The sequence below is a fragment of the Clostridioides sp. ZZV14-6154 genome (assembly GCF_020657785.1).
GTDB lineage: Bacteria > Bacillota > Clostridia > Peptostreptococcales > Peptostreptococcaceae > Clostridioides.
The window spans coordinates 1-115,343 of record NZ_JAGWCY010000003.1; the positions used below are offsets into that span (position 1 = coordinate 1).

Consider the following 115,343-nt stretch of genomic DNA (forward strand, 5'->3'; position numbering starts at 1 on the left):
GAGGGCTAACTTCGGAATTTAAGCCTTTGGAGAACTATACCAAATCGTAGTAGCTTAGGCAAGGCGAGGTTCAGTGAAGAAGGAAAAATCTCGATATGGATATATTTGACCATATTTTGAGTAGCAGAAATATTAATGAAGAAAATACTCTATAGTATTACAATACTATTTCAAATTGCTTTTCTAATAGGATGTAAGGTCTTTGAAAAATATGCAAATACAAGAATGGGAATGCACAGGTGGGTCACATACACTAACAGAAACTTTGAAAGAGATTATCCTATTGAATCACTTAAAATAGCTCTAATAGGTATTCTTATCGCTTTTACTATAATTGCAATTATATTGCTAATTCAAAACACCATTTTAAAAAAGAACTATAATTTATTTGGTAAATTAATGGGGCTTTTGACAATAATAATCAACACTCTTTTATTAAAGTTTATATTAACAAATACACAATATACTAATAGTTCCTACTTTTTTTTAATAATGATGCTTAGTATGGTATCTATTTTGCAAATCATCAAGTTGATTGTGTATACTAGAATGATTAAAAATTAGATATATCAAAGCTATATATATCTAAACTAGATATTAAAAGCTATATATTAGAAACTAGATATTAGAAACTGAATATTAAAAACTAGATATTAAAAAATTTATTTTATAAATATCTAACTCAATTCATAAAATAAAAGCTGGACTAATAATATAAAATCATTAGTCCAGCTTTTATTTTACGTACTTTTTTATGTTGACGTACTTTTATTAAAAACTAAATTTAATTTTTAAATGTAACCAAAATGCACTAATTAAATAATGGCCAGTTATTCAACAATATCACTACTTCTTAACTATAAGTAGTGCCAATGCATTTATAAAAAATAATACTGCTGTTATTTTTGTAACTCTAGCAAGAAATGCTTGTTTTCCTTTTGGTTTAAAGTAAGCTTGACTTCCTTCTCCACCAAACTCTGAAGGTAAAGCATTCTTAGAATCTTGAGGCATTATGCTAATTACTAGTAAAATCCCTAGTACTACTTGCACACCCATTAAAATGTTGCTCATTCTTGCCCCTCCTATCTTTTTATTACTTAAATTTCATTACTCTTTAGTGTATCACAATAATATAGTCATTTCAAGACTATTATGCTATAAATCACAAACAAAACTGGTATCAAACTGCTAGAAGATTTTACTGTATTTTTACATAGGAAAATTAATAAATTTTAGAAAGAAAAATATTTAAATCAAAATATATCTATAGTTTTGAATTATAGCAATTATTTCAAAGCTTTTATTTATTTTCTTCATAATAACTTAAATACAAAAAGGGATAAGTGCCTTGAAAAATCAATTAACACTCATCCCTTTTATTTCTTATAAGATAAACTTAAAATCTTTTATACTATCTTTTTAATCTTTAAAGACTATTTTTTTAAGTTATAGAAAGATTTTAATCCACAGTATCTAGCTTGTTCTCCAACCATTTCTTCTATTCTTAATAATTGGTTGTATTTAGCAACTCTATCAGTTCTTGATGGAGCACCAGTTTTTATTTGTCCAGCATTTACTGCAACAGCTAAATCTGCTATAGTAGAATCTTCAGTTTCTCCTGATCTATGAGATATAACAGCAGTGTATCCTGCTCTCTTAGCCATTTCTATTGCATCTAGAGTTTCAGTTATTGTACCTATTTGGTTAACTTTAACTAATATAGAGTTAGCTACTCCATTTTCAATTCCTTTTTCTAATCTTTCTGTATTAGTAACAAATAAGTCATCTCCAACTAATTGTAATTTGTTTCCTAATTTTTCAGTTAATAATTTCCATCCATCCCAATCTTCTTCATCTAAACCATCTTCTATAGTTATTATTGGGAAGTTGTTTGACCAGTCTTCATATAAAGCAACCATTTCAGCAGCAGTTAATTCTTTTCCTTCTCCAGCTAAAACGTATTTTTTAGTTTCTTTGTTGTACATTTCTGTAGCAGCAACGTCAAGTCCTAACATAACATCTTCACCTGGCTTATATCCAGCTTTTGTTATAGCTTCAACTATTAATTCTAAAGCTTCTCTGTTTGAACCTAAGTTTGGAGCGAATCCACCTTCGTCACCTACACCACAAGCTAATCCTTTTTCTCCTAAAACTTTCTTTAATGAATGGAATACTTCTGCTCCCATTCTTAAACCTTCTTTAAAGCAACAAGCTCCTACTGGTAATATCATGAACTCTTGAACATCAACGTTATTATCAGCATGTTCTCCACCATTTAATATGTTCATCATTGGAACAGGTAATTGCTTAGCATTTACTCCACCTAAGTATTGGAATAATGGTAAACCTATTTCATCAGCAGCTGCTCTAGCTACTGCCATTGAAACACCTAAGATAGCATTAGCTCCTAATTTACCTTTGTTTGGAGTTCCATCTAATTCTATCATCATTGCATCTATAGCTGGTTGGTCAAATGCATCCATTCCTTCGATTTCTGGTGCTATTATTTCATTTACGTTAGCAACAGCTGTTTCTACACCTTTTCCTAAGTATCTTCCTTTGTCTCCATCTCTTAATTCAACAGCTTCAAAAGCTCCTGTAGATGCACCTGATGGAACTATTGCTCTTCCCATTGCTCCATCTTCTAATACTACTTCAACTTCTACAGTTGGATTTCCTCTTGAGTCTAATACTTCTCTAGCATATACTAATTCAATAACTGACATTTGTATATCTCCCTTCGATTTTTCTATTAGTTAAATTTTCATTTACTGTAAACATCCGTCTACTAGTTTTAATCTACTTATTATATTATAGTACAGAAAGTTATTTTTGAAAATTAGATACAAATTTATTTGATGGGTAAATTTGTAAAAGTTTCTATTTTTATTTTATTTTTTATAATTTTTAACTTATCTGTTATTCAAAATCAATCTTCAATACATAAATATATAGATAGATTTAAAACATAAAACACAAAATGTACAACTAATGATTCTAATAATTTTTGATTTTATAATATATATTAATTATTATTTTTTACATCATTTTATTTAAACTTTATAAAATGCACTCAAACTAAAATACTTTTTAAGTTTATTTTATTGTAAGTTACTATCCTACTTACTTAAATTTAACTATTTTGAAATAAGTGAATGACCAGTCATTTCTTCTGGTTTTTCTAACTTCATCATATCTAAAACAGTTGGCGCTATATCAGATAATCTTCCTGCATCTAATAATTTTGCACCTTCAAATTCTTGTCCAACAACCACAAATGGCACTGGATTAATAGAGTGGGCTGTTACAGTCTTTCCTGTTTGTGGGTCTAACATGTATTCAGCATTTCCGTGGTCAGCAGTTATTATTGCACTTCCACCTAGCTCTATTATTTTATCTACTAATTTTCCTACACAAGTATCTACAGTCTCAACAGCCTTTATAGCTGCTTCAATACTTCCTGTATGTCCTACCATGTCAGGGTTTGCAAAGTTTAAAACTATAAAGTCAAACTTATCTTCTCCTAGTTTTTCTAAAGCTTTGTCTGTTAATTCATATGCAGACATCTCTGGTTGTAAGTCGTAAGTTGCAACTTTTGGAGAAGGTATTAATAATCTCTCTTCACCTTTGTTTGGCTCTTCTACTCCACCATTGAAGAAGAAAGTAACATGTGCATATTTTTCAGTTTCAGCAGCTCTTAATTGAGTTTTTCCATTCTTAGCTAAATACTCACCTAGAGTGTTAGTTAAAGATTGTGGACCAAATGCTATATGCACTTCTTTTATAGTTATATCGTACTCTGTTAAACATACAAAGAAGTTTTTAATTTCTTCTCTTTTAAATCCATCAAACTCTTCACTTACTAAAGCTCTTGTTATTTGTCTTGCTCTATCTGGTCTGAAATTGAAGAATATAATTGAATCATTTTCTTTTATACTTCCAACTGCTTTATCATCTTTAACAATAACTGTTGGCATTATAAATTCATCATTTTTTCCATTATCATAAGAGTTTTGAATAGCTTCTTCAATAGAAGTTGCTTTTTCACCAATACCTCTAACCATAGCATTGTATGCAAGTTGTACTCTTTCCCATCTCTTATCTCTATCCATTGCATAGTATCTACCAGAAACTGTAGCAAATTCTCCTACTCCAATTTCATTCATACTAGATTGTACTTCCTTAGCATATTCCAATGCACTTTGAGGGTCAGTATCTCTACCATCAGTAAATGCATGAACATACACTTTTTCTACACCTTTATCTTTTGCCATTTTGATTATGGCTTTAAGATGGTCTATATGTGAATGTACTCCACCATCAGACAAAAGACCCATTACATGAAGAGAATGTTCTTTTGCATTGTCCATAGCTTCACATAAAACTTCATTATTAAAAAAGTCACCATCTTTTATAGATTTTGTTATTCTAGTTAAATCTTGATATACAATTCTACCTGCACCTATATTAGTATGACCAACTTCTGAATTTCCCATTTGACCATCAGGTAGACCAACATCAAGACCACTAGCATTTATTAATGTATTTGGATATTTTTTCATTATTCTGTCTAAATTAGGAATTTTGGATTCAGCAATTGCATTTCCCTTAACTTCCTTATTATATCCAAACCCGTCCATAATAATTAAAGCAACTGGTTTTTTCATCATTTCACTCCTTAGAAATTAACAAGGTCTAAATAGTCATTAGCAGCTAAACTAGCTCCACCTACTAAAGCTCCATCTATATCACTTTGACCCATTATTTCAGCTACATTTGAAGGTTTAACACTTCCACCATATTGTATTCTAACTTCATTAGCTAATTCTCCATATAATCCTTTTATAACTTCTCTTATATAAGATATAACATCATTAGCATCTTCAGCAGTTGCAGTTTTACCAGTTCCAATAGCCCAGATTGGTTCATATGCAACAACTACTTTTGCTAAATCATCTTTAAGAACATTCTCTAAAGCTTTTTCAACTTGAACTTTACAAACATCTTTAGTTTTTCCAGCTTCTCTTTGTTCTAAAGTTTCACCAACACATAGTATTGGGTCTATTTCTACTTCTAAAGCTTTTAAAACTTTTTTGTTTACAGTTTCATCAGTTTCATTGAAGTATTGTCTTCTTTCTGAATGTCCTATTATAACATAGTCCATATCTATTTCTTTTAACATAAGAGGTGAAACTTCTCCTGTAAATGCTCCTTTTTCTTCAAAGTGCATATTTTGAGCACCTATCTTTATATTTGTACCCTTAGTAGCTTCTTTTAAATCCTTCAATAAAGTAAATGGTGCACATATAACAGCTTCTGCTTTATCAGCATTAACTTTCCCTTTAACTTCATTTACAAACTCTAAAGCTTCTTTTATTGTTTTATGCATTTTCCAGTTTCCTGCAATTATAGGTTTTCTCATTTTACAATCTCCTCTATATAGTAGTTTATTTATTATCTAATGCTGCAATACCTGGTAATTCTTTACCTTCTAAAAATTCTAGTGATGCTCCTCCACCTGTTGATACGTGAGTCATCTTATCACCAAACCCTAATTGATTAACTGCTGCTGCACTATCTCCACCACCAATTACAGTAGTTGCATCAGTTAATTCTGCCATAGCTTTAGCTACTGATAGTGTTCCATTTGCAAAGTTTTCAAATTCAAATACTCCCATTGGTCCGTTCCATACTACAGTTTTTGATTCTTTTATAGTTTTTACAAAGTTTGCTATAGTCTTAGGTCCCATATCTAGTCCCATATAATCTTCTTTTACATTAGCATCTTCTGTTACTATTGGAGTTGCATCTGGTGCAAAGTGGTCTGCCATAACAACATCTACTGGTAATAATAAATTAACGCCTTTTGCCTTAGCTTTTTCCATCATTTCTTTTGCATATTCTACTTTATCTATTTCAAGTAAAGATGTACCTACTTCATAACCTTGAGCTTTTAAGAATGTATAAGCCATTCCTCCACCTATTATTAGATTATCAACTTTTTCTAATAGTTCATTTATAACAGCTAATTTATCAGAAACTTTAGCTCCTCCAAGTATAGCTGTAAATGGTCTTACAGGATTTGCAACAGCTTCTCCTAAGAATTTTAATTCTTTTTGAATTAAGTATCCACAAACTCTCTCTTGTAAAAATTCTCCTGCTCCAACTGTTGAACAATGTGCTCTATGAGCAGTTCCAAATGCATCATTTACAAATATTTCAGCAAGTGAAGCTAATTCTTTAGAGTAGTTTTCTTCATTTTTAGTTTCTTCTTTTCTATATCTAGTATTTTCTAATAATACTAGATCTCCGTTTTCCATTTTTTCAGTAGCTTTTTTTGCATTTTCTCCTACAACATTATTATCTGCTGCAAATACAACTTCTTTACCTAACATTTCAGATAATCTCTTTGCAACTGGTGCTAAAGATAATTCTGGTTTAGCTTCTCCTTTTGGTTTTCCTAAATGAGAACATAATATAACTTTTGCTCCTTTAGAAATTAAATATTGAATTGTTGGTAAAGCTCCGTTTAATCTATTTTCATCAGTAATTACACCATCTTGTAATGGTACATTAAAGTCACATCTCACTAATACTTTTTTCCCGCACACATCAATATCTTCTATAGTTTTTTTGTTTAGCATTGACATAAATATCTCTCCTTTTAATAAAGTAATTTTTTATTGCCAAGTATAATATAGTACATACTTTTACCCTATTAAATATATCATATTATCATATTTTTATATATAGTATGTAACATTATTTAGGTGTATTTTATATATTTTTTCTTAAAAAAAGTCCAGAGTCCGTAGTGTTAAACTACAAACTCGGACTTTGTCAATCTACTTTTCTATTTTCTAAAAGCTGACTATTTTGCTAATTGTGCAAAGTATCCTAAAGTTCTTATTAATTGAGAAGTATAAGACATTTCATTGTCATACCAAGAAACAACTTTAACTAATTGTTTTCCATCTACTTCCATAACTTTTGTTTGAGTAGCGTCAAATAATGAACCGTAGCTTATTCCGATTATATCAGAAGATACTAACATTTCTTCAGTGTATCCGAAAGATTCGTTTGAAGCTTCTTTCATAGCTGCATTTATTTCTTCAACTGTAACATTTTTTCCTAATGTACAAACTAATTCAGTTATTGAACCAGTTACAACTGGTACTCTTTGTGCTGCTCCATCTAATTTTCCTTTTAATGCAGGTATTACTAGACCGATTGCTTTTGCAGCTCCTGTAGTGTTTGGAACTATGTTTCCAGCAGCAGCTCTAGCTCTTCTTAAATCACCTTTTGGATGAGGACCATCTAAAGTGTTTTGGTCATTAGTGTATGCATGTATAGTAGTCATTAATCCTTTTTCTATACCGTATTTATCATTTAATACTTTAGCCATTGGAGCTAAACAGTTAGTTGTACAAGAAGCTCCTGATATAACTGTTTCAGAACCATCTAATATGTCACTGTTTGTGTTGAATACTATTGTTTTTAAATCTCCAGTTGCTGGTGCAGATATAACAACTTTTTTAGCTCCTGCTTGTATATGAGCTTCTGCTTTATCTTTAGAAGTAAAGAATCCTGTACATTCTAATACTATATCTACTCCTAATTCAGCCCATGGTAGGTCAGCAGGATTTCTTTCTGCTGTTACTTTTATTTCTTTTCCGTTTACTATAAAAGCACCTTCTTTAACTTCTATTTCACCGTTAAATCTTCCTTGAGCTGTATCATATTTAAATAAATGAGCTAACATTTTAGCATCTGTTAAGTCGTTTATTGCAACAACTTCAAACTTATCTTGTTGCTCCATCATTTTTCTTAATGCTAATCTTCCTATTCTTCCAAATCCATTTATAGCTACTTTAACCATTTTCGCTACCTCCTATAAAGTAAATGTATGTTGTCTAGCTCTATGCTAGTTCTTGACTTTTATAATAATGACAATATCTTATAAGCACTTTCTTCATCTGTTACAAGAACCATGTTTTTATGCATATTTGATATGGCTAATAAGGCTTCTACCTTTTCTGTTCCTGCAAAGATTGCAATAGTTTCTTTTACTTCTTTAACTGTCTCTAAATCAATTCCAACAGTATTTAATTTGTAAACTATTTCTCCATCTTTGTTGAAATAATATCCAAATGCTTCTCCAACTGCATTTTTAGATAATATCTCGTTAACTTTATCTTCTGGAAGTTTTCTTCTCTTTGCCATGACATCTGCTCTACCTATGCTGAAAACTAAAATGTCTGTTCTTTTAATATACTCCAAAGTTGTCTTAATCTCTGGCACTTGGCTAAGAGTTTTCATTGCACTCTCGTCCAGCTCATCTGGTATATGTAAAAGTTTGCAATTAGAGTGTAATTTCTTACTTACTGAAGCAACTATACTATTAGACTGCATCTCTACATCAGTTCCCATGCTTCCTCTAGCTGGCACTATTGTAGAATTTGGATACCTTTTATCAGTTTTAATAACGTTTGAAAACTCCAACATAGTGCTTCCCCCTGTTATTGAAACGATATCTCCATCTTTTAAAATACTTAAGAAATGCTCACATCCATATCTAGTTACATCTTTTAGTAAGCTTCCATTTTCATCACAGCTTCCAGGAACTAGTATTACCTTTTTTATTCCAAGCTTTTCTCTGACCCTATCTTGTAACTTAGACAATCCCATGATGTCACTCATGATGTCTTTAAGTTTATCTAACAAATCAGAACCTTCTTTAGTGATAGTCATTCCAGATACAGCAACATCTATAAGTCCTTGTTCTTTTAAAAACTCTGTTTCTGACCTAATTATTCTTTCACTAATTTCTAATACATTTGATAAAGTTCTTCTACCTATTGGTTCACTTAAAGATATTTGTCTTAAAATAGAGTATCTTCTTTCCATAAGTTCAATTGCCTGTGGAATTAGTTTCTTTTGAATTTCTAATAAGTTCTTCATAACATACTCCTTATTGCTTTCCCTTAGGGACTTTTTTTGTCCCTAGTGTTTATTTCAGTCCCACAAGATAATTTTATTTTATAGGATTTGCGTATAGATTTCAATAGTTTTTCAAAAACTTTTTTATTTTTTTGTTTTATAGCAATTTCTCCACCATTTTCAAAGTACAGTATTTTTTCTTTTTTATATAATATTTTTTCCATATATTTTTATGGTTTTTATTCTAATATTTTGACTCAATCTTATATGTTCTACTCTGCTAGATTCTATATGTCTTTGTTTTTATACTTTATGTTTTTATTTTTATATTCTCAAAATTAACAATAACAGTTTATTTATCTCTGTATTTTTAACTCTAGTTATCGTTATAATTCCTGATTTTTTCCTAATATTTAATTTTCTTTCCAATACTTAAATTCATTTATATAATGCTCATTTGTCTTGTAATTGGCCTTTTCCCCTTATTTTACTAAAATTCTTTTCTCTTACTTGAAGACAAAATTCCTAATTCTTCACGATACTTGGCAACTGTTCTTCTTGCAACATTGATTCCTTTTTCTTTTAATAGCTTAGATATATGGTCATCACTTAAAGGTTTCTTTTTATTTTCGTCTTTTATTGTTTCCTTTATAATTTTTTTTATGCTTGTACTAGATGCCATTTCATGGTTTTCTGTTTCAATAGCACTACTGAAAAAGTATCTAAATTCATATACTCCAAAAGGTGTCAGCATATATTTCCCATTTACACCTCTACTTATAGTAGATTCATGAAAATCTAATTTTTCTGCTATGTCTTTCATTTTTAAAGGCTTTATATATTTTGTTCCTTTTCGCAAAAATTCATCTTGTGCTTTTACTATTTCTTCTGCAATTCTAAGTACTGTAGTCTTTCTACTTTCTATATTTTTCATAAGCCCTGTTGCTGAATTTAGTCTTTCTTTTATAAATTCTTTTGCACTTTCATCAGACTGTGAATTTTTTAGTATGTCTTTATAATAACTGTTTATTTTTATTTGATAGGAGTCTTTTTCATTTAAATATACAATAAATTCATCATCAATTTTTTCAACTGTTACATCTGGTTGGATATATACACTTTTTTCTACTGAACATGTTCTTCCTGGCTTAGGGTCTAATGTCTTAATTATATTTATTAGTTCAACGCATTTTTGTAGTGACATATTGTATTTTTTGCTTATCTCTTTATATTTATTATTTGCAATTAAATTTAAGTCTTTTGTAACGATTTCCTCTAAAATTTCATTATATATTCCTAAGCTTGCCATTTGAATCATCAGACATTCCGAAAGACTTCTTGCACCTACTCCACTAGGTTCCAATTGCTGAACACTAATTAAGCATTTTTCAAAAAATTCTTCATCTATCTTTAAAGTATCAACAATTACTTTTTCCTCAGTTCTCAAATATCCATCCTCATCTAAGCTATCAATTATATATTCACAGACTTCCATTTGTTTATCTGTTAGCTTATATAGGCTTATCTGAAACTTCAAATCCTCATATAAATTTGACGAATATTTAACTAAATTTTCTAGATTAACTTCATTGTCGGGATTATAACTTATTTCTGTTCTATCTAAACGTCTTGATTTTTCCATATCTTTTATATATTCTTCCCAATTTATCTCCCCACTTTTCTCAACTTCGACTAATGGGTTATTCTCTGCTTCCCTTTTAATCTCTTCTTCTAACTCTAACTTACTCATATTTAATATTGATAATGATTGCTTAAGTTGTGTAGTCATTATTAGCTTCTGAGACTGAGTTAACTCTAGACTATTATTAAAATTCATTTTGCTCACCTCTCAATTTTATTAAACTTATTTTATAAAAGAAAAACCCTCCTGTATATGTATATTCTATCATTTAAAATATACCTTATGCAAAAGGGTTTTTTTTATTTACAATTTAATTGATTTTTTTTATTTAATATTTATTTTTTTGTTATTTTTTTTTACTATATGGCGTATTTTGAAGTGGTAGTTCAGTTCTAAACTCTTTATCAAATACATAATAAGCATTTTGCACTGCTGGTGCAGTAGGAACTGTACAAATCTCTCCTACACCTTTTGCTCCATACGCCAATAAATCTTTGTTTTTTTCAACTATTACAGCTTGTATTTCTGGTATATCTGTAGATTTAAATAAACCTAATGTACCAAATTTAGCTGTAGGCACAGAGTTAACTACTGGGTAATCCTCTGTTAAGGCATATCCAAGACCCATAACAACTCCACCTTCTATTTGCCCTTCTAAACTGATTGGGTTTATAGCTCTTCCTACGTCATGTGCTGCTACTACTTTTTCTAATTTTCCATTTTCATCTAGCATTACAACTTGTGTTGCATATCCATAAGCTACATGGCTTACTGGATTTTCTTTATCAGAACCCATTTTGTCTGTAACACTTGCATATTCTCCGTAAAATTCTTCTCCCTCTAAATCAGACAATACTTTACCAGTTGCTAAAGCTTCTTTTAACTTAATTGATGCAACCTTAGTAGCTTCCCCTGTAAACACGGTCTGTCTTGAAGCTGTAGTATTACCAGAGTCTGGTGTCAAGTGAGTATCTGGAACTTCATGTACTATGTTTTCAGGTAGTAAATTAGCAGTTTCACAAACCACTTGAGTCATAACAGTACCAAGACCTTGACCTATACAAGAAGCACTTGTTCTTATATGGACTTTGCCATCTTTTATTACCAATCTACATCTTCCCACATCAGGTATACCTACCCCTACACCACTATTTTTCATTGCACAAGCTATACCTGCACGTGGGTGTTTTTCATACTCTTCTTTTACAGCTTCTAATGTTTCTGCCATTGCTGTTCCTTCATCTGCAAATTGACCATTTGGTAAAACTTGACCAGGTCTTATTGCATTTTTATATCTTATTTCCCAAGGTGATATTCCAGCCATTTCAGCAAGTAAATTTAGATTACATTCTGTAGCAAAACAACTTTGTGTAACTCCAAAACCTCTAAATGCTCCCCCAGGAGGATTATTAGTATATACTGCTGTTCCAGTTATATCAATATCCTGATAATTGTATGGTCCTGCTGCATGAGTACATAATCTTTGTAATACTGGCCCTCCAAGAGATGCATAAGCACCTGTATCAGATATTATAGTTGCTTTCATACCTGTTAGATATCCATTTTCATCACATGCTGTTGTAAATTCCATTTCTGTAGCGTGTCTTTTTGGATGAACAATAATACTTTCTTTTCTTGTAAGCTGTACTTTTACAAATCTCTTTGTGTGGTATGCAAGTAAGGCTGCATGGTGTTGAACACTCATATCTTCTTTTCCACCAAATCCGCCTCCTACCATCTTATTTATCACTCTTACTTTTTCATGTGGTAATCCTAACATATCTGCACATTCATGTTGAGTAGCAAATACTCCTTGGTCTGTTGAGTAAATTATTACTCCATCTTCTTCATAAGGACCTGCTACTGCACATTCAGGTTCTAAAAATGCATGTTCTGTTGCAGGTGTAGTGTATTTTTTAGTTACAACATATTTTGAATTCCTTATTTTTTCTTCAGCATTTCCTCTTACTAAGTGTTCCTTAACAAGTACATTACCTGTTTCATGTATCTTTGGAGCATCTTCTTTAAGAGCCTCTGCTGTAGTACTTAAAGGTGTCAATTCTTCATAATCTATCTTAACTAGTTTTTTCGCTTCTTCTAATGCTTCTCTAGTTTCTGCTGCTACTAAAACTATTCCATCTCCTAAATATCTAGTTATTTCACCTTCTGGGATTAATGTATCCCAATCTTTCTTTAAGTGACCTACTTTTATAGTTCCTGGAATATCTTTAGCTGTAAGAACTGTAACAACTCCTGGATAAGCTTTTGCTTCTTCTATATCTATCTTTTTAACTAACGCTCTTGGATATTTAGCTCTAACTGCTGAACCATAAATCATACCTTCTAATCTTATATCATCTACATATTCAGAGTATCCAAGTGTTTTACCTACTGCATCAACTCTGTGAAGACTTTCACCAACTAGACCTTTGCAGTTTACTTTTGGCACATCTATATCTTCTCTAAATATCTTTGCTGCCAAACTCACAGCTTTAATTATTTTTACATAACCTGTACATCTACATATATTACCTTTTAAAGCTTTTTTTATGTCATCTTCAGTAGGATTATTATTAACGTCTATAAGTGCTTTTGAACTAATTACCATACCTGGGATGCAAAATCCACATTGAACAGCTCCTTGGCTGGCAAAAGAATATGCAAAAACATCTCTTTCTCTTTCTGATAATCCTTCTATAGTTGTTATATTTTTTCCAGCTAATTTATCAGTTTTAAATACACATGCTTTGGTTGCTTTACCATCTATTATAACCATACAAGTTCCGCAAGCACCTTCTGAACAGCCATTTTTAACTGAAGTTATATTCATATCTTCTCTAAGGAAGTCTAAAAGTTTTTTACCTTCTTTTGCAACAACTTTCTCTCCGTTTAATATAAATTCTACCATTCTCTAGCCTCCTCTGTTAGACGCCTTTTTATATATCTCCCACTTGGAGTATTACAAATTAATTCTCCCTCTCTAACAACTTCTTTTCCTCTTAAATAAACATGTTCTATTTGACAATCTACTTCATAACCTTCATAAGGCGTATAATCTACATTTTGTAATTGTTTTTTTGCTTCTATTTTAGATTTTTTATTTGGATTTAAAACTAATATATCTGCATCACTACCTATTTCTATAGTGCCTTTTTCAGGATACATTCCAAACAATTTAGCGGCATTAGTTGATGTTACCTCTACCATCTTGTTGATAGATATTTTATTTTTACAGACTCCATATGTGTATAAAAGACTCATCCTATGTTCCACACCTGGAGAACCATTAGGAATTTTACTGAAATCGTTTATTCCAAGTTCCTTTTGCCCCTTATAATTAAAAGAACAGTGGTCTGTACCTATAGTATCTATTTGATTATTTAAAATAGCATTCCATAAAATTTCATTATTTTCTTTATCTCTTAAAGGTGGTGACATTACATATTTAGCACTTTCAAATCCATCTAAATCGTATAATTCATCACTTAATAGAAGGTATTGAGGACAAGTTTCAACTATCACATCTACTCCTCTTTGCTTAGCTTTTAGAACTTCTTCCAAAGATTCTTTACAACTTAGGTGAACAACATACACCTTAGAATTTGCAACTTCTGCTATCTTCATAAGTCTTGAAGTAGCTTCTGCTTCTAATATAGCTGGTCTAGTTAATTGATGATATTTTGGAGATAGGTTATTTTCTTCTTTTGCTTTATCCACAAGTTCACATATTATATCCCCATTTTCACAATGGAATCCAATAATTCCTCCTACTTCTTCTGCTTTTCTCAAAGCTTCAAAGATAACACCATCATCAACTTGAAGGCTTCCTTTATATGCCATATACAATTTAAATGAAGATACTCCTTCTTTCACCATATCTTCCATTTCATTACAAATTGAAGCATTCCAATCTGTTATAGCCATGTGAAAACCATAGTCTGAATAAGATTTATCTCTAGCTTTTTCATGCCATTCATCTAATCCTTCTTTTAAAGAACAACCTCTCGATTGTGTAGCAAAATCTAAGATAGTAGTAGTACCTCCAGCTATTGCAGCTTTTGTTCCTGTTTCAAAGTTATCTGCTGTCTTAGTAGTTCCTGTATCTAAGTCAAAGTGAGTGTGTGTATCTATACCTCCTGGTATAACATAAGAATCACTAACATCAACTATTTCATCATTTTCTTTTGATATATCAACACCTATATCAACTATTTTCTCATTTTCTATTCTTACATCTGCACAGTAAGTTTTTTCACTTGTTACTACTTTCCCACCTTTTAAAACAATTCCCATATAGACTCCACCTTACTTATAACGTATCAATTTATTTTATCTGAAGAAATTAACTTAAAGTAATTTGACTATTGCACTTATACACAGTAAATCTATATTTAGATTAAACCAATATCTAATTAAATTAATATTTAGTTAAACTAATGTTTAGTTAAATCAACGTAATAAAATTATTAACTTCATGTTGTATTATTAAAATATAATACTTGCTTATCTAATATATTTTATTATCCTGATATATCTATTACTCTAAGTTAATTACTAAAATTCTATATAATTATTATTCATTAACAGCTTCTACTTGATTGTAGCAAATGCTTAAAGCTCCTTTTGGACATCTAGTTACACATAATCCACAACCAAAGCACTTATCCACATCTATATTTAATTTATCTGTAACTTCTAGAGCTTCATATACACAGCTTGTTACACATTGTTTACATTTGATACACTTATTATCATCTACAACTGGAGCTACTGCATGAGTTCTAAATCCTCTAGCTGCCATTTTCTTATGAGTTAATCCTTTGATTTCATTAACATCAGCATATCCATTTTCATCTAAGAAATCATTTAATTCTTTAGCAATTTTTCCATATATAGAAGGCCCTTTAAGGATTGCTTCTGTACATACTTGAACAGCACTTGCTCCTGCCATCATCATTTCAGCTACATCTTTTCCACAAGTTATTCCACCAACACCTATAATTGGTATATTTACAACTTGAGAAGCTTCATATATACATCTTATTGCAAGTGGTCTTATTGGAGCTCCTGATAGCCATCCATATCCAGCTTTACTTCCCATTATAGGGTATCCTGTGTTTACATCTATTGCCATACATGGTCCAAATGAGTTTATCATTACAAGTCCGTCTGCTCCTGCTTCTTCAACAGCTTTTGCAATAGTTTGAATATCAGTATGAGGACTCATTTTCATAAATACTGGTACATCTAAAACAGCTTTTGCAGCTTTTAAAGCATTTACTATTGGAGCAACGTCTGTACCTACATAATGAGTAGATAATTCAACTGCATCTGCATAAGGTTTTACTAAAGGTGCAACCTCAGCTATTTGTTCTGCTGAATATCCCATACTTACTATTACTGGAAGACCTGCTGCTTTTACTTTTTTGTATTCTTCTTCTATCCATTGTTCTTTTGGAAGCTCTGACCATAATTCTGTGTTTAAGAAACCACTGTTAGTTTTTGCCATACATGGTCTTGGTACATCTGCTGGTAATACAGATATAGTTTTTGTACATATAGCTCCTGCTCCACCTTTTGCTGCCTCTTGACAGAGATCACCATCTTTTGCTCCAGGACCTGCCGCTGTCATAACTGGATTTAAGAATTCCATTCCATATAAATTAACTTTTAAATTAGCCATATTATTATCTCTCCCTTAATTAAATATATTTTTTTAATATTTAGCTTAGATACTCTTTTGTCTATGTTGCTTTTCGTTTATTTCATCTTATTTTGCTTCTTCAGTCTTAGGAGTTTTTTCCTTTTTTGAACCTAATTCATTGAAGAATATATTTAAAAGTACTGCTGATAAACTTCCTGTTGTTATTCCACTGTGAAATATCGTTTGCACCCAAGTTGGAAAATTATGATAGAAATCAGGATTTGTCAGTGGTATCATAGATAACCCAACACTAACTGCTACTATCACTCCATTTTTAGTTCCATCAAATTTTACTTTACTTAGAGTTTTTACTCCTCCAACCATTACCATTCCAAACATTGCAAATCCTACTCCTCCAAGAACAGGCTTAGGTATTGCTCCTATTATGGCTGCAAACTTTGGTAAGAAACCAAGCACTAGCAATATTACCCCTGCATAAACTGCAATAAATCTTGATTTTATACCTGTAAGCCCAACAATTCCTGTATTTTGACCAAATGGAGTTATTGGGAATGAATTAAATATCCCAGATAAAGCTGTAGATATTCCATCTCCAAATAGACCTCTTTTAATATTTTTACCAGTTACCTCTTTGTCTACCATTTCGTGAATAGCTATCATATTACCAACTGATTCTGTCATAAGTACTAACATAATTAAGCATAATGATAATATTGCAGATGGTTCAAATCTAGGCATTCCAAATTTTAAAGGCACATTTAGATTAAGCCATCCAACACCATTTACTGCACTAAAATCAGCCATTCCAACTGCCATAGAAAGTAATGTACCAAGCACTATACCTACCAATATCGCTGTACTATTCCAAATTCCTTTTAAGAATTTAAATGAAAGTAAAGTTATCGCCAATACTGCTAAAGCTAATGCTAATGAGTTTGGTTCAACCGCTTCCAATTTGTTGTCAGTTATCCACTTTATCCCAACTGGGAATAGTGAAATACCTATTACCATAACAACTGTTCCAGTAACTACACTAGGGAAAAATCTTATCAGTTTTTCAAATACTGGAGCAAGTAATATACAAAACAGTCCAGCTACTATTACAGAGCCAAATACTGTCTGTATTGCAACTTGAGAATCACTATATGATGAGGCTATTGCTGTCATACCTGCCACAGCGGCAAAACTAGTTCCTTCAATTACTGGTATTTTAGCGCCTACAATATTTCCTATACCAACACTTTGTATGAGTGTTCCTATACCTGCCATAAACAAGCAAGCATTTATTAAAAAAACAATACTAGCATGATCTAGTCGTGCAGCACTTCCTATCATCATAGGAACTGCTACCGCTCCTGCACACATTGCTAAAACGTGCTGTAGTGAAAATACCCAAGATTTGGATACAGGTAACCTTTCATCTACTGGAGCTATTTTAGGGCTTTCATTTTGAGACATGTTGGGTCTCCCTTCTATATTTAGTTTAATATTCTATTCCATATATTTTTTATCTATATACTTCATTTAAATTCTACTTTTGTCTAAATTCTATTCTTAACAGTTAAGTTCTTGTTTCTTACTTGTATGTTAATATCAATTATTTAGATTCTACTCCATAGGTTTTGACTTAGTTCTCTACTCTTAGCTAGAATACTTTCTTCATCAATGTTTACTAATTTTCTGTCTTTCATAAGTACTTTTCCATTTATAATAGTTGTGTCCACACTTCTTCCACTCATTCCAAATATGATGTGTCCCCCTATTGTGTTTTCTGTCAATGGAGTGTGTGGTATATAATCAACTACTATAACATCTGCATAAGCTCCTTTTTTAAGTATACCTAGGTCATTTTTATAATAAGCTTTTGCTATTTTTTTATTGTTATCAAATAACATTGTTTGTGATTCTCCAAATCCAACTCTTGGGTCACTCAAGTGGTGTTTATGAATTATATTAGCAACTTTTAACGATTCAAACATATCACTAGTGTATCCATCAGTTCCTAGACCTACTGTAACATCTCTTTTTAGTAATTCTATTGCAGGAGAACATCCAACTGCATTTCCCATATTAGATTCTGGATTATGAACTACAAATGTATTTGTTTTATTTAAAAGATTGATTTCATCTGTACTTATATATATACAATGAACTGCTATAGTCTTTTCTTTTAGCACACCAAAATCATTAAATCTTTCTAAAACTCTTTTTCCATATTTATCTACGTTATATTGTAAGTCTGCTAATCCTTCAGCAACATGTACATGATAACCTGTATCAAGACCAGCCATTTCTGAAGCACACTTATTTAATGTATCATCAGACAACGTAAATGCAGCATGAAGACCAAACATTCCCTTTATCATGTCTGTATCATCTTTTTGAGCATATTTTATGAAATTTACATTTTCATTGATGCCTTGTTGTATTGTATCTCCACCATCTCTATCAGATACCTCATAACAAAGGCATGTTCTTATCCCCAAATCTTTTGCAACATCTGATATTGTAAATAAACTACCTTCAATTGCATTTGGACTTGCATGATGGTCATAAACTGTTGTGACACCATTTTTTATACATTCTATATAAGTTGCATATGCACTGTATTTTGTATCTTCTAGTGTAAGTTGTTTATCAAGTCTCCACCATAAATTGTTTAATATTTCTAAAAAGTTTTCAGATGGTTTTCCTGGAACTGCCATACCTCTAGCAAATGAACTGTATATATGCATATGTGAATTTATTAGACCAGGCATGATTATCTTCTTGCCTGCATCTATAAATTCATGTACTGGATATTTCGCTTTCATTTCCTCAGTAGTACCTATATCTTCAATCAGATTGTCATTTATTACAACACATCCATCTTCCATATAGGGATTTAAAGAATCTTGGCTTATTAGCCTCCCATTCCCCACTAAAATCATAAATTTATTCCTCCTTAAAGCTAAGATTTAATTTTTAAGTACTTTTCCTGCTTTAATTTTATTGTATTTTCCTTCTTCAACAACACAATTTCCATTTATAATTACATAATCTATACCTGTAGGATATTGCATAGAATTGATAAAATCATCACATCCACTAACTGTATCCTTGTCAAATATAACTATGTCTGCAAAATATCCTTCTTTTAGTTCCCCTCTATCTTTTATACTAAAGCTTACTGCTGCTTTTTTAGTCATTTTGTAAACAGCTTCTTCAACTGTTAGTACATTTAATTCTCTAACATATCTTCCTAGTATTTTAGGGAAAGAACCATATGCTCTTGGATGTGGCTTACCTGCTAAAAGACCATCTGTACATACATTTTGTTCGTCTCTTTTCATAAAACCTATTATATGTTCTTCTAATCCATAGAAATCTACCATTCCAACTGCATTTTCTTCTTCTTTCAATAAATCAAACGTTGCATCTAATGGGTCTTTGCCTCTCATCTTTCCAATTTCTAGTAGGCTTTTACCAATTGTATCTTGATTTTTTTCTGTCTTTACACTTGTTACAAAGATTTGGTCTATTCCAGCAAATTCTATAAAGTTATCCCAACCTTCGATTCCATTTGCTATATCTTTTTTCATTTTTGCTCTTTCGTTTTCATCACTTAATCTTTCTATTAATTTATCAGTTCCTCCTGAATGTGCCCATGGAGGTAAAACTACTCCAAGCATTGTACTTCCAGCTGCATAAGGATATTGGTCAAATGATACTCTTATACCTTCTTTTTCTGCTTTTTCTAAAAGTTCTATAACTTGAGGTATATACTTCCAATTTGATTTACCACAAACCTTGAAGTGTGAGAAGTGAACTTTTACTCCTGATTGTTTTCCAATTTCTATAATTTCTTCCATTGATGTTAAAATCGTATCTGCTTCACTTCTTTGATGAACTACAAATACTCCATCGTATTTTGCTACTACTTTACACATCTCTATAATTTCTTCTGTCAATGAATACGCACAAGGTATATATATAAGTCCAGTTGACAATCCTATAGCTCCTGCCTTTAATTCTCTTTCTGTGATTTCACACATCTTTTGAATTTCCTCTTCAGTGGCAGGTCTATCTTCAAGTCCCATTGCTTCCATTCTTACGTTTCCATGAGGTACTAAATAAGTTTCATTTAATCCCACCCCATTTTCGTCCATCATTTTCAAATAATTTTCTGTTGTTTCATATTTCCAATCAATTTCATCACTTTCACCATCTAGGCCTGCTAAATTTTTTCTCCAAGAAGATATATGCTCTTGAGGTAGAGGGGCCATAGATATTCCATCTTGGCCCAACACTTCTGTTGTAATTCCCTGTCTAATCTTTACCTCATTATATGGATTAACTAAAATCACTAGGTCTGAATGGCTATGAGTATCTATGAAACCTGGACATATAACTCTACCTTTTGCATCTATAACTTTGTCAGCTTCTTCGTTTAAATCCTGTGATATTTTTAATATTTTTTCGTTTTCTATTAAAATATCCCCTTCATATGCTGGTGTTTTATTGCCATCTACTATAAGCCCATGTTTTATTAAAGTTCTCACAAAACCATCTCCTAATTATTTTTTATAAACTGATTTTAATATACCATAATATCCTTCTGCACCTTTGAATAATTGGTCTAATTCTATATGTTCATCTATTGTATGAGCAAGATTTTCTCTAGAAGGACCAAATCCTATAGTTCTTATTCCAGCCTCACCTGCATAATGGCTTCCATTTGTACAGAATGAGTATTGAGTTATTTCTGAATCTATTCCAGCTTCTTTTAATCCTTTGTATGCTGCTTGAACAAATTCATCATTTTCATCATATAACCAACCTGGGAAGAATCTTTCACTTTCTATAGTATTTCCTGTATAACAGTCAGCTTTTTCAGATGCATAAGAAACTTTTGCATTTAATTCTGAGTCTTCTTTCATCATTTCATCTAATAATGCTTGTATTGGAGCTAATACTCCTTCTTTTGTTTCTCCAACCAATAATCTTCTATCAAAAGTTGCTTTACAATAATCTGGCACTACTGATGCTCCTGGGTATGGAGAAGATTTTATATCTGTTAAAACTAGTATTCCATCACCTAACACTGGATGAGTTGGAGGTACTAATTGTTGTATTCTTTGAATTACATTAGCCATTTTATAAACTGCATTTACACCTTTTTCTGGATTAGCAGAGTGAGCTGGTTTACCAAAAGTTTCTACAACTATTTCTCCTCTACCTCTTTGACCAATCTTTAAGTTTAATTCTGAAGACTCTCCTATTACAACATAATCAGGTTTAACAGCTTTACTTATTTCTCTAGCTGAAACTCCTTCAAATATTTCTTCATGAACAACTCCTGCTACATATAGTTCACCTTCGAAGTCTTTATTAGTATCTTCTGCAAAGTATGAAACAGCCGCCATCATAGCACTTACTTGACCCTTCATATCAGAAGTTCCTCTACCGTATATTTTACCATCTACTATTCTTGCTTCAAAAGGAGGAACACTCCATTTACTTGCATCTGGAACTGGAACTGTATCTATATGACCATCAAATAATATTTTTTTACCTGGTTTATTTCCTTTTATACATCCTACTATATTTCCATATCTATCTCTTGACCAGCTGTCAAAACCTAATATAGCAAAATTTTCTTCAATTGCCTTTACTACATTTTCTTCTTGACCTGAATAACTAGCATTTCTTATTAAATCTTGGCAAACTTCAGTTAATTGTTTTTTTCTTATTTCATTTAACATTTTGATATTCCCCCATATAATTCTTAATTTTTATTTATTGGCATTTTGATTTTTCATTTATAATGTTTAACTTATTTGATTTGTTAGCACTTTACTTTTATTTATCTTGAACCCTCTATTTACTTTGGCATTCTCCATTCCAAACTATATCTTTATATTTGTCTGGGTCAGTATCTCCTTCTGTACTTATTAATAATACTTTAGAGTTTTCATCTAGTTTTAAAGCTTCTCTTAAATCTTTTAAATCTTCACTTTCAAGTATTGAAACTAATGCTCCAGTTGTAACTGCTCCAGATTCTCCAGAGATTACTTTTTCATCTCCTCTTAGAGGATTTCCTAAAACTCTCATACCTTTAGCAGAAACCCAGTCTGGTGCTGAAACAAATGCTGATGAATAATTTTTTAATACTTCAAATCCTATAGTATTTGGTTCTCCACAAGCAAGACCTGCCATTATAGTTGGCATATCTCCACCTACAAATCTTGGTTTTCCATCTCCTGCTTCTGCTGATTTATAGTAACAATCTGCCTCATCAGCTTCTACTACTACTGTTATTGGGCATTCATCATATATTGAAGCAACATATCCTTGAACTGCACCAGCAAGCGAACCAACTCCTGCTTGCACAAATACATGTGTTGGTCTATCTACTCCATATTCTTTTAATTGTTCTATAGCTTCTTTAGCCATAGTTCCATATCCTTGCATTATCCATGCTGGTATCTCTTCATATCCTTCCCATGCTGTATCTTGAACCATTACTCCATGGTCATCAGCTTCTGCATATTCATTAGCTAATCTTACAGCATCATCATAGTTTAAGTCTGTTATACTAGCATCTGCACCTTCTCCCTTGATTTTATTTAATCTAAATTCAGAAGAACCTTTTGGCATTAACACAACAGATTTTTGACCTAATTTATTAGCTGTCCAAGCAACTCCTCTACCATGATTTCCATCTGTAGCTGTAAAGAAAGTTATTTCTCCTAATTGGTCTTTTATTTCTTTTGAAATTAATTTTTCATATCCTAACTCTGATATATCTTTATTTAATCTTTGAGCTAAGTATCTACCCATAGAGTAAGAACCACCCAAAACTTTAAATGCATTTAATCCAAATCTGTAAGATTCATCTTTTACATATATTCCGCTAACCCCTAATAATTTTGCTAAGTTATCTAATTTAACTAAAGGAGTTTTTTCGTATTGTGGAAAACTCTCATGAAATGCTTTCGCTTTTGCAATTTCTTCATCCTTTAAAAATTCAATTCCTTTTTCTTTTTTCTCTGCTTTAGGTAAGTTATTTAATTTCCATTTTATTTCTCTCATTTATTTTATATTCCCCTTTCAAATTTTTCGATGTCATTATTAATTTTTTATCTTTGTGTCTTTATACAAAGCAATTACTGTGCCAATATTATTTATTCTAAAAACAATTTTTTTATGTTGGAATTACATACTTTTTTCAAATTTATTTAAATTCTGTAAAATCTGAGTGTGAAAAATAAGATTTATAAAAGAAAAAATTCTCATATTGGGAAATTTTTATCAATACGAGAATTATCATTTCGAGAAACCGTTTCTTTATTTTTATTTTCCTTCTATTATGCCTTTAATTTTCTATATGTCTATTATTTTGTCTTGTATATTACTATTTTTACCTTCTATATTTATATGGTTATAACCTTCTATATTTTATGTTTTTATTTTAGCTTTCTATTAGTACTGTTATTTTTATTGACCTACCAATCACATTACAATACATTTAAAACTATTTTCTATATCTAGTTTATTGTTGTTCCTCTTCTAGCTTTCTATATAATGTAGCTAAACCTATCCCTAAATCTTTTGCTATTTTCTTTTTTGTCTTTGTATCTCTTCCATATTTATTTAACAACTTATGTATGTAAGTTAACTCCAATTCTTTAATTGAAAGTATTTTTTCTTGGTTTTCTACTATTCCATCAACTATATCATCTTCAAACTTTATTACCTCATTATTACTCTTAAAACTATTTCCTTTAATATTATAATAGTTCAAAATATCTAATGGAAGCATATCTTTATAGATTATTCCATCTTCTCCAACTAAATTCATCATATATTCAACTGCGTTTTCTAATTCTCTTATATTTCCCGGCCAATTATAATTAATCAACATATTCATCACATTTTTTTCTATTTGATTCAATTTTATATCTAATTCTAAAGAATACTTGGAAACAAATTTCATCATTATAGCTTCAATATCATCTTTTCTTTCCCTAAGGGGTGGTAAATTTATAGGAATTACATTTAACCTATAGTACAAATCATCTCTAAACTTGCCTTCATTCACTAACTTAAGTAAATTTTTATTTGTTGCAGCAATTACTCTTATATCTAAATCTATAAGTTTATTTGAGCCAATCCTTGCAAATTTTCTTTCCTGCAAAACTCTAAGTAACTTCGCTTGTAAAGGCATAGATAAGTCCCCCATTTCATCAAGGAATATGACCCCTTCATTTGCAAGTTCAAACTTACCAACCTTACCTCCACTACTAGCTCCACTAAATGCACCTTTTATATAGCCAAATAACTCACTTTCAAGAAGGTTTTCTGGAATAGCAGCACAGTTTATAGCAATAAATGGCTTATTCCATCTACTTCCTTCAGCATGTATAGCTCTAGCAATTAACTCTTTACCTGTACCACTTTCACCAGTTATAAGAACTGTTGAATTTGACTTTGCTAATTTCTTAGTTCTCTCTTTAACTTTCACCATTGATTCTGAGTTACCAATTATAGACTCTATATCACTATTTCCCCATCCACTGTTGACTTTTCCATGTCCTTTATGGTTTATATATGTCTTATCAAATATGATTATCTTGTCATATTGATTTATATATGGATATACAGGAATTATTTTGGCATTTATATTATAAATTTTGTTATCAATATCAATTTCTAGTAATTCATGCCCATTTGAAGAAGATTCAACAGATATTATTTTTACTGTATTTTCTATTATATCTTTTCCAATATCTAATTTTTTCAAAGCAATATTGTTTATATAAGATATTTTGCTATTTATATCTAATATAATGACACCTTTTTCAACATTTTCTATTATTTCTATCATCATATTCATTTTTCTACTGCTACTTTTTGACACTTCATGTTCTTCTATCTTCATAGAAATTAAATCGCATATATGATTGACAAACTTCAAATAATTATCTATTTTTGCACTTATTTCTACTTTTTTAGTTTTATCTGTACTAATAGCACCAATTACTCCTATAGTACGATTATTATATTTTATTGGGACTGCTATTATTACTTTATTTAGGCATTTCATGTAATGGGAACATTCTATACAAAGCTGATTATCACATATATCTAATACGACTAATTCCTGACCTGTCTGTATAACTTTATCATAAAGAAAACCTTCAGTAACAACGCTTTCATTTATTTTTGATTTATACAGACCTGTGCCACTAATTCTTATTAATCTATCATCAACTATTTCAATATCTACATCTAGCACACTAGCTACTGTTTCAGTGTATTTTATCATTTCCTGTTGAAATTCCTTTAATTTACTTACCATAGTTTCCCCCATTAGAATTTAATTTACCAAATTATCAGTTTAACTATATTTTAACATATAGTTAATTTTTAAAATATATATAAAACATTACTTATTTATATATTTACATTGAAATACATAATAATAATTATAAAAAGATTGTTTTATATTAGGATTACTTTAATTATAATACACAAATAATAAAATACAAAAAAGCTTTCCTCCTATAACAAATATATTTTTGGCACAAAAATATATGTTATATAAGAAAAGCTCAATAGTTAAATATTTAGATAGATTTTTATATAGACTTTTTTAATATAAACTTTTTAATTGTAGACTTTTTTTATTAGTTTTTAATTTTTATTAGTTTTGTCATTGATTTTATTATAATACTGCCATTGCTTCAATTTCTAAAACTGCATCTTTTGGTAATTGAGCAACTTGTACACATGATCTTGCTGGTGGATTTTCTTTAAAATATGTAGCGTACACTTCGTTAATATCATTAAAATCCTTTAAATCTTTTACGAAAACTGTAGTTTTAAATACTTTATCCATAGTTGTACCAGCTTGTTCTAGTATTGCTTTTACATTGTCTAAAGAAGCTTTTGTTGCTTCTTTTGGGTCAGATACTAACTCACCTGTCTTCATGTCTATTGGAAGTTGACCTGATGTAGAAACTATATTTCCAACTTGTATCGCTTGAGAATATGGTCCAATTGCTCCTGGAGCTTTCTCTGTAGCTATTACTACTTTTGACATGATTTCACCTCCTATTATTAAGTTATATTTACAGGAAAATAAAATTTCCTAAACACCAATATTAATATGAACCTTTAGACAAGAAATCAAATCCAAAGTTTCAAATAATCAATACTCAGATTATTATATTTATTTGTGTTCATGTTAATATTTATTAAAGCAATTAGCATGCCAATTTCTTTTTATTCATAAAACTTTATGTAAGCACTTAAAACACCTAAATTGCAACCTTCCCATAAAAAATAATCAGAAATTCGTTTTTTTATAACATTAATTTTTTCTCATATCTAGAATTTTACCAACCTGAGAATTCTTGTTTTGAGAATTCGCAAATTTTATTTAAATAGTTCTAAAGTTTTAATTTATTAGGCTATCATGTATGAAAGAACTATGGTTGACAATCCTACTGCTACAAATAGCAACACTTTAATCCAGACCTTATTTACTTTTGTTATCATAGAACCTATTGAAAATATAATAGCCAAGTATAATAGTAACCAAAAAATTATCAATATTCCACTACTGCTGCTGAAAACTTACAAAACTATTTTTTAATGAGCCCATTTATCTTATAAGCTATACATTTATTTTATAAAATATAAGTAAAGTATAAAATTAATTCTTTCAGCAACTTTCTCCCTTCATATTTTTTAAATCTTTTATAGAATTGTATCATGTTTGAGTGAATTTTCATACTATTAAGTCTTTCCCTCTACAAAACACTACCTCTCATTTCATGCCTAATAATGTAAGATTACAGCTATTTTATTGATTTTGATAACTTGATTGACTATACTATTATTAGTTTTTATTTGTATAAAGCTACTATTTATATGCAAAATTTTTATTTATATAGGGGGTTTTTAATTATGAACAAAAGTCCATTAACAGCAGAAACAACAGAAGAAATGCTAAAAGTACTAAGTGGGAAAGATTATAGTATTGCTTATGATTTGCATGAACTTGGTCAATCACTAGATTGCAAGATTGAACCACGAACAGGAGCCCGTTCTTATCGTATACTATATTCAACTAAAAAACCAAAACGTAGTCTATTTACTATTGAATGTAATGAGAAAAAATGGAGAGTTAAAGCAAACCTTTATAATCTAGATACATATAGAGACACTGTAGAAGAATGCTCTAAAGTTATTAAAGATAGTATTACAAAAACTCGTACTTGTAAAAAATGTAATCCAAAGTGTATTGGTGGTTCTTCATTTGAATTAGATGGTAAATCCTATTTAACTTGTGTAGGAAGTGGACATTATTTTGCTAATATGGAAGAAATCGATTGGAAAAATCTAAAAAAGTTAATTATTAAAGAAAATGATATTATGAAAGAATCTATTTAATACGCTACTAACTACTAAAAGCAAAACAACTACTAAAACACATATAAATTTAGATATCAAATAAATGATAAAAATGTGCATAGATTTGTATGTATATCAAAAATCTGTGTATATTAAAAAACTGAGTATACCAAAAAGGCTGTAGATAAATTTACTTTTCTGTAAATCTAATTATAGCCTTTATGTATTGCTTTTACTATATAACCATTAAAGTTATTTTGTAATCTTAAATTCCCATCTCCATGTACTGTTTCTATTATATAATCACAATCATTTATGTTACATTTCAATATCGACTTTATCAGATAATAAGCTTTAAATACATAAACTTAAGGAGTTATCTGAAAATGACATAACTCTATCAGCAACATAAGAACATGTATTAAAATATATCTGTAGTAAAGATAACTATTCTATGACATTAGAAAACTATATTAAATATTCTGTTAATTCTGCAATAATATAAGACTAGTATTTTAAACTTCTTTATTAGTTTTTGTATTATTATATTCAGCTATATTTATAAAAAATGAACCCTGTTGTAAGGATTCATTTTTTTATATTATTTATTACTTATTTTTTTGAGTTTCAGGGGATTTTGGGGGTGCAGGGACTTCATAATAATATACAGTTTCTTTTCCAATAAGTTCAGAACCAAGTTTTACCCATTCTCCTCCATAGGTAGATTTTATCTGAGAAATATCTGAATCTAATGATGTAACAATAAGACCCTGTTGAGCTCTAAATATATTTTTTTTCTCATCGCCAGTGCCAGTGCCAGTTTTAAAACTCAATTTCCCATTATCTAACATTAACAAATTTCTATTTTTGTGATATCCCTTCAAGTTAATACCATTAACAATCTCTGGAACAGATGAGTCAATAAATATATAATCATTAAAGTTATTTTGTAACCTTAAATTTCCACCTCCGTGTACTGATTTTACTATATAATCATAAGCATCTATGCTACATTTCAGTGTAGAATTTGGTATTTGAAGAGTTTCAAATACATAAACTTTATGCTTATATTCTAATCCATCATCCCAATTATCTTTATTATCACTAAGCAAATTAACATGGCAATTCTTAAAATTCTCTCCATAGAATAATGAATATGCATCTTCTTTCCTATTTTCCATATTTGAATAAGTATCATAATCTGTATTATAATAATACTGACCACATCTTCTTATAATCCCAGATATAGAAGTATTAATCATTGTACCAAATGCAAAACCACAATGTCCACATTGATCAATAGTAATATTATTAATCTTATAACTACCGCCACCCTTACTTCTAAGGCCTACTTCTTGTATTTTCTCGATTTTAATATTATTCAGACTAGCTCCTACCTTAATTTCCATACCCTTTTGGCATTCATATATTCTACTGTTTGAAATAATTATGTCATTTCCTGTATCAATACCTAGCCCGCAAGAGGAAACTGTAATATCATTTACAATTGAATAGTAAGGAATTTGAATTCCTGTACCTGAGAAGCCAGTTATATAAAGATTTTCATAATGACCTAGGCCTGTAGTTTCAGCAGTACATATAATTGCTGATACCCCCTTCATTTCTTCATTATTCTCATTTCTCTTAATGAACATTTCATAATGATAATGTGGATTTCCTTTTGTTGGGGGTTCATCATGAACAATCATCTCACAGCTATCAGAATAAAAACTTATATTTTTAATACATTGTTTTCTTCCTGTCAATGTAATAATACTCATATTAGGAACTCCACGTGTTATAAATTCTGTAGCAGATGTTGATGAATCAGAATCTCCATGTAAGGTTATTTCTTTATCAATCGCAATACCAGTTTTAAATAGGTATTTACCTTTTGGGAAATACAAAATACAAAAATCTGTTTCACTAATAATTTTCTGTATAAAAGGTCCTACATCTTCTGTCCCATCATTTTTAATATCAGGCTCTCTTTCTAATACGTTAATCCATTTTTTATTCTTAATTTCTTCCATAATATTATCTATTCCTTTCTTAATTTACTCAATACCAAAAGGTTATGTGCTTTTGGTATTAAATGAATTTTTATAGTTACCAATTGTACTATATAAAATTTATTGAAACTAATAACTAGACCATTGGCAAAATACTTGCTTAAGTCTAATATATTTACTTACTTATCTATCACTTTATAATAGTGTATAGTTCTTCCAACTTCTACTTTTTGACTTATTTTCTCCAATTTTACTTTATATTGACCAGAAACTGTATTGATATTACTAGTTGATGTTGATATAATATCATTTACCTGTGGGCTATGCATCTTAATATTGCCATTTATATACATCTCATCATTTTTTATCTTTATTTTGTCATTATGACCTTTTTCAGATATACCAACTCCATTAATACTACTAAGTTCACCATCATAAAATATAACTATTTGTTCTTTATTATTGTATATTAGGTTTCCTTTTTCTGAATTAACAACCATATCAGTAGCATCTATATTGCATCTTAATAATACATTCTTGGCTTCAAAAGCTTCTATAAGATATATCTTATGTTCCCTAAATCTTAAATCCCCTTCCTTAAATTTATCTTTCCCTTTATCATCCCAATAGTCTCCATTGTCATTTGCGATTGTTATATTACTTGACTCTATTGAATTCCCATAAAATAAGGAATAAGCTTCCTTAACTCTCTCGTCTAACTTCAAATAGTCATCATAGTTAAAATTAAAATAAAATTGACCACATCTTGAGATATTTCCTGATACGTAGGTATTAGACATTGAGTCAAACTTGAATCCGCAATATCCACATTGGTCAATTGTAACATTTGTAACAAAGTTTAAGCCCTTACCAATATTGTCAATAGCAATCCTACCAACTTCTTCTACTCTCATACCATTAATAAAAGTTCCAGTAGAAATTTCCATTCCATAATCACATCCCCAAGTCTTTCCATTAGTAATTATTGAATCTTCTCCTGTACTAATACCACGATTACATGAAAAAACAGTAATATCGTTTACTGTAGAATTATTAGGCATCTTAAGTGCAATTTCACCGAAGCCACCAAAGTCTACATTTTCATAATGTCCAGGCCCTTCTGATACATTTTCACATACAATTGCTGATATACATTTCCCTTTGTGTTCACTTGTGAATATTATTTCATGATGAAATCCTGATTCACCATTTGCAGGAGGTTCCTCAGGTGTCTTCTTGCTATTGCAATTGTTTGATTGGAAAGAAATACTTTTAATACAATGCTTTACTCCCTTTATGGTTATCATTGTAAAACTTTCAATTGTACCATCTTCTACCTTTTTTTGATCGAATTTACCAGAAAATTGTGTTGTTCCTGAATAATAATCTGGACTATTTGGATTATTTGACCTAAAATATGTGTCTCCACATAGTGTTAATCGTTTGTTAATCTCTATACCACTTGTAAATAAGTACTTCCCTTTTGGAAAATATATAATAGAGTCTTCTGGTGCAGCATTTATAATTTCTTGCACCCTAGAACTTACATCTTCTGTTTCATCTCTACAAACTCCATAATCTAAAACATTAATCCAGCCACCTGTTTCTTTAATTATTATAGGTTCTCCCATAATTCGCTACCTCCTAAGTTTAAAACTAATCGTTTATTTTTTTATAATAGTACATAGGTTCTCCATTAAGTGTTTTTACACCAATTTGTTCCCATGTTCCACTATGCAATTTACTTATCTCTACTTCTGAATCTAATATTGAAGATATAACAGAATTCTTCTGTAGTTTAGGAACTACTAAATCTTTTCCACCATCATCTACATAAAGTGTATTGTCAATTATCTTAAGTAAATCACCTTGATTTACATCAGAAACTTGAACTCTGCCTACAGAACAAATCTCACCATCATAGAACTTATAAGTATTTCTACCATTTTCTAATAGTAAGTTACCTTTTGCACATTGTATAAAGCTATCAGCTTCAGCATCACATTCTAGAGTTACATTAGTTGTTTCATTCGCTTTGATTACATGTATCTTGCGCTCTAGACCATTTTCTAGAGTATCAACATTATTATTCATCAATACAATATTGCAGTTGTCTAAAGTGTCTCCATAAAGTATAGAATAAGCTCCTTCTTTTTTATCTGGAAGATTTTTATAAGTATCATAGTCAACGTTTTTATAATATTGGCTACAGTTAGTAAATCTTGCAGTTATCTGGCTATGAGACATTTTTTCAAACATAAACCCACAGTATCCACATTTATCAACTGCAAGATTAATCATAAGATTGAAACCAAGTCCTTTATTATTAATACCTACTTCTTGAATATCTTCTATTTTTACATTGTTTAAGCTGACACCAGTTGTAATTTCCATTCCATTTTTACATTTATGAATCTTACTACTAGAAAGCATAGATTTTTCTCCAAGTTTTATACCAAGACCACATGAGGTAACAGTAATATCATTACCAGTTGCATAAAGTGGAATTTCAATTCCTGTTCCCGAAAATCCAGAAATATATAGATGTTCAAAATGTGATAGACCTTGTACTCCTTCACCTTCTGTTATAGCAGATACATCTTTAGGTAATTCATTTTTTATTTCACGATTATCATAGTAAAAGTTAATATTTTTTATAGTTTGATTTGTCTCTGTCAATGTAACAATACTCATATTAGAAACGCCTCTAGTTATAAAATTTGTTGCTCCTATAAATGTTTTTTTATTGTCTTCACTTTCACTTAATTCTAGAACATCTCCTCCATAATAAGAATTTCCTTGAAGTGTTATTTGTTGGCTAATCTTAATACCTTTTTCAAATAAATAGTCACCGTTTGGAAAATATATAACAGAATCTTTTAGTGATTCATCAGAAACAATATCTTGTATCATATCACTTACATCAGATTTTCCAGTAATGTCTATTTTGCTATTTAGTTCCAGCACATTAACCCAGTCTGGAGTTTTAGTTTCAATTGCCATGATTAATTCCTCCTTTTAAAATTTAAATTATTTGTATATACAGGAAGAAGTGTATTTTTACTATAATCATAATAAATCTATATTTGTTTATGACATTTGAGATAATCTTTATCATTAGAATACTTTATTTTTTGCTAATTAATAGAGCTGTTCTTTTTAGTCTTATTACTACTAAAAAATTAATCTGTGAAATCATATAAAATATACTAAATAAATTCAATATTGTATGCCAAATAAGCTGATAGATTTTATCTTCTCATAGTCACACATTTCCTGTAACTCCTATACTAGCATTAAAATTCATCTTATCAGTAGTTGATTTGTTTATAAATTGTTTGTATTTTGTCCATATTTCATTTATATTTAGTTTATAAATCATTTATAATTTACTTATTTTATAAAATTATTAGTTAGTTTATTAAAAGTTAGTACTTCTATTTATGATATGATAATAAAATATGAGTACTGATGTTATGGATAGAAAATCTTTAGAAATATTATTAAAATTAGATAATAGTATTAAAATTAGCAACAGACTTGATATAATTGACAATAAGCTTGATGTGACTGATTACAGACTTGATACAACTCAAAATGATATTATATAAATTAACTTGGATGAAAAACTAATTTTCAAATCTAGCAATTATATACAACAAAAAACTGTAAGTAAATTTGTTTTACACAAATCTACTTACAGCCTCTAAATGGTAGAATACTTTTAGTCTACTATTTATTTTATCTAGATTGTTCTAGAGTCACTCAATCAATAAAATTTAGAGAATCTAACGCTCCTAAAAATACCTCTTACCTACACTGACTTACCCATTTCATATGCCTGTTTCATTGCCTCACTTCCCTTAATATCACCTACATGCCAAGCCCCTACACCATATACTATACCCTTTTCCTTAGCGCCGTTTAGACATGATGTGAATCCTCTGAATCCTTCTAATGTTCTTTCCATAGCTTGCTCACTATTGTCTGCTGCGGCAACAATGAAATAAAACTCTTTTCCAGAAATTTCAGTGTATCTCGAACAGGTTCTATCAATCATAGTTTTCATTTGTGCATTCATAGTATAAAAATAAACTGGAGTTGCCAAAACAATAACATCTGCTTTAATCATTTTTTCAAGAATTTCTTCCATGTCATCTTTTTGTGGGCAACTTCCACCTTTCTCATAACAGACTCCGCATCCTACACAATAATTAACTTCCTTATCTTTCAAAAATATTTTTTCTACTTGATTTTTAGATTCCAATGCCCCTTGCATAAATTGGTCACATAGTAAATCAGAATTCCCACCTTTTCTAGGGCTTGCAGACAGTACAAGTACACTTTTATTCATAAGACAATACCTCCGTTCTTTGACTCTCACTATTATTCTTTAATGTTTTTTCTTTTTCAATAACTTTATCTTCATATCCATCAATCTTACTATTTAATCGTTCTAAAGTTTTCTGCATATCTTCTATTCTTCTAGAAAGCTGATTTCGTTGTTCTATTAAAAGGTCTTTTCTCGCTTTTATAGTTTCATTCCCTTTTTGAAACATAGTTACATACTCAATCAATGTCTCAATGGAAAGCCCTGCACTTCTCATACATTTGATGAAATTAACCCACTCACAATCTTTTTCTGTAAAAGACCTAATTCCACTTTTGTTTCTACTTACAGGTGGTATTAAGCCAATTCGTTCATAATATCGTAAAGTATCTGCTGAAAGTTCGTATTTTTTACTCACTTCTGAAATTGTCACACAAATCCTCCTCCTTTCTTGATAGTGTATAATTTAAAATTCGATTAAACAGTTTGACTGACATTTCATCAATTTCAACTTTTCTATATATCATTAATTATTTTACTTATATTTCATTAACTTCAATTTTTCCGTATAACATTAATTATTTTATGGTAACAATTATTTTTCAAAAATTTCTGCTACATTCTTTAAAGAGTCTACAATTTTAATGTGTTGTGGACAATTTTTTTCACACTGTTTACATCCAATACAATCTGACGCTTTTCCATAAGTTTTAGTGTAGTTATTATAGTAAACCATTTGTGTTGAAAATCCAGTATTAAGAGCTTGCTTTTCTGCATTGTATAAAGCAAAATAGTTTGGAATAGCAATATTTTTTGGACATCCTTCTACACAATATTGGCAAGCAGTACATGGAACTGCAATTGCTTCATTTATAATTTCTACTGCTTCATCTATAACATCATATTCTTTCTGTACAAATGGTTCAAAATTTTGCATATATCCTGTGTTATCTAATAGTTGTTCCATATTTGACATTCCACTTAAAACCATCATGACATTATCTTTACTTGCTGCAAAACGAATTGCCCATGATGGCACTGACATATCTGGATTGTAATCATTAAATAATTTTTCGGCTCTTTCTGGTATTTTTGCTAGTGTACCACCTTTTACTGGTTCCATAACGATAACAGGTTTATTGTGTTTTGTTGCTACTTCATAACATTTTCTAGATTGTATGCTTTCATTATCCCAATCCAAATAGTTAATCTGTAACTGAACAAAATCTACTTCTGGATGTTCATTCAATACTTTGTCTAATAGTTCTGCACTATCATGAAAAGAAAAACCAATATTTTTTATTTTTCCTTCTTTTTTCTTTTCTTCAATAAACTTAAAGCTGTCAAATTTCTTGGCTACCTCATAATGTGATACACCTATATTATGTAAAAGATAATAATCAAAATAATCTACACCACATTTTTCTAACTGTTCATTAAAAATAGACTCCTGCTCTTCTTTTGCTTTCAAAGCCATTAGTGGCAGTTTTGTAGCTACAGTAAAACTTTCTCTTTTATGTCTCTTTACTAGAGATTCTCTAAGTGCTATTTCACTTTTACCCATATGGTATACATATGCTGTATCAAAATATGTAAATCCTCTCTCTAAAAAAGTATCAACCATCTTATTTAAGTAATCCATATCAATACTTGTAGCATCATTTTCATCTTTTACTGGTAAACGCATTAATCCAAATCCTAATTTTTTTTGTTCCATTGTCCTGCTTCCCCCTTTAAGTATTCTCTACTTTAACTTGTTCTTTTAAATACTTATAAACTTTCTATAATTATACTTTACTACTTAGAGTTAACTTCAAGTCAATAGTTTTTTTATTTTTTAATTAAATACTATGAAAATTTATCAAGAAATTTCACCTAAAGTAGAATATTCCCTAACAGATTTAGGAATAAGCTTTTTACCTGTTTTAGAACATATGAAACAATGGGCAAAACCTATTTATCAAATGATAAAAGTAATCGATTTACATATATTCAAGGTTAGAAACATTTTCCCAAGTATTTATGATACAATGTTAAATAAGAAAATAAAAACTTTATATTGAATAATCTTATCTGTTATTTTTAAAATGTTACATTTAATAGTAACTTGATTTTAAGATTATATTTTACTAGTTCATACTAAATAAGAAAATATAAGGATTGTGAGGTAAAAAATATGAATAAGAAAAACTTAGCTATATTAGTGGCAGGTATGATGTTTTTTTCTAGCTCTTCAGTAATATTTGCAAACAACTTAACAAAACAAGAAAGATTAATAGGTAAAACAAGATATGAAACGGCTGTAGAAGTGAGTAAAGTAGGGTGGGTTCAATCAAAAACAGCAATTATAGTCAATGGTAACTCTATTCAAAGCGCACTTTGTTCAAATCCTTTTGCTAAATTAAAAAATGCTCCTATACTTTTAGTAAATAATAATAGCATAGAAAGTTCAACTAAAACTGAACTTAAAAGACTTGGCGTAGATAATGTATATATAGTGGACAGTGGAAATAGTATATCCAATAAAGTAGAAAATGAAATAAAATCACTTAACATAAAAGTAAATAAAATAGTAGGAAATAATATCTATGAAATGTCTACAAATGTACTTAAAGAAATAGATAAGATAAAAAAAGTAGAAAATGTAGCAGTTGTAAATGGATTAAAGGGGTTATCTGATGCAGTTAGCATAGCTTCTCCATCAGCAATACATAATATGCCTATAATACTAGTATCTGAGGAAAACAGCAATAATAGCAGTATAAATTTCTTAAATAATAGGTCTATAAAAAAATCTTATATAGTTGGAGGAAATAAGATTTTATCAGACAATACAGTAAAAAAATATCCAAATAAAGAGAGAATCAGTGGTTCAGATAGAAACAATACTAATGCCAAAATTATTGAGCAATTTTATAAAAACAAAAGCATAAAAAATGTATTTGTTACTAAAGATGGTATGAACAAAGAAAATGCACTAGTAGACGCATTATCAATAGGAGTATTGGCAGCCAAAGAAAATTCTCCTGTAATAATATCTAATGGTACTCTTGCAAACAGCCAAAAAGATTTTATTAAAAATAAAGACATAAAAGAAGTAACACAAGTTGGCGGAGGTGATAACCAAAAAGCCTTTGAGGATATCTTAAAACTAAAAGATGTCGATATAAGAAATAAAACTAAAAAAATATCTTTAATTGAAGCTAAAGAAATATTAAAGCAAGCTGTTCCAGGAAGTAATGTTTTAGTTTGTTACTACGACCAAGATGATAACAAATACGACAGTAAGGTTATAAAGGATAATATTGTATATGAAGTAGAAATAGATGCATACTCTGGTAAAATAATAGAAATTGAAAAAGATGATGATATAAATAACGATAACTTAAATGTAAAAAATATATCTTTAGATAAAGCTAAATCTATAATCCTAGATGCTATTCCTAATGGTAATTTAATGTACTGTAAATATGATGCTGACGATAATGAATATGAGGCTAAAGTTGTAAAAGATAATAAAACATATGAAATAGAGATAAATGCATTTGATGGAAGAATTATAGATATTGATATGGATGACGATTCTGATGATAATGATTATGATGACTCTGATAATAATCAAAATAATAGTGATTCTAATGCTAATAACAATAAATCTATAATTAGCATTGAAAAAGCTAAGTCAATAATGCTAAATAAAGTACCTGGTGGTAAAATAGTAAAATTTGAATACGATGAAGATGATAAAGAATATGAAGGCGAAATAATAAAAGGAAGCAACGAATATGATATAACAATCAGTGCAATCACTGGAAAAATATTAGAATATGAAGTTGATACAATATAGTATATAGTTCTAATTATACAGTTTATAAAAAGTTTCTTATTTTATATTGCTGGAATTTAAATTTTATATTACTGGAATTTTAAAAATTCCAGTAATATTTTTTATTATCAATAACACTAAGAATCCTATTTAATATTAACAATTCTATTTAATACTAACAATCCTATTTTCTATACATATAACATATCTGAACATAAACTATATCTGAATTTTAGATTTTTTGTAATATCTATTCTAGTATATCTCTTCACCATTATAATCACTTTTCATTTAAATAAGTCTTGAATTCTTGACCAAACAAAGTCTCTGGTTTTATATCCACTAGCATAGGAGTATCCTTCCAGTTCTTAACTCTTGATTCTATAACTTTATAAAAATCTTCTAATCTATGACCTTCTTTTCTTCTTTCAGCTATAAGTTTGTTGGCTGTTTCTGAATCAAACCTAAAACTTTCCCCTGATTCTTTATTTAATTTTTTTATAATATTTTCATAAATACTTTCTATATAATAGTCATCCTCTTCCACATCAGTATTTTTCTTGGAATTCTTTTTTAATAACTCTTTTTTTAAATTTTTTTTTAATAATTCTTTTTTCTTTGTTACATCTTCTGTTTCATCTACAGTATGAAGTTCTGGGTCATAACCCCATGGTCTATACTCTTTATCCATATAACTGTACATATTGGTATCACTGACTTTATCTTTCTTATACTTATATTCATATTTTGATACCTTTTGGCTACTATTATTTGTTTCATTAATATTTTCCAAGATATCTTCAAAAAAACTTCTACGTTTCTTTATTACACCTGTATCACTACTTTCAGAACATATATAACTATATACAGAGCAACAATTTCCCTTCACTCCTCGACTTATTAGTCTCAATATTCCTAAATCTATAAACTCATTTACAAGCCTACTTATTGTAGATATTGATAAACCAAGGTCAGATGCCGCCTTTCTTACGGTCATCTGAAACTGTCCCCTTGGTAAAGTTCCCTTTAATCTTTGTATATTTTCTTTTCTCATTATATAGTGATTAAACCTTATTTTATTTACATCACTTCGCTCGTTAAAATATAATACTGCTGAATTTAATTGATAAAAACCATTGTTCATATTCTTATGCCCCCAATTCAAATAAATAGTTGTTTGTAAATATTTTTGTATTTCTTAATAATTTATTAGATGATTATATTTTATTAAAAATCATTCTTCTATATTTTTCATTTTAAAGTTTTAAAGGCATTATGTTAATAGATGAGATTTAACTTTTTTATTTAAACAATAAATTTAATAATTTTTTTAATATAAATATTTTCTTGGTTTATAAATATTTTCTTAAAATTGATATATAGTTCTCAGTATCAAAATTTACAGCCATACTAGATATTAAGTTTTTGTCCATGTTATAGTCTCTAACTTTATATAAATATATAACCAAATATACAATCGAAAAATATATCATTATGTTATACTAAGTGTTACAAAGTAAGATACTAATTCTCTTATAATATAAATTGTTATTATATATAAGAAAAATTCCTAATAAAAAATCTATTTAACATTTTGTTTACTTTAAATCTCACATACTCAACGCTTTATTTACTATAAATAAGGATATTTAAAATATATATTTTTGTAATAAGGAGGTATACTTATGACTGATTCCCAAAGTAAAAAAGAATACTTACGTAGTATTTGCAAAGTACAGGACTATATAGAAGAGCATTTGTATGATTCTCTTTCTCTTGAAGAGCTCTCTAATATAGCAGGTTTTTCAAAGTTTCATTTTCATAGGATTTTCAAAGCGATAGAAAAAGAAACATTATCACAGTATGTAAGTAGGTTAAAACTAGAAGGAGCCACGTCTTTTCTTATTCATCGTACTGACATGACAATTACTGATATTGCACATTATTTTGGTTTTACTGATTCCGCGGTTTTTTCACGAGCATTCAAAAATTACTATAAGATAAGCCCTATAAAATATAGAAATAATTATAGCAAGAATTGCAAAGAACCATATAAAATTTCTCAGTATAATAGATACATATCAAAACTTAAATCTAAAAATAATAGAGAGGTTAAAGGAGAAATTGAAATCTTAGAACTTGATAATGTAAATACAGCTTATATTAGATACACTGGGTCATATGGAAATTTAGCTAGTCATTTTCCAAAGATTGTAGAAAAACTCTTTGAATATGCAAATGAGCAGAATCTAGTTGAACTTGAAAAGACAAATATATTAGCTATTTATCATGATAATCCTCAATTTACACAAGAACATCATTTGAGGACTAGTATTTGTATGACAATTCCAAATAATATTGTTGTCAAAGAAAATAGCGACCTTGGTAATATGACAATACCTTCTGGTAAATATCTTGTGGGGCATTTTAGTATTTTTCAAAATGAATATAGTGATGCTTGGGATTTTATGTATAATGAATGGCTATCAAATGATGAGCATAAATTACGTAATTCTTTCCCTTTTGAAGTATACCTTAATGACCCAAATACTCACCCACAAAATAAACATATAGTTGATATATATTTACCTATAGAGCCTTTTTAATACTATGATTTCGCTTAACCTCTTCTTATATTAAGGATTAAAACATCCCAATTTTATAGTTTGATAAAATTAATAAAATGAGGTGAATTAATGAAAGAAATAAAAATTAAAGGAGCAAAAATTCATAACCTAAAAAATATAGATATCTCTATCCCCAAAAATAAGCTTGTAGTTGCAACAGGTGTCAGTGGTTCAGGTAAGTCCAGTCTTATGTTTGATATTGTATTTGAGGAAGGGCGTAAACAGTACTTACAGTCCTTAGGCATACTTTCAGGCATTGATAATGAGAATAAATTCGATAACATTCAAGGATTAGCTCCTACTATAGCTGTTAAACAAAATATCTTTCGTCAGAGTAATCCTCGTTCAACAGTAGGTACTAGAACCAATATTATTAGTATGCTTACACTATTATATGCAGGAGAAGGACAAGTACTATGTTCTGCGTGTAACACTCCTGTAGACAATAATCTTATTTGTAATAATTGTGGTAATAAAGAAGAACGATTAAGACCAAGTTATTTTTCATATACATCTTCAGATGGAATGTGTGTAAAGTGTTCTGGACGTGGAGCATACTTTGAAATTAATATTGAAAAACTTATCTTGGATAAGCACACTACCCTAAAAAAAGTTTTAGATAGAGCCCAAATTACACCAGGATATTTGAGAGTTCTATCTAAAAAGTTCAAAGATTATTTAGAGATACCATTCTTACAATTGCCTGAGGAAGTACAAAACGAGGTACTCTATGGCCATTATGAAAATGGAAAACGAAGTTCTTGTTTAGCAAAAGTACTTCATGGTCGTCACCAAAGAGGTGAAGACTTAAATGGTATTTATAGCATGACTACTTGTTCTGAGTGCAATGGTTTTAAAATTGGTGAAGAAGCACGCCAAGTTTTATTAAATGGAAAGCATATTGGCGAACTTGGAAAAATGAGCATTTTAGAAGTTCATGAATTCCTAAAATCCTTATTAAATCAAAACAAACTAACTACTCTAGGCAAAAAATTAATAAATGATATTTTGATTAAGACAAACAATCTAATAAAATCAAGACTAGGTCATCTGTCCTTGTACAGAGAGATGTCAACTTTAAGTGGTGGAGAAATACAAAGACTATTTTTAAATTCTCACCTTGATTCAGAGATGGATTCATTAATTTACGTACTTGACGAACCAACTGCGGGATTACATGAATCTGAAAAAATCGATATTCTAAAATCCATTAAAGATTTAAAAGATTTAGGTAACACTGTCATTGTAGTTGAACACGATAAAAATACAATTAATATGGCAGAACATATTATTGATATAGGGCCAAAAGCTGGTGTTGAAGGTGGACAGTTAATATATCAAGGCGATTTAGAAGGTCTGCTTAAATCAAATGAGTCAATTACTGGACAATATATATCAGGAAAATACTCCATGCCTACTAGAACAGCATCTAAAAATATTACGGATATTGAAAAAATGCCTTGTATAGTTGTTCAAAATGCAAGTACGAATAATCTTAAAAACGTTACTGCATCATTACCTTTAGGTGCTATGATTGGAATAGCTGGAAAATCTGGCAGTGGAAAAAGTTCCCTTATATCAGATACATTGCTACCTCTTCTTAGAAGTTACTTCAATAATCAACCAAATAATAATAAAGCGACTATTAAGGAAAATGAAGTAAGTGATGAGGATGATTATGCAATTGTAGAAACTATTGCAGATAAATTAAGTGGTACACAATATATCTCTGGATATTCAGAAATATCTCAAACTCCTATTGGTAGAAATATGAACTCAACACCTGCATCTTATATTGGTATATGGGATAAGATACGTGTTTTATTTGCAGGTCAACCAGAATCAATAAAACAAAATTTCACTGCTGGACATTTTTCATTCAATTCAAAGGGTGCTTGTTCTAAATGTAGTGGTAGCGGATATGAAAAAATCTGGTTGGGAAATAATTTAAGTATGGACAGTATATGTAATGAGTGTCATGGAAAAAGATTTAATGATGAATCCCTATCCATTAAATATAAGAATAAAAATATCTATGATGTCCTAAATATGAGTGTATCCGAAGCTGTTAGTTTTTTCGAAGATACTCCAAATATTGTTTCACACTTAAAAGTACTAGAACAAATCGGTATGGGTTATATAAAGCTAGGTCAACCTACCCCTACTTTAAGTGGTGGCGAATCTCAAAGAATCAAGCTTGCAAAAGAGATTGGCAAAAAGCGAAAAGGCAATATTCTCTATGTATTGGATGAACCCACTACTGGTTTAAGTTTATATGATACTGCTAAACTAATTCAATTGTTGGATGAACTAGTCGAAAATGGAAATTCTGTAATTGTTGTTGAACATGATATAGAAGTTCTAAATACTTGTGATTGGATTATTGAACTTGGTCCAGAAGGTGGAGACAAAGGCGGATATATCATTGCAGAGGGTTCTCCTCAACAACTAAAAGAAAACTCAAAGTCTATAACAGGGAGGTATTTATAATGGATAAAGACTACTGCTTAGATTTGAAATTTGAAAATATAGACCCTTTAAGTGTTGGAATGGATTCAAAAAAACTTTCACAACTTGAACCTTTAATAATCTCACAATATAGCAATATAAACGCAATAATCATAGCAAGAAGAGGAAATATCGTCTTTGAAAAATATTATAATGGTTATAATGCTGACGATACTTTTCATGTTGCATCTGTCACAAAAAGTATCATATCAGCCTTAATTGGTATCGCAATAGACAAGGGTTATATAAAGGATGTTGAGCAAAAAGTTGTTGATTTTTTCCCTGAATATAATTGTAGCCCTGCTGATATATACAAAAAAGCAGTAACTATATGCCATTTGCTTACAATGACTGCACCATACCCTTTTAAAAATACAACTGAGTCATTGGAGAGGCTTTCTAAGCAACGAGATTGGGTAAAATACACCCTAAATCAACTTGGTCAAAACAAAAATATTGGAACTTTCAAATATTCTTCAGCTGGAGTTCATCTACTTTCAGCTATTATTACAAATACCACAGGAAAGTGTGCTCGTGAATTTGCTAATGAACATCTATTCAAACCTATTGGTATGAGAGAAATACCAGATTATGATATAAAAGATTTTGGCTTTGAAGATTTGTTTGGAAAAAACCTTAAAGGTTGGGCAAAAGATAGACAAGGTAATACTACAGGTGGCTGGGGACTTACATTGAGTGCCAGAGATATGTTACGATTTGGTTCTCTGTATTTAAATGATGGTATTTGGAATAATAAACGTATTATATCTAAATCATGGATTGAAGAATCAACTAAAATGAATTCCAATGAGTATGGTTATCTATGGTGGCTATGTGAAGAAGATGGAGTTCTTTGGTACTCAGCAATGGGAGCTGGAGGAAATGCTATCTGTTGTATACCACATTATGACTTGGTGATAGCAATACCATCTAAGATAGTTTTTAAACCTCGTGATAGATGGCAGTTTATTAAAAAACATATACTTACTTCTATAATAGAATAGTTGTATATAGAATGATTATAACAACCCTCCACTATAACACCAGACTTTAGTTTAGTGATATTATTGTTGATGCTATATATACAAGAGGAGTTGAATATAAATGAATACCTACACGACATCAGAAATAGCAGATTTAATTGGTATACATCCTAATACAGTACGTTTATATGAAGAACTTGAACTAATACCTAAACCTAAACGTAATCCTAATGGCTACCGTATCTTTAACGATTTTCATATAGAGCAGTTTAAATTTGCTCGTACAGCCTTAAAAATTGAAGTTACACAAAGAGGATTGAGAAAAAATGCAGTTGAGATTGTCAGAACATCAGCAAATAAAGATTTTGACAAAGCTATTTGTCTTGTGAGTCATTACTTACAACAATTAGAAATAGAAAAATCAAATGCTGAAGAAGCAATCACTATTGTTACAGAGATTTTAAAAGGAAACACACATGAAACAGACAAGTTATTTTTAACTAGAAAAGAAACCGCAGAACACCTAAATGTCACAATAGACACTTTAAGAAATTGGGAAATGAACGGGTTGTTAAAAGTAAAAAGAAAACAAAATGGTTATCGTGTATATACTGATGAAGATATAAAACGACTTAAAATTATTAATTCATTACGTTGTGCAAGCTATTCTCTTTCAGCTATTTTAAGAATGTTAAATGCTTTGTCTTGTAATCCCAATGCTAATATTAAAACTGTTATTGACACTCCAAAAGATGACGATGAAATCATCTCAGTATGTGACAAATTGATAACCTCATTGAAAGAGGCAGAATATAACGCAAAAGCAATGAAATCTCATCTTCAAAGCATGAAAGAACAATTTTCTTAACCCTCCACTCTAACTCCATACTTTGATTTGTGTGTTATTCTTAAGAGCGAGAAAAATTAAACACACAAATCAAAGGAGGAATAGAATGGAAAACAAAAATACTCATTTTACATGGAAGAAAAAAATCATTACCTTTTTAGTGAGCCAATATATTTCCCTATTTGGTTCATCACTTGTACAGATGGCAATGATATGGTATATCACACTTCAAACATCATCAGGCCTATGGGTAACAATTTTAACCGTATGCTCCTTCATACCACAAATGCTAATATCTTTTTTTGCAGGAGTATGGGCAGATTACTACAATCGAAAAATACTCATCATTATATCTGATGCCATAATCGCTGCTTCTACACTGATACTACTTCTGCTTATGATGTCAGGAATTAAAGGAGAAAATGAATTAATCGCAATTGCAGTCGTATCCATTATTCGTTCTTTAGGAAGTGGTGTACAGACACCTGCTGTAAATGCAATGATTCCTCAACTTGTACCAGAAGAACACTTAATGCGTTTTAATGGTATAAATGGCAGTCTTCAATCTATAGTACAATTTATAGTTCCTGTTGTAGCTGCAGCGATTCTTGGTCTAGGCAATAAAATATCTCAGGTACTTTTAATTGATATCATTACTGCAATTATAGCTATTGTATTACTTTGCTTCATTAAAATCCCTAAACATAATATAGTAAAACAGACTGAAAAAGTATCATTTTTAACAGACATGATATCTGGAATAAAATACTCTTTTTCGGATAAATTTATTAGAAAAGTAGTTTTTACTTATGGAGCTTTCATTTTTCTTTGTGTACCATCAGGCTTTCTTATAGGATTATTGATTGAGCGTACATTTGGTAAAGGCTATGTTTATCTATCTATTATTGAAATGATTGGCTTTGCAGGTATGGTTTTAGGCGGATTAGTTATAGGAATATTTGGTGGCTTTAAAAATCGAAATAAGACATTTTTCTTGTCAATGTTATCTTACGCCATCTTTTCCATTATTTTGGGGTCTGTTACACAAGCTTGGCAATTTTTTATATTTATGTTTTTTACCAGTTTTTCAATTCCAATTATTCAAGCAACAGCTATGACCATGTTGCAAGAACATGTAGTACCAGAAATGCAAGGTCGTGTATTGGGCTTACCTACTATTATATATACTGGTCTTATACCTCTTGGGATGGTACTTTTTGGACCACTCGCTGATATATTATCTATTAACAGCTTGATTATTGTTTCAGGCGTAATAATTGCATTTTTTGCTTTATCTATTCCTTACTCAAGGCAATTTTATGCACAAGGTATCTTTAAATCAAAGGAAACTAAGTAATATACTATAGAAATTAAGTAATGCACTAGGAAAATTAAGTAATACACTAAATAATATCCTAGGATAATTTTAATTCTTCTATTTTGTTTTTTATACATAATACACTAAGATAGTTTTAATTAGCCTAGTTCAAATTTTATAATCTCCGTTTCATTTACATCAAAGATTAAATGAAACGGAGAAAAGTAATATGCCAATAAGTTTATTATTATTTTGATTCCTTTTTAGCATGACACTCAGCACATTCAGAGTCATGTAAAGAAATAATTCCACCACAATAAACACAAGTCCATTTTTTTAATTCTTCTTCCATAAAAGTACTTATTCCAGACTCTTTCGCTAAAAGACTATTTTTTATAAGGCTCTCTTCGTATCTTTTATTGTAGCTTTTTTCCAAGTTTTTGACCAATTTGCATGGAAATTTTTCACACTCAAAACAATATGTAATCTTTTCTATCTTTGCACACTCTTTTATCTTACACTTTCTGCAATGTTCTGGTTTCCCCAAATCACTTACATAACATCCCTGACAAGATTTCTTTGAATAACAATGTTTATAACAGACTTTACAATTCATACCACAAGGGGCAAGCATAATATTTTCAATCTTATTGGGCATTTTCATAATATATTATCCCTTTCTATAGTATTCTTAATTCTTGAACAACTCTAATTATTGGAATCATGAAGTTTTTGAACAGTATCATTATAAAAAATCATTTTAATAAGATATTTTCACTTATCATAAGTCTTTATAATCAAATTATCTATCCATCTTAATCATATAATAAACATATAATATAAGTATATCAAGCAATTAGATTTAATTATCTACTAAAAAATAGATTTCTTTTCTTATCTAAAGTCATATACAGCAAAAACCATACAATACAATGTCCCACTAAAACTACAACTTCTTTTATAACAGTAATATTTCCATCAATAATTTCCATAATTCCTTTAAATGTTGCTATCGATGGCATTATATAACATAAATTGCCTATTCCTCTAATATCAACGCCTAAAATGTATACCAGTAATGGAGTCCCTATAAATAAAATCATTATTAACTTAATATAAATAATCCCTACCATAAGACCTTCTGATAGTTTACCAATAAATAAACCTATTAGTGATGATATAAATGTCGAAAATATGATAAGTAACAACATCATTACCATATCTAACATTGAAATCCTTAGACATATAAATACAGTTACAATTGAAGATAGACACCCACATAGAAAACCTATAAATATTTTCTGAATAATATATTGACTCCTAGTTTGTGGTAAGATTTCATTGATAAATGAAATTCCATCTTCTTTTTCAGATATGATATTCATTGCATTAAAAGTACATCCCATAAACATAGCTGTAATTAGAATCATAGCAATAAAAATATTTTGAAATTCTTTTAACACATTATCTTTAGGTAGTATTGTAACCTCAATATTTTCTAAATTTCCCTTTAGTATAAAAATTTTAGGTAACATCTTTGCTACATTTTTTATAGCATTAATCTCATTTCCATAAAGTATAGTTTGAATCCCCTCACCATTACTAATAACCCCAATTGTATTTGTTTTAATGTTTTTAACTTCACTTATTAAATGATTCTTAGTTTTATATTGTTTCACTGACCCATATCTACTTAGCCATTGCTCTGTTTGTGTAGAAAGGTTGTTTTTTATTGTCCCAAATTGCAACTCTCCTATTGAGGATATATCAATAGTTCCAACAAGATTTATTAAAATAGCCATAACAATTGGTAAAAAGAAGGAAATTATGCACATTTTATCTTTTCTTATACTCTTCAACTGATATCGTAATCCCATCAACACTACCCCTCCCTAATCAATTCTTTATCAAAAACATATTTAACAAGTAAAAAAAGAACTATTATTGTCAGAAAGCATGCAATAAAATAACTAATTTCACTTGAGAAACTTATAAAAAAAGCATTTTTTAACTCATTATAAACATGATAAAAAGGGTGATATTTAATCCAACTTATTTCAAAAGATGTATTTGCAGATAAAAACACAGGTGTAGTTATAAACACTGCAACTAAAAGATATGCAAGAGAAAATTGTTTAAAATCCTTTAATAACATTGAACATCCAAATCCAACTAAAGACATAATTATGGATAAAATTCCAGTTTGAACTAGTACCTGAGGGAGTATTTTTATTCCTTCAAACAATCCAACATTAATTATTAACAAAAGCACTGTAAAACATAGGTCACATATCAGAAATATAGATACTTTTGATAATATAAAAAGACTTCTTTTTACAGGCAAAATACCTGTTATGCGCATTACACCCATTTGCTTTTCTTTAAATAGTAAAGAAGCAATACCTAAAAATCCAATTGCTACAATTTCAAAAAACAAAATCTCACAAGTCATTTCTTTTCGTAGTTTCATCTCAGATGTCTCTTTATCATCGATTTGAATTACTTCATCTTTTCCTGATGTTTTTACATCATTATCTTTTTCTGATAGTAACAAGGACAATGCATAATCAGCTCTATAATTATCAACTCTTTCAAGACTTTCATGCAAAATTACTTTTGCTCTATTCCCACTAGCATCAATCCCAACTGCATTTGTATCTTCAGATAGTTTTGATTTTAATTCATCAATAGAAGAAACAGGATGAATTAATGGAGATTCATACACACTTGTATTCTCTAGTTCGTACATATAAACACTATTGTGATAGGAATCTTCATCCATAAATTTTATATAGCCAAAATTAATATAGCATGAATAAAGTATAAGAGATGAAAATGCTAATATAAAGAATTTGCCATAAATAATCATCCATAAATCTTTTTTCATTAAAGTAAAAAATTTAGAATACATCAATATAACATCCTTCCTGTATATTTAATAAAAATTTCTTCTAAGGTAGGTTCTTTTGAATGCACACTCACTATTTCATCATACTCAAAAGTCATACCAGATTCCAATTCCTCTATATCTAAACTCTTAACCTCTCGTTTACCATGATGTATAAACTCAACTTCAACCTTATTATTACTGTTTTTCACCTTTAGATTTTTAGGGCTATCTATTGCTATGACTTTGCCATCTGCAATGAAAGCTACTCTATTACACATTAAATCAGCATCCAACATATTATGAGTAGTTAAAAATATAGTTGTTCCTTTTTTTCGTTCCTCTTCAATAATTTTACGGAACAATACAGCTCCAGATGGGTCAAGCCCACTAGTAGGCTCATCTAAAAACAACAGTTTTGGATTACTTATCAATGCCCTTGCCATGCTGATACGTTGTTTCATTCCTTTTGAATAAGATGATACAGGCTTGTTTATGAACTCTTTCTTAAACTCTAACAAATCTAAAATCTCACCTATATCTCTTCTCTGTCTCTTAGGATAAAAAGATGAAAAATATTCAAGGTTGTCAATTGCACTTAAATTTGTATATAAATATGGAAACTCAAATAGAACACCAATCTTTTGATATAAAGATTCTGTATATTCTTCAACTTCTTTGCCAAAAAGAGACACTTGACCGCCATACCCTTTTAAAACTCCATTTAAAATTTTTTGTGTTGTGGATTTTCCTGAACCATTAGGTCCAAGAAATCCAAATATCTCACCTTCTTTTACATCAAAATCAAGCCCATGTAATATCTGTTTATCTTTTCCATAAGAGAATGTCAGTTCTTTGACTTTTATCATATATCATAATCCTCCTTGTCCTTTTTTTCTTTTTGTCGCCTATCCCACCATTTTATAAATTTAACTTTAAATGGAATAGAAATTAAAACTATTAATACAATAATTAACCATGTATACCATTTCACAAATACCCCACCCTCCTGTTTTACTTAACCATTATCTTATTTATTTCTTTAGCTTATTTTATTGCCATCAAGTGAAATCAAAGTGTCTCTCTTGTGAAATTGAAGTGAAATAATAAAAAGTCCTGTTTTCACCAAGAAAACAGGACTTTTTATTAAATACTTTTTATTAAATACTTTTCATCAAAACTTTTTATTAATTTTTTTATTAGGTATTTTTATTTTTTATCTTTTATGATTTATAAGCTATTCTTCACTCATCATCAACTGGAATCATAAAATAAAACTCTACTCCTTTATCACGATTTTTAACTCCATATTTTAAACCCTGCATTGTAAGTATTTGTGAAACAATAGCAAGCCCTAGACCAGAACCACCTTTTCTTTGAGATTCAGTACTACGATAAAATTTAGACCAAATCTTTGGAATCTCATCTAAATCTATAGTCTTACCATCATTATAAATCTTAAAAACAAGTAAATCATTACAGCATATAACAGATAAGTCTAAATTGCCATTATATTTAACATGCTTTTTTGCATTGATAATTAAATTTTCTACTACTTGCTCCATTCTCATTTTATCTACAACAACAAAAACTTTATTTTCTGGCAAATCATAAGTAAAATAAAAATCAATATCTGGAACATCAATTAATAGACGCCCTGCTACAGTTTCAACAAATTCTATAAAATCAAAACGCTCTGGATTGAGTTTAGAGACTCCTGCTTCTAAAGCAGATAAATCCAATAAAGATACAATCATATTGTTCATTCTATCAGTTTCTTCTATAATGATGTTCATATAAAGCTTCTTCTTCTCTTCATCAACTTCATCCATAAGACCCTCTGTATAGGCACGAATAATACCAAGTGGTGTTTTCATTTCATGTGAAATTGTGTCCACTAATTCCTTTCTTTGCTCTAATAACATTCTTTCCTTATTTACATCTTTTTCAAGTTGGATATTTGCATCTTCCAGTTCTAACAAAGCCTGTTGTAAATTTGTAGACATTGTATTTAGACTCCTAGAAAGCTCTCCAAATTCATCATTCGTATTAACAGTACACGGATTAGAAAAATCTAGTTGTGACATACTCTTTGCAGATTTATTTATAGAAGTAATTGGCTCTGAAATAAACCTTCCCAATAAAAAATCAATACCTAAAATAAATATAATCATTACTATAAACCAAATCCAAAATCCAAACTTACTATTTATTGGAAATTCCTCAACAATAAGATAAAACAATATAATAGTTGCTCCTGCTAATTTAGAAAGAAAAAATACTTTCTTTCTCACTGAGTATAATCCAAAATTTGTCTTAAGCCAATTTGACATATTTACATTCTTTAATTTATTTATAAACTTTCTTAAATTATCCATTATTTAACCTCAAACTTATATCCTGAACGAATTAATGTAACTATATGATGACCTTCATTACCAAGTTTTTTACGCAGAGTTTTTATGTGTGTATCTACAGTTCGCGTATTTCCTTCAAAATCATATCCCCATATACAATTCAATAGTTTATCTCTAGAAAAAACTTGATTAGGATTTTCCACAAATAAACGTAATAATTCAAATTCCTTATATGTTAAATCAATAAGTTTATCTTCTACATATACTTGCCTTGACTTCAGTATAATAAATATCTTCCCTACACTTAATGAACTTTTTGGAATATCGACAGTATACCTACGAAGTAAGGCTGTCACCTTTGCTAATAGTACCTTTGGACTAAATGGCTTTGTTATATAATCATCAGCTCCATACTCATAGCCTTTTAATTTATCTTCTTCTTCACCTTTAGCTGTCAACATAATAATAGGTATATTAGTAATTTCACGTGAAACTCTACATACTGAGAATCCATCTAAATACGGCATCATAATATCTAATATCATTAAATCTATATCAGTATTCTTTAGTATTGTAAGTGCTTCTACTCCATCATCAGCAGTTATGCAAGTATACCCTCCTTTTTGCATATATTCTACAATAATATCTTGCATTCTTTTTTCATCTTCTACAACTAGTATTTTAGCCATTATTATTTTATCACCTCAGCTTTTTAACTTTATTTTAGTTTATATTAATTTATTTATTTTGTAACTGTTTTTTAGAAAATAACATGTTTATAAAAATAATCTACCAATTTATAAAAATAGCCTGCCAACTTTGCTTCATGTTGGCAGGCTAAAAATTTTAAAAATACTTATTATATTATTTTAATGCTAGTTTATTTTTTTGATTAAAATATATTCTAAAACAAATTTCTTCAATTAATGTATAAATTGCACTTGTTATAAAATATAGACCTAAGGCTACTGGAGTTCTAACAGTTAATATAAGACTCATTACAGTAGTCATTATAACCGTTTGTTTATTAAATGTTCTTTGAGAATTCACCTTAAAATATGGTATATAATTTATCAAATTTGGAGCTAGCATAGTTAATGTGTATATACAAGGTAGTATAAATAAATTATCAGCTGTATTTAAATTAGCAATCCAAGGAATTATAACTGTTGTAAATCCCTTTGGCATGTTTAAACATACATGATACAGTGCATATATTACTGGCATTTGTAGTAAAATCGTGGAACACCCAATCATACTCTTCATACTTTCTACAGAGTGTATCTGTAGTTGCTTTTCAAGTTCTTTAGCATTATCCTTATATTTTTCTTTTATATGTTCCATTTTTTCTGCCAATTCTTGTTGTTTTTTCATAGAAAATCTTTGTTTTAATGACAATGGCATTAGTACCAACTTTACTATTAAAGTTATAAGTACTATTGCAATCCCAAAATCTCCTGTAAAACTAAATAATATATTTAATACCTCTTGTAGTATATTTGAAATGAAATCCATTCTATTCTCTCCTTTTATTTTAAATTCTTGAACTGTAATAGAATCATTTCAAATTAAAATATACTATAATACCTCCAAATATCATATTTTTGAAAAACAATATAATGCTTAGGCAATCTTTTTTCAGAATATGTAAATCTATTTATAAATATATTTCTTATCAAAACATATTTAACTCTATGATATAAGAGGTCTTTACAAAAGTAAATTATGCATCCAAGGATAGATACTAATAATGTCATATAAACTAGTATATACAACAGATTATCCATATCCAATCTCATTACATCACCTCATCAGTATTTATATTTGTTTTTATGTCTATGTCTATGTTTATGTCTATGTCTATGTTTATGTTTATGTTTAGATAATTATAGTATATTAATCACTTAATGTAAATATACAAGTACTAATACCTTGATAAAACTATATTAAATTTTTAGTGTTATTTTTACCAGAATTCTTATGCTCTACTTCTAAAGACAATGACTTTTTTCTAAATTAATGATAAAATAATTAAAACAATTTTTCTATATGCAAATATGTTTTATGTAAACATAACGTAAATATATTTTATATAAACATATTTTATGTAAATATATGTTTAAAACTAATATAATCTTTAAAATAAAAAACCATACTTGAAAAAATTAACAAAACTAAATGGAGGTTACTACAATGATAAGCGATTCTATATCGAAAAGACGTAGCATTAGAAAATATAAAAATCAAAGTATTTCACATGAAACTATAGAGAAAATAATTGAAGCTGGAATAAATGCACCTTCATCTAAAAATAGACAACCATGGAAATTTATTGTTGTCACTGAAAAAGAAAAAGAATCTATGCTTAGAGCTATGAGCAAAGGTATTCAAAATGAAATTGATAACAATGGACTTCTTCCAGAAAGTCGCCAACATATTGCAGGAGCAAATTATACTGTTGAAATTATGAAACAAGCTCCCATAACAATTTTTATTTTAAACAAGTTAGGAAAGTCACCTTTAGAAAACTTATCTGCTGAAGAACGTTTTTATGAAATGGCAAATATACAATCAATTGGAGCTGCAATTCAAAATATGTCTCTTACAGCTGTAGAGTTAGGCCTAGGTAGTCTTTGGATTTGTGATGTGTACTTTGCATATCATGAATTATGTGAGTGGTTAGATACAAATAGTCAATTGGTTGCAGCAATATCCTTAGGTTATCCTGATGAACAACCATCAAAAAGACCTAGATTAAAATTAAATGATGTAACTGAATGGAGATAAATAACTATTTATAACCAAAATATGGTAAGTAAATTCAATAAAAACAATTTACTTACCATAAAAAATAATTTGCTTACTATACTACTAGAACTATTGAAGATTATCTTATACCTCTACAATCTCCTTATGATTACTCACCACTTTATTTTGCTTTATAGTCAATGCTTTCATTTCATGAACTGCAAAATATATACATACCATTGCAGCAGCGGCGTCAGCTATTGGCCCTGCATACATTACTCCATCAATACCCATAAACATAGGTAAAATCACTATTAATGGAATTAAAAACAGAATCTGACGAGTCAAAGAAGTAAAAAGTCCCAGTACTGATTTCCCAATTGATGTAAAGAAAGTTGATGATACTATTTGAACACCATTTATAAATGTTAATAACAAGAAAGTTCTAAAGTAATGTTCTGCAAATATAAAGTAAGTTTCGTTCCCATTACCAAATATAGATGTAATTTGTCGTGGAAATAATTGGAAACATAAGAATGCAATAACAGATATAACAGTTGCACTTCCTACTGCCATCTTATAAGCTTCTTTTACACGAGTATATTTTTCAGCCCCATAATTGTATCCTATGATTGGTTGCATTCCTTGTGATATACCAATAATTATAGATATAAAAATCATATTTACTTTAATAATGATACCAACACAAGCAAGTGGAATCTCACTTCCATAAACTGACATTGCTCCATAATATGCTAGTGTATTATTCATAACTATTTGTGTTACAGTCATTGCTAATTGGTTAAAACATGAACTTGAACCTAGTGCAAATATATGTTTATAAATCATACTCTCTAATTTAAAACTCTTCTTATGTAATTTAATATGTTGAAAATTCATTACATAATAAACACTAATTCCAAAAGATATAAGTTGCCCAATAACAGTAGCTAAAGCAGACCCAGCAATTCCCATATCAAGCACAAATATGAATAGTGGATTTAAAATGGTGTTGATAACTGCTCCTACCAACATACAAAACATAGAAGCTTTTGGTTTTCCATCAGCAAGTATCAACTTACTCATTCCAGTAGACATTATAAGAAATGGCAATCCAATTGATGTAATCTTTGTATATGTGTGTGCATAAGGTAATATTTCTGATGTGGAACCAAAGAATTTTAACAGTGGTGTTAAAAATATTGATACTATTATAAATAAACTTATTCCAAATATAGCCATCAAGCAAATAGAATTTCCTGCTGCTTTTGTAGCTTTTTCTGAATTTTTAGCTCCTAATTCTAATGAACACTTAGATGCTCCTCCAATACCTAACAATAAAGCAATTGCAGTACATATTGTTGTTAGTGGAAAGGTAACATTTGTAGCAGCATTACCTAATACCCCAACACCTTGCCCGATAAAGATTTGGTCAACAATGTTATATAAGGCACTTACTAACATCGCTATAATACTGGGTATTGCATACTTAGTCAATAATTTTGAAACTTTCTCATACTCCAATGGTTCTTTATATTTTTCTTCCATCTTCCTTCGCCTCCAATTTTGCTTCTTCATTCATATCAATGGCTATAAAAGCAGTCTTTTTTAACATTGACATGAACAACTCTTGCTCTTCTTTTTCAAATGAACTTAACAATTCTTCTACATACCCATTCGTTATTTTTATTATTTCATCGTAACATGCCAAAGATTTTTCTGTAGGATACAAATGCCACGTTCTTTTATCTTTAACACTTGGCTCTCTAGTGATAAATCCTTCTTTTTCTAGGTTTGCCAAAGCTCTTGTTATGTTACTAGGATTTACAAGAATTCTTTTAAATATAGTATCCTGTGTAATACCTGGATTACTACATATGTGTAATACATAAAAATATTGGCTATTGTTAATTCCAATATCAGCCAATTTTCTGTCAATATAGTTTGTGTTATATCTATTTATAATGGAAACCCATTTTAATAGCTCTCTCATCTTTTCTCCTTATATTGTTATTTATATTTTAATTGCGAGCGCAATAATCTATTTGCTCATGCAATTATTTTACTGCTAAATTTATACTTTGTCAATAGTCCATAATTCCTAATTCCTGTTGAGTTTTTGTAAACTTTATCTAAATTTTTGATTATTTCTTTAAATCTTCTTATATATCTAAATAGCTTCATTTTATCAGCTATTCGGTCATTTTCACTATTAAAAGTTGAAATTAACACCAAGGCAAATTAAAGCCTGCTTTTAAGCTGTCATATCGATGTAACATAATATCGTAAATTAGACAATACATAAATGAATAGAATTAAAATCAAGTGACAGCAAGTAAAATCAAGCTATAACTTCTTTATTTCGTTATAATGAATATAGAGTGATTGAAACGAGGTGAATAGTTAAATGTATGAGTGGCAACAACAAATTCAGATAATCATTGACGAGATTGACAAATGTATTAAAAATTACAATGGCGAAGTCTTAACGCTACGCTTTCTTTCTCGCAAATTGGGATATTCTGAGTTTTATACAACGAAAAAATTCAAAGAAATATCGGGTATACAGTTTAGAGATTACTTGCGGAATAGAAAATTAGCCTTTGCATTAAAAGAGGTTCGGGACAGTGATAAAAGTCTATTGGATATTGCTTTTGATTATGGGTTTTCATCGCATGAAGCTTTTACCAGAGCTTTCAAAGGAACTTATGGTGTAACTCCGAGTGAATATCGAAAAAATCCTAAGCCAGTCGTTCTTCGTACAAAAATAACCCCTTTTGACCGCTACTTTTTAGGATTGGGAGAAATAGGTATGATTAAATCAACAGATGGTGTCAAGATTTATTTCGCAACCATACCTGCTCACAAATTTTTGTACATTAAAAACAATGAGAGTAACGGGTATTGGGATTTTTGGCGAAAGCAAAGCCTTATTCCAGGACAGGACCACGAAACAATTTGCGGTTTGCTCGACAGTATCAAGGGTAAATTGGACGATGACGGTGGAAGTGAAGCTAACTGCGGAAGCGGTCAGATTATGGCTTACATGAACGATTCGGACGGCAGGCTCTGCGATTGGGGTATTCTTCGTACAGAGTGTTGGGGCGTACGACTTCCTTTTGATTATAAAGGGGAACTGCCACCACAAATGCTTATGATTGATATTCCCGAAGCCGAGTATATTATCTTTGAACATGGTCCGTTTAATTATGAACAGGAAAATTGCAGTGTGGAAGAAAAGATTGAAACGGCTATGGCAACTTTTGATTACACTGGTAAGGGTTACTGTCCTGATATTACCCCTGGAAGAATCATGTACTTTTATTATGACCCAGAACAGTATTTTAAGTACATTAGACCTGTGAAAAAGATGTAAGCCTATCCACTGTAAAATACTCACTAAGTGGATAAGACGTACTCGATAAAATAAAATTTACGGAGGCAAATTAAAAATGACTAAGTCTATTTGTGGAGTTGATTGTAGGAAATGCGAATTGAGTAACACTTGTAACGGATGTGCTGAAACAAAAGGTCATCCTTTTGGTTCAGAGTGCATGGTTGCATTATGTTTGAAAGATGGGGAAAATGCTCTATACAAATTCAAAAAGAATTTGATTACAGCATTTAATGCACTTAATATACAAGATATGGAAGAAGTCACAGAACTTAATGCACTGAAAGGCTCTTTCATTAACATTGAATATACCTTACCAAAAGGTCAGATTGTAAAGTTTTGGGACGATAATAAAATTTATTTTGGAAATCAGCTTTGCAAAAAAGACAGTGACAGATATTATGGAATTATTGCTGACGAAAAATATCTCATGGTATCTGAGTATAGCGGTTATGGTTCTGATGCTGAGATTGTGGTATTTAAGCATTGGAGGTAAACGCAGATTAGAAGTTGAAGCGAAGATTATTTATAATAGATGGAGGTTCTTTAGGTTGGAAAAATATATTGCTCTTTTGCGTGGCATAAACATTAGCGGTAAAAACAAAGTGTCAATGCCATTATTAAAGGTGGCATTTGAAGATATGGGATTTTTGAATGTTAGCACCTATATCAATAGTGGAAATGTTCTTTTTTCCAGTGAAAACAACGATAAAAGTGAAATAAGTAGCCGATGTAAAGCCATGATAGAAGAAAGATTTATGTTAGATGTCCCCATAGTAATCATTTCACTAAAAGAATTATCGGAAGCTTTGGATAACACTCCCAAATGGTGGGATATAAATTCTGATGAAGAAGTGATACATCAAGCTATCTTCCCTATTCCACCTGTCACTATTGAAGAAGTATATAAGGCTGTTGGAGAAGCCAAACCAGAATATGAACAGGTTGATTATTATAAGAATGTGATTTTTTGGTCTGCACCAAGAGCTACATTATCAAAAACAAGGTGGTATAAAATTGCGAGTTCTTCAGTTAATAACAAAGTAACAATTAGAAATGCCAGCACTACAAAAAAATTATTTTTGCTATCAAATGAGTAAATTTATTATTGGCATAACATGGAGTTCACAAATTTCAGTTTATCTTTATGATTAACTGACTAGAAAATTTGAAAGCAATCTAACATCGTCATTCGTACGAATCTAAGAAAAAAATAGAGCTGGACCCAGATAATTCGCAATATATATTGACTGTCTGGGGTGTTAGCTATAAATTCAACGAAGAAAAACCGCAGGTTATATATCACTAATTAGTGAATTATATATAATCTGCGGTTTTGTGCATTACTCAAATAATTTATATGCTTTTAATCATATTGTCGTATCAAAGCTCTTACGTAAGCTGTAGATTAATAGTAAATTCAACTCTTAAAACTTAAGATATTGATAATAAACCTAGTGTTTAAGAGATAATCTGTATTTCTGTTTAAAATTTAATTTAAAAACATATTGACAGTCTACCTATTATTTGTAATAATTAATATATCAAATCGATATATAACTAAACAATATATACATAAACGATACTAGGAGGCACTATGTTAGAATACATTATTTTAGGATTTCTTATGGAAAAAGAATTAAGTGGATACGATTTAAAACAAAAAATGTCAACGAGTACTTCATACTTTTTTGATGCTAGTTTTGGTAGTATTTATCCTGCACTCAAAAGATTAGAAGAAAAAGGTTATATCTGCTATCGTGAAGTTATAGATGGTGGTAAATTAAAAAAACTATACTCTATAACTAACATAGGAAAATCATACTTTCTCGAATGGTTAGAAAAACCAATTAAATTTTCTAAGACAAAGCATGACCACCTTGTTAACATATTTTTTTATGAGTACTTACCTAAAGAAATAATTGAAACAAACTTAAAAATGTTAATAGCTGAAGTTGAATTACTTTTAAATAAATTAGATACACAGAAAACTGAGGTGGAACAAAATTGTTGTATTGACCAATATACATATATGTATTTCACAATGATTTATGGAGTTGACTATTATAGTTTTGTAATTAATTGGTGTAATGATTTATTAAAAAAATTGTAGGATAGAATTACAAAAGTCAACCTACATAATATAAAGGGGGTAAAACTTATGAGACTTTTAATACATGATTTAACTGAAAAAGATTTAGATAATTTATTACCTAAACTTGATAACAATATAAAAATACTTTCAAACAATGAAGAAATCCATAAGTGTATTGGTTGCTTTGGTTGTTGGATTAAAACACCTACTACATGCGTCATAAAAGACTATTACAGGAACATGAGTAAATTGATAGCTGATTCTGATGAACTTATTATACTAAGTAGATGTTGTTATGGTGGCTTTAGCCCATTTATTAAAAATATACTTGATAGAAGTATAAGCTATGTACTTCCATACTTTGTAATGAAGAATAATGAAATGCATCATAAGAATAGATATGAAAAACAGATAAATTTAAAGGTTCTATTCTATGGAGATTATATTACAGATGCTGAAAAAGATACTGCTACTAATCTAATACGTGCAAATGCTGTAAATCTTAATATGAAGGAACATTCTGTTTCATTTTTTAAAAATCCACAAGATGTAAGAGGTGAATCTTTATGAATATAGTAATGATAAATGGAAGCCCAAAAGTAAAAGAAAATAATTCACAATACTTTTTATCTGAGGTAGAAAAACTTATACAAAAAGATAATGAGATTTTCACATTTAAAATAGACAATGTATCTAAGTATCCTAAAGCTATTGATTCCATACTTAATTGTGATAGGTTAATAATTGCATTTCCTCTTTATGTAGATGGTATTCCTTCTCATTTAATTAGTTTTTTAGAGGAATGTGAAGAACTTGCAAAGAAACAAAATAAAAAATCTATTCCAGTATATGCAATAGTTAACTGTGGATTCTATGAGGGACAACAAACTCACTTAGCAATTCAAATGATAGAAAATTGGTGTAAAAAGGCTAACTTTACATGGGTTCAAGGAATCGGAATTGGTGCTGGAGAAATGATAGGTTCATTAAAATCTGTTCCTTTAGGTAAAGGTCCAAAAAAAAGCTTAGAAACTTTATTAGGAGAACTATCAAAGAATATACTTAGTAACAACATAGATAGTAACACTTCTAGTAAAGATACTATTTTTATCTCACCTAACTTTCCTAGATTTGCATATAAATTTATGGCTAACCACCAATGGACTCCTCTAGGTAAATCAAATGGATTAAGCAAAAGTGATATACTAAAAAAATAAAACATTATAACAAAACTGACATTTAAAAAGGGCTCTTACCTATAAGAACCCTTTTTTCTATACATATAAACTTTATTCAGCTTCTCTAATTCTTTCAACAATACTATCCTTAGAAACATTATGATAAACTATTAAAGGTACTATAGATGTTATCAAAAATACTATTAATATACTTATTATAAGTGCTCCTACTGGATAAGCATACACAGAATATCTTAATTTCATAATATTAAATCCTAAAAATGTTGCCATACTTCCAAAAGTAAGATTTACAATAGTTATTATCACCCCATAATAAAAACCTTCAAGTATTATCATTTTTTGAAGCTGTTTTCTTGTCATTCCTACTGCCTCAATCATTGCAAACTCTTGTTTACGAGACATTATATTTGTTATCATAGTATTTATAAAGTTTAGTACTCCAATCAATCCTATTATAAAGACTACACTCATACCTACAATCTTTATAACCTTTTGACTCTCTCTTGCCTCTTCTATATAGATATTTTTTGAATAAACTTTTGTATATGGATTATTGTATTTCTTATTCAAATTATTTATTTTATTTTCAACAGACTTCACATCACCATTTGTATCAATTACCAGACTTTCTACATATGGCTTTATAACCATATTTTTAAAGTCATTTTCATTAATGTACATTCCCATATTAAAATTTTGTGCACCATCAAAAACTGCCATTACTTTAAACTCTTTATCTATATATCCTTCCCCTATAGTATCTCCTTTTAAATATCTAAACTTAATTTTATCTCCTGCTTTTATTTTACTTCCTTCATGTCCATTAATTACTACATATCCGCCTTCATCAAATTTTTTCTCATCTATAGAACCTGACAGTATTTTAGAATTCTTTTGAGAATATATATTATTGTTTTTTGATAGTTTACTTAATAATCTACCTGAAGATAATCCAACTGTATCTGAAGCTAAAAAACCATTATTTTCTGCAATTTCTTCTGGGTCTCTGCCTTGAAGAAATTGCTTTTTATATTCTTCATCTACTTTTTGAGTCAATACTTCATCTTTTAAATCCCCTTCATAAACTATATAACTTAAATCCTTGTACACCTTACTTACATTACTCACTCCATCAAGATTCTTAATATATTTTATAAGATTTTCATCAATTGGAGCAACTTCGTTATCTTCAAATTTCGCAGTATCTGCAAGCCCATGACGTATTTCTATATCCCCTAACATCATACCTTCAGCTGCTCTTTCTGGGTTAGAACTACTTATAATTGCAGATACAGTCAAAAATATTATACAACTTAGTGACATAGAAACTAAAACTAGAATAGCTTTGCGTCTATTTCTAAATATATTTGAAAATGCCATCTTATGAATTTTAGAACCATGTTTCCCACTTTTAGACTTACGTTTAATCCTATTACTTTTATCACTATATCTTACAGCGTCTATAGGAGATACAGAACTTACAATCTTAGCAGGTTTTCTGCATGACAATCTAACAGTTACATATGAAAATATAACAGCAAATACAAATATTAACGGATTGAAATATTCAAATGCAGTTTTATTTAATCCCTCCATAAACTTACCAACCAGAGGAACAAATACCATCCCTAGTAAAAATCCCAATACTAAACCTATTGGTATAGCTACTATACATAATCTATTAGCTTGTTTAATAATCAATTTTTTTAATTGATACGGTGATGTCCCTATTGTTTTTAATAAGCCATAATATTTTATATCTTTAACAACTGAAATATAAAAAATATTATATATTAATAAATATCCACTTAAAAGTATAAGTATTACAATTAAGATTATTGGCAATACATTTTTAACAACTTCTTTGAAAGTAGTTGCTTGTTTACTTAAGTATATGGGATTTATAGTTGCTTTTCCTGAATAAGGTTGGATTTTCTCAATTAATTTATCAAATTTAGACTGCAAATCTTTATCATTAAAAAAATTGAAGGATACACTTGTAGGAGCTACCTCATGTGTTTTCTTGTAATTATCATAGAAGGCTTCACTTGTGAATACATCATGAAGAGGTATTGCTATAGCTGTTTTGTATTCAAAATATCCAACTAGTTTAAATTTGAATGTTTCTTTTTCATTAGTTAGTACTCCATCTTCAGTTTTTGGAATTATTAATTTTACTTCAGCACCTATTCTATGAGGTACATCTATCATATCTAATATCTTTGTAGGCATGACTATTTCATCATTATTTTTTGGTAAACTCCCTTCAATCATCTCTACATTTACAGCACTTTCAAGGCTTTTTTTATCATAAACAGTTAAATTCACTGCCTGCGTTGAAAACTCTGGATTTTTTAAACTTGCTATGTTTTTTACTATTCCAATACTGTTTTTATCTACTGAACTATCTTTTCTTATAATGTCAATCTGTCTATTACTTAAATCTTGAAATTGAACATGGCTCTTTGTCCCATATTCCATAGCTTGATAATTATTAAAAGCTTCCAACATACTATATCCTACTGTAAACAATGAGGTAAACAAAACTGTAGTTAATACTATTGCAAGCACTGAAATTATATTTCTCATTTTATTCGTTTTAAAACTTCTATCACTTAATTTTTTTATAATTTCCTTATTGTTATTTTGTAACATTGTTCTCACCTCTATTTACAACTTTTCCATCCTCAATCCTTATAATTCTGTCAGCCATTTGAGCAATTTGTTCATTATGAGTTATCATAATTATAGTTTGGCTAAATTTACTACTAGTAACTTTTAGAAGCCCTAACACATCTTGTTCTGTTTTGCTATCTAGGTTCCCTGTTGGTTCATCAGCTAGTATTATTGATGGTTTTGTTGCTAAAGCTCTTGCAATAGCTACTCTCTGTTGCTGTCCTCCTGATAGATTATTTGGAAGGTCATCCACTTTTTGACTTAGTCCTAAAACGTCTATTATTTCATCTATATATTTAGTGTCTATTTTGCACCCATCAAGTTCTATAGGTAATACTATATTTTCATAAACATTTAGTATTGGAACTAAGTTATAATTTTGAAATATAAATCCTACATTACGTCTTCTAAATATTGTAAGTTCTTCATCATCCATAACAAATATATCATTATTATCAACAATTACTTTTCCATCACTTGCTCTATCAAGTCCCCCTATCATATGTAACAAGGTACTCTTTCCACTTCCTGATGTCCCTACTATAGCTATAAACTCTCCTCTATTTATACTTATATTTATTCCATCTAAAGCTTTTACTATATTTTCACCCTTACCATAATATTTTTTTAAATTATTAGTCTCCAGTATTTTCATAATCATATCTCCCTCTTACTTTATTTTATATATTTTCTAATTGTATATTAAAATTTCATGCTTATTGATTCCTTACTTAGATATTATCATGTAAGTACCTCTCTAATCCTCACAGTACTGTTATATTTTAGATATGAATTATAACAATTTTGAGATATTTTGTGATATTTATTGAAGTGAAACTAAAAATAGTGCATATGATGTTATCTAACAAACACTATATACACTACTTCTAAGAATTTTTGATTTTATTTTCAAGTTATATATTATAATCCTCAATTTTAAATAAATGCTGAGTCTAATTTTTCATATAAACATTAAACGTAGTTCCAATATTCTTTTGAGAATCTACTTTTATATATCCATTCTGTTTATTTATAATTTCTCTTGCTAAGTACAATCCCACTCCAATACCTTCTATATTTCCAACTTCTATACTCCTATAGAACCTTTTAAATATATTGTTTATTTCACTTTCATCTACACCCATTCCATTATCACTTATGATAATTTTAGTGAATATATCCATTTTATCAACCTTTATACTTATTTTTCCTCCCTCATGGGTATATTTTACTGCATTTTCTATAATATTAAATAAAGCTTCACTAGTCCATTTTTTATCATGGCAAACTTCAATTTTATCATCTAAATCAATTTCTAGTACTATATTTTTTTCTTCTAATTTTAAAAACACTCCACTTAATGCGCTTGCAATAGTATCACTTATTCTACTTTTAGTCGTATTCAAAGATATAATACCAGTTTCTAATCTAGAAATTTTTATAAGGGCTTTTCCTAACCAGTCCAATTTATTTACCTGACTTTGCATGTTTTCTAAAAACAATACTTGATTCTTTCTATCTAATTCTTTATGCATTAGAGTTTCATTATACATAGATATATTAGCTATTGGTATTTTTATTTGATGCGATATATCTGATATCAAAGTTTTTATATTTTCTTTTTCCGCTGAATACTTACTATTTTTAACTTCCATAACCTCTATCATATATTTAATTTTATTTTGAACTTTGGCAGTTAAAGTATCTTTATTTAAATCAAAGAGCATATTTTTATTACCCAATATAAATTCATCTATGTTATATATAATATTGCTACTAAATTCAACTATGTCTTTTCTTATTTTATATACAAAAAATAGTGATAAGAAAAACATAGTAAATATAAAAATTAAAATTATACAATTAATATTTACAATAAATTCAGCTAAATCAGGATGCATATATAAAATTTTGTTAGTTTGCATTCTTATTATTATTAAGGATAGGCATGATACTATGAAATATATAATAGAAATGTTTTTGTAATAGTTCTTACTTAAATTTTTATTATTTTCCATCTTGTTCACCAACCCACATATACCCGATTCCATAAATAGTCCTTATGTACTTATGTTTAGATGTCTTCTGGTCTATTCTCTTTCTCAATCTATTTATATTTACAGTCAATGCATGTTCTTCCATATATTCACTATCATTGTCCCATATGGCATCTATTAATGCTTGTCTTGTGACTATTTCATTTTTATGTTGTACCAATTTCTTTACGATTCTATATTCTATGGGTGAAAGAATTATATTTTCCCCATTCCTACTTACAGTCAGATTAGCAAAATTAAATTCAAATTCGCCCTCAAATAAGACCTCTTCTTGCATTTCAATATTACATCTTCTAAGCAATGCTTTTATTCTTTGTAGTAATATATTTATACTAAATGGCTTTGTTATGTAATCATCTGCTCCTATCTTAAATCCATTTACAATATCAGATTCCATATCACAGGCTGTCAAAAATAGAATACCTACTTTTGAACTAGTTCTTATTTCTTTGCACAGGTCAAATCCATTTCCATCAGGAAGATTTACATCTAATATCATTAAATCTATTTTTTCTTTCTCAAATTTTTCTTTAGCTTCTTTTAGACTATATGCTGGTACAACTCGAAATCCATCACTTTGTAAGTTAAAACATATACCATTATTAAGCATAATATCATCTTCTACAACCATTATAGTTTCCATTTTATTTCCTCCATATTTTTTATACACATTAAATCATTGGGTTCCCCATTTTATTATACTAATTTTATTTTCTAAAAAACTATTATTATCTTAAGTTTTTATTAATTCAAAATAAAAAAAGTGTATATTTAGTAATTTTAACTAATATACACTCATTATTGTTTATAAGTTTATAAATGTTTTATTTTAGTTTGCCATAGTCTTCATCAGATACAGGCTCCAACCATTCATTAAAAGCTCCCTCTGCTGGGACTTCTACAGCTAGATGCTGAAACCAACTATCTGGTGCAGCTCCATGCCAGTGCTTTACATCTGGTGGTATATTAACTACATCACCTGCATGCAATTCCTGTGCTGGTTTGCCAAACTCTTGATAATATCCTCTACCTCCAGTTACAAGTAAAATCTGTCCACCCTTATGATGTATGTGCCATGAATTAATTGTAGAAGGAGCAAAAGTCACGTTCCCGATTCCCACACCAGTAGTAGTAAGCATATTTAAATAACATTCTCCTGTAAAATACTGTGCAAATGCTTTGTTTTCTTCCCCAATAGGGAAAACTGCTCCTGTACCTAAATCTTTTTCTCTATCCATATTTAATACCTCCTATGCCTTGCTTAACTATTCTTACATTTTTAGTATACGACTTAAAGTTAACTCAAGGTCAATAGCTTTTTAGTATTATCATAATTTAATTTTTAGATTAACTTTATTCTTTTAAATCATCATAACTTGTTATAGATTTTTTTACATTCAGTAATTGGTCTACAAATTGATTAGCAGGGGCATTTGAGATATTTTCAGGAGTATCATATTGTTGAATGACTCCATGATTCAATACCAAAGTTTTTGTACCTAAAATCAAGGCTTCATAAATATCATGTGTAATAAAGATAATTGTAATTCCTGTTTTTTTATGAATTTCTTTTATCTCTTTTTGTAGCTGTTTTCGTGTAATTTCATCAACAGCACCAAAAGGTTCATCCATCAATAAGATTTCTGGTGAAGAGGCTAAAGCACGTGCAATCCCTACACGCTGTTGCTGACCACCTGATAATTCAGATGGGTATCTTGTTTTCATATCATTTGCTAATCCCACGATTTGCATCCATTTATCTACAGCATTTTTTATTTCTGACTTATTTTTTCGATTAAGGAGATTTGGCACATATGAAATGTTTTCTTCAACAGTCATATGAGGAAAAAGAACACTTCCCTGAACACAATAGCCTATTTTTCTTCTTAATTTAATTAAGTCCTCATTTTTAATGTCTGTTTTGTTAATTAAAATATCTCCTCCATCTGGCAAAATCAGACCATTAATCATTTTTAGAAGTGTTGTTTTTCCACTTCCAGATGACCCAATAACAGTTAAAAATTCTCCTTTTTCTATATCTAAATTGAGATTATTTATGATTGTTTTATCATTATATCGTTTTTCAATATTTTTAAATTGTATAATAGGTGTCATTATATTTCCTCCAATTATAAAAGTCCCTTTTTATTCAAAAACTCGCGTGCAACTTCTCTAGGCTCTAAATTATTATTTTCTACATCATAATTCAATTTAGCCATTTCTTTATCAGTTAAAATATTTTTAACCATCTGGAATACTGCTGAAAGTTCTGGATGTTCCTCTAACACCTCTGAACGAATAACATTTCCACATTGATAAGATGGATAAAAGCTTTTATCATCATTTAAGACTACAACATCTGAAACACTATACTGTCCATCAGTTGTAAATATAGGCATTACATCAATTTTCCCCTCATTGATTGCCTGATATTTAAGTCCAATATCTAAATCAACTGTGTTTTTAAAGTGTAAGTCATAGGTATTACATAGTGGAGTATAGCCATCTTCTCTTTCATAAAAATCATACTCTGCACCAAATGTCAATTTAGAAGATATATCTCTTAAATCTGAAATATTCTTTAGTTTATATTTATCTGCAATTTCTTTTCTAACTGCCAACGCATAACTATTAGAAAAACCATACATACCAGTCCACTGCATTTTAAGTTTAGTTTTATATTCAGATTGTAACTTCTCAAACATATTTTCAGTATATAGTTCATTTTTCTTCAGTACCATATTCCAGCCTGTACCTGTATACTCTGGATAAATATCAAATTCTCCATTGCCCATAGCTGGCTGAATATTGGATGTTCCTCCGCCTACACCTTGTGTAATTTCTACTTTCAAATCTGTATTTTTTTCAATTAAAATATCCAATATTTCACCAAGAATATATTGTTCAGTCATTGGTTTTGTAGCGATATGAATAGTTTGAGCCTTTGCAGAATTAAAGAAGTAAGATGTAAAGATAGTTATTATAAGGATAAGACTTCCTAGAATGGCAAATACTTTTTTCCTATTTTTCTTTTTTCTTTTTCTTTGTAAAAATCTTTCTACTAATCCTAGAATGAAATCAAATAACAAAGCCAATAGAGCAATAAGAATACTTCCAGTGACTGTCATTACTGTGTTGTTTGTTGTGATTCCTCTATATATAGCTACACCCAGACCACCAGCACCTATAAATGAAGCAATACCAGTCAATGCAATTGTCATAATAACCATATTTCTAATACCAGACATAATAACAGGTAAGGCTAGCGGAAGTTTTATTTTATATAGTATCTGAAAGTCTGTACTTCCCATACCTTTCGCTGCTTCAAGGATATTTTTATCTACATTAGTAATTCCAGTATATGTATTTCTAACCATAGGTAATAATGCATATATAGTAAGAGCAATAACAGCTGTAGTATTTCCAATTCCAGAGAATGGTATCAAAAAACCCAACATAGAAATAGATGGTATGGTGTATAGAAAATTAATAGTCCCCAATATTGGCTTAGACGACTTATGAAATTCACTTACAACGATACCAATTATACCACCTAAAACAATTGCAATTACTATAGAAATAATAGAAATTGTCAAATGTTCGATGGATAGTTTTATAAAAAAATCACTTCTTTCAGATAATAGTGTTAGCATATCGTTTAGCATTACTTCCACTCCTTTTTATGAGTTTTACTTAATAAGATTCAAATTATAAAATTATAGTTTAGTGATAGCTCTCATCGTACCACACTAAATAAATTATTCCATAAATTACATATTGAGGTCATAATATCAAACTTTCAAGTAGGCACTAAAAAGTAACTAATAGAAAATCCTACTTTGTCAATCTTCATAAAAATAATAAAAAATGTCAGAACCGTTAAAAACTTACTATTTAAACGGATTTCTGACACTATATTTAATTAAATTTGAATATTTATCATATTATTTATTATTGTTAAACTTAACTATCATATTATATACCCATTATATTTACTCATATATCATCTATATTTATTGTATTTTATTTATTATACTATATATTTTGCTGTTAGTGATATTTTATCGTTAGACAATTCTTTTGGGGTTCCTTCAAAGATTACTTTGCCACCTTTTGTCCCTCCTTCAAGACCCATATCGATAATCCAATCCGCTCTTTTAATTACATCTATATTATGTTCAATTATGATAACTGTATTTCCATTATCTACAATCTCTTCAATTATATTTATAAAATTTTCAATGTCAGCCATATGAAGCCCAGTTGTCGGCTCATCTAATATATACACTGAACTTTCCTTATTTAATTCATTAGCAAGTTTTAATCTTTGACACTCTCCTCCAGATAATGTATCTAGAGTTTGCCCTAAAGTAAGGTATCCGATTCCCATTTTTTCAATGCACTGTAATTTCTTTTTAATCTGTTTTAAACTAAAAAATTCAATCGCATCTGAAACCGACATTTCAAGAAGTTCTATTATATTTTGCCCTTGAAATCTATATTCTAAAACTTCTTTTTTAAATTTTTTCCCTTCACAAATATTGCAAGTACTTTTTATACTTTCCATAAATGCAAGATTTGTTTGTACTATTCCAGACCCTTTACAATTATCACAAGCTCCTTCTGAGTTTGAGCTAAACAAAGACGCTTTAACACCATTTGCTTTTGCAAAAATGTTTCTTATATCGTTCATAATTCCACTATATGTTGCTAAGCTTGACCTAGAATTAGCTGATACAGAGCTTTGGTCTATTAATACAGCATTTGTATTTTGCTTTAAAAATTCATGTTTAATTAATGTACTCTTACCAGCTCCTGCTACTCCTGTCACTAAAGTTAATACACCTTTAGGTATCTTTATAGATATATTTTTTAAATTGTTTTGATTACAATTTTTAACCTCTAAATATCCTCTATGTTCTCTTACATTTTCCTTAATAGAAAGAGCTTTATTTAAGGCATTTCCTGTTAATGTCCCACTTGAAAGCAACTTTTCATAACTTCCTTCATATACAACTTTACCACCATACCTCCCAGCTTTTGGACCTACATCTACAATGTGGTCTGCAATTTTAATCACGTCTGGGTCATGCTCAACAACTATAATTGTATTTCCTTTATCACGTAATTTTCTTAGAAGATTATTTAATTTATAAACATCTCTTGGATGAAGACCTATACTTGGTTCATCAAAAATATACATCAAATCTACAAGGTTACTATTTAAATATTTTACCATCTTTATACGCTGAGATTCTCCACCTGATAGTGATGATGTCTCCCTATCTAAAGTTAAATACCCTAGACCTATATCTATGATGTTATTTAGTTTTTCTAGTATCCCTTTAATTAGAGGTTGTGCTTCTGGCTCATTTATATCTTTAATAACCTGATAGTACCTAAAGTTGACCTTGAATTACCTCCAAGTCTACTTTGGTCTATAATAATTGGTGTTGATAAATTTTCTATACAATCAGCTTTAACTTCTCCATATTTAGGTAAAAAACTTCTTACAAAAGTACTAAATCTCTCGTTTAATTGACGTTGTGATTCTTTTGCAATTGTTTCAAAAACAATAGATGATTTTCCAGAACCAGATACACCTGTGAATATGGTTATTTTTCTTTTTGGTATTTTTAATGAAATATTATCTAGATTATTTTCCTTACATCCTTTTAAAACTATAAATTCATTACTCATACTGTATCCTCCTAAATTGTTTTTATAGCAAATTATAGCACGTAACTTATCCCATGGTTGTATACTGTAGGGTTTAAAATTTCATATAAAAAGTCCATATAAATTTATTAAGAGGATAAAAAAAGTACCTCAAAATGATTTTTAAAATCACAACTGAGATACTAAACCTTGTTTAATAATAATATATTTTTATTATTCTCAAATACTTTTTTATCATTAGTAAATAATATTTTTAAGATAGCTTTATGTTCAATTAATTTAATATTAAATTACTTTAATATTAAATTGCTTTAATGTTTAGTTATTTTATGTTTGATTACTTTATGTTTAATTGTTTTAATATTTAATTACTCTAATATTTAATTATTTTACAAGCAATTCTTATATTTAATATGAATTAATACAAAAAACTAAACAAAGTTCATAATCACTAAAAATTAATCTTCACTTAACACAGATGTAAGTTCAGGGTCATCCAAAAGATGTTCAAAATAGCTATGTGCTGAGATATACCCTATACCATACATTTTTCGTTTTGAATTTACAACCTTATATTCATAACACGCACTTTTGACCTTACTATAGTCATTAAAATTCATTGCTTTATAGATGGCTCTTTCATTTCTTGGTATGTACTTTACATATTTTGGTTTTATAAAATACAAGTCATCTTTTATCTTACGTTCACGTTTAAGCTTCTTTAAAACTTCCCCATTTTTTCTATGCATTATATGGTCATCGTACTTATAATGATGAGCTATATGAGTTACATCACCCTTAAATTTATTTTCAAAATCTAATATTGTCTTTTCCATTAACTTATAATGTGTCCCCTCTTTTTTGTCTATATCAGCAAGTATAATTATATTTTGTGGTTTTACTCCAAGCTCTTTTAATGCTGACTTAAATTCATTGTTCCTAAGCTCTTCTTTTTGCTTTCTGGTCAGATTTCTAAACTTTGTATTAGCCTTAAAAACGTTAACCCCAGAACCATCTGATACTAGTACCACATATACATTATCAACGCCACACTGTTTTATAGCATCAATAATGGCACTTCCTCCCCATAGAACCTCATCATCTTGATGTTGAGGATAAAATACTGCTGCCGATTTAAATTTTCTACTATTACTTTCAGGAATAGGTATTTCAAGTTTTCCATTAAAATTCTTTGCAATTAAAAATATCATTAATAATATTAATATACTTATTCCTATGTGCTTCGTTTTATTTTCCATATTTAAAATTTTCTCCTTCTTATCAATTCAAATATCTTATAAACCTTTGTGGCAAATAGGTTGAAATATACAAATTATTTTACAATATTTTATTGTTTTATACAATCTTTGATACGAACTATAATAAAATAAAAAAGCTTTCTAACTGCAATGTTACAAACATTACAGCCAGAAAGCTTCTTAAATTCTTAAAATTTATTAAGCTTATTTTTAATATAAATATATCTATTTTTGATAAATTATACTTTAATTGCTATATAAATACGACTATTTTCATAGTCTACATTTCCTTTAAAATTTCAAGCAACTCTTCTTCACTATACATATATTTCTCATTACAGAACTGACATCCAACTTCTGCCTGTTTATCTTCTTCTATTATTTGAGCCAAAGATTTTTTACCTATTGCCACTAACGCAGTTTTTACTCTTTCCTTTGAACATTCACACTCAAATCCAATTTCACAAGTATCAAGTACTTTAGGCTCCAAACCATCTAAAACTCTATTTAATATATCTTCTGGTAAGTTTCCTTCCTTTAACATATTAGTTATTGAAGGTAATTTAGCTACATTTTCTTCTAATTTTGCGATAGTTTCTTCTTCTGCATCTGGCATTAATTGAACTATAAATCCTCCAGCAAACTCAACTTCATCCTCTTTTGTAAGAACACCTAAAGCTACCACTGATGGAGTTTGTTCTGACACTGCAAAGTAGTAAGTAAAGTCTTCTGCAATTTCTCCACTTACTAATGGATAAGTTCCATTGTATGGCTCTCTAAGACCTAAGTCTTTAATAACTTTTACAACACCTTCTGTCCCCACGGCTGCTGCAACATTCAACTTTCCATTTGGATAATCTTCAACTTCTACATGAGGATTTCCTACATAGCCTTTTACTATTCCCTTAGAATTTGCTGTTGCGATGATAGTTCCAATTGGTCCACCACCTTTTATTATTACAGTCAATTTATCACTGTCATTTTTCATCATCAATCCCATTATAGATGTTGCTGTTAATGTCCTGCCAAGTGCTGCTGTTGCTACTTTTGTAGTTTCATGTAATCTTCTAGCTTCTTCTACTGTATTTCTAGTAGTTGCAACAAATGCTCTAACTTGACCATTTCCTGATGTCGCTCTTAGTACATAATCTTTCATTTGTATTCCTCCACACTTTGTTAATCATACTATTTTTCTATATTATTACTTTTTTCTATATTACTACTTTAAATTACTTTAATTTTTAATACAGAAAACTTTGCCTCTTTTATTTTTACCAATAATATTTTATATTAATAACACTTCTTTTTGTACATAACAAGAAAATCTTTATTTTTTACATACAAAGAATATCCTTTGACTTTCTTCATTAGGTTTTTCAAATGTAAAATCTCCATAAGATTTTATATCACTAAATCCAGATTCTTTAAGCATATCAACTATTTCATCCTCAGTATATGCCCTTTGTTGATGTACTTCTTCAAATCTTTCAAACTTTCCATCTTCATCTTTAATAAAAAATGTCAGTTCCATTTCAATCAAATTTTCTTCATCATCAAAGTAATTTTGCCACATATAAGCTATATCTTCTCTATTTTCTCCATACATATTATTTCCTAATATATTGGCTAATTTATAAAATGAACTTATATCAAATATAAAGATTCCATCTTTCTTTAATAATTCATACGTTTTTGAAAATACATTTTCTAAATCATCATCATAAGTTATATAATTAAATCCATCACAGGCACAAAGCACACAATCCAAATCGGATATATCAAAGTCAAGCTCTGATATATCTTGTTGAAGTAAAACTAACTCTACGCCTTCTTTTTCTGCCTTTTCTCTTGCTACACTAAGCATTTCATCAGATATATCAATCCCAGCTATATCATAGCTCTTTTTAGTTAATGGAATTGTGAGATTACCTGTACCACATGCTAATTCCAATATATTTTTTACTTTTACACCTTCATTATCTATTATATCTTCTATATATTTAACCCATCCATCATAATCAACTTCATTCATAAGTTCATCATATACAAACGCAAAATCACTATATTGACTCATCCTTTTTATTCTGCCCCTCCACAATCTTTCTTAGCCTCTTTTTACGTGATGTAAGCATGCCTCCGATTCTTCCAGCTTCTTTAGCTGTAAGCCCTGCCCATCCACGTTCTCCAACTTTGTCCATAAGACCTAGTTCTGAGGCTATCTCATATTTCATTATATCATCATTTGTCAATATTTTAGTATTCTTGCCATTAGTTATCTTCTTTTCTCTTTTCATATTTTCTTTCAAAAAAATCACCCCTTCTTATTTGTATTTTTGTCAATTAAAAGAAATTTATACAAATAAGTAAGGGGTATTTATCAATTCATATGTTTTCAAATTTAAGTATTTTAAATTTATGACTTTTTAAAATTATTCTTTCTAAGTATGTGTTATTTATAATTTCAACATATTATTTATAGTCTTATCATAATATGTTATTTACAATCTTATCAAAAAAATTGACCTTTTTATCCAAACTATCTACAACTTATTCATTACAAAGCTTAACATATTTTAATCTATTGCTTTTTTATATTTTAATAATTTTGCATAGACATTTAGTGCATCCACACATATCTTTTCATCAAAGTTGAAGTTTATATTATGAAGTCCATTTACAAATCCTTTTTTCTCATTTCTTGAGCCCAACATAAAGAACAGCCCTGGAACTTCTTTTTGATAGTAAGAAAAATCTTCTGATATCATAAGTGGGTCTAATTCTATAGCCGTATCCTTTCCAACAGCTTCTACAAACTCTTTATACAAGTCTTTATCGTTTTTAACAGCTATATAATCATCCATAATATTTATATTTACCTTACAGTTATAAGACAATTCAAAGCCTCTAGCAAGTTCTTTAACTCTAAGTTTCATTCTCTCATACACTTCTGGACTAAAGCATCTAATAGTCCCTTCCATCTTTATATTTTCAGCTATTATATTTCTTCTAGCCCCTCCTTCAATTCTACCTATAGTCAACACTGCATTGTCTATTGGGCTTATATTTCTTGATACTATAGTTTGAAGTGAACTTATAAAGTTTGAAGCTATAACTATACCATCAATTCCATTTTGTGGCATAGCTCCATGTCCACTTTTAGACACTATTTCTATATCAATATCTCCTATTTGAGCCATGAAGTATCCTTCTCTTGTACCTACATAACCTTCTGGTAATTCTGGGTATATATGAAGCCCATATATCTCATCAACATTGTATTTTCTAAGCACACCTGCATCTATCAATGCTTTTGCTCCACCTGGCCCTTCTTCTGCTGGTTGGAATATAAATACAACATTATCATTTAAATCTTCTTTATTATCATTTAAATACTCAATTAATCCAAGCAATATAGTAGCATGTCCATCATGACCACATAAGTGTTTTACACCTTCTTCACTACGAAGACCGTCTATATCAGCTCTGAAAGCTATATCTTTTCTTGGTCTTTTCCCTTCTATCACACCTACTATTCCTGTTTCTAAGTAAACTTCATATTCAACTCCTATTTTATCAAGATAATCCCTTATATATTTTGAAGTCTTATACTCTTTTCTTCCAATTTCTGCAATAGGATTTAATGCATTCCTATGCTTATAAAGTTGTTCTTGTAAATACGATGCCTCTCTCATGTAATCTCCTCCAAATTATAATTTATTATAAAAATATTTCTATATCTCTTATAATTAAAATATTATATAACATACTTTCATATTTAAAAATAAAAAGCTAAATTGAATATAAAAATATTTTGCATTATTAAATAATTCACCATTAATAATAATTCCCCTGTTTCATAAATCAAAACAGGGGAATTATTATTAAAAAATTTTTAATTTTAGCAAGAGAAGAAGTGTTTAGCAAGTCCACCTTTTGCAGTTTCTTTGTATTTATCCATCATATCAATACCCGTTTCTTTCATTGTTTCAACGACTTGGTCCAAGGAGACAGAATGTGAGCCATCAGTTAATAATGCATACTTAGCTGCATCATAAGCTCTTTGAGCTGCCATTGCATTTCTTTCTATACATGGAATTTGAACATATCCATATACAGGGTCACAAGTCATTCCTAGATGATGTTCAAGCGCTATTTCTGCTGCATATTCAATATGGTCTATAGTACCACCCTTTAAATACGCTACTGCCGCTGCTGCCATCGAACAAGCTGCTCCAACCTCACCTTGACATCCTACTTCTGCACCAGATATTGATGCATTAGTTTTTATTATATTTCCGATTATTCCAGCCACAAGTAATGCTTCAATTATTTTTTCATCATCGTATTTATAGAAATCTTGCATTGCAAAGAATATTCCTGGTATTACTCCAGCAGAACCACAAGTTGGTGCTGTAACTATTATATTACCAGAAGCATTTTGCTCTGAAGCTGCTAGTGCATATGCATATACAAGTGTTGAAAAACTTTTATCTTCTTGATACGCTTTATAAAAATTATTTGCTCTTCTTTTTAATAATAATTTACCTGGTATTACTTCATCTGTGCTTAGTCCATCATCAATAGATTTTCTCATAGCCTCTTTTATAGTTTTTATATAGTCTTTTATATCAGATGGTTCACATTCTAATACAAAATCAACTAAAGTTTTATTATTTTCCTTACACCACTTCACTATTTCATCCATAGTGTCTAGATGATATATACTATTGCTTTTACTGTTTCTTTGACCTTCTTCTGCTATAGTTCCTCCACCAACAGAATATACAGTCCATTCAGCTGTCACATTTCCATCTTTATCTAAAGCTTCAAACTTCATTCCATTTGGATGAAAATCTTTTATTATGTCTTCTTCCCAAACGATTTCAACTTTCTTTGGTGCTATAGTTTTTTCAATTATATAATCTGTTAAGTGACCTTTTCCTGTAGCAGCTAAACTACCATATAATATTGCTCTAAAACTTTCTGCATCTGGATTTTCATTTTTAAATCTTTCCGCTGCTCTTTGCGGCCCCATAGTATGAGAACTTGAAGGTCCACTTCCTATTTTAAAAAGTTCCTTTAAAGTATCCATATTATTCCTCCTAAATTTTATATGTTAATGCTTATTATTTATTTTTACGCACATATTTATTATAACCTAAATATATTAATTATTAGTTATTAAATTCGCATAAAATTTATTTTTTATTTCCATTTTGGTATATTTTATTAAATTAATATGCATATTTTGAGAATAAAACATTTATTTAAAATTTTTTTAATATTAATATAATATAAATATCTTACTTTATACAGTTAAGATATTAACTATGCCTATTAAAATTAATTAATTTGTACTATAATTATTATTGTACTTAAAAAATTAAATTTAAATAAAAAAGGAGATTTGATTATATGTTATTTAAAGGTTCTGCTGTTGCTTTAGTTACTCCATTTACGGAGGATAACAATGTCAACTTTGAAAAGTTAGGTGAATTAATCGAATACCATATTGAAAATGACACAGATGCATTAGTTGTTTGTGGAACAACAGGTGAAGCTACTACTATGAGTGAATCTGAGATTTTTGCTGTAATAAAATATACAGTTGAAAAAGTCAATAAGAGAATACCAGTTATAGTGGGTACTGGTTCAAACAATACTATGTTGTCTGTTCATATGAGCCAAGAAGCTGAAAAATTGGGAGTGGATGGTCTTTTAATCATAACTCCTTACTATAATAAGACTAATGAAAAAGGTCTTAAACTTCACTTTGAAACAATAGCAAAAAGCGTTAAATTACCAATTATTTTATATAATGTACCAGGAAGAACTAAGGTAAATATAAAGCCATCTGTTGTGGCTGAGCTTGCTAAAATAGATAATATAGTTGCTGTGAAAGAAGCTAGTGGAGATTTAGCTCAAGTTGCAGAAATAGCTAAATTAGTGCCTAAAGACTTCGCTATATACTCCGGTAATGATGATACTATATTACCTCTATTATCATTAGGTGGAAGTGGTGTTATCTCTGTACTTGCTAACATCTGTCCTAAAGAAACTCATGATTTAGTAACTAAATTCTTTGAAGGTGACATTGAAGGCTCTAAAAAATTACAACTTGATATGGATGCTTTAATTGCTGCCTTATTTATAGAAGTAAATCCAGTTCCAGTTAAAACTGCTATGAATATTTTAGGTTTTAATGTTGGAGATTTAAGACTTCCTTTAGCTGAAATGGAAGAAGCTAATCTTAATATCTTAAAACAAGAATTGACAAGTTTTGGATTTAAATTTTAGCAATATTTCTATAAATAAGTTGATTTTTTCTAAAATATGTATTATTATTAGAATAATCAAATTTTAATATCCTATTAACCTAGGGTAGAGGTAGCTGTAAATAAGAGTATCCAATAGGAGCTGGCAAGCGTTAATGATTGGAAAAAGGATTTATAGCCGAAGAAAATATTTCTCGCAATAATATTTTCTGGGATTACACATAAGATGTGTAATACTGTCACTTATTTGTGTAGGTGGTGAGCTACAAGGTTTACTTTGAGTGATAAACTAGACGTACAAAGTATACCTTTGTACGTTTTTTGTATATAATTAAAGTTGTTAATATAATATTAAAGTATTTAGATATATAAAAATATTAACATATCTTACTTGTATAACTAAAATCAAATAATGTTTTAATAATTAAAAATTGGGGTGAATTTAATATGAAAAAAGTAAATGTGGCAATAGTTGGTGCTACTGGAATGGTAGGTAGAACATTTTTAAAAGTATTAGAAGAAAGAAATTTTCCAATAGAAAATCTATTTTTATTCTCTTCTTCTAAATCTGCTGGTTCTAAAGTAATGTTTTGTGGTAAAGAATATATAGTAGAAGAATTAAAAGAAACTTCATTTACTGATAGAGGGATACAAATAGCATTATTCTCTGCTGGAGGAAGCATTAGTGAAAAATATGCTCCAATAGCTGCATCAAATGGAATCTTAGTAGTAGATAACTCTAGTCAATGGAGAATGAATCCAGATGTTCCTTTGGTTGTTCCTGAGGTAAATCCAGAAGCTATAAAAAAACATAAAGGTATAATAGCTAATCCAAACTGCTCTACTATACAAGCTATGGTTCCTCTTAAACCTCTTGATGACAAATACAAAATTAAGAGAGTTGTTTACTCTACTTATCAAGCTGTATCTGGTTCTGGTGTTAAAGGGGTTGAAGATTTAGAAAAAGGAATGACTGGTAATCCTACTGGATTCTATCCACATCAAATTTCTTATAACTGTCTTCCTCATATAGATTCATTTACTGAAAATGGATATACTAAGGAAGAAATGAAAATGGTAAACGAAACTATGAAAATACTTGATAACTACGACTTAAAAATAACTGCAACTACTGTAAGAGTTCCAGTAAAAAATGGTCATAGCGAATCTATAAACATTGAGTTTAATAATCCATTTGAATTAGAAGATTTAGTAAAAACACTTGAAGAAGCTCCAGGAGTTGTAGTAGTTGATAATCCTGCTAAAAATGAATATCCAACTGCTGTAGAATTTGATGATAGAGATGAAGTGTTTGTTGGAAGAATTAGAAGAGACTTTAGTGTTGATAATGGTGTAAACCTTTGGGTTGTTGCTGACAATATAAGAAAAGGTGCTGCAACTAATGCAATCCAAATAGCTGAAATGGCTATATCATATGATTTAGTATAGTATACAAATTTGTATAAATATATGATTTTGTAAAATATTAATAATAAGTAAAAATAAGCATTAGAAGTAACTGTAATATAAAACACAAAACTAAAAAAGAGGGGATTGATTTTTTATGATATTTAAAGGTTCTGCTGTTGCTCTAGTTACTCCATTTACAAAGGATAGCAAAGTTGATTTCGACAAATTAGGTGAATTAGTTGAGTACCAAATCGCTAACGGTACTGATGCTATAGTGGCTTGTGGTACTACTGGTGAAGCTAATACTATGACTGATGAAGAACAACTTGCTACTATTAAGTATGTTGTTGAAAAAGTTAATAAAAGAGTTCCTGTTATAGCAGGAAGTGGTTCTAATGATACTATGCACTCAGTTAATTTAAGTCAAGAAGCTGAAAAACTAGGAGTAGATGCTCTATTAATAATAACTCCTTATTACAATAAAGCCAATAAAGCTGGACTTAAACGTCATTTTGAAACAATCGCTAATAGTGTTAAACTTCCAATTATACTTTACAATGTACCTGGAAGAACTTGTGTTAATATAAGCCCTAGTCTTATAGTTGAACTTGCTAAGATAGATAATATAGTTGCTGTGAAAGAAGCTAGTGGGGACTTAGGACAAGTTGCAGAGATAGCTAGCTTAGTTCCAGATGACTTTGCTATCTACTCTGGTAATGATGATACTATACTTCCTTTATTGTCTTTAGGAGGTCAAGGAGTTATATCAGTACTTGCTAATGTTTGCCCTCAAGAAACACACGATTTAGTGGCTAAATTCTTTGAAGGCGATATAGAAGGTTCTAGAAAATTACAACTTGGTATGGATGCTCTAATCGCAGCTTTATTTATAGAGGTAAATCCTATACCAGTTAAGACTGCAATGAATTTATTAGGATTCAATGTTGGAGATTTAAGACTTCCTCTAGCAGAAATGGACCCAGTAAACTTAGAGGTATTAAAGAAAGAATTAGTTAACTTTGGACTAAAAGTTAATGCATAGTACAAATTAATGCATGATAAAAAACTAAGTTTGGTCAAAAGTTAGCCCTTAATCATAGGAGGAAATTATGTTAAAAGTTATAGCAACTGGTTATGATGGAAAAATGGGCAAGATTTTAGCCGATACTATAAGAGATGATAGTGAACTAGAATTAGTTTGTGTTGCAGCTAGAGGTATGGATAGCTGTGAAGGCAATCTTAAAATTTATGAAGATATGAATACTATAGTTGAAGAAGCTGATGTAGTTATAGATTTTTCTCATCACTCTAATCTAGATAATATTTTATCTTATGTTTTAAAAACTAAAACTCCTTTAGTAATTGCTACTACTGGATATAATGATGAAGAAATTAATAGAATACATGAAGCGGCTAAAGTTATTCCTGTATTCCAATCATATAATATGTCTCTTGGTGTAAATGTATTAGTGAAATTGGTTAAAGATGCAGCTAAATTATTAGAAGGATTCGATATAGAAATAATAGAAAAACATCACAACAGAAAAGTAGATGCCCCAAGTGGCACAGCTGTTATGATTGCTAACGCTATAAAAGAGGTTTTACCAAACGTTGAAAATAATTATGGTAGATATGGGCGTAGTGCAAAAAGACAACCAAATGAGGTTGGTATCCATGCTATAAGAGGTGGAAATATTGTTGGTGAACATGATGCTCTATTTGCTGGAGATAACGAAGTCCTTACAATAAGTCATCAAGCTCAATCTCGTGGTATTTTTGCAAGTGGTTCTATAGCTGCTGCTAAATACTTAGTTAAACAAAAACCAGGATTTTATAACATGGATAGTATGTTAGGATAGTAAAAATCTATATCACAAATAAAAAATATACACAAGTAAAAGATATATGATATAATAAATAAATTTACTCAATATTATGCTAAAATAATAATGCTATTAAAAAATAAATAATAGTAAGTATATACTAAAGTTGATAAATTAGTATATATGAGTATATAATAAAAGAAATATAATGAGATACAAGGAGAATTAACAAATGGTAAATTTAAACGATGCTTATGAAATAGCAAGATATATAAAAGAAGTTAAAAAGAAAACACCTGTTAAAGTATATGTAAATACTAACTCTTTACATTTCCAATCAACTGATAAATTTAAAGTATTTGGAAACAATGGTTCTTATGTATTTGTAGGTGACTATGAAGATATAATGGAAGTATTAGATAAACATGGTAATGATATAATAGATACTCATGTAGAATATGATAGAAGAAATTCTGCTATCCCTCTAAAAAATACTTTAAGTGAACATGCAAGAATCGAACCAGGTGCAATAATAAGAGACATGGTTACTATAGAAAAAAATGCTGTTGTAATGATGGGAGCTGTTATAAATATAGGAGCTGTTGTTGGTGAAGGTTCTATGGTAGATATGAATGCTGTTATTGGTGCTAGAGGTACTCTTGGTAAAAATGTTCATTTAGGTGCTGGTGCTGTTGTTGCTGGTGTTTTAGAGCCACCTTCTGCTACTCCTGTTATAGTTGAAGATGATGTTTTAATAGGAGCTAATGCAGTTGTTCTTGAAGGTGTTAGAATCGGTAAAGGTGCTGTTGTTGCAGCTGGTGCTGTTGTAACTACTGACGTAGAAGCTGGTGCTGTTGTTGCTGGTTCTCCTGCTAAAGTTATAAAAATGAAAGACGAAAAAACGGCTGACAAGACTAAACTTATGGAAGACCTTAGAAATTTAGACTAATTAGAAATAACATTATTAATTAAAAGGGGCTGTCTCAAAATAGAGAGATAAGCCTCTTTTTCATTGTTGAAATGATGAAAATATATTTGATTTCATACAAAAAAGAGTGCCTCATGAACTAAAAAGTTCATTTTGAGACACCCTCCTCTTTTTATAGCCTTTTAATTTATCTTTGTTAAATACCCTTAATTTACTAGTTTACTTGCATGCAATTTAAATATCCTTAATTTATTGGTTTCCTTACAAACTAATTATAATATCCTTAATTTACTGATTTACATATATACAAGTTAAACACTCTTGATTTACTTACACAATAGTTAAATGCTCTTAATTGGTATTTACTTCTATACTAATAAATTGAACCACTGTTTACTACTGGTTGTGCATCTTTATTACCACAAAGAACAACCAATAAATTGCTTACCATAGCAGCTTTATGTTCCTCATCTAAAGTCACAACATTATTCTCACTTAAATTAGTTAATGCCATCTCTACCATACTTACAGCCCCTTCAACAATCTTTTTACGTGCTGCTATTATAGCTTCTGCTTGTTGACGTTGTAACATAGCTGCTGCAATCTCTGGTGCATAAGAAAGGTGAGTAATTCTTACTTCACATACTTCAATTCCTGCAATATCTACTCTAGATTGTAACTCTTTTTGTAATTTATCTGCTATTTCTTGACTACTACCACGAAGAGATTTTTCATCACCATCTTCAGACACATCATATGGATAAAGTCTTGAAACATTACGAATAGTTGAATCACATTGAATTGATAAAAAAGTATTGTAATTATCAACATTAAATACAGCTTTAGTTGCATCTATAACTTTCCAAATTACAACAACACCTATTATAATAGGATTTCCTAATAAATCATTAACTTTTTGTTTTTCATTATTAAGAGTCATTGTTTTTAAAGATACTTTCTTTCCTCTTGGATTAGAGGATATATCTACTTTTTCAGTAGATGAAGATTTTGATACATTAATTCCTGATGATGTTGGATTTACTGCTGAACAAAATGGATTTACCCAATAGTATCCTTCTTTTTTTATAGTTCCATAGTAGTTCCCAAATAAAACTAGAACAATAGCCTCTTTTGGATTAATCATTTTTAGTCCAAAACACAGTATAAAATCTATCACAATAAATAAAATACTTAAAACTAACATAAATGAACCTATTCCAGTGAATCCATTGTCAAGTTTTATTATTCCAAAAACCATAACACCTATCGAAACTACTAAAAATAAGATAATCATTATCAAAGCTACTACTCCATTAAATGCTTTAGCATCCTTTTCTTGATAAGTTTTTTCTTCCTTTAACATAGCCATCTCTCCCATCTTATTATATTAAGTTAAGATACTTCTAATTTAATAATATCACTTTTAATGCTCAAATTGTTGAGTTTAAAATTAATACTCTAGATTTATATATTTTTAAAGACACATCTTTAGTAATTTTAATATATTAGTATTGATTTTTAAGTAAATTTTATGATATATGAAATTATATTTAATACATATTAAATCTAAATACAATTTTTTTAATATCCAGTAAATTATAAGTTTATTATCACTAATATTATTTTATATAAATTATATTAGTGATAAAATAAACCTATAGAAATATAACAAATTTTTATTAATTTCATAGGAGGATTTTATGTTAAAAGTTATAATTAGTGGTTATAATGGAACAATGGGAAGAGTGTTAGCAGAATGTGTAAAAAAAGATAGTGAATTAGAGTTAGTTTGTGGTGTAGCTAGGTCTGCTGATGAAAATGCTTATCATGGAGATACGAAGCTTTATAAAACAATGACTGATGTAACTGAAAAAGCTGATGTTATAATAGATTTCTCACATCATGAAACTTTAGACCCAATCTTGTCATATGCACTAAAAAACAATACACCTGTAGTATTAGCTACTACTGGATATGATGAGGATGAATTAAATAAAATAGAAAAAGCATCAAAAAATATTCCTATATTATTATCCTCAAATACATCTCTAGGTGTAAATATTTTAATAAAATTAGTTAAAGATGCATCAAAAATGTTAGAAGGTTTTGATATAGAAATCATAGAAAAGCATCATAATAGAAAAGAAGATGCTCCTAGTGGTACTGCTACTATGATAGCCAATGCAATTAAAGAGGTCTTACCTGAAAGTGAAAATAAATATGGAAGATATGGTAGAGATTGCAAAAGAAAAGCAAATGAAATTGGAATCCATTCTATAAGAGGTGGAAATATAATCAGTGACCATGATGTTATATTTGCAGGAGATAATGAAGTTCTTACATTAAGTCACCATTCTCAATCTGATGAAGTCTTTGCAGATGGTTCTATTGTTGCAGCTAAATTTTTAGTTGGTAGAAAGTCTGGGCTTTATAAAATGTCAGATATATTAGGATAGTTTTTATACATAATGAATCTCAATCTACTTAGATATTCAGATTTATCAATTTGAATATCTAATAGATTGAGATTTTATTTATCTTTTTTCTTCACCTATAAAACTAATTATTGTATTCTATAGACTGAAACAAATCCAAATGGTGAAGTTCCTGTTGTGCCTGAATTAAATGTAAAACTTAAAGTAACAGCTGCTGCTCTAGCATCAACTAAAAAATCCAATCCTACACTTACATCTGATGAAGTAAGAGTATTTACTGCTTTTGCAATAAAATTATTTTGAGCTGCGCCATTAAAATTAGTAGTAATTGCCATAAATCCTGCAAGTGAAAGTGTAGCACGTATACCAAAGGATACATTATATATACCTCCAACTGCAAGGTTTATAGTGCTACTTGTTGGTAAAGTTATATTTGTTCCATTTATAAATGATGAGTTAAACGTAACTAGTGAGTTATTTGTTAAACTTGGAGATGAAACTATAAATTGTGCATTGTTCGATGCCAATACTCCAGTTGCTCCTGTATTTCCTGTTGGACCTGTTGCTCCATTGGCTCCAGTTGCTCCTGTATTCCCTGTTGGACCTGTTGCTCCATTGGCTCCAGTTGCTCCTGTTGGACCTATTGAACCTGCTGCTCCTGTTGGACCTGTCGCTCCTACTGCCCCTGTTGGACCTACTGCTCCACCTACTCCAGTTGCCCCTGTTGCCCCTGTTGCTCCAGCTACTCCATCTGCTCCTGTTGGGCCTGTTGCTCCCACTGCTCCTGTTGCTCCTGTCTGTCCTGTCGCTCCTGTCGCTCCTGTTGGGCCTACTGCTCCATCTGCTCCTGTTGCTCCTGTATTTCCTGTTGGACCTACCTCTCCATCTGCTCCTGTTGGACCTGTTGCTCCTACTGCTCCTGTTGGACCTACTGCTCCATCTGCTCCTGTTGCTCCTGTATTTCCTGTTGGACCTACTGCTCCATCTGCTCCTGTTGCTCCTGTATTTCCTGTTGGACCTACTGCTCCATCTGCTCCTGTTGGGCCTGTTACTCCATCTGCTCCTGTTGGGCCTACCTCTCCATCTGGACCTGTTGCTCCTACTGCTCCTGTTGGACCTGCCTCTCCATCTGCTCCTGTTGGACCTGTTGCCCCTATTGCCCCTGTTGCTCCTGTTACTCCATCTGCTCCTGTTGCTCCTGTATTTCCTGTTGGGCCTGTTACTCCTGTTGCTCCATCTGCTCCTGTTGCTCCTGTTACTCCATTGGCTCCTGTTGCTCCTGTATTTCCTGTTGGTCCTGTTATTCCATTTGCCCCTGTTGCTCCTGTTGCTCCTGTTACCCCTGTTGGGCCCGTTATTCCATTTGCCCCTGTTGCTCCTGTTGCTCCTGTTATTCCTGTTGTCCCTGTCGCTCCGGTTGCTCCTGCTGGACCAGTTGCTCCTGTTACTCCATTTGCTCCGGTTGCTCCTTTGTTCCCTGTTGGACCTGTTATTCCATTGGCTCCTGTTGCTCCTGTATTTCCTGTTGGACCTGTTATTCCATTGGCTCCTGTTGCCCCTGTTGCCCCTCTAGGCCCTGTTTCTCCGGTTGCTCCATTTGCTCCTGTTGCTCCTGTATTTCCTGTTGGACCTGTTATTCCGTTTGCTCCTGTTGCTCCTGTGTTTCCTGTTGGACCTGTTATTCCATTGGCTCCTGTTGCCCCTGTTGCTCCTTTAGGACCTGTCGGACCTATTGGTCCCGTTGGTCCTACATCTTGATATAAACTTGGACCTGAATTATCTTTGTAATCATCCATATAATAAATTCTCCCTATTTTAAAATTAGAGCAATATTAGACAAGTATCTAATATTGCTCTATATAATTATATGAATAGACAATTTATTATGTGATAATACATCTATTTACTTATATCAACATCTATACCTTGTTTTTTAAATTCTGTTATATTATTAATTTCTTTACTCCAATCTTCTATTATTGGAGTTATTTTTAGTTTTTTAACATCTTTCTTAATTTCATACTCTAAAGAAGATTCAATATAATTACCTTTAGAGTAACTTAAGTCATAACCTCCTGCACCACTAAGTAATTCTAAATCTTTTCCTCTTCCATCTTTAAGTGCAAACTCAAGTATCTTTGGTATATCATCACCTTTATTGAAATTATATTTGTTAGTTTTAAATCCGTAAATCACTCTGATTTTGGTAGGAGAAACCCTTACTTCTTTTAATACTAAATCAACATCAATATTTTTATTTTTTAATTTTACATTTTTATCTACATTATAAATTTTTGTATCTTTAACTATATTTGAACCATTTATACTTGTATTAAATTCCCATTGTCCACTAAGATATCCATTTAGGTGTTCACCCTCTACTCCTCCCATATTTCCTACCTCTATCTCTTTTGATGTTTTTATATCCTTATTTAACTCATATTCAACTTTATTTATACTTATATTTATATCATAGTCTTTATTTAAATCCACATTTTTTAGTAAATCAAAATTTTCGACATCCCCTTTTCCATCTCCATCTTTATCTAGATTATCAAGCTTACAAGTCATAACCATATTAGTAGTACCATCTTTATTTTTTTCTGATGTAGAAGGCCCTGTTATTGAAACAAAGCTCATATCTCCAACCTTTATTTTGATATCATCAATTCCTAAGAATCCTCCTTGTTTCTTTAATCCCAAAGCATCTTTATCAAGTTTGCTATCATCAACACTTATATTTAAAAATAATTCTCCATCACCAAGCATAATCTCATTTAACTTTATATCTATTCCTTTATCTGTAGCAACATCATCTACAATATTTTTATAAGGTTTAAGTTCTTCAGTATCCTTATTAAAGAAATATTCTATCTGCTTTCCAAGATGTTGCATATATGCCAAGGTAGTTTCATTAGTAAATGCAGTTGAACCTAAAATAACTACTGATAATCCTCCTACTAAAGCATATCTCTTAAAATTATTCTTTTTACTATATTGAATCTTAGATTTCATTCTCTTCTTCATTTCATCCTTTTCTTCATTACTTAATACAATATCATCGTATTTTTCTATATCTATATTTGTTTCATTAAATAAATCAAATTTATCTTTCATAAAAACTCTCCTTTTATTCTATATTTTCTATATTTAAATCCTTAATTATCTTATCTATTATCTCTAAGCTTTCTTTTTATTTAAATGCAGTCTCAACTTCTTTCTTCCTCTTGATAATCTATTATGTAAGTTTTCAACAGTGGTTTCATTTTGTATAGCTATATCCTTTAGTGATATATCTTCTAAATAATACCTTCTAAAAATTTCTGCATCTTTATCATTTAATGTGCTTATAAGGTCATTTATTTCCTCTTCAATTTCTCTCATATCCAACTCTTTATCTATATATGGTATTTCTTCATGTTCTATATTTAAATAAGTATTACTATTTATATACTTTTTCCTATAATTAATTGCTCTGTATTTAGAAATAGAACCTATCCAGTTTTTAAAAGAGTTTTTTTCATTATCAAATTTTTCTATGTTATTCCAGATTGACAAAAGCACATCATCAACACATTCTTCCTCATAAATTCTAGCATCCATAAGAGTCCTTCTAACTATAGATGCTATAAAATTCCCATACTCATCTATAAGCATTTCCATACCCTTTTCTTTTTTCTTTATTATGTTTTTAATTATCAATTTATCCTCCAAGTTAATTCCTCCTTTGTAAAAGCTTCTACAACTACTAATACAATTAAAAATCGTATTTCCTATCAAATTTTAAAAATTTTTTTATATTTCTAAACACAGAATCAAAGCTTGGATAAAACTATCAAAACAATTTTACTATGTTGAACTTATAGCTTGATACGAATACAAGATAACTCCAAATCAAACCCCAAAATAAAAAGATACCTCAATATAATTTATCAAAATTATATTGAGGTATCTATAAAATTAAAAAATTGCTTATCTATCTTCATCAGTTACATTAAATATATAAGGAACATTTCTATAGTAATCTTCAAAGTCAAATCCATATCCTACTACGAATTTGTCTTCTATCTCAAACCCACAATAATCTGGTACTAAATCAATCTTTCTTCTGCTTGGCTTGTCTAAAAGTACACAACATTTTAAACTAGCAGGATTCTTAGCTTTTAGATGCTTTAAAACAAAATCCATAGTCAATGCAGAGTCAGTAATATCATCTACAACCAATACATCATATCCTTTTATATCAGTACTTACATCTGAAACAACTTTAACCGTTCCAGTACTCTCTTCACTGTTTCCATAACTAGAAGTAGTCATAAAGTTAACTCTAAGAGGTAAATTTATATTTCTAACTAAATCTGCACAGAATATAAAACTTCCTTTTAATAGAGACACAATCATAAGATTTTTATCTTTGTAGTCCTTCTCTATAATCGCTCCTAATTCTTTTAATTTATCATTAATTTTTTCTTCTGAATACAATACTTCCCATTTTTTTGTTTCTATATCCATAAAAAGACCTCCAATTGTAATAATCCTTCTTAATTTTATAAGAGATTGCTCACTTTTTCAATACTCTTATTCAATATTAGCCAATATTATTGAGTTTTTAAGCATATTCAACAATTATTAACAAGATATTATCTATTTTAAGTAAATCATATATCCCTACTAAATCATATACTATATATTTTAGACAAAAAAGAAAAAACTTGCACTAGCAAGTTTTTCCCATTTATATATAATCATAATTTATTAGAGGGTACTAATTAAATTTATTTATATCACCTTCACTATATATTGCAATATAAGAAATATTGTAATATATTAATCAACTTTATTCATATCATTCATTACATTTAATATTATCTCATCTGTTATAGACATACCTTTATCACTTACTCTTCCTAAGTTTTGTATACTTTGCTCAACACTTGAACCAACTATACCATTTAATGGTGGTACAAAACAGTCTTGCTTAGCTATTATAGCACTTTGTATTGCAGCAGATGCAGCAGATGATAATTTTAATGCACAGCCAGCTTTTGCTCCATCACATATCATTCCACTTAAGTCAGCTATCATATTTTCTATTGCACCTTCTATTTGTTTTTCGCTTCCATCCATAAGCCAAGATATACCAGCAGTTGCTCCAGTAGATGCTGCAACTCCACATCCACATACAGCAGATAATCTACCTGTATAATTCTTAATATAACCAGTTACTAAATGAGATATAGCCAAAGCTTTTGCTAGTCTTTCATCAGATTGTGGGAATTTTTTATTGTAAGCAACTATTGGAAGAATTGCTGTTAATCCATGATTTCCACTACCATTTGAACTCATAACAGGCATTTTTACTCCTGCCATTCTTGCATCTGAAGCTCCAGCAGTTAACATCATTGCATAGTTTATAACATCATTACCTAAAAGACCTTCTTCCATAGACTTTTTAATTCCGTATCCAACACCAATTCCAGTCTTTTGTTTCAATCCATATTCAGCCATTTCTTCATTCATTTTTACTCCATCTAATAAAAACTCTATATCTTTAAAATCAATACCTTCTACATTCTTTATTAATTCTTGTATAGTTACAGTATCCATCAAGCTCTCAACTTTTTCTGCTGAAGCATTTGAAACTGATACTTTTGGTTCATTATCCAATAATACTTCTCCATCTTTTTCTAAGAATGTAAAGTTATCATGTTTAGTTCTTATTCTAACTTTAGCATTATGATTTGCTCCTTTTAATGCAACTTCTATAAAAACTTTCTCTTTCGTATCAGCAGGTGTTATTGATAAAGGAGTATTATCCATATAATCTTCTGCTATTTTAACTTCTTCCTTTGTTAAAGTTTCTAATACACTTAATCCGTTTTCAGAATGTCCTCCTATTATCCCTAGAGCTGCTGCTATTTTTAATCCTAATCTTTCAGTTCCTGGTATACCTACACACATACCATTTTTATAGATACTAGGGCTAACTAACATATGATTTTCTACTATTTCTTCTCCTAGTAATTCTTTTGCCTTTGCACATGCTAGAGCTAAAGCTACTGGTTCAGTACATCCTACTGCTGGTTTAACCTCTGCTTTTAACATTTCCACTAATTCTTTTCTTATATCTCTCATTATATATAAACCTCCCAATTAAGTTTAATTTTAGTACTTAAATAATTTCTTATCTATATTTATAGCAAAATACATGCCATATTTTTTATTTTAGTCCATTTTTTCATTTCAATATTGTGTATACATTGAAATAACTAGCTTTAATTATATATTTTTTTTATTTATATGAAGGTTTTATATTTTTTTCACTTGGTAAATGGATGACAATTTCGCAAAAAGACAAAAAAAAATCTCAAAATGAGATTCTATATCATTTTGAGACGATTACTATTTTAATAATTACTATTTTTTAGATTCTGAAGGCTTAAACAACCACTACTTTTTATATACTACTACCTTTTATATACTACTACTTTTTGTTTATATTTAAATTTTATATCACTTTTTATTATATTCTTATATCACTTTATATCACTAAGAAATTATATTGTATTTTTCAATTTTTCTATATAATGTAGCTCTTGATATTCCAAGTGCCTTAGCTGTTAATTCTTTATCTCTTTTATAATCTTTGTATTTATTTAAAGCTTTTATTATCTCAATTTTCTCAAGTTCATCTAGTGGAATTATCTTATCACTTCTAACTTCTAATTCTTCTATAGATGTATTTTTAATCTTTTGAGGAATTACATTCATCGTAATTATTGGAGATGAAGACATATTTACACTGTATTCAATAATATTCTGCAATTCTCTTATATTGCCTGGCCACTTATATTCAATCATAGCATCAACAACCCTAGTGTCTATATCAATAACATTTTTATCTAGTTTTTTTGAGTATTCCTTAATCATATGCTTTATTATAAGTGGTATATCATCTTTTCTTTCTCTTAAACTTGGGAGCTTTATTGGTATAACATTTAATCTATAATATAAATCTTCTCTAAAAGTTTCATTTTGAACCATTTTTTCTAAATCTTTATTTGTCGCAGCAATAATTCTTACATCTATCAGAACATTTGATTTACTTCCAATCTTATTGAGCTCTTTTTCTTGTAATACCCTCAACAACTTTGACTGTAAATGCAAGCTCATATCTCCTATTTCATCCAAAAATATGCTTCCTTTATGGGCTATTTCAAACATACCAAGTTTTCCACCTTTTTTAGCCCCTGTAAAAGCACCTTCTTCATATCCAAATAATTCACTCTCTAATAAATTATCCGGTATTGCTGCACAGTTTACAGCTATAAAAGGATTATCTACCCTATTACTATGGTTGTGTATAGCTCTTGCAAATAGCTCTTTACCTGTTCCACTTTCACCAGTAATAAGTACTGTTGAAGTGGATTTAGAAGCCATTAGGGCTTCTTTTTTTGAATTTCTTATAGCTATACTCTCTCCAATTATATTTTCCAGTTTTATCTTATAATCTTTGTTCATCTTATTGTAGTTTTTTATAGCATCTCTTTTATCTATAAAGTCAATAACATATCCTTTTAGTTCATTTTTTAATACTATTTTATTTATGTTATATATCCCCTTTGAATCATATCCGTATCTTCTATAAAAAAAGCTACATGATTTGTCCTTCTTAAAGTTATTTATAGAAGGTTTCTTTATAAAATCTAGCTCAGTGAATATATCTTTCCCAGTTATATTGTCCTTTAGATTAAAAAGCTCTTTAAACTTTGAATTATATTTATCAATCTTACCATCTACATCAATGGACACAACAGCTTTATCCATATTGTTTAATAAAGTCTCTAATTTTTTCTTTTCTAACTCTAACTCGTACGTTTTAATTTGAGCTTTTAGTTTATTGGATATCAAGTCTGCCATCTTACATAAAAAGTTTATAAGTCCACTTTTGTTATTTTCTATAATCTGTGCTTGTTCTTTTGTAAAGGCTATAAGACCTATAACACCATAAGACTCTCCATCACATATAATTGGGCAACATACTTCTGCAAACTCCACACAGACATTATTTTTATAACATTCTCTACATATATCACTGCTCTTTGGGTCATCAATTAGTATTGTAATTTGTTCTGTAAGTGACTTTTTAAAAGCTGTATATTTATCTACTTTTTCACCTATTTTGTCCACATATATACCTGTCCCTGCAATCCTAAATAAGTTTCTATTTACTATAGTTACATCTATATTGAGCACTGAAACTATAGCTTCAGCTATGTTCTGAATATCAGATTTTATATATTCTAAATCTATCATAGTTATCATTCCTTATTTTTTCTTAACATGAGTATTTGTCTTATTTCCTTAAGGATTAAATATATCTTATTTAAAGTAAATTGAATTGACATTAGGATTACAAAGAGCATAACAATTATTATTAACTCATAATTTATTTCCATATCTACATCTCCTTATAACAAAAGACTAGGCTTAACCTAGTCTTTTATATTATATCCATATTTATATTTTAACTCATTTATCTTCTTTTTCCCACATAAATATATTTTAATTTATTTGACTCTTTAATCATACCATCAAAATTTAATCTTGAAAATATATTAAATACTTCATGTGGATAGTGAATCTTTGCTACAGAACCACAAAATTTATGCTTAAGATAGTTTAGTTTAACTTTTAAATTTTTTAAGTTTAAATCTTCTAATATAACCTCTCCATTACCTTTTAAAACTCTTTGTATTTCAGATGAAGCTTTTTCACAATCTGTAATAACATTAAATTGGTCTACTATTATTATCTTGTTGAACTGATTATCATCAAATGGCAAAAACTCTAACTTACCTTTAACTACATTGCAATTTTCATTATATACTAAAGAATAACATACATCTTCATAGTTACTATTCTCTAATATCGTTACAGAAGTACCAAGACCTCTCAGTCTCTTGCCTAGGTTTCCTATATGACCAACAAGCAATATTTTATCCCCTACATTATACTCAATTGTATCTAAAAAACATTCTAATTCATCAGATGTATATTTAGCTTTAACTGGCTGTTTATTTATCTGATATAATATGCTTTTCACAATGCTTCACCTCTTCATTTTCTCAATTATAAATTATGTACAGATTACATTATAATAAATGGCGAGCAACTATTCAAGAGATATTTCATTAGTATTTTTTTAAACAATCTTTATTTATTTTTAATGTATTATTATAGCAAATTTATTAGTTTTTTTGATGAAAAAACAATATATTTTTAATATTTAGTCATTATTATTTTCATCTAATTTTTTTATTTTTGATATAGATACTTCATATGCCATTTTTTTCACTACGTTATCCTCATCTATTTTTTTCTCATACTCTCTACTTTGAACTCTACCCCAAAGCTGTATTCTATCACCAACTTTTAAGTTTTTTGCAAACTTTGCATTTCTTCCCCAAACTATTGATGGTATATAATCAGATTTATTATAAGGTCTGTTTATAGCCACTAATAAATCAGTTATTTCCCTTCCTAAAGGAGTTTTCCTATACACAGGTTCTTTACATACATACCCATCTAGAAATATGCTGTTTGGGTCCTTATTTTCCTCCTCTATAGCCTTTATTTCTCTAACAAATACTGTAAGCACTAATCTATTTTTATTATTTAAGGTTTTATTATATGATCTCAATTGACCTACAACATTGACTAAATTTTGTTTATTAATATCAATATCTTGAAGAAGTCTTTCTGACACAGTCATAGGAAGTGTATCAAAGGAATCACTTAATCTGTTTATCTTTATTCTCACGTTATAAAATTTCTCTCCAAATATCTCATGGCTAAATTCTAGCTTATTGTCTAACTCCCCTCTTAAGTTTACTACGTTATTCTCATCTTTAACAGCTATCATATTTTATCCCTCCACAATTGTTAATTCTTATATTTCTGGTATCAGCTTATATAATAAATATATTTGTGAGTGATGTATTTTATTACAAATCTTTGATTGCTGTTTAAAACTTTTTATTTATTTATAAATTTCATTTAATCTTTTGATTTAAGCCTATAAAATTGTCCTATTATTTATATAATATATTATTTGTTTTAACCAAAATTGATTATTAAATTGCTTCTTATCCACTTTTTAAGTCATATATAACTCAACACTAATTTATACACATAAGCAATATCAATATTTTAAATTAATTCAAACGATTCAGATAATTATCAAGTCATTATAAACTCAATTTTCTTCAGTTATAAGTTATATTCGACTTATTATACTAATATTTTTGCTAATATACATCAATATATTAACTTTTTTATTTCATCTAGCATTAAATTTAAATATTTAATTTCAGTTTACAGCCTAACTTTAGAAAATATAGCTACATTTATACTAAATTTATATATATATTGCATAATTGGCACACTAGTTGCTTTATATAATTATATCTAATAAATAAAAAACTGCCTTAGAACATTAATATTAACGTTCCAAAGCAGTTTATAATTTTTATTGTTAGCTGTAATATTTAATAAATACTAAGCAGTCTTTTTATTTTTATTTGCAGCCATTATCATTGTAGCAGAAGTGTAAGCTATAACTATTATTACTAATGCTTTTAATATATCCATTGGTAAAGTTTTTACTATATATGCCGCTACGAAAACTCCTATTAAACCACAGATAGCTATTATAACTGATGCTTTTTTAGTATATGCATCTTCTTTTATGAACTTCATACTTGCAACTGGCATTAATAATGCACAAGAACCCATAACTATTGGGAACGCAACTTTTGCAGACATTCCTAAGAAGTAAACCATTGCCATACCTGGAGCATATAGACCTATACCAGCTGTCATTAAAGCACCTAATATAAAGTTACCTAATACACCTATTACTAATTTAACACCAGTAAGACCTAATTCATTTCCTCCACCTGGTAATACATTAACCCAAGGATGACCTAATAACATTAATATTGCTGTTAATGCTAGAGTCACACCCATAACCATTTGTATCTTTCTTTCGTCCATTTTAGCTATTATTCCTGCACCTATGTATGAACCAACTGCTGCTGCTACAACCATAGATACTAGAGTTACACCATCAACTGGTATGATTGATGTGAATATAAATGCTTCAGTAACAACTGGGATAGTATGTGCTACGTTTAACGTACCAGGCATTTTCTTATCTGGTATGTTTAATTTTAAAGCTTTTGACATTGCTATTGTTGGAGCAAATGAGCCTATTCCTAATGTATCAAAGAAATCTGTTATAAATCCTGTTACAGCAACTTTTGGAGTACTTTGTTCTTCTAGTTTCCCCTCTTTGTTTGCTTTAGCTACGTCTTTACCAAATACAACTGCAAAGATTGCTGCGAATACTACGTATAATGCCTTTAAGATTGCTACCATAATCCATCCTCCTATTTTTTTATTTTTTTATATATTCTGAATCTTATAGCCTAAAATCTATAGAATAGTAACCAACAAGAGGTTACTATTCTATTTTAATTTCCCAATTTATTTGTTTCTATTTAAGAATAAATCCATGTTTAAGTGGATCTTCTTCATCTATTACAAAATGATTAAATCCAGTTATATAAGCAGAACCACTTATCTTAGGTACTACAGCATTGAAATCTGCAACTTTAGTTTCTTCAACTATTTCACCTTTGAATAAAGTTCCTAATATACTTTCATATACGAATTTTTCTCCTACTTTTAATTCACCTTTAGCATGTAAAGTAGCTAATTTAGCACTTGTTCCAGTTCCACATGGAGATCTGTCAACTTGACCTTGACCAAATATAACTACGTTTTTGTAAGTAGCTTCTGGATGAGTTGGCTCATCATATATTTCAACTAAATCTACAGTTTTTATATGAGCTAAAGTTGGATGTTGTATTTCTATTTTTTCATTTATTATATCTCTAAGTTTCATAGCTAGTTCAGTTAATTTACCAGCATTTTGAGGTTCTATTTTTAAACCTAATTGACTTGCATGTATTATAGCAAAGAAGCTTCCACCAAATGATATATCAAATTTAACTGTTCCAACACCTGGTAAGTCAACTTCAACACCTTCTTTATATAAGAAAGCTGGTACGTTTAAGAATGATACTTCTTTAGCTTTTCCATCTACAACTGTAACATCTCCTCTTATTATTCCTGCTGGAGCTTCCATAACTACATGAGTTACAGGCTCTACTGCTGGAACTACACCTGTTTCTATAGCTGCTGTCATAGCTCCTATTGTACCATGGCCACACATATTAAGGTATCCGCCACCGTCCATGAAGATTATTCCAAAGTCAGCATCTGGACAACAAGGTTGAGTCATTACAGAACCAAACATATCATTATGTCCTCTTGGCTCTAACATTATAGCAGTTCTTAAATAATCTAGATTTTTTTCTAAATATTCTTTTTTCTCAGGCATAGAATTTCCTTTTATGTTAGGTATTCCACCCACAACTATTCTAGTTGCTTCTCCTGCTGTATGAGAGTCTATAGCTTGTATACTTCTGCTAAATTTCATATCAAATTCCCCCTTAGGTTTATTTTGCGTTTTTACGCATTTTTAGTTTTAGAAAAGCTAATGCTTTTTTTACATCAACTTCATCCATGTGATTGTCTCCAACTACTTCTGTTTCTATGTAGCCTGTTGTCTTTTTATAATCAATTATGGTAGCTTTATCTAAATACTGATTAGTAACTACTAAACCATCTGCTCCCATAATAGTAAGACCTACTGTAGGTATGTCTAATTTTACAAACTCTGATATAGCATTTGTAAAATCAATATGCTGGTTTCCTGCCATGTCTAAGGTTATAATCACTCCATCAGGTCTCAATGCTTCAATCCATCTTCCAAGCCTGGCTGATAAAAATGATTTCCATTCATTGTGCTCTGATGTACCAACTACAACTACTCCTAGCAAATCTACGTCAGGATCATTGTCTATTAAATCAAGTAATGGGTCTCTAAAAATCTGAAGTGATGTGTTTTTCATTGATGTAGAAATTCCCACAAAACTCATCCCCTTACTTAAATTTTTTATCCATGTTTTCTCATTTTTAATTTTAAAAACGCTAAAGCTTTTTTAGCATCAATCTCATTTGTGTTGTTTTCTCCAACAACTTCTGTCTCAATACCTTCTTTTGATTTGTTCATATCAACTATGGTATTCATATATTGATTACTTACAACAAATTTAGCTTGAGTACCATTAAATGTCACTCCAACTACAGGTATATCTCTTTTTCCTATTTCTTCAAATGTATTAGCATAGTCAACATGTGAGTTTCCCCAACCATCTGAAGATACTATAGCTCCATCTACTCTCATAGCCTCCAGCCAAGCGGCTGTTCTCTGTCCTACAAAAGTTTTGTTTTCATTTCCATCTGGAGTTCCTACTACTATTACTCCAAGTAAATCTACATCCTTATCACTTTCAACTATATCCAAAAGTGGGTCTCTAAAGTGATGAAGAGATGTTTCTTTTGTTGAAGGTCCTATTCCCATAATATCCACCTCTCTTAAGTCATAGCTCTAAGGGCACCATCTCTATATTCATTAGGAGATATAATCATAGGTACATTTCCCATATCTATAATTGATGTTCCTCCTTCAAAACCACTAGGTTCCTTTGAGAATAACTGATTGTCATACATAGCCCCTTGACCTGCTATTTGTTTTACTATGACAACCTTTTTTGCATTTGGTCGAATTTTGTCAAAATATTCACGAACTTGAGTAGCATTTCTTCCGTCTTCCATTTTCAAAGACGTTCTTATTTCTTGTATAAAATCATCACATGCTTTAAATGCCGCAAGTGGAAGTGTTCTTTCAAAAGGTAAACCTCCCTTAAGAGTTACATCCACATGGATTATATAATCTTCAACTGATGGAGTCCCATATCTACCAAACACCATTTGTTCACTCAAAATTCCTTCTGAAGAACCAAATTCATGCATTTGATTTCCATCTTCGTCTGCACCAGTTAGCATTACGTATACACCAGTTAAAGTATGTGTAATTCCCTCTCCCAATCTGCCTAAAACTTTGGTTGATATTGGTATAATGTCCATAATAGTATTAATTTCCCTATCATAATCTCCAGGTTTTATAATATCTACTTTTATATCTGTTATTAAATCTTCTCTTGCTTTTATTTCATCTATACTTGATAAATCAATTGTAAGTACATCTTTCTTTATAGAAGTTTTTGAACCGAAATTAACTTCATTCATATGAAACGGTTTTATAACAAGTCTTCTCATTATTTTTTCTTCCATAATATCCACCTTTGTTCTTAAAACCCCTCTCCTAATTATGTAGGAGAAGGGTTCTATATTTTCAAATATAAATTACATTTTAAACGTGAGCTTTATATTCGTATGGTAATGGAACTATCTTACCAGCAGATGGTATTGCAACTAATTGCTCTAATGTATCTCTTAATATATGTGTTTGCATTTCTATGTTATGTGGTTCACCAGCATTAGCACCCATTGGAACTAATGGAGCAACTGCTCTAGGAGTTCCGTTTTGTCTAACTACTGGAGGAAGAGCTGCGATTATTATTGTAGGTATTCCAGCTTCCTCTATTGCTCTCTGCACGATCACGGCAGTTCTATGGCAAGTACCTCAGCCAGCTGTCATGACTACACCGTCTACTCCCTCTTCTTTAAGTTTAGCAGCGATAGCAGGACCAGTTTCTTCAGTGAAGACATGTTGGTTTCCTCCACCACCCATGAATGCATAGTGCATAGGAGCTACTGCTTTTATAAATCCTTCTGCAGCTAATTCATGTAATCTATCTATAGGGAACATACAGTTTATATCTTTATTTACATCTCCATTATCGTATCCACCATGTGATACCATCATTTCATCAACTGTAGCTGTGTTAGGTACAGCTCTAAAAGTAGTATCTCCTGCTAGATTAAATCTCTTGTCAGATTTTAAGTGAACACCAGCTGCTGTAGCTAAAGCTATAGTCATATCTTTTAATTCTTTAGTTACAGGAGTCCAAACTGGAGGAGGTGTTATTGGAACAAATATTTCAGATTGAAGTCCTTGTACTGTTGTAAGGCTCATATATTTCCTCTCCCTTCTATTTTCAAACGATTAATTATTATTTTTCTTCTTCTTGCTTCTTTTTAGCTTGCATTTCTGCTTGCTTTTCTTTTTCTCTCCTAATATTTTCTACATACTCATGATTAGGTTCTGGACTTAATACCTCAGGATAGCTTAGCATGAATCCAACCTCTTGACCTATCTTAAGTTCGTAGTCAGTTATAAGCATTCTATTAGGTATTTTAAATTGTCCAAGTCTACCTTTTAGGTCTATAGTTACTCCACCACCCATGATTTCGACTATAACACCCTCATAAAAAGTCTCTGATGAGATATATTTTAATCTATCCATTATAATTTTACCTCTCTATACTTATTTTAAACTTGGATCTAAATTTATATTGTTATCTAAATCTTAGTTATTATCTAAATTTTAGTTTTCGTCTTTTTCGTATATTTCTCTTCTCTTCTTACTCATTGGTAAAGATTGCTCATTATCTTCTAATACTATTTTTTCTCCTGTAGCTTTTTCTATAGCCTCTATGTTATTTAACTTAACATTTGGATTCCATTTTCTTTCAGGAGCTTTAACTTCTACACCTGCAATAGCATTTTTAAGCATAGCCATGATTCTTACAGCTTCTTCTGGAGCTAATGTATTGTTTGATAATATTTCATTTTCTATACCTTGCTTAGACTTGTTATTGTCTACCATGTGAGTCATGTATTTATTACCAACAACTAGAGCACCTTGAACTGCTGAATAAGTTACACCAACTACTGGTATACCTCTCATACCTATTTGCTCTATGTGAGATGCGAAATCTATATGGTTGTTTCCGAAACCTTCAGTAGTTACTACAGCTCCATCAACTTCCATAGCTTCAACTAACATACCTAATCTCTTAGATACATAGAATTTCTCAGCATTTACTTGTGGAGAACCAACAAATACAACACCTACTAAATCTATTTCTTCATCTTGCATAGCTCTTATTACTAATGGCTCTCTCCAGTAATGTCTTGACATTTCTTTTGATGCAGGTCCTATACAAGTTAATGCATGGATACCACCATCTAATACTTCAAGTGGAGATAATACAACTGGCATGTTTCCTAAGTCAACGTTTGGTTGAGCTCCTAATGTACCAACTGGTTCAACTGGTAATATTAAGTTATCATGCATTGCACCTTGTCCCATTATTTCTTTTATAACAACAACTTTCTTTTTACCTTCTCTTCTGTATTGCTCGATTACTTCTTCGTCTACTACTAAAGAGTTGTCAACTTTCTTTAAAGCTTCTCTTATCTCTTGAGTTATATAATCAAAAGCACGGTGAGCAGCTAAAGGTCCTGGTCTTTCCATGTTAGTTCCAGCTTTTATTGTTACTTGACCTTTGATGAATATTTCACCTTTGTCAGCAGCACCTGGTCTACCCCACATTATAGTAGTGTTTAATTCACCTTCTGAAGAACCGAATTCACCTATTTGAACTCCATCTTCATCTGTACCAGTTAATACCATTATAGCTCCATCTATAACTCTTGTTATACCTGAACCTAATTCGCCTTCTTCTTTAGTAGCGATTGGTTGTATATCTAATACAGCCTCACTGTAAGTTTCATACTTATCAGGAGTTATTATTTCTAATTTAACATCAACAACTAATTCTTGAGTGTCATTAGCTTCTTTACATATTTCTGCTGCATTTCTGATGTATAAAGTAGTTCCTTCTATTTTAGTTTCATCAGCAAATTCAACTTTGTCTATTTTAAAGTGTTTTTTAGTTAAGCTTCTTAATAATTTCTTTTCTTCAGCTTTTGGAGCTACTTCTGCTACTGCACCTGCTACTGGAGCAGCAACGTTTGCTACTGGAGCAACAACTCCTGCTTGACCAGCTACTGATAAAGGTATTTCTAAGCTTATATCTTTACCTTCACCTATGTGTATTTTAACTGTTTCACCTAAAACTCCTGTGCTTACTGGCACTACTGCTTCTAAAGTTGCTGGAGCTTCTTCTACTACTGCTTCTTCTACTACTTCTTTAGCTTCTCCTGCTTTGTATCCTTCTACATTTTCTGTAGTCATTGGAGATAGAGCATCTAAAGTTTCTTTTAACTTAGCTCCTAGTACTTGACCTATAGTTAATCCATTTTCTGGTATTGTTAATAATCCAGAATCCTCTAAGTCTGCAAATATTGCTGGATCTTCTAAGTTTTCTGGTGCTATTATTGTTCCCGCTTCAAATCTACAACAACATACTGCTGGGTCATTTGCATGGGCTTGAGCTGTTTCTAAAGTTATTGACATAGTATAAAATACCTCCTTACATTATTTTCTTATTTATTATTTTAAATCTCGATTCCTCAACAGGTAACCCCTTAACTGAGGAATCAAGTAAATTAAAACCGGCTTTAATAGTTATATTTTGACTATTATTTTTGTGATACTACTCCCATTTGAGCAGCTATTGTCAAAGGTATTTCTAAGTTTATATCTTTACCTTCTTTTATGTGTATTTTTATTACTTGACCTGTTGTAGCTTGAACTGTCGCACCTTGAGTTGGTGTTACTTGAGCTACTGGAGCTTCTACTTCTTTAGCAGATTCTTCAGTATCTGTTTCTGCTACTTTATATCCTTCTACATTATCTGTAGTCATTGGAGATAATGCATCTAAAGTTTTTGTTAATTTAGCTCCTAATACTTGACCAACTGTTAAATGATTTTCTGGAATAACTAATAATCCTGAATCTTCTAAATCTCCAAATATTGCTGGGTCTTCTAAATTTTCTGGTGCTATTATTGTTCCTTCTTCAAATCTACAGCAGCATACTGCTGGGTCATTTGCATGGGCTTGAGCTGTTTCTAAAGTTATTGACATAATAAAATGCCTCCTTCATTTGATTTTAATTTATATTGATGCCTCAACACTCTCAATAATTAACATATTTACTGTTCCCTACTAACAGCCCAAAGTGTCAAGACCTTTTAACCTACATAAATCATCATAATTAATACTATTTTTTTCTCATTTGAAGTCACTTTATATATAAGCAATTCCTATGCCAACTTATTAACAAAAAGATATTTTCTATAATACAACCTTCCTTTATCGCTATTTTTAGCCAAATATTATATAAATATTTATTTACAATACCCTGTTTTTTATGTTTGGAAACATTTTCTCAAAACAAAAAAAGTGTCAATTAATCAACACTTTTTTATTTTTTTTAACACAGCCACATATATCACACTACTCCAAGCATTGATTTTGCTTGGTTTGAAATTAAAGATTATTATTTTGTCAAAATTTAGTCACGTGTCATATTTTAGACACATCTATTTTATACTGATCTATCTTATAATATAACGTTGTTCTTGGTATGTTTAATATTTTAGCAGCCTTAGCTTTATTTCCATTAGACATTTTAAGTGCCTTTGTTATATTTTTTACTTCAATCTTTTGAGTAGCTTTCGTCAAATCTAGAGGATATTCTTCTTCCTCCGTATTGTTATTTCTAGAATCCATCATATAGCTTGGTACATCATCTACTTCTATTCTAGGATTTTGGGATAAGACAACAATATTTTCAATTGTGTTTTTCAATTCCCTTATATTCCCTTTCCATCTATAATTTTGAAATATATCAATTACATCTTTACTTATTGTAAGAACAGGCTTATTATTTTGTTTGCATATTTCTTCCAAGAAACTATGCACTAATAATCCTACATCTTCTTTTCTCTCTCTAAGGGGTGGTATTTTTATTTCCACAACATTTAATCTATAATATAAATCTTCTCTAAATTTTTCTGCTTTTACCATTTTTTCTAAATCTTTATTAGTAGCTGATATTATTCTAGGATTTATTTTTATTGTGGTATCTCCACCAACTCGTCTTATTTCTTTTTCTTGCAATACTCTAAGCAATTTAGCTTGCATACTAAGAGGTAAATCTGCGATTTCATCTAAAAATACTGTCCCATCCTTCGCAAGTTCAAATATACCTATTCTACCTTTTTTACTTGCTCCAGTGAATGCACCCGATTCATAACCAAAAAATTCGCTTTCAAATAATTCATTTGGTATAGCACTACAGTTAACAGGTATAAATTGACCTTTTCTCTCACTATAATCATGAATAGCTCTAGCAAATACTTCTTTACCTGTACCACTTTCGCCCCAAATGAATATACTACTGTTGGTTCTAGCTACTTGCTTTGCAATCGCTTTCGATTTTTCCAATTTATAACTTTTACCTAAAATCTTGTCAAAGCTACCTTTAGATAAATTTTTTACTTCATCTTTTAAATATTTTAATGTATCATTTACTTTCTCAAGTTCAAGAGCTAATATTTTAGCTTCTGTAACATCTACTTCAGTACATACAACACCAATAAATTCTTCTTTATAAAATATAGGATTTGCATGAACTAATGCATACATGTTTTCTTTTTTGTCAGTAAAATATAAATCACTCATACCGACTTTACTATTCAATACTTTTTCTGAAATAGTATTTTCCAAAAACTCGTTCATCGGTCGACCCACTATGTCTTCAGACTTTATATCATACCTTTCTTCCATAAAATTATTCCATAAAATTACAACACCTTCATTATTTATAGCACAAATTCCTTCTTTAATCTGACCTATAATGTATTTTAAAGTCAATCCATAATCTTCTAAGTGCATGTATAAATAATCTCTAATATGCTCTTGTTTCAAGACACCAATAATTTTATTATCTCTAAGCACAGGAAGAATCCCTATATTTTTTAATATCATTATATCTCTACACTCATCTAAGGTTAAGCCTTCACTGACATATATAACATCTTTTTTCATTATAAGTTTTACTGGTTGGCCTTCATATTTCTTATGCATCTCATAAAGATTGTGTATATCAGTCATAGATATAATGCCTTTTAATTCACTAGATGAATCTATTACCATTAGAGTTTTTGTATTGCTTCTTATCATTTCTTTTATTGCACTTTCTATTTTTGTGTCTTCGTCTATAGTTGTAAATTTTGTATCCATTACTTCTTCTACTTTTTTTACTTCTGGTATCGAAAACATAAAGTCCCCCCTTTATAGTAGTACCTCATCAAAACTTATTTATACATATTTATTCTAGCATATTATAATAATAATTTATTGAATAATTAATATTAAAATTTCTTAAGAGATTAATATCTAAATTTGTATAATCCCTAAAATTGATATTTAATTCATACAAATAAAATGAAATGAATTATATACTTAGTACATTACTTTTTCAATACTATCTTCACCTTCAAACCATTTTTCTATTCATAAAACAGTCAGTGTATACTTTAAAATAAGTTATACTTACGCAAAAAAAATTGTCTCAAAACGATTTTTAAATCAATTTGAGACAATGTATTTTTAAACTTAATAATAAATAATAATCTAGATTAATTTTTTGCTCTTTTACATTGATACCCTAATCCACAAATTGCAATTATACCAATAAATACATATGACATTATTTGAGTTTCGTCACTTGTTTTTGGCGATTTTACCACAGTATCATCTGTTGGTGGTACTGGTGGGTTTATCACAGTATCATCTGTTGGTTTTACTGATGTATCTACCACAGTATCACCTGTTGGTGGTACTGGTGGATTTACCACAGTATCATCTGTTGGTGGTACTGGCGGATTTATCACAGTATCATCTGTCGGTGGCACTGGTGGATTTATTACAGTATCATCTGTTGGTGGTACTGGTGGGTTTATCACTGTGTCATCTGTCGGTGGTGATGGATTATGTCCATTTGAGTCTCCTCCTCCTGATGGTGGTACTGGTGGATTTACAGTATCATCTGTTGGTGGCACTGGTGGATTTACATCTGAACCTCCATCTGTTGGTAAACCTATATTAAAGTTAACTTCTTCACCATTCTTTTGTTCTATTGTATAGCTCAATAAATTTTGTTTACTCATTGGTAATAAAGATGAATGGTCTTTCTTTCCAAAATCAAAAACTGACTTATAATATTGAATAGCTTTAGGGAAAATATAATCATAAGATACCGCAGAGATATTAGCCTTTACATCTGGCTTTTCAACACTTTTAAGTATAAATTTATGTTGTGTTGAAACTTCTACTTCACCTGTACCTATTATATTACCATCTTCGTCATAAGCAGTTACTCCATTTGGTAATCTTAATTTAACTACACCACTATAACCCACTAAAGCTATAGCTTTTGTTTCATAAGTTCCATCCTCATTTTTATCAAATTCAATATCAGTTGAACCATTGCTTAGGCTAGGTTTTCCTGTATCATCTGGCTTTAGTTGTTTATGACCTGCTTCTAACAATGCTTCTAAATAAGCTTTTGTATTTATTGCTTGTTCTTTACCTTTTTGATATTTAGCTTTTTCTTCTTCAGTCTTTGCACTTTCTATAAGTGTATCATAAAGGTTTATACTTCCTTGATATTGTTTAAGTTTGGCTTGTTCATCCACTTGTCCAAGTATAATCCATATTGCACTTTGAGTAGCTGAATGAACTATATAGTCATTCTCTTCTCCACCCAAGTTAAATTGTTGTTTATATCCAAATCCATCAAATTCAGAACCTGCATAGATTATAGATTTAACTGCATCTTCATTTTGATTTTCTTGACCATTAAAATCTTCTGCTGGTAAATATGGACTCTTACCATCACTAGTTGGAGATTTTAAATGATTATTATAACAAAAAGCAGTTTGTTCGCCATCTTCTCCATCTATAATATATTTGTTATCTTTAGTACTTGCACCTATAAGACCCTTTACTATGTAATCAAAAGTTAGCGTCTTTGTAACATTATCAAATCTTATATCATAATAAGGTCTATCTGAACCATCTTCTTTTAGTAAGCATGTATTTTTTACTTTTGCTTTTTTATCATACCATAGATGTATATTTTGATCTTTTGAAGTAAGTACTTGTCTAATTTCTGATTGTTCATCTTTTTTTACAGAGTCTTCATCTTCCCAGAAATTATATACAATTTTATTTATCTGAGATAAAGTCATATCAAGAATTTTCTCAATATTATGCTTTAAGTTCATTTCTTCTACTACTAGTTTTTCTTCTGGAATTTGTTCTTCTAAAGGCTGTTCTCCTTCTGGAGTTTGACCTTCTGATGGTTGTTCTCCTTCTGGAGTTTGTCCTTCTGATGGCTGTTCTCCCTCTGGAGTTTGTCCGTCTGATGGTTGTTCTCCCTCTGGAGTTTGTCCATCTGATGGTTGTTCTCCCTCTGGAGTTTGTCCGTCTGATGGTTGTTCTCCCTCTGGAGTTTGTCCATCTGATGGTTGTTCTCCCTCTGGAGTTTGACCTTCTGATGGCTTCTCCCCATCAAATACTACATCTTTGCCATTCATTTCAGCAGCATAAGATACTATTGGTGTAAATGTAGTAAATGCCATACTCAAAGCGATGGCTAAACTAATTATACTTGATTTTTTAATTTTTAATTTCAAAATTCTCCTGATACTAAAAATATATATTGTATCTATCTAATATAATTCAAATAATATAATTCAAAATATTATATTATTGTATAGATTTGATTCCACAATACATCTTTAGCATGTTCAATTAGGGTCGTTAATCCTAACCAGTTCTCTAATGAACTTCTTAATATTTCTATTAAGCACAGACTATATCATTACCTAATAATTAGGTACTCCCCATTTCCCCACACTTGTAGGTACGAGATTTCTCTCTAGTCGTTGAAGTTTCTTCTTTTCGAAGCTTACCTGCTGATTATCCATTTTTAAGGCACTTAGGGTTTAACCTTATGCTATCTAACTAATTTTTTCTACTTTCGTAACCGTCAAGTATCTATCAAATAGATACTCTATCACACCTATCCTTATTTCATGATTATGTTGTGGTTTAGTTAGCTTTAGGAACTTCCAGCAATTAAAGGAGTTTTGGGCAGATGTTCTACCACTCTACACTCTTTATGAATGTAGGGAGCTATTTCAAAAATATATTTTATATCTATATTTACTATGATTTATGTACTTTATTATGTCTGTTTATATATTTTTGATAATTAAAAGTTACTCCTATTTATATTTATAGCAGGTTGCACTACTAACTCCATATATCCCTTAAGTGCCCAAATTTAAGATATACTTCACAGTTTCTATAAATAGGTTTTTGTAATTTTTATTTTTTTAATGTTTTGTTCAATGTTTTAACTCTTTAAGTGCACTTTTTATGAATGTATTAAAATACAAACTAATATTTCAAGATAATTTTTCTAATATAAGACAAAAATTCGTTTTTATACTAAAAAAGATACCATAGAGTATCTTTAAATAACACAAAAACTTTTACTCTATTTGGATAGTTGACTAAATTTAATTTAGATATGTCAATACAAATCACATATTTGAGCTTTACTATTTTTGTCTGATATAATTTTAATAGCTATTGTCATTATTATACAATATAGATGAATTTTTGTCTATTTTTTCCATCTTATTTGCACATCTTATCAATTTAACTTATATGTTACATCAAAAAACATCCTCAGAAGTAATTTTTAAGATTCACTTCTAAAGATGTTTTTATTATATGGCTTTACATTAATTAATTATTTTATTTTTAATCTTACGTCACCTTTTATTCTTCTTATTAATGGGTGATTAACTGTTCTCATTACATGGTCAGTGATATGGTATACACCTAATTTTAATTTTGGTGCAGAACCCATTACTGTATTACTACAGTCAGTACAGTTACCTATTAATATAACTTCTGCTCCAGCTTTTTTAAATTCTATACATTTTTGAGCTTGTCCTGGACAGTGTCCTGGATTTTCACATTTTAATGCACCTTTTATTTCTTGAGCTTGTTTACATTTTTGAACTGATACTATATCAGTAACGCCCATTTTAGCTGCTATGTCTCTCATTCTTTCTTCGTTAGGTCCACATGCACAGACTAAAAGACCCATCTTTCTCTTTTCATTAACAAATGGCATAGTAACTATTATACCACCACTAGTTTTAGTTATTGGAGTATCTAAAGTAGTAGCTTTTCCTGTGAAAGGTCCTCCTAGGATTATTTCACCATATTCACCTTTTATTCCACCAGCTCTTTCAATTAATTCTCCAACAGTAGTTCCGATTGGCACATCTTCAAATACTATAGATTCTTTTCCACTGTTTAATTGACCAACTACAGTTATATTTTTAGATATAACTGGTCTTTTTTGCTCAACAGCTTCTACTATTCTAGTTAATGTTTCTACGTTTATTACTACTGCATTAGCTTCTGAAGGTAATTGAGTTGGCTCAAGTAATTTTCCTAGAACATCTCTTACTATAGCTCTTTCTTCTCCCATTGGGTACATATCAACTAGTTCAGCAACCTCTATATTATCTCCTGGTTTTATTACTTTTTTGAATGCTGCTATTGCTTCTGGATGTTTGCTCTTTATTGCTAGCATACCTTTTCCAGCATTAGTAACTTCCATAGCATATTTTATACCTTTGTAAACTATTTCTGGATTTTCTTCTATTTCTTTTATGTTATGAGCTAGTAAAGGTTCACATTCAGCTGCATTTGCTAATATTGTTCCACCTTTTAAATCTATATTTAATTTTATATGAGTAGGGAATCCTGCTCCACCCATTCCTACAACTCCAGCTTCTTTAATTAAATCAAGTATACTTTCTCCTTTTAATGGTTCAAAAGTATCATCTTGTGCTTCATCAGCTTCAATTACTATAGCTTGGTCATTTATTTCACTTATTTTTCCACTAACACTGGCATAAATATTTGCTCCTAATCCAGCTGGTTCTGCGATTAGAGTTCCTTTTTTTACTACATCTCCAACACTTACTACTGGCTTATCTGGACCACCAACGTGTTGTTTTAATAAAATAGAATATAGTTTGTTCAACTAGTACGCCCCCTTAAATATATTAATTTTTTTTATAAGCTGTTCAAATAATATTAATCTTGTTTTTCTATTACAAGACTTTAACATATTGTTTATTTCTATAGAACATATCGCTTATTATCAAAGCAATTTCTATGCCAACTTTTAAGCAAAGTTATACCCTTTGAAAATACTATCTTACAGCGTTTGTAATTCAATTTAATCATTTAAACTCAATAAAAAAAAGTCAATTATTAGACGCTTTTTTTACTGATTTAATCTATAATTATTGATATTACATACATGCATAAAAAAGTGTCAAAAAATAGACACCGTCTTTTTATCGACACTTTTCTAACATATACTATACAATTTTCCACAACACTACTAAAAATATACATTTATTGATTATTAATTTTTTGGTTTTTGTACTCCATTAGAATCAACTATGTAATTATCTTTATATAATAAATCAGATATTTTTACTAAGCTATATCCATCTTTTTTAAGTCGATTTATTATGGTATCCAAATAGTTATCTACATCATTTATATTAGCATGAAATAAAACTATTGAACCAGGCTGAGCTTCTTTTATTACTTTTTCAATTACATGATTTGGGCCAAGTTCTTTCCAATCTATTGAATCTACATCCCACTTAATTACTTTATAACCTAAATCACCACAAATGTCCATAGCTTTATTGTTTACGTCTCCAAAAGGAGGTCTAAATAGATTGGTCTTTTTACCTGTTATATTAAATATTTTTTCTGATGTAGTTTCTATTTCTTCTGTTATATCCTCTTTTGATATTTCTTTTAAATTAGCATGAGTATTTGAATGATTTCCAATCTCATGTCCTTTTTCATCTATAGCTTTAACAATTTCTTCATTATCATCCACCCAACTACCAACTAGAAAAAAAGTAGCTTTTATGTTATGTTTATCTAAAATTTTAAGAATATCATCCATGTTATCAGTTCCCCAAGCAACATCAAAACTCAGAGCTATCTTTTTCTCATTTGTATCAACTCTATATATAGGCATTTTTGAGTTATCAGATTTAGAGCATACATATTTTATTCCATAAACAAGAGCAAATATTAATACCAATAACAATGAAAAAAATAAAACACTATATATTAAAGCTTTAGTTCTCTTAACTTCTCTTTTCATACTATTCCCCCTTTTAAATAAATTCTTCTATATTTAAAATTTATTTTTTTTTAGCTCAAAAAAGTACTGTAATATTTAATTTATAGGACAACAAATAAAAAAATAAACTCTATATTAGACCAATTAACCTCTTTAAAATACTACTTTTTTTAATTTTTTTATATTTTTTACATTTTTACCTTTATTTTTCTGTATATATTATTTTTATTTTGGAGAAATTAGTATTAACATCACATAAATAAAAGTGTTGTTAGACATCATAAACTAATTATTTAAGGAGGAAATTTACTATGTCAAATTCAAACAGAACAGTAGTGCCAGAGGCAAAAGCAGCTTTAAATCAAATGAAATTAGAAATAGCTAACGAAATAGGTTTATCTAACTATGAAAACATAGACAAAGGTAACTTAACAGCTAGAGAAAATGGATATGTTGGTGGATACATGACTAAGAAATTAGTTGAAATGGCTGAAAGACAAATGGCTGGAAAATAGATAGTAAATTTTGACACCTGGGTATCAACAGGGCTGCCGATTGGTAGCCCTGTTTTCTTGTCTTCATTTATAAAATTAATTTTATATAATTTGTTAAAGATTAATGATACTATACAAATTATTCTTTTAATTTTGTATAAATTAGTTTAATATATTATATATAGAAATAGTTTGACGGAGGATGATATTTATGTTTGAAAACTCATCTGAAGAATTAGCTTATCACAAACTTTTAATTTTGTATATATTGGAAAAAATTAAAATGGACTTAACTAATTCTCAAATAACTCAAGTAGTATTAGAGACTGAAATGATGAATTACTTTTCATTACAACAGCTTTTATCTCAGCTTATGGAATCTAAGTTTTTGACTACATATAAAGACTCTGACAGAGAATATTATGCTCTTACTCAAAGAGGCGTAGAAAGTCTAGAATACTTTTTTAATCGAATACCTACTAGTGTTACTGAAAAAATAGACAAGTATATAGATTCTAATAAAGAAAATTTACTAGCAGATACTCAAGTAAAATCTAGCTTCGTAAAACAAAGTGATAATGAATTTATTGTCAATCTTAGAGTCATAGAAAATCAATCTAACTTAATAGATTTAAATCTAAATGTTTCATCAGAGAAACAAGCAAAACTTATTTGTAACAATTGGAAAAACAATGCATCTTATATGTATGCTGAAGTTATCGACTTACTTATAAGAGACATACATTAAGGCCTACAAACAAACTATAGTTGTAGGCTCTTTTCCTACCTTGATTACCTTTATTAATTTGTTATTTGCAGTTTCATAGACTTTAACTGAGTTTTCTTGAGTATCTGATACAAATAATAACTTTTCATCTTTAGATATTTCTAATCCCTGAGGAATTCCATCTATCTCAATATTTCCAATATATTTACTTGTTGTATAATCCAAAATTCTTACATTATTATAACCCAAGTCAGCAACATAAACTTTTTTCCCACTATAATTAAACCTTATTTCTACTGGCAATAAGAATTCATATAATACCTTTTTTATATCCATACTTACTTCATCAACTAATACAAGCTTTCCATCAAGTGTTGATATATACATTTCCTTCTTTTGTTTATCAAGCGCTATATGCCATGCTCTAAAGTCCATATTTATTTTCTTTTGTATACTTTTATTTATTGTGTCTATACATACTATCGAATTTATACATGGTACATATAGCTTTTTACTCTCTCTGTCAAAATCAAATCCATGTGGCATATTATCAACGCCAATGATTCCTATTGGATTTAATGTGTTTTTATCCAATACATATATGCTATTTGAATCTTCATTTGCTACAAATAACTCATTATCACTAAGCATAACTTGACTAAGACTTCCTCCTATAGAAACAGTATCAATTATTTTATCATTACTTAAGTCTAAAACATATAGTATTCCATTGCTCGAACTAGGTATGTATATCAAATTTTTTTCCTTTTCTATGCAAAAATGATGTGGATATATATTATCCTCTAATACTATTTCTTTTTCTAGTTCAAGTGTAGAATAATCAACTATACTAATGCTCTTTGATAGGTAGTTAGAAATATAGATTTTCATATAACCCCTCCTCTCTACAATACATATACTACAATAATATATTATTTTATTAGCTTGTATTATGCTTTATAGTTGCATTATTATACATATATTTGGTATTATTATTGATGTTGACACAATGAAATAATAATTAATGGAGGTCTTTTTTATGAAGGTTACTTTTAACCCAAGTGGTGTTTGTTGTAGAGAGATGTTTTTTGAAGTTGATGAAAATAATGTGATTGTTGATGCTGAGTTTATAGGCGGATGTAATGGAAATTTATTAGGGCTTAAGAGTTTAATAATTGGTCAAAATGCTCTTGAAATTGCTGATAAATTAAATGGTATTGATTGTGGAGGTAAAGGTACTTCTTGCCCAGACCAATTATCTAAAGCCATTCGTCAATCTATCTAGATATTGATAATATATAGTAATAAACTCATCTAAAAACTGATTTTATTAAAAAAGGAGTTGTCTATTATTTTAGCCAACTCCTCTTTATATGTCTTTTATTTTTATCTATATATTTATATGTATTTATTTTATAAGATTATAATTTCTTTACCAAAGTTCTTACTGTGCCTATCATATATAAAGAACCTGCACTTATTATAATATCATCCTTATTTGATGTTTCCAATGTATAATTAACTGCATCTTCTATTTCATATTTTGACGTTACATCACTTACATATTTTAATATTTTTTCTTTTAATATATCTGAATTTATAGCTCTTGGATTATTAGGAGTTGTTGTCACTACTTTGCTAAATTTAGGCATTAGTATGTCCAAAACACCATCAATATCTTTATCTTCCAACATACCTATTAATAAAGTTAGTTTTTTATCTTTAAAATGTTTATCAAGTGCTTTTGCTAAAGATTTTGCTCCATCTTCGTTATGTGCTCCATCTATTATAAAAATTGGACTTTCTTTTATCTTTTCTATTCTTCCTGGCCATTTAGTAGTTATGAGACCTTCTCTTATAGATTCTTCACTTACATTATCTAATTTTTTTGTATCTTTTAGATATTTTAGTACACTCATTGCCAATATAGAATTATTTATTTGATGTTCACCTATCAACGTTATTTCAAGATTCTTATAAGTTTCTCCCATTACATTACAATCATACACTTGAAAGTTTATGTTTGATTTTTTTATATTTATATTGTCAAAATTAACTTCTATGTATTTTGCATTTTTTTCTTTGCAAACTGACTTTATAACATCCTTTGCTTCATTAGTCTGGTCATATACAAGTACTACTCCATTTTCCTTTATTATACCAGCTTTTTCATATGCTATTTTTTCTATTGTATCTCCAAGTATTCCTGTATGGTCTAAACTTATAGATGTTATTACACTTACAAGTGATTTTGTTATTATATTTGTAGCATCATATCTTCCACCTAATCCAACTTCTAAAGCTACAAAATCTACTTTTTGCTCTGAATAGTAATAAAATGCCATTGCAGTAACTACTTCAAATTCAGTTGGATATGCATAACCTTGGCTTACCATAACTTCTATCTTTTCTTTTATTAAATCAATTATTCTAGCAACATCTTCTTGTGGTATATTCTCTCCATTTACTCTTATACGCTCAGTAAAAGTTTCTAGATATGGAGATGTGTATAGGCCGACCTTATATCCACTTTCTCTTAGTATATTAGAAATAAAAGAACACACCGAACCTTTTCCATTAGTTCCAGCTACATGTATTATATTTAAA

The 115,343-nt window shown here is 29.7% G+C and carries 99 protein-coding genes, 2 pseudogenes and 2 riboswitches (1 of these 103 running past the window's edge); of the genes and pseudogenes, 26 read left to right on the plus strand and 75 right to left on the minus strand.

The genetic code is table 11. From position 1 onward, the window contains the following. Positions 1-135 precede the first annotated feature (135 nt). Positions 136-564: a hypothetical protein gene (locus KGF45_RS09320; RefSeq protein ID WP_227828393.1), complete on the plus strand. Its 429-nt coding sequence runs from the start codon at positions 136-138 to the stop codon at positions 562-564. 282 nt (positions 565-846) lie between these two features. Here the strand turns inward: KGF45_RS09320 and secG are convergent, their stop codons facing one another. The 19 genes from secG to KGF45_RS09415 all read right to left on the minus strand — a co-directional run bounded on the left by secG (position 847) and on the right by KGF45_RS09415 (position 26,334). Next, positions 847-1,071: a preprotein translocase subunit SecG gene (secG, locus tag KGF45_RS09325; protein ID WP_003421948.1), complete on the minus strand. Its 225-nt coding sequence runs from the start codon at positions 1,069-1,071 to the stop codon at positions 847-849. Positions 1,072-1,433: 362 nt separating this feature from the next. Beyond that, positions 1,434-2,726, minus strand: coding sequence for a phosphopyruvate hydratase (eno, locus tag KGF45_RS09330; protein WP_227433777.1), 1,293 nt, complete (start codon positions 2,724-2,726; stop codon positions 1,434-1,436). Between the two features lie 411 nt (positions 2,727-3,137). Beyond that, a complete protein-coding gene (gene gpmI / locus KGF45_RS09335) occupies positions 3,138-4,667 on the minus strand; it encodes a 2,3-bisphosphoglycerate-independent phosphoglycerate mutase (protein WP_413840841.1) in 1,530 nt (509 codons plus the stop codon). An 11-nt stretch (positions 4,668-4,678) separates the two neighbouring features. Continuing rightward, positions 4,679-5,422 carry a triose-phosphate isomerase gene (gene tpiA, locus KGF45_RS09340; protein WP_227433775.1) on the minus strand — a complete coding sequence of 248 codons (744 nt, stop codon included), beginning with the start codon at positions 5,420-5,422 and terminating at the stop codon, positions 4,679-4,681. Positions 5,423-5,447: 25 nt separating this feature from the next. Further along, positions 5,448-6,650 carry a phosphoglycerate kinase gene (locus KGF45_RS09345; protein ID WP_227842372.1) on the minus strand — a complete coding sequence of 401 codons (1,203 nt, stop codon included), beginning with the start codon at positions 6,648-6,650 and terminating at the stop codon, positions 5,448-5,450. Between the two features lie 221 nt (positions 6,651-6,871). Continuing rightward, on the minus strand, positions 6,872-7,879 hold the full coding sequence (gene gap / locus KGF45_RS09350; RefSeq protein WP_227433773.1) for a type I glyceraldehyde-3-phosphate dehydrogenase: 1,008 nt from the start codon (positions 7,877-7,879) through the stop codon (positions 6,872-6,874). 59 nt (positions 7,880-7,938) lie between these two features. After that, complete coding sequence (locus KGF45_RS09355) at positions 7,939-8,961, minus strand: sugar-binding transcriptional regulator (RefSeq protein ID WP_227828390.1); 1,023 nt, start codon at positions 8,959-8,961, stop codon at positions 7,939-7,941. 23 nt (positions 8,962-8,984) lie between these two features. After that, complete coding sequence (locus tag KGF45_RS09360) at positions 8,985-9,164, minus strand: hypothetical protein (protein ID WP_227828389.1); 180 nt, start codon at positions 9,162-9,164, stop codon at positions 8,985-8,987. A 266-nt stretch (positions 9,165-9,430) separates the two neighbouring features. Then, complete coding sequence (gene rpoN, locus KGF45_RS09365; RefSeq protein WP_227828388.1) at positions 9,431-10,777, minus strand: RNA polymerase factor sigma-54; 1,347 nt, start codon at positions 10,775-10,777, stop codon at positions 9,431-9,433. A gap of 151 nt (positions 10,778-10,928) precedes the next feature. Beyond that, the gene (xdh, locus tag KGF45_RS09370; protein WP_227828387.1) at positions 10,929-13,490 is read right to left on the minus strand and encodes a selenium-dependent xanthine dehydrogenase; all 2,562 of its coding nucleotides are present in this window, start codon (positions 13,488-13,490) and stop codon (positions 10,929-10,931) included. Beyond that, complete coding sequence (gene hydA / locus KGF45_RS09375; protein WP_227842374.1) at positions 13,484-14,875, minus strand: dihydropyrimidinase; 1,392 nt, start codon at positions 14,873-14,875, stop codon at positions 13,484-13,486. The genes xdh and hydA overlap by 7 nt, the downstream gene beginning before the upstream one ends. A gap of 280 nt (positions 14,876-15,155) precedes the next feature. Next, positions 15,156-16,265, minus strand: coding sequence for a 4Fe-4S binding protein (locus tag KGF45_RS09380; protein ID WP_227433768.1), 1,110 nt, complete (start codon positions 16,263-16,265; stop codon positions 15,156-15,158). 87 nt (positions 16,266-16,352) lie between these two features. Continuing rightward, positions 16,353-17,705, minus strand: coding sequence for a nucleobase:cation symporter-2 family protein (locus KGF45_RS09385; RefSeq protein ID WP_227828385.1), 1,353 nt, complete (start codon positions 17,703-17,705; stop codon positions 16,353-16,355). A 143-nt stretch (positions 17,706-17,848) separates the two neighbouring features. After that, complete coding sequence (gene ssnA, locus KGF45_RS09390; RefSeq protein WP_227842375.1) at positions 17,849-19,177, minus strand: putative aminohydrolase SsnA; 1,329 nt, start codon at positions 19,175-19,177, stop codon at positions 17,849-17,851. A 27-nt stretch (positions 19,178-19,204) separates the two neighbouring features. Next, complete coding sequence (locus KGF45_RS09395) at positions 19,205-20,788, minus strand: D-aminoacylase (protein WP_227842377.1); 1,584 nt, start codon at positions 20,786-20,788, stop codon at positions 19,205-19,207. 15 nt (positions 20,789-20,803) lie between these two features. Continuing rightward, positions 20,804-21,991, minus strand: coding sequence for a YgeY family selenium metabolism-linked hydrolase (locus KGF45_RS09400; protein WP_227828382.1), 1,188 nt, complete (start codon positions 21,989-21,991; stop codon positions 20,804-20,806). Between the two features lie 115 nt (positions 21,992-22,106). After that, positions 22,107-23,321, minus strand: coding sequence for a diaminopropionate ammonia-lyase (gene dpaL / locus KGF45_RS09405; RefSeq protein ID WP_227828381.1), 1,215 nt, complete (start codon positions 23,319-23,321; stop codon positions 22,107-22,109). 460 nt (positions 23,322-23,781) lie between these two features. After that, entirely contained in the window at positions 23,782-25,590 is a 1,809-nt protein-coding gene (locus tag KGF45_RS09410) for a sigma 54-interacting transcriptional regulator (protein WP_227828380.1), read from the minus strand. A 366-nt stretch (positions 25,591-25,956) separates the two neighbouring features. After that, complete coding sequence (locus tag KGF45_RS09415; RefSeq protein ID WP_227433761.1) at positions 25,957-26,334, minus strand: RidA family protein; 378 nt, start codon at positions 26,332-26,334, stop codon at positions 25,957-25,959. A gap of 869 nt (positions 26,335-27,203) precedes the next feature. On the opposite strand from KGF45_RS09415, the gene KGF45_RS09420 reads away from it, so the two are divergent. Next, positions 27,204-27,689 (plus strand): hypothetical protein, encoded by a 486-nt coding sequence (locus KGF45_RS09420; RefSeq protein ID WP_227828379.1) that lies wholly within the window; start codon positions 27,204-27,206, stop codon positions 27,687-27,689. A gap of 167 nt (positions 27,690-27,856) precedes the next feature. On the opposite strand, the gene KGF45_RS20095 is transcribed toward KGF45_RS09420, so the two are convergent. The 4 genes from KGF45_RS20095 to KGF45_RS09435 all read right to left on the minus strand — a co-directional run bounded on the left by KGF45_RS20095 (position 27,857) and on the right by KGF45_RS09435 (position 32,665). Further along, positions 27,857-27,979, minus strand: a complete 123-nt coding sequence (locus KGF45_RS20095) for a hypothetical protein (RefSeq protein ID WP_255287822.1) — start codon at positions 27,977-27,979, stop codon at positions 27,857-27,859. Between the two features lie 279 nt (positions 27,980-28,258). Beyond that, positions 28,259-29,683 (minus strand): glycoside hydrolase family 55 protein, encoded by a 1,425-nt coding sequence (locus KGF45_RS09425; protein WP_227842379.1) that lies wholly within the window; start codon positions 29,681-29,683, stop codon positions 28,259-28,261. Between the two features lie 158 nt (positions 29,684-29,841). Then, complete coding sequence (locus KGF45_RS09430; RefSeq protein WP_227828377.1) at positions 29,842-31,293, minus strand: glycoside hydrolase family 55 protein; 1,452 nt, start codon at positions 31,291-31,293, stop codon at positions 29,842-29,844. 25 nt (positions 31,294-31,318) lie between these two features. Next, on the minus strand, positions 31,319-32,665 hold the full coding sequence (locus KGF45_RS09435) for a glycoside hydrolase family 55 protein (protein WP_227842381.1): 1,347 nt from the start codon (positions 32,663-32,665) through the stop codon (positions 31,319-31,321). A gap of 458 nt (positions 32,666-33,123) precedes the next feature. Between KGF45_RS09435 and KGF45_RS09440 the strand changes: the two genes are divergently transcribed. Then, positions 33,124-33,273 carry a hypothetical protein gene (locus KGF45_RS09440; protein ID WP_227842382.1) on the plus strand — a complete coding sequence of 50 codons (150 nt, stop codon included), beginning with the start codon at positions 33,124-33,126 and terminating at the stop codon, positions 33,271-33,273. Between the two features lie 203 nt (positions 33,274-33,476). Here the strand turns inward: KGF45_RS09440 and KGF45_RS09445 are convergent, their stop codons facing one another. The 3 genes from KGF45_RS09445 to KGF45_RS09455 form a co-directional block, all read right to left on the minus strand. Then, positions 33,477-34,016, minus strand: a complete 540-nt coding sequence (locus tag KGF45_RS09445) for a flavodoxin family protein (RefSeq protein ID WP_227842383.1) — start codon at positions 34,014-34,016, stop codon at positions 33,477-33,479. Then, positions 34,009-34,425 carry a MerR family transcriptional regulator gene (locus KGF45_RS09450; RefSeq protein ID WP_227828373.1) on the minus strand — a complete coding sequence of 139 codons (417 nt, stop codon included), beginning with the start codon at positions 34,423-34,425 and terminating at the stop codon, positions 34,009-34,011. Before KGF45_RS09450 ends, KGF45_RS09445 begins: the two co-directional genes overlap by 8 nt. 162 nt (positions 34,426-34,587) lie before the next feature. After that, entirely contained in the window at positions 34,588-35,709 is a 1,122-nt protein-coding gene (locus KGF45_RS09455) for an aldo/keto reductase (RefSeq protein WP_227828372.1), read from the minus strand. Positions 35,710-35,842: 133 nt separating this feature from the next. On the opposite strand from KGF45_RS09455, the gene KGF45_RS20445 reads away from it, so the two are divergent. Together KGF45_RS20445 and KGF45_RS09465 are read left to right on the plus strand one after the other, a co-directional pair. Beyond that, entirely contained in the window at positions 35,843-36,055 is a 213-nt protein-coding gene (locus KGF45_RS20445; protein ID WP_413894788.1) for a winged helix-turn-helix transcriptional regulator, read from the plus strand. 113 nt (positions 36,056-36,168) lie between these two features. After that, the gene (locus KGF45_RS09465; RefSeq protein ID WP_227842385.1) at positions 36,169-37,839 is read left to right on the plus strand and encodes a cell wall-binding repeat-containing protein; all 1,671 of its coding nucleotides are present in this window, start codon (positions 36,169-36,171) and stop codon (positions 37,837-37,839) included. A 259-nt stretch (positions 37,840-38,098) separates the two neighbouring features. Here the strand turns inward: KGF45_RS09465 and KGF45_RS09470 are convergent, their stop codons facing one another. Then, positions 38,099-38,962: a conserved phage C-terminal domain-containing protein gene (locus tag KGF45_RS09470; protein ID WP_227842386.1), complete on the minus strand. Its 864-nt coding sequence runs from the start codon at positions 38,960-38,962 to the stop codon at positions 38,099-38,101. 541 nt (positions 38,963-39,503) lie between these two features. Between KGF45_RS09470 and KGF45_RS09475 the strand changes: the two genes are divergently transcribed. The 5 genes from KGF45_RS09475 (at position 39,504) to KGF45_RS09495 (ending at position 46,140) form a co-directional block, all read left to right on the plus strand. After that, a complete protein-coding gene (locus KGF45_RS09475) occupies positions 39,504-40,424 on the plus strand; it encodes a GyrI-like domain-containing protein (RefSeq protein ID WP_227828368.1) in 921 nt (306 codons plus the stop codon). A 90-nt stretch (positions 40,425-40,514) separates the two neighbouring features. After that, the gene (locus KGF45_RS09480) at positions 40,515-42,935 is read left to right on the plus strand and encodes an excinuclease ABC subunit UvrA (protein ID WP_227842387.1); all 2,421 of its coding nucleotides are present in this window, start codon (positions 40,515-40,517) and stop codon (positions 42,933-42,935) included. Then, positions 42,935-43,957, plus strand: a complete 1,023-nt coding sequence (locus KGF45_RS09485) for a serine hydrolase domain-containing protein (RefSeq protein ID WP_227842388.1) — start codon at positions 42,935-42,937, stop codon at positions 43,955-43,957. Before KGF45_RS09480 ends, KGF45_RS09485 begins: the two co-directional genes overlap by 1 nt. Positions 43,958-44,057: 100 nt before the next feature. Then, positions 44,058-44,804, plus strand: a complete 747-nt coding sequence (locus tag KGF45_RS09490) for a MerR family transcriptional regulator (RefSeq protein WP_227828365.1) — start codon at positions 44,058-44,060, stop codon at positions 44,802-44,804. An 85-nt stretch (positions 44,805-44,889) separates the two neighbouring features. Further along, positions 44,890-46,140, plus strand: a complete 1,251-nt coding sequence (locus KGF45_RS09495; protein WP_227828364.1) for an MFS transporter — start codon at positions 44,890-44,892, stop codon at positions 46,138-46,140. A 208-nt stretch (positions 46,141-46,348) separates the two neighbouring features. Here the strand turns inward: KGF45_RS09495 and KGF45_RS09500 are convergent, their stop codons facing one another. From KGF45_RS09500 to KGF45_RS09530, 8 genes are all read right to left on the minus strand, one after another. Continuing rightward, positions 46,349-46,765 carry a DUF3795 domain-containing protein gene (locus tag KGF45_RS09500; protein WP_227842389.1) on the minus strand — a complete coding sequence of 139 codons (417 nt, stop codon included), beginning with the start codon at positions 46,763-46,765 and terminating at the stop codon, positions 46,349-46,351. Positions 46,766-46,967: 202 nt separating this feature from the next. Beyond that, a complete protein-coding gene (locus tag KGF45_RS09505) occupies positions 46,968-47,978 on the minus strand; it encodes an ABC transporter permease (RefSeq protein ID WP_413926591.1) in 1,011 nt (336 codons plus the stop codon). Between the two features lie 5 nt (positions 47,979-47,983). Beyond that, on the minus strand, positions 47,984-49,012 hold the full coding sequence (locus tag KGF45_RS09510) for an ABC transporter permease (RefSeq protein WP_227842391.1): 1,029 nt from the start codon (positions 49,010-49,012) through the stop codon (positions 47,984-47,986). Next, a complete protein-coding gene (locus KGF45_RS09515) occupies positions 49,012-49,857 on the minus strand; it encodes an ABC transporter ATP-binding protein (RefSeq protein WP_227842393.1) in 846 nt (281 codons plus the stop codon). Before KGF45_RS09515 ends, KGF45_RS09510 begins: the two co-directional genes overlap by 1 nt. Beyond that, positions 49,854-49,982, minus strand: a complete 129-nt coding sequence (locus KGF45_RS20100; RefSeq protein WP_304521268.1) for a hypothetical protein — start codon at positions 49,980-49,982, stop codon at positions 49,854-49,856. Before KGF45_RS20100 ends, KGF45_RS09515 begins: the two co-directional genes overlap by 4 nt. A gap of 250 nt (positions 49,983-50,232) precedes the next feature. Next, positions 50,233-51,366, minus strand: coding sequence for a sensor histidine kinase (locus KGF45_RS09520; RefSeq protein WP_227828359.1), 1,134 nt, complete (start codon positions 51,364-51,366; stop codon positions 50,233-50,235). Further along, a complete protein-coding gene (locus tag KGF45_RS09525) occupies positions 51,366-52,034 on the minus strand; it encodes a response regulator transcription factor (RefSeq protein ID WP_227828358.1) in 669 nt (222 codons plus the stop codon). Before KGF45_RS09525 ends, KGF45_RS09520 begins: the two co-directional genes overlap by 1 nt. 175 nt (positions 52,035-52,209) lie before the next feature. Next, positions 52,210-52,860, minus strand: a complete 651-nt coding sequence (locus KGF45_RS09530) for a YidC/Oxa1 family membrane protein insertase (protein ID WP_227828357.1) — start codon at positions 52,858-52,860, stop codon at positions 52,210-52,212. A 678-nt stretch (positions 52,861-53,538) separates the two neighbouring features. On the opposite strand from KGF45_RS09530, the gene KGF45_RS09535 reads away from it, so the two are divergent. Continuing rightward, on the plus strand, positions 53,539-54,132 hold the full coding sequence (locus KGF45_RS09535; RefSeq protein WP_227842395.1) for a nitroreductase family protein: 594 nt from the start codon (positions 53,539-53,541) through the stop codon (positions 54,130-54,132). Positions 54,133-54,237: 105 nt separating this feature from the next. On the opposite strand, the gene KGF45_RS09540 is transcribed toward KGF45_RS09535, so the two are convergent. Next, on the minus strand, positions 54,238-55,641 hold the full coding sequence (locus tag KGF45_RS09540) for an MATE family efflux transporter (protein ID WP_227828355.1): 1,404 nt from the start codon (positions 55,639-55,641) through the stop codon (positions 54,238-54,240). Next, complete coding sequence (locus KGF45_RS09545; protein WP_227828354.1) at positions 55,625-56,086, minus strand: MarR family winged helix-turn-helix transcriptional regulator; 462 nt, start codon at positions 56,084-56,086, stop codon at positions 55,625-55,627. Before KGF45_RS09545 ends, KGF45_RS09540 begins: the two co-directional genes overlap by 17 nt. 414 nt (positions 56,087-56,500) lie before the next feature. Here KGF45_RS09545 and KGF45_RS09550 point away from each other — a divergent pair, with 414 nt between their 5' ends. From KGF45_RS09550 to KGF45_RS09575, 6 genes are all read left to right on the plus strand, one after another. Continuing rightward, entirely contained in the window at positions 56,501-57,469 is a 969-nt protein-coding gene (locus tag KGF45_RS09550; RefSeq protein WP_227828352.1) for a helix-turn-helix transcriptional regulator, read from the plus strand. A 76-nt stretch (positions 57,470-57,545) separates the two neighbouring features. Further along, the gene (locus tag KGF45_RS09555; protein WP_227842397.1) at positions 57,546-57,983 is read left to right on the plus strand and encodes a DUF3795 domain-containing protein; all 438 of its coding nucleotides are present in this window, start codon (positions 57,546-57,548) and stop codon (positions 57,981-57,983) included. A 55-nt stretch (positions 57,984-58,038) separates the two neighbouring features. After that, on the plus strand, positions 58,039-58,587 hold the full coding sequence (locus KGF45_RS09560; RefSeq protein ID WP_227842399.1) for a DUF1697 domain-containing protein: 549 nt from the start codon (positions 58,039-58,041) through the stop codon (positions 58,585-58,587). Positions 58,588-59,084: 497 nt separating this feature from the next. Beyond that, entirely contained in the window at positions 59,085-59,600 is a 516-nt protein-coding gene (locus KGF45_RS09565) for a PadR family transcriptional regulator (protein WP_227842401.1), read from the plus strand. 48 nt (positions 59,601-59,648) lie between these two features. Next, complete coding sequence (locus KGF45_RS09570) at positions 59,649-60,152, plus strand: flavodoxin family protein (RefSeq protein WP_227828349.1); 504 nt, start codon at positions 59,649-59,651, stop codon at positions 60,150-60,152. Beyond that, positions 60,149-60,799 (plus strand): hypothetical protein, encoded by a 651-nt coding sequence (locus KGF45_RS09575; RefSeq protein WP_227828348.1) that lies wholly within the window; start codon positions 60,149-60,151, stop codon positions 60,797-60,799. The genes KGF45_RS09570 and KGF45_RS09575 overlap by 4 nt, the downstream gene beginning before the upstream one ends. A 72-nt stretch (positions 60,800-60,871) precedes the next feature. Here the strand turns inward: KGF45_RS09575 and KGF45_RS09580 are convergent, their stop codons facing one another. The 14 genes and pseudogenes from KGF45_RS09580 to KGF45_RS09645 all read right to left on the minus strand — a co-directional run bounded on the left by KGF45_RS09580 (position 60,872) and on the right by KGF45_RS09645 (position 77,544). Beyond that, a complete protein-coding gene (locus KGF45_RS09580; RefSeq protein ID WP_227842403.1) occupies positions 60,872-63,436 on the minus strand; it encodes an ABC transporter permease in 2,565 nt (854 codons plus the stop codon). After that, a complete protein-coding gene (locus tag KGF45_RS09585) occupies positions 63,423-64,112 on the minus strand; it encodes an ABC transporter ATP-binding protein (protein ID WP_227842404.1) in 690 nt (229 codons plus the stop codon). Before KGF45_RS09585 ends, KGF45_RS09580 begins: the two co-directional genes overlap by 14 nt. 298 nt (positions 64,113-64,410) lie before the next feature. Continuing rightward, positions 64,411-65,292 carry a sensor histidine kinase gene (locus tag KGF45_RS09590; protein ID WP_227828345.1) on the minus strand — a complete coding sequence of 294 codons (882 nt, stop codon included), beginning with the start codon at positions 65,290-65,292 and terminating at the stop codon, positions 64,411-64,413. Positions 65,293-65,464: 172 nt separating this feature from the next. Beyond that, positions 65,465-66,157, minus strand: a complete 693-nt coding sequence (locus KGF45_RS09595; RefSeq protein ID WP_227828344.1) for a response regulator transcription factor — start codon at positions 66,155-66,157, stop codon at positions 65,465-65,467. A 181-nt stretch (positions 66,158-66,338) separates the two neighbouring features. Further along, positions 66,339-66,752 (minus strand): cupin domain-containing protein, encoded by a 414-nt coding sequence (locus KGF45_RS09600; RefSeq protein ID WP_227828343.1) that lies wholly within the window; start codon positions 66,750-66,752, stop codon positions 66,339-66,341. Between the two features lie 115 nt (positions 66,753-66,867). Beyond that, positions 66,868-67,629, minus strand: a complete 762-nt coding sequence (locus tag KGF45_RS09605; RefSeq protein WP_227828342.1) for an ABC transporter ATP-binding protein — start codon at positions 67,627-67,629, stop codon at positions 66,868-66,870. Between the two features lie 14 nt (positions 67,630-67,643). Further along, complete coding sequence (locus KGF45_RS09610; RefSeq protein WP_227828341.1) at positions 67,644-69,179, minus strand: glycine betaine ABC transporter substrate-binding protein; 1,536 nt, start codon at positions 69,177-69,179, stop codon at positions 67,644-67,646. 365 nt (positions 69,180-69,544) lie between these two features. Then, positions 69,545-71,214: pseudogene (locus tag KGF45_RS09615) on the minus strand (ATP-binding cassette domain-containing protein). Between the two features lie 437 nt (positions 71,215-71,651). Then, entirely contained in the window at positions 71,652-72,452 is an 801-nt protein-coding gene (locus KGF45_RS09620; RefSeq protein ID WP_227842406.1) for a PIG-L family deacetylase, read from the minus strand. A 280-nt stretch (positions 72,453-72,732) separates the two neighbouring features. After that, positions 72,733-73,608, minus strand: coding sequence for an Hsp33 family molecular chaperone HslO (hslO, locus tag KGF45_RS09625; RefSeq protein ID WP_227842408.1), 876 nt, complete (start codon positions 73,606-73,608; stop codon positions 72,733-72,735). 171 nt (positions 73,609-73,779) lie between these two features. Next, on the minus strand, positions 73,780-74,526 hold the full coding sequence (locus KGF45_RS09630) for a class I SAM-dependent methyltransferase (RefSeq protein ID WP_227828339.1): 747 nt from the start codon (positions 74,524-74,526) through the stop codon (positions 73,780-73,782). After that, on the minus strand, positions 74,513-74,746 hold the full coding sequence (locus KGF45_RS09635; protein ID WP_227433989.1) for a small, acid-soluble spore protein, alpha/beta type: 234 nt from the start codon (positions 74,744-74,746) through the stop codon (positions 74,513-74,515). The genes KGF45_RS09630 and KGF45_RS09635 overlap by 14 nt, the downstream gene beginning before the upstream one ends. A gap of 279 nt (positions 74,747-75,025) precedes the next feature. Then, positions 75,026-76,144 carry an N-acetyldiaminopimelate deacetylase gene (locus KGF45_RS09640; RefSeq protein WP_227828338.1) on the minus strand — a complete coding sequence of 373 codons (1,119 nt, stop codon included), beginning with the start codon at positions 76,142-76,144 and terminating at the stop codon, positions 75,026-75,028. A gap of 206 nt (positions 76,145-76,350) precedes the next feature. Continuing rightward, entirely contained in the window at positions 76,351-77,544 is a 1,194-nt protein-coding gene (locus tag KGF45_RS09645; RefSeq protein WP_227842415.1) for an L-serine ammonia-lyase, read from the minus strand. A 323-nt stretch (positions 77,545-77,867) separates the two neighbouring features. Between KGF45_RS09645 and dapA (KGF45_RS09650) the strand changes: the two genes are divergently transcribed. The 5 genes from dapA (KGF45_RS09650) to dapD all read left to right on the plus strand — a co-directional run bounded on the left by dapA (KGF45_RS09650) (position 77,868) and on the right by dapD (position 82,909). Continuing rightward, entirely contained in the window at positions 77,868-78,749 is an 882-nt protein-coding gene (gene dapA / locus KGF45_RS09650; RefSeq protein ID WP_227842416.1) for a 4-hydroxy-tetrahydrodipicolinate synthase, read from the plus strand. Between the two features lie 77 nt (positions 78,750-78,826). Next, positions 78,827-79,001: riboswitch (Lysine riboswitch) on the plus strand. Between the two features lie 173 nt (positions 79,002-79,174). Further along, a complete protein-coding gene (locus KGF45_RS09655) occupies positions 79,175-80,176 on the plus strand; it encodes an aspartate-semialdehyde dehydrogenase (protein ID WP_227433725.1) in 1,002 nt (333 codons plus the stop codon). Between the two features lie 115 nt (positions 80,177-80,291). Continuing rightward, entirely contained in the window at positions 80,292-81,179 is an 888-nt protein-coding gene (gene dapA / locus KGF45_RS09660) for a 4-hydroxy-tetrahydrodipicolinate synthase (RefSeq protein ID WP_227828336.1), read from the plus strand. A 67-nt stretch (positions 81,180-81,246) separates the two neighbouring features. Then, on the plus strand, positions 81,247-81,996 hold the full coding sequence (dapB, locus tag KGF45_RS09665; protein ID WP_227433723.1) for a 4-hydroxy-tetrahydrodipicolinate reductase: 750 nt from the start codon (positions 81,247-81,249) through the stop codon (positions 81,994-81,996). Between the two features lie 196 nt (positions 81,997-82,192). Continuing rightward, positions 82,193-82,909, plus strand: a complete 717-nt coding sequence (gene dapD, locus KGF45_RS09670; protein WP_227828335.1) for a 2,3,4,5-tetrahydropyridine-2,6-dicarboxylate N-acetyltransferase — start codon at positions 82,193-82,195, stop codon at positions 82,907-82,909. Positions 82,910-83,261: 352 nt separating this feature from the next. Here the strand turns inward: dapD and KGF45_RS09675 are convergent, their stop codons facing one another. Continuing rightward, on the minus strand, positions 83,262-84,251 hold the full coding sequence (locus KGF45_RS09675; protein ID WP_227824473.1) for an SPFH domain-containing protein: 990 nt from the start codon (positions 84,249-84,251) through the stop codon (positions 83,262-83,264). Between the two features lie 337 nt (positions 84,252-84,588). Here KGF45_RS09675 and dapB (KGF45_RS09680) point away from each other — a divergent pair, with 337 nt between their 5' ends. Further along, positions 84,589-85,344 carry a 4-hydroxy-tetrahydrodipicolinate reductase gene (gene dapB / locus KGF45_RS09680; RefSeq protein ID WP_227839741.1) on the plus strand — a complete coding sequence of 252 codons (756 nt, stop codon included), beginning with the start codon at positions 84,589-84,591 and terminating at the stop codon, positions 85,342-85,344. A gap of 107 nt (positions 85,345-85,451) precedes the next feature. Here the strand turns inward: dapB (KGF45_RS09680) and KGF45_RS09685 are convergent, their stop codons facing one another. From KGF45_RS09685 to KGF45_RS09780, 21 genes and pseudogenes are all read right to left on the minus strand, one after another. Further along, the gene (locus KGF45_RS09685) at positions 85,452-87,119 is read right to left on the minus strand and encodes an exosporium protein (protein ID WP_227842417.1); all 1,668 of its coding nucleotides are present in this window, start codon (positions 87,117-87,119) and stop codon (positions 85,452-85,454) included. A gap of 103 nt (positions 87,120-87,222) precedes the next feature. Further along, a complete protein-coding gene (locus KGF45_RS09690; RefSeq protein ID WP_227842418.1) occupies positions 87,223-88,440 on the minus strand; it encodes a DUF4179 domain-containing protein in 1,218 nt (405 codons plus the stop codon). A 63-nt stretch (positions 88,441-88,503) separates the two neighbouring features. After that, positions 88,504-89,037: a sigma-70 family RNA polymerase sigma factor gene (locus KGF45_RS09695; RefSeq protein WP_227842419.1), complete on the minus strand. Its 534-nt coding sequence runs from the start codon at positions 89,035-89,037 to the stop codon at positions 88,504-88,506. A gap of 258 nt (positions 89,038-89,295) precedes the next feature. Next, positions 89,296-89,835 carry a hypoxanthine phosphoribosyltransferase gene (gene hpt, locus KGF45_RS09700; protein WP_227842420.1) on the minus strand — a complete coding sequence of 180 codons (540 nt, stop codon included), beginning with the start codon at positions 89,833-89,835 and terminating at the stop codon, positions 89,296-89,298. Between the two features lie 315 nt (positions 89,836-90,150). Then, on the minus strand, positions 90,151-91,458 hold the full coding sequence (locus KGF45_RS09705; RefSeq protein WP_227828329.1) for a serine dehydratase subunit alpha family protein: 1,308 nt from the start codon (positions 91,456-91,458) through the stop codon (positions 90,151-90,153). 414 nt (positions 91,459-91,872) lie between these two features. After that, the gene (locus tag KGF45_RS09710; protein WP_227828328.1) at positions 91,873-93,648 is read right to left on the minus strand and encodes a sigma 54-interacting transcriptional regulator; all 1,776 of its coding nucleotides are present in this window, start codon (positions 93,646-93,648) and stop codon (positions 91,873-91,875) included. A 211-nt stretch (positions 93,649-93,859) separates the two neighbouring features. After that, entirely contained in the window at positions 93,860-94,429 is a 570-nt protein-coding gene (locus KGF45_RS09715; RefSeq protein ID WP_227828327.1) for a class I SAM-dependent methyltransferase, read from the minus strand. A gap of 183 nt (positions 94,430-94,612) precedes the next feature. Further along, complete coding sequence (locus tag KGF45_RS09720; protein WP_227842421.1) at positions 94,613-95,248, minus strand: single-stranded DNA-binding protein; 636 nt, start codon at positions 95,246-95,248, stop codon at positions 94,613-94,615. 635 nt (positions 95,249-95,883) lie between these two features. Then, positions 95,884-96,765 carry a TSUP family transporter gene (locus KGF45_RS09725; protein WP_227828326.1) on the minus strand — a complete coding sequence of 294 codons (882 nt, stop codon included), beginning with the start codon at positions 96,763-96,765 and terminating at the stop codon, positions 95,884-95,886. 118 nt (positions 96,766-96,883) lie between these two features. Next, entirely contained in the window at positions 96,884-97,891 is a 1,008-nt protein-coding gene (locus KGF45_RS09730) for a proline racemase (RefSeq protein WP_227828325.1), read from the minus strand. A gap of 19 nt (positions 97,892-97,910) precedes the next feature. Beyond that, positions 97,911-98,384 (minus strand): glycine/sarcosine/betaine reductase component B subunit, encoded by a 474-nt coding sequence (locus KGF45_RS09735; RefSeq protein ID WP_413840878.1) that lies wholly within the window; start codon positions 98,382-98,384, stop codon positions 97,911-97,913. 26 nt (positions 98,385-98,410) lie between these two features. Next, on the minus strand, positions 98,411-98,878 hold the full coding sequence (locus KGF45_RS20105) for a glycine/sarcosine/betaine reductase component B subunit (RefSeq protein WP_054271688.1): 468 nt from the start codon (positions 98,876-98,878) through the stop codon (positions 98,411-98,413). Between the two features lie 14 nt (positions 98,879-98,892). Then, positions 98,893-99,651 carry a proline reductase cluster protein PrdD gene (gene prdD / locus KGF45_RS20110; RefSeq protein WP_255287823.1) on the minus strand — a complete coding sequence of 253 codons (759 nt, stop codon included), beginning with the start codon at positions 99,649-99,651 and terminating at the stop codon, positions 98,893-98,895. A gap of 79 nt (positions 99,652-99,730) precedes the next feature. Continuing rightward, a complete protein-coding gene (gene prdB, locus KGF45_RS09745; RefSeq protein ID WP_079739805.1) occupies positions 99,731-100,456 on the minus strand; it encodes a D-proline reductase (dithiol) protein PrdB in 726 nt (241 codons plus the stop codon). A gap of 37 nt (positions 100,457-100,493) precedes the next feature. Beyond that, positions 100,494-100,787, minus strand: coding sequence for a CBO2463/CBO2479 domain-containing protein (locus tag KGF45_RS09750; protein WP_227433709.1), 294 nt, complete (start codon positions 100,785-100,787; stop codon positions 100,494-100,496). Positions 100,788-100,868: 81 nt separating this feature from the next. Beyond that, positions 100,869-102,746, minus strand: a complete 1,878-nt coding sequence (gene prdA / locus KGF45_RS09755; RefSeq protein ID WP_227828323.1) for a D-proline reductase (dithiol) proprotein PrdA — start codon at positions 102,744-102,746, stop codon at positions 100,869-100,871. 310 nt (positions 102,747-103,056) lie between these two features. Continuing rightward, positions 103,057-103,318, minus strand: a pseudogene (locus tag KGF45_RS20450) (D-proline reductase (dithiol) proprotein PrdA); the annotation flags it as partial. A 441-nt stretch (positions 103,319-103,759) separates the two neighbouring features. Beyond that, positions 103,760-105,520 carry a sigma-54 dependent transcriptional regulator PrdR gene (gene prdR / locus KGF45_RS09765; protein ID WP_227828321.1) on the minus strand — a complete coding sequence of 587 codons (1,761 nt, stop codon included), beginning with the start codon at positions 105,518-105,520 and terminating at the stop codon, positions 103,760-103,762. Positions 105,521-105,879: 359 nt separating this feature from the next. Next, positions 105,880-107,940, minus strand: coding sequence for a Cys-Gln thioester bond-forming surface protein (locus tag KGF45_RS09770; RefSeq protein WP_227842422.1), 2,061 nt, complete (start codon positions 107,938-107,940; stop codon positions 105,880-105,882). A gap of 599 nt (positions 107,941-108,539) precedes the next feature. Further along, a riboswitch (cyclic di-GMP riboswitch) is annotated at positions 108,540-108,625 on the minus strand. Between the two features lie 442 nt (positions 108,626-109,067). Further along, complete coding sequence (gene prdC, locus KGF45_RS09775; RefSeq protein WP_227433704.1) at positions 109,068-110,381, minus strand: proline reductase-associated electron transfer protein PrdC; 1,314 nt, start codon at positions 110,379-110,381, stop codon at positions 109,068-109,070. Positions 110,382-110,771: 390 nt separating this feature from the next. Then, positions 110,772-111,536, minus strand: coding sequence for a polysaccharide deacetylase family protein (locus KGF45_RS09780; protein ID WP_227828319.1), 765 nt, complete (start codon positions 111,534-111,536; stop codon positions 110,772-110,774). A 290-nt stretch (positions 111,537-111,826) separates the two neighbouring features. On the opposite strand from KGF45_RS09780, the gene KGF45_RS09785 reads away from it, so the two are divergent. Further along, positions 111,827-112,030 carry an alpha/beta-type small acid-soluble spore protein gene (locus tag KGF45_RS09785; RefSeq protein ID WP_003422115.1) on the plus strand — a complete coding sequence of 68 codons (204 nt, stop codon included), beginning with the start codon at positions 111,827-111,829 and terminating at the stop codon, positions 112,028-112,030. A gap of 190 nt (positions 112,031-112,220) precedes the next feature. Continuing rightward, entirely contained in the window at positions 112,221-112,757 is a 537-nt protein-coding gene (locus tag KGF45_RS09790) for a DUF4364 family protein (RefSeq protein WP_009891708.1), read from the plus strand. A gap of 3 nt (positions 112,758-112,760) precedes the next feature. Here the strand turns inward: KGF45_RS09790 and KGF45_RS09795 are convergent, their stop codons facing one another. Continuing rightward, positions 112,761-113,627, minus strand: a complete 867-nt coding sequence (locus KGF45_RS09795) for a YncE family protein (RefSeq protein ID WP_227842423.1) — start codon at positions 113,625-113,627, stop codon at positions 112,761-112,763. Between the two features lie 148 nt (positions 113,628-113,775). Here KGF45_RS09795 and KGF45_RS09800 point away from each other — a divergent pair, with 148 nt between their 5' ends. Next, on the plus strand, positions 113,776-114,021 hold the full coding sequence (locus KGF45_RS09800; RefSeq protein ID WP_227433701.1) for a TIGR03905 family TSCPD domain-containing protein: 246 nt from the start codon (positions 113,776-113,778) through the stop codon (positions 114,019-114,021). 136 nt (positions 114,022-114,157) lie between these two features. Here KGF45_RS09800 and KGF45_RS09805 read toward each other — a convergent pair whose 3' ends face one another. Beyond that, positions 114,158-115,343 carry the 3' portion of a bifunctional folylpolyglutamate synthase/dihydrofolate synthase gene (locus KGF45_RS09805; protein ID WP_227842425.1) on the minus strand. 113 nt of this gene lie beyond the right edge of the window, so the window shows 1,186 of its 1,299 coding nt (coding positions 114-1,299); the start codon falls outside the window, past its right edge — the gene reads right to left on this strand; the stop codon is at positions 114,158-114,160.

Excerpts from the sequence above, each read along its gene's own strand:
- KGF45_RS09725 (WP_227828326.1), bottom strand. The coding sequence starts at position 96,765 with ATGGTAGCAATCTTAAAGGCATTATACGTAGTATTCGCAGCAATCTTT.
- KGF45_RS09355 (WP_227828390.1), bottom strand. The coding sequence starts at position 8,961 with ATGAAGAACTTATTAGAAATTCAAAAGAAACTAATTCCACAGGCAATT.
- tpiA (WP_227433775.1), bottom strand. The coding sequence starts at position 5,422 with ATGAGAAAACCTATAATTGCAGGAAACTGGAAAATGCATAAAACAATA.
- KGF45_RS09610 (WP_227828341.1), bottom strand. The coding sequence starts at position 69,179 with ATGCTAAACGATATGCTAACACTATTATCTGAAAGAAGTGATTTTTTT.
- dapD (WP_227828335.1), top strand. The coding sequence starts at position 82,193 with ATGGTAAATTTAAACGATGCTTATGAAATAGCAAGATATATAAAAGAA.
- prdD (WP_255287823.1), bottom strand. The coding sequence starts at position 99,651 with ATGGAAGAAAAAATAATGAGAAGACTTGTTATAAAACCGTTTCATATG.
- KGF45_RS09500 (WP_227842389.1), bottom strand. The coding sequence starts at position 46,765 with ATGAAAATGCCCAATAAGATTGAAAATATTATGCTTGCCCCTTGTGGT.
- rpoN (WP_227828388.1), bottom strand. The coding sequence starts at position 10,777 with ATGAATTTTAATAATAGTCTAGAGTTAACTCAGTCTCAGAAGCTAATA.
- KGF45_RS09520 (WP_227828359.1), bottom strand. The coding sequence starts at position 51,366 with ATGGATAATTTAAGAAAGTTTATAAATAAATTAAAGAATGTAAATATG.
- KGF45_RS09605 (WP_227828342.1), bottom strand. The coding sequence starts at position 67,629 with ATGACACCTATTATACAATTTAAAAATATTGAAAAACGATATAATGAT.
- KGF45_RS09800 (WP_227433701.1), top strand. The coding sequence starts at position 113,776 with ATGAAGGTTACTTTTAACCCAAGTGGTGTTTGTTGTAGAGAGATGTTT.
- prdR (WP_227828321.1), bottom strand. The coding sequence starts at position 105,520 with ATGTTTTCGATACCAGAAGTAAAAAAAGTAGAAGAAGTAATGGATACA.
- dapB (WP_227433723.1), top strand. The coding sequence starts at position 81,247 with ATGTTAAAAGTTATAGCAACTGGTTATGATGGAAAAATGGGCAAGATT.
- KGF45_RS09470 (WP_227842386.1), bottom strand. The coding sequence starts at position 38,962 with ATGAACAATGGTTTTTATCAATTAAATTCAGCAGTATTATATTTTAAC.
- KGF45_RS09545 (WP_227828354.1), bottom strand. The coding sequence starts at position 56,086 with ATGAGAGAGCTATTAAAATGGGTTTCCATTATAAATAGATATAACACA.
- KGF45_RS09790 (WP_009891708.1), top strand. The coding sequence starts at position 112,221 with ATGTTTGAAAACTCATCTGAAGAATTAGCTTATCACAAACTTTTAATT.
- KGF45_RS09675 (WP_227824473.1), bottom strand. The coding sequence starts at position 84,251 with ATGTTAAAGGAAGAAAAAACTTATCAAGAAAAGGATGCTAAAGCATTT.
- KGF45_RS09525 (WP_227828358.1), bottom strand. The coding sequence starts at position 52,034 with ATGGCTAAAATACTAGTTGTAGAAGATGAAAAAAGAATGCAAGATATT.
- KGF45_RS09465 (WP_227842385.1), top strand. The coding sequence starts at position 36,169 with ATGAATAAGAAAAACTTAGCTATATTAGTGGCAGGTATGATGTTTTTT.
- KGF45_RS09730 (WP_227828325.1), bottom strand. The coding sequence starts at position 97,891 with ATGAAATTTAGCAGAAGTATACAAGCTATAGACTCTCATACAGCAGGA.
- KGF45_RS09415 (WP_227433761.1), bottom strand. The coding sequence starts at position 26,334 with ATGTCAAAAGTAGTAATAGCTACAGAGAAAGCTCCAGGAGCAATTGGA.
- KGF45_RS09435 (WP_227842381.1), bottom strand. The coding sequence starts at position 32,665 with ATGGCAATTGAAACTAAAACTCCAGACTGGGTTAATGTGCTGGAACTA.
- KGF45_RS09565 (WP_227842401.1), top strand. The coding sequence starts at position 59,085 with ATGTTAGAATACATTATTTTAGGATTTCTTATGGAAAAAGAATTAAGT.
- KGF45_RS09780 (WP_227828319.1), bottom strand. The coding sequence starts at position 111,536 with ATGAAAAGAGAAGTTAAGAGAACTAAAGCTTTAATATATAGTGTTTTA.
- ssnA (WP_227842375.1), bottom strand. The coding sequence starts at position 19,177 with ATGATTTTAGTGGGGAATGGGAGGCTAATAAGCCAAGATTCTTTAAAT.
- KGF45_RS09705 (WP_227828329.1), bottom strand. The coding sequence starts at position 91,458 with ATGAGAGATATAAGAAAAGAATTAGTGGAAATGTTAAAAGCAGAGGTT.
- dpaL (WP_227828381.1), bottom strand. The coding sequence starts at position 23,321 with ATGAGAGAAATAAAATGGAAATTAAATAACTTACCTAAAGCAGAGAAA.
- KGF45_RS09580 (WP_227842403.1), bottom strand. The coding sequence starts at position 63,436 with ATGTTACAAAATAACAATAAGGAAATTATAAAAAAATTAAGTGATAGA.
- KGF45_RS09585 (WP_227842404.1), bottom strand. The coding sequence starts at position 64,112 with ATGAAAATACTGGAGACTAATAATTTAAAAAAATATTATGGTAAGGGT.
- dapB (WP_227839741.1), top strand. The coding sequence starts at position 84,589 with ATGTTAAAAGTTATAATTAGTGGTTATAATGGAACAATGGGAAGAGTG.
- KGF45_RS09795 (WP_227842423.1), bottom strand. The coding sequence starts at position 113,627 with ATGAAAATCTATATTTCTAACTACCTATCAAAGAGCATTAGTATAGTT.
- KGF45_RS09720 (WP_227842421.1), bottom strand. The coding sequence starts at position 95,248 with ATGATAGCTGTTAAAGATGAGAATAACGTAGTAAACTTAAGAGGGGAG.
- KGF45_RS09645 (WP_227842415.1), bottom strand. The coding sequence starts at position 77,544 with ATGGATACTTTAAAGGAACTTTTTAAAATAGGAAGTGGACCTTCAAGT.
- KGF45_RS09750 (WP_227433709.1), bottom strand. The coding sequence starts at position 100,787 with ATGGATAGATTAAAATATATCTCATCAGAGACTTTTTATGAGGGTGTT.
- KGF45_RS09510 (WP_227842391.1), bottom strand. The coding sequence starts at position 49,012 with ATGTATTCTAAATTTTTTACTTTAATGAAAAAAGATTTATGGATGATT.
- hydA (WP_227842374.1), bottom strand. The coding sequence starts at position 14,875 with ATGGGAATTGTTTTAAAAGGTGGGAAAGTAGTAACAAGTGAAAAAACT.
- KGF45_RS09485 (WP_227842388.1), top strand. The coding sequence starts at position 42,935 with ATGGATAAAGACTACTGCTTAGATTTGAAATTTGAAAATATAGACCCT.
- KGF45_RS09495 (WP_227828364.1), top strand. The coding sequence starts at position 44,890 with ATGGAAAACAAAAATACTCATTTTACATGGAAGAAAAAAATCATTACC.
- dapA (WP_227842416.1), top strand. The coding sequence starts at position 77,868 with ATGTTATTTAAAGGTTCTGCTGTTGCTTTAGTTACTCCATTTACGGAG.
- dapA (WP_227828336.1), top strand. The coding sequence starts at position 80,292 with ATGATATTTAAAGGTTCTGCTGTTGCTCTAGTTACTCCATTTACAAAG.
- KGF45_RS09635 (WP_227433989.1), bottom strand. The coding sequence starts at position 74,746 with ATGAAAAGAGAAAAGAAGATAACTAATGGCAAGAATACTAAAATATTG.
- gpmI (WP_413840841.1), bottom strand. The coding sequence starts at position 4,667 with ATGAAAAAACCAGTTGCTTTAATTATTATGGACGGGTTTGGATATAAT.
- KGF45_RS09655 (WP_227433725.1), top strand. The coding sequence starts at position 79,175 with ATGAAAAAAGTAAATGTGGCAATAGTTGGTGCTACTGGAATGGTAGGT.
- KGF45_RS09530 (WP_227828357.1), bottom strand. The coding sequence starts at position 52,860 with ATGGATTTCATTTCAAATATACTACAAGAGGTATTAAATATATTATTT.
- KGF45_RS20105 (WP_054271688.1), bottom strand. The coding sequence starts at position 98,878 with ATGGGAATAGGACCTTCAACAAAAGAAACATCTCTTCATCACTTTAGA.
- hpt (WP_227842420.1), bottom strand. The coding sequence starts at position 89,835 with ATGGATATAGAAACAAAAAAATGGGAAGTATTGTATTCAGAAGAAAAA.
- KGF45_RS09550 (WP_227828352.1), top strand. The coding sequence starts at position 56,501 with ATGTATGAGTGGCAACAACAAATTCAGATAATCATTGACGAGATTGAC.
- hslO (WP_227842408.1), bottom strand. The coding sequence starts at position 73,608 with ATGAAAGATTATGTACTAAGAGCGACATCAGGAAATGGTCAAGTTAGA.
- KGF45_RS09480 (WP_227842387.1), top strand. The coding sequence starts at position 40,515 with ATGAAAGAAATAAAAATTAAAGGAGCAAAAATTCATAACCTAAAAAAT.
- KGF45_RS09360 (WP_227828389.1), bottom strand. The coding sequence starts at position 9,164 with ATGGAAAAAATATTATATAAAAAAGAAAAAATACTGTACTTTGAAAAT.
- KGF45_RS09455 (WP_227828372.1), bottom strand. The coding sequence starts at position 35,709 with ATGGAACAAAAAAAATTAGGATTTGGATTAATGCGTTTACCAGTAAAA.
- KGF45_RS09600 (WP_227828343.1), bottom strand. The coding sequence starts at position 66,752 with ATGGATAGAGAAAAAGATTTAGGTACAGGAGCAGTTTTCCCTATTGGG.
- eno (WP_227433777.1), bottom strand. The coding sequence starts at position 2,726 with ATGTCAGTTATTGAATTAGTATATGCTAGAGAAGTATTAGACTCAAGA.
- KGF45_RS20445 (WP_413894788.1), top strand. The coding sequence starts at position 35,843 with ATGAAAATTTATCAAGAAATTTCACCTAAAGTAGAATATTCCCTAACA.
- KGF45_RS09590 (WP_227828345.1), bottom strand. The coding sequence starts at position 65,292 with ATGTTTTTCTTATCACTATTTTTTGTATATAAAATAAGAAAAGACATA.
- KGF45_RS09710 (WP_227828328.1), bottom strand. The coding sequence starts at position 93,648 with ATGATAACTATGATAGATTTAGAATATATAAAATCTGATATTCAGAAC.
- secG (WP_003421948.1), bottom strand. The coding sequence starts at position 1,071 with ATGAGCAACATTTTAATGGGTGTGCAAGTAGTACTAGGGATTTTACTA.
- KGF45_RS09640 (WP_227828338.1), bottom strand. The coding sequence starts at position 76,144 with ATGAGAGAGGCATCGTATTTACAAGAACAACTTTATAAGCATAGGAAT.
- KGF45_RS09685 (WP_227842417.1), bottom strand. The coding sequence starts at position 87,119 with ATGGATGATTACAAAGATAATTCAGGTCCAAGTTTATATCAAGATGTA.
- KGF45_RS09385 (WP_227828385.1), bottom strand. The coding sequence starts at position 17,705 with ATGTCTCAAAATGAAAGCCCTAAAATAGCTCCAGTAGATGAAAGGTTA.
- prdA (WP_227828323.1), bottom strand. The coding sequence starts at position 102,746 with ATGTCAATAACTTTAGAAACAGCTCAAGCCCATGCAAATGACCCAGCA.
- KGF45_RS09535 (WP_227842395.1), top strand. The coding sequence starts at position 53,539 with ATGATAAGCGATTCTATATCGAAAAGACGTAGCATTAGAAAATATAAA.
- KGF45_RS09430 (WP_227828377.1), bottom strand. The coding sequence starts at position 31,293 with ATGGGAGAACCTATAATAATTAAAGAAACAGGTGGCTGGATTAATGTT.
- KGF45_RS09345 (WP_227842372.1), bottom strand. The coding sequence starts at position 6,650 with ATGTCAATGCTAAACAAAAAAACTATAGAAGATATTGATGTGTGCGGG.
- KGF45_RS09540 (WP_227828355.1), bottom strand. The coding sequence starts at position 55,641 with ATGGAAGAAAAATATAAAGAACCATTGGAGTATGAGAAAGTTTCAAAA.
- KGF45_RS09555 (WP_227842397.1), top strand. The coding sequence starts at position 57,546 with ATGACTAAGTCTATTTGTGGAGTTGATTGTAGGAAATGCGAATTGAGT.
- KGF45_RS09445 (WP_227842383.1), bottom strand. The coding sequence starts at position 34,016 with ATGAATAAAAGTGTACTTGTACTGTCTGCAAGCCCTAGAAAAGGTGGG.
- KGF45_RS09570 (WP_227828349.1), top strand. The coding sequence starts at position 59,649 with ATGAGACTTTTAATACATGATTTAACTGAAAAAGATTTAGATAATTTA.
- KGF45_RS09785 (WP_003422115.1), top strand. The coding sequence starts at position 111,827 with ATGTCAAATTCAAACAGAACAGTAGTGCCAGAGGCAAAAGCAGCTTTA.
- KGF45_RS09490 (WP_227828365.1), top strand. The coding sequence starts at position 44,058 with ATGAATACCTACACGACATCAGAAATAGCAGATTTAATTGGTATACAT.
- KGF45_RS09505 (WP_413926591.1), bottom strand. The coding sequence starts at position 47,978 with ATGGGATTACGATATCAGTTGAAGAGTATAAGAAAAGATAAAATGTGC.
- KGF45_RS09320 (WP_227828393.1), top strand. The coding sequence starts at position 136 with ATGAAGAAAATACTCTATAGTATTACAATACTATTTCAAATTGCTTTT.
- KGF45_RS09515 (WP_227842393.1), bottom strand. The coding sequence starts at position 49,857 with ATGATAAAAGTCAAAGAACTGACATTCTCTTATGGAAAAGATAAACAG.
- KGF45_RS09425 (WP_227842379.1), bottom strand. The coding sequence starts at position 29,683 with ATGGAAGAAATTAAGAATAAAAAATGGATTAACGTATTAGAAAGAGAG.
- KGF45_RS09380 (WP_227433768.1), bottom strand. The coding sequence starts at position 16,265 with ATGGCTAATTTAAAAGTTAATTTATATGGAATGGAATTCTTAAATCCA.
- KGF45_RS09690 (WP_227842418.1), bottom strand. The coding sequence starts at position 88,440 with ATGAAAGATAAATTTGATTTATTTAATGAAACAAATATAGATATAGAA.
- KGF45_RS09620 (WP_227842406.1), bottom strand. The coding sequence starts at position 72,452 with ATGGAAAATAAAACGAAGCACATAGGAATAAGTATATTAATATTATTA.
- KGF45_RS09475 (WP_227828368.1), top strand. The coding sequence starts at position 39,504 with ATGACTGATTCCCAAAGTAAAAAAGAATACTTACGTAGTATTTGCAAA.
- KGF45_RS09595 (WP_227828344.1), bottom strand. The coding sequence starts at position 66,157 with ATGGAAACTATAATGGTTGTAGAAGATGATATTATGCTTAATAATGGT.
- gap (WP_227433773.1), bottom strand. The coding sequence starts at position 7,879 with ATGGTTAAAGTAGCTATAAATGGATTTGGAAGAATAGGAAGATTAGCA.
- KGF45_RS09410 (WP_227828380.1), bottom strand. The coding sequence starts at position 25,590 with ATGGTAAGTAAATTAAAGGAATTTCAACAGGAAATGATAAAATACACT.
- xdh (WP_227828387.1), bottom strand. The coding sequence starts at position 13,490 with ATGGTAGAATTTATATTAAACGGAGAGAAAGTTGTTGCAAAAGAAGGT.
- KGF45_RS09400 (WP_227828382.1), bottom strand. The coding sequence starts at position 21,991 with ATGTTAAATGAAATAAGAAAAAAACAATTAACTGAAGTTTGCCAAGAT.
- KGF45_RS09630 (WP_227828339.1), bottom strand. The coding sequence starts at position 74,526 with ATGAGTCAATATAGTGATTTTGCGTTTGTATATGATGAACTTATGAAT.
- KGF45_RS09420 (WP_227828379.1), top strand. The coding sequence starts at position 27,204 with ATGAACAAAAGTCCATTAACAGCAGAAACAACAGAAGAAATGCTAAAA.
- KGF45_RS09575 (WP_227828348.1), top strand. The coding sequence starts at position 60,149 with ATGAATATAGTAATGATAAATGGAAGCCCAAAAGTAAAAGAAAATAAT.
- KGF45_RS09440 (WP_227842382.1), top strand. The coding sequence starts at position 33,124 with ATGAGTACTGATGTTATGGATAGAAAATCTTTAGAAATATTATTAAAA.